The 111,376-nt window shown below is 63.1% G+C and carries 111 protein-coding genes and 1 tRNA gene (1 of these 112 cut by a window edge); 57 read left to right on the plus strand and 55 right to left on the minus strand.

Annotated elements, in window-relative coordinates; translation table 11 throughout:
* Positions 1–268 precede the first annotated feature (268 nt).
* The 5 genes from ASD01_RS37020 to ASD01_RS27190 form a co-directional block, all read right to left on the minus strand.
* Positions 269–574 carry a hypothetical protein gene (locus ASD01_RS37020; protein ID WP_060644801.1) on the minus strand — a complete coding sequence of 102 codons (306 nt, stop codon included), beginning with the start codon at positions 572–574 and terminating at the stop codon, positions 269–271.
* Entirely contained in the window at positions 574–2,139 is a 1,566-nt protein-coding gene (gene tnpC, locus ASD01_RS27175) for an IS66 family transposase (protein WP_082584711.1), read from the minus strand. The genes ASD01_RS37020 and tnpC overlap by 1 nt, the downstream gene beginning before the upstream one ends.
* Positions 2,140–2,211: 72 nt before the next feature.
* On the minus strand, positions 2,212–2,559 hold the full coding sequence (gene tnpB / locus ASD01_RS27180) for an IS66 family insertion sequence element accessory protein TnpB (RefSeq protein ID WP_060644803.1): 348 nt from the start codon (positions 2,557–2,559) through the stop codon (positions 2,212–2,214).
* Positions 2,556–2,918, minus strand: coding sequence for an IS66-like element accessory protein TnpA (gene tnpA, locus ASD01_RS27185; RefSeq protein ID WP_037126023.1), 363 nt, complete (start codon positions 2,916–2,918; stop codon positions 2,556–2,558). The genes tnpB and tnpA overlap by 4 nt, the downstream gene beginning before the upstream one ends.
* A gap of 76 nt (positions 2,919–2,994) precedes the next feature.
* On the minus strand, positions 2,995–3,666 hold the full coding sequence (locus ASD01_RS27190; protein ID WP_060644804.1) for an alpha/beta fold hydrolase: 672 nt from the start codon (positions 3,664–3,666) through the stop codon (positions 2,995–2,997).
* Positions 3,667–3,877: 211 nt separating this feature from the next.
* Between ASD01_RS27190 and ASD01_RS27195 the strand changes: the two genes are divergently transcribed.
* From ASD01_RS27195 to deoA, 9 genes are all read left to right on the plus strand, one after another.
* Positions 3,878–4,585 (plus strand): lysoplasmalogenase, encoded by a 708-nt coding sequence (locus ASD01_RS27195; RefSeq protein WP_034805132.1) that lies wholly within the window; start codon positions 3,878–3,880, stop codon positions 4,583–4,585.
* Positions 4,575–5,987: a coniferyl aldehyde dehydrogenase gene (locus tag ASD01_RS27200; protein ID WP_034805320.1), complete on the plus strand. Its 1,413-nt coding sequence runs from the start codon at positions 4,575–4,577 to the stop codon at positions 5,985–5,987. Before ASD01_RS27195 ends, ASD01_RS27200 begins: the two co-directional genes overlap by 11 nt.
* A gap of 95 nt (positions 5,988–6,082) precedes the next feature.
* A complete protein-coding gene (locus ASD01_RS27205) occupies positions 6,083–8,401 on the plus strand; it encodes a heavy metal translocating P-type ATPase (RefSeq protein WP_060529496.1) in 2,319 nt (772 codons plus the stop codon).
* A 248-nt stretch (positions 8,402–8,649) separates the two neighbouring features.
* Positions 8,650–10,185, plus strand: coding sequence for an ABC transporter ATP-binding protein (locus tag ASD01_RS27210; protein ID WP_034805126.1), 1,536 nt, complete (start codon positions 8,650–8,652; stop codon positions 10,183–10,185).
* Complete coding sequence (locus ASD01_RS27215; protein WP_034805123.1) at positions 10,182–11,315, plus strand: ABC transporter permease; 1,134 nt, start codon at positions 10,182–10,184, stop codon at positions 11,313–11,315. The genes ASD01_RS27210 and ASD01_RS27215 overlap by 4 nt, the downstream gene beginning before the upstream one ends.
* A gap of 4 nt (positions 11,316–11,319) precedes the next feature.
* On the plus strand, positions 11,320–12,291 hold the full coding sequence (locus tag ASD01_RS27220) for an ABC transporter permease (RefSeq protein WP_034805120.1): 972 nt from the start codon (positions 11,320–11,322) through the stop codon (positions 12,289–12,291).
* Between the two features lie 4 nt (positions 12,292–12,295).
* The gene (locus ASD01_RS27225) at positions 12,296–12,688 is read left to right on the plus strand and encodes a cytidine deaminase (protein WP_034805117.1); all 393 of its coding nucleotides are present in this window, start codon (positions 12,296–12,298) and stop codon (positions 12,686–12,688) included.
* Entirely contained in the window at positions 12,685–13,491 is an 807-nt protein-coding gene (locus tag ASD01_RS27230; RefSeq protein WP_034805114.1) for a purine-nucleoside phosphorylase, read from the plus strand. Before ASD01_RS27225 ends, ASD01_RS27230 begins: the two co-directional genes overlap by 4 nt.
* Complete coding sequence (gene deoA / locus ASD01_RS27235) at positions 13,488–14,804, plus strand: thymidine phosphorylase (RefSeq protein ID WP_034805112.1); 1,317 nt, start codon at positions 13,488–13,490, stop codon at positions 14,802–14,804. The genes ASD01_RS27230 and deoA overlap by 4 nt, the downstream gene beginning before the upstream one ends.
* Here the strand turns inward: deoA and ASD01_RS27240 are convergent.
* The 7 genes from ASD01_RS27240 to ASD01_RS27270 form a co-directional block, all read right to left on the minus strand.
* Positions 14,797–15,324: a TIGR02281 family clan AA aspartic protease gene (locus ASD01_RS27240; RefSeq protein WP_034805316.1), complete on the minus strand. Its 528-nt coding sequence runs from the start codon at positions 15,322–15,324 to the stop codon at positions 14,797–14,799. The two genes, deoA and ASD01_RS27240, sit on opposite strands and share 8 nt — an antisense overlap.
* A 128-nt stretch (positions 15,325–15,452) precedes the next feature.
* A complete protein-coding gene (upp, locus tag ASD01_RS27245; protein WP_034805105.1) occupies positions 15,453–16,082 on the minus strand; it encodes a uracil phosphoribosyltransferase in 630 nt (209 codons plus the stop codon).
* 117 nt (positions 16,083–16,199) lie between these two features.
* Positions 16,200–17,168, minus strand: coding sequence for an adenosine deaminase (locus tag ASD01_RS27250; RefSeq protein WP_034805102.1), 969 nt, complete (start codon positions 17,166–17,168; stop codon positions 16,200–16,202).
* Positions 17,165–18,385 (minus strand): phosphopentomutase, encoded by a 1,221-nt coding sequence (locus tag ASD01_RS27255; RefSeq protein ID WP_034805099.1) that lies wholly within the window; start codon positions 18,383–18,385, stop codon positions 17,165–17,167. The genes ASD01_RS27250 and ASD01_RS27255 overlap by 4 nt, the downstream gene beginning before the upstream one ends.
* 141 nt (positions 18,386–18,526) lie before the next feature.
* On the minus strand, positions 18,527–19,114 hold the full coding sequence (locus ASD01_RS27260; RefSeq protein ID WP_051659691.1) for a TadE/TadG family type IV pilus assembly protein: 588 nt from the start codon (positions 19,112–19,114) through the stop codon (positions 18,527–18,529).
* 10 nt (positions 19,115–19,124) lie between these two features.
* Positions 19,125–19,748: a TadE/TadG family type IV pilus assembly protein gene (locus ASD01_RS27265; protein WP_034805082.1), complete on the minus strand. Its 624-nt coding sequence runs from the start codon at positions 19,746–19,748 to the stop codon at positions 19,125–19,127.
* A gap of 116 nt (positions 19,749–19,864) precedes the next feature.
* Entirely contained in the window at positions 19,865–20,278 is a 414-nt protein-coding gene (locus tag ASD01_RS27270; RefSeq protein ID WP_034805079.1) for a pilus assembly protein N-terminal domain-containing protein, read from the minus strand.
* A 257-nt stretch (positions 20,279–20,535) separates the two neighbouring features.
* Between ASD01_RS27270 and ASD01_RS27275 the strand changes: the two genes are divergently transcribed.
* The 10 genes from ASD01_RS27275 (at position 20,536) to ASD01_RS27320 (ending at position 29,623) form a co-directional block, all read left to right on the plus strand.
* Positions 20,536–20,721 (plus strand): Flp family type IVb pilin, encoded by a 186-nt coding sequence (locus ASD01_RS27275; RefSeq protein WP_034805075.1) that lies wholly within the window; start codon positions 20,536–20,538, stop codon positions 20,719–20,721.
* 28 nt (positions 20,722–20,749) lie between these two features.
* Positions 20,750–20,935, plus strand: a complete 186-nt coding sequence (locus tag ASD01_RS27280) for a Flp family type IVb pilin (RefSeq protein WP_034805073.1) — start codon at positions 20,750–20,752, stop codon at positions 20,933–20,935.
* A gap of 114 nt (positions 20,936–21,049) precedes the next feature.
* Positions 21,050–21,562 (plus strand): A24 family peptidase, encoded by a 513-nt coding sequence (locus ASD01_RS27285; protein ID WP_034805070.1) that lies wholly within the window; start codon positions 21,050–21,052, stop codon positions 21,560–21,562.
* Positions 21,563–21,683: 121 nt separating this feature from the next.
* Positions 21,684–22,493: a Flp pilus assembly protein CpaB gene (gene cpaB / locus ASD01_RS27290; protein WP_034805067.1), complete on the plus strand. Its 810-nt coding sequence runs from the start codon at positions 21,684–21,686 to the stop codon at positions 22,491–22,493.
* Complete coding sequence (locus tag ASD01_RS27295) at positions 22,490–24,067, plus strand: type II and III secretion system protein family protein (protein WP_051659690.1); 1,578 nt, start codon at positions 22,490–22,492, stop codon at positions 24,065–24,067. Before cpaB ends, ASD01_RS27295 begins: the two co-directional genes overlap by 4 nt.
* 92 nt (positions 24,068–24,159) lie before the next feature.
* Positions 24,160–24,819: a CpaD family pilus assembly protein gene (locus ASD01_RS27300; protein WP_034805061.1), complete on the plus strand. Its 660-nt coding sequence runs from the start codon at positions 24,160–24,162 to the stop codon at positions 24,817–24,819.
* Between the two features lie 18 nt (positions 24,820–24,837).
* Entirely contained in the window at positions 24,838–26,124 is a 1,287-nt protein-coding gene (locus ASD01_RS27305) for an AAA family ATPase (protein WP_034805058.1), read from the plus strand.
* A gap of 17 nt (positions 26,125–26,141) precedes the next feature.
* Positions 26,142–27,608, plus strand: coding sequence for a CpaF family protein (locus ASD01_RS27310; RefSeq protein ID WP_034805055.1), 1,467 nt, complete (start codon positions 26,142–26,144; stop codon positions 27,606–27,608).
* A gap of 8 nt (positions 27,609–27,616) precedes the next feature.
* Positions 27,617–28,627, plus strand: coding sequence for a type II secretion system F family protein (locus ASD01_RS27315; RefSeq protein WP_034805052.1), 1,011 nt, complete (start codon positions 27,617–27,619; stop codon positions 28,625–28,627).
* Positions 28,628–28,636: 9 nt separating this feature from the next.
* A complete protein-coding gene (locus tag ASD01_RS27320; protein ID WP_034805049.1) occupies positions 28,637–29,623 on the plus strand; it encodes a type II secretion system F family protein in 987 nt (328 codons plus the stop codon).
* A gap of 93 nt (positions 29,624–29,716) precedes the next feature.
* Here the strand turns inward: ASD01_RS27320 and ASD01_RS27325 are convergent, their stop codons facing one another.
* A complete protein-coding gene (locus ASD01_RS27325; RefSeq protein ID WP_034805046.1) occupies positions 29,717–30,541 on the minus strand; it encodes a tetratricopeptide repeat protein in 825 nt (274 codons plus the stop codon).
* 131 nt (positions 30,542–30,672) lie between these two features.
* Between ASD01_RS27325 and ASD01_RS27330 the strand changes: the two genes are divergently transcribed.
* From ASD01_RS27330 to ASD01_RS27340, 3 genes are all read left to right on the plus strand, one after another.
* Positions 30,673–32,064 (plus strand): leucyl aminopeptidase family protein, encoded by a 1,392-nt coding sequence (locus tag ASD01_RS27330; RefSeq protein ID WP_034805043.1) that lies wholly within the window; start codon positions 30,673–30,675, stop codon positions 32,062–32,064.
* Between the two features lie 87 nt (positions 32,065–32,151).
* Positions 32,152–32,502, plus strand: coding sequence for a MarR family transcriptional regulator (locus ASD01_RS27335; RefSeq protein ID WP_034805040.1), 351 nt, complete (start codon positions 32,152–32,154; stop codon positions 32,500–32,502).
* A 6-nt stretch (positions 32,503–32,508) separates the two neighbouring features.
* Positions 32,509–33,363: a C40 family peptidase gene (locus ASD01_RS27340; protein WP_034805036.1), complete on the plus strand. Its 855-nt coding sequence runs from the start codon at positions 32,509–32,511 to the stop codon at positions 33,361–33,363.
* Between the two features lie 145 nt (positions 33,364–33,508).
* Here ASD01_RS27340 and ASD01_RS27345 read toward each other — a convergent pair whose 3' ends face one another.
* From ASD01_RS27345 to ASD01_RS27365, 5 genes are all read right to left on the minus strand, one after another.
* Positions 33,509–34,468, minus strand: coding sequence for a 2-hydroxyacid dehydrogenase (locus ASD01_RS27345; protein WP_034805033.1), 960 nt, complete (start codon positions 34,466–34,468; stop codon positions 33,509–33,511).
* 8 nt (positions 34,469–34,476) lie between these two features.
* Positions 34,477–36,105: an ABC transporter ATP-binding protein gene (locus ASD01_RS27350; RefSeq protein WP_034805312.1), complete on the minus strand. Its 1,629-nt coding sequence runs from the start codon at positions 36,103–36,105 to the stop codon at positions 34,477–34,479.
* Positions 36,106–36,113: 8 nt separating this feature from the next.
* Complete coding sequence (locus ASD01_RS27355; RefSeq protein ID WP_034805015.1) at positions 36,114–37,250, minus strand: ABC transporter permease; 1,137 nt, start codon at positions 37,248–37,250, stop codon at positions 36,114–36,116.
* Positions 37,250–38,332, minus strand: coding sequence for a microcin C ABC transporter permease YejB (locus tag ASD01_RS27360; RefSeq protein WP_034805012.1), 1,083 nt, complete (start codon positions 38,330–38,332; stop codon positions 37,250–37,252). Before ASD01_RS27360 ends, ASD01_RS27355 begins: the two co-directional genes overlap by 1 nt.
* 177 nt (positions 38,333–38,509) lie before the next feature.
* Positions 38,510–40,369 (minus strand): extracellular solute-binding protein, encoded by a 1,860-nt coding sequence (locus tag ASD01_RS27365; RefSeq protein WP_034805009.1) that lies wholly within the window; start codon positions 40,367–40,369, stop codon positions 38,510–38,512.
* Between the two features lie 231 nt (positions 40,370–40,600).
* Here ASD01_RS27365 and mepA point away from each other — a divergent pair, with 231 nt between their 5' ends.
* The 6 genes from mepA (at position 40,601) to ASD01_RS27395 (ending at position 46,730) form a co-directional block, all read left to right on the plus strand.
* Positions 40,601–41,653, plus strand: a complete 1,053-nt coding sequence (gene mepA / locus ASD01_RS27370) for a penicillin-insensitive murein endopeptidase (protein ID WP_034805006.1) — start codon at positions 40,601–40,603, stop codon at positions 41,651–41,653.
* A gap of 105 nt (positions 41,654–41,758) precedes the next feature.
* On the plus strand, positions 41,759–42,139 hold the full coding sequence (locus tag ASD01_RS27375; RefSeq protein WP_034805003.1) for a methylglyoxal synthase: 381 nt from the start codon (positions 41,759–41,761) through the stop codon (positions 42,137–42,139).
* Positions 42,140–42,252: 113 nt separating this feature from the next.
* The gene (locus ASD01_RS27380; protein WP_034804985.1) at positions 42,253–43,272 is read left to right on the plus strand and encodes a glucokinase; all 1,020 of its coding nucleotides are present in this window, start codon (positions 42,253–42,255) and stop codon (positions 43,270–43,272) included.
* A gap of 112 nt (positions 43,273–43,384) precedes the next feature.
* The gene (locus ASD01_RS27385) at positions 43,385–45,220 is read left to right on the plus strand and encodes an ABC transporter ATP-binding protein (protein WP_051659689.1); all 1,836 of its coding nucleotides are present in this window, start codon (positions 43,385–43,387) and stop codon (positions 45,218–45,220) included.
* Positions 45,221–45,241: 21 nt separating this feature from the next.
* Positions 45,242–46,060 carry a 4-hydroxy-tetrahydrodipicolinate reductase gene (gene dapB / locus ASD01_RS27390; protein WP_034804982.1) on the plus strand — a complete coding sequence of 273 codons (819 nt, stop codon included), beginning with the start codon at positions 45,242–45,244 and terminating at the stop codon, positions 46,058–46,060.
* 34 nt (positions 46,061–46,094) lie between these two features.
* Positions 46,095–46,730, plus strand: a complete 636-nt coding sequence (locus ASD01_RS27395; protein WP_034804979.1) for a 2,3-bisphosphoglycerate-dependent phosphoglycerate mutase — start codon at positions 46,095–46,097, stop codon at positions 46,728–46,730.
* A 77-nt stretch (positions 46,731–46,807) separates the two neighbouring features.
* Here ASD01_RS27395 and ASD01_RS27400 read toward each other — a convergent pair whose 3' ends face one another.
* Complete coding sequence (locus ASD01_RS27400; protein WP_034804968.1) at positions 46,808–47,695, minus strand: methylated-DNA--[protein]-cysteine S-methyltransferase; 888 nt, start codon at positions 47,693–47,695, stop codon at positions 46,808–46,810.
* Positions 47,696–47,798: 103 nt separating this feature from the next.
* Positions 47,799–48,296: a DUF2244 domain-containing protein gene (locus ASD01_RS27405; protein ID WP_034804964.1), complete on the minus strand. Its 498-nt coding sequence runs from the start codon at positions 48,294–48,296 to the stop codon at positions 47,799–47,801.
* Between the two features lie 22 nt (positions 48,297–48,318).
* Between ASD01_RS27405 and nth the strand changes: the two genes are divergently transcribed.
* A complete protein-coding gene (gene nth, locus ASD01_RS27410) occupies positions 48,319–49,089 on the plus strand; it encodes an endonuclease III (RefSeq protein ID WP_034805307.1) in 771 nt (256 codons plus the stop codon).
* A 22-nt stretch (positions 49,090–49,111) separates the two neighbouring features.
* Here the strand turns inward: nth and ASD01_RS27415 are convergent, their stop codons facing one another.
* Positions 49,112–49,705 (minus strand): TetR/AcrR family transcriptional regulator, encoded by a 594-nt coding sequence (locus tag ASD01_RS27415; RefSeq protein WP_034804961.1) that lies wholly within the window; start codon positions 49,703–49,705, stop codon positions 49,112–49,114.
* Positions 49,706–49,773: 68 nt separating this feature from the next.
* Here ASD01_RS27415 and ASD01_RS27420 point away from each other — a divergent pair, with 68 nt between their 5' ends.
* Positions 49,774–50,202: a VOC family protein gene (locus ASD01_RS27420; RefSeq protein WP_034804958.1), complete on the plus strand. Its 429-nt coding sequence runs from the start codon at positions 49,774–49,776 to the stop codon at positions 50,200–50,202.
* Positions 50,203–50,289: 87 nt separating this feature from the next.
* Complete coding sequence (locus tag ASD01_RS27425; RefSeq protein WP_034804955.1) at positions 50,290–51,282, plus strand: adenosine kinase; 993 nt, start codon at positions 50,290–50,292, stop codon at positions 51,280–51,282.
* 39 nt (positions 51,283–51,321) lie between these two features.
* Here the strand turns inward: ASD01_RS27425 and ASD01_RS27430 are convergent, their stop codons facing one another.
* Entirely contained in the window at positions 51,322–51,873 is a 552-nt protein-coding gene (locus ASD01_RS27430) for an SH3 domain-containing protein (protein WP_034804952.1), read from the minus strand.
* A 182-nt stretch (positions 51,874–52,055) separates the two neighbouring features.
* On the opposite strand from ASD01_RS27430, the gene ASD01_RS27435 reads away from it, so the two are divergent.
* Positions 52,056–53,060, plus strand: a complete 1,005-nt coding sequence (locus ASD01_RS27435) for a 2-hydroxyacid dehydrogenase (protein ID WP_034804939.1) — start codon at positions 52,056–52,058, stop codon at positions 53,058–53,060.
* Positions 53,061–53,121: 61 nt separating this feature from the next.
* Here the strand turns inward: ASD01_RS27435 and ASD01_RS27440 are convergent, their stop codons facing one another.
* Genes ASD01_RS27440 through recF form a run of 3 tightly spaced genes read right to left on the minus strand, consistent with a single transcriptional unit; the run spans position 53,122 to position 55,513 of the window.
* Positions 53,122–53,589: a GNAT family N-acetyltransferase gene (locus ASD01_RS27440; protein WP_034805304.1), complete on the minus strand. Its 468-nt coding sequence runs from the start codon at positions 53,587–53,589 to the stop codon at positions 53,122–53,124.
* 10 nt (positions 53,590–53,599) lie between these two features.
* Entirely contained in the window at positions 53,600–54,361 is a 762-nt protein-coding gene (locus ASD01_RS27445) for a molybdopterin-synthase adenylyltransferase MoeB (RefSeq protein ID WP_034804936.1), read from the minus strand.
* Between the two features lie 27 nt (positions 54,362–54,388).
* Complete coding sequence (gene recF, locus ASD01_RS27450; RefSeq protein ID WP_034805301.1) at positions 54,389–55,513, minus strand: DNA replication/repair protein RecF; 1,125 nt, start codon at positions 55,511–55,513, stop codon at positions 54,389–54,391.
* Positions 55,514–55,716: 203 nt separating this feature from the next.
* Between recF and ASD01_RS27455 the strand changes: the two genes are divergently transcribed.
* Both ASD01_RS27455 and ASD01_RS27460 read left to right on the plus strand, forming a co-directional pair.
* A complete protein-coding gene (locus ASD01_RS27455) occupies positions 55,717–56,361 on the plus strand; it encodes a DUF47 domain-containing protein (protein WP_034805298.1) in 645 nt (214 codons plus the stop codon).
* Positions 56,361–57,365, plus strand: a complete 1,005-nt coding sequence (locus ASD01_RS27460; protein WP_034804933.1) for an inorganic phosphate transporter — start codon at positions 56,361–56,363, stop codon at positions 57,363–57,365. Before ASD01_RS27455 ends, ASD01_RS27460 begins: the two co-directional genes overlap by 1 nt.
* A 48-nt stretch (positions 57,366–57,413) precedes the next feature.
* Here the strand turns inward: ASD01_RS27460 and ASD01_RS27465 are convergent, their stop codons facing one another.
* Complete coding sequence (locus ASD01_RS27465) at positions 57,414–58,802, minus strand: serine hydrolase (protein WP_034804931.1); 1,389 nt, start codon at positions 58,800–58,802, stop codon at positions 57,414–57,416.
* A 140-nt stretch (positions 58,803–58,942) separates the two neighbouring features.
* Positions 58,943–59,842 (minus strand): LysR family transcriptional regulator, encoded by a 900-nt coding sequence (locus tag ASD01_RS27470; RefSeq protein ID WP_034804929.1) that lies wholly within the window; start codon positions 59,840–59,842, stop codon positions 58,943–58,945.
* A 133-nt stretch (positions 59,843–59,975) separates the two neighbouring features.
* Here ASD01_RS27470 and ASD01_RS27475 point away from each other — a divergent pair, with 133 nt between their 5' ends.
* The 3 genes from ASD01_RS27475 to ASD01_RS27485 all read left to right on the plus strand — a co-directional run bounded on the left by ASD01_RS27475 (position 59,976) and on the right by ASD01_RS27485 (position 62,463).
* Entirely contained in the window at positions 59,976–60,725 is a 750-nt protein-coding gene (locus tag ASD01_RS27475) for an SDR family oxidoreductase (RefSeq protein WP_034805296.1), read from the plus strand.
* Positions 60,726–60,928: 203 nt separating this feature from the next.
* The gene (locus ASD01_RS27480; protein ID WP_034804927.1) at positions 60,929–61,564 is read left to right on the plus strand and encodes a DUF1326 domain-containing protein; all 636 of its coding nucleotides are present in this window, start codon (positions 60,929–60,931) and stop codon (positions 61,562–61,564) included.
* 5 nt (positions 61,565–61,569) lie between these two features.
* Entirely contained in the window at positions 61,570–62,463 is an 894-nt protein-coding gene (locus ASD01_RS27485; protein WP_090426699.1) for a DUF2182 domain-containing protein, read from the plus strand.
* A 63-nt stretch (positions 62,464–62,526) separates the two neighbouring features.
* On the opposite strand, the gene dnaJ is transcribed toward ASD01_RS27485, so the two are convergent.
* The 4 genes from dnaJ to ASD01_RS27505 form a co-directional block, all read right to left on the minus strand.
* Positions 62,527–63,657, minus strand: a complete 1,131-nt coding sequence (gene dnaJ / locus ASD01_RS27490; RefSeq protein WP_034804924.1) for a molecular chaperone DnaJ — start codon at positions 63,655–63,657, stop codon at positions 62,527–62,529.
* A gap of 251 nt (positions 63,658–63,908) precedes the next feature.
* Positions 63,909–65,831: a molecular chaperone DnaK gene (gene dnaK / locus ASD01_RS27495; protein ID WP_034804922.1), complete on the minus strand. Its 1,923-nt coding sequence runs from the start codon at positions 65,829–65,831 to the stop codon at positions 63,909–63,911.
* Between the two features lie 261 nt (positions 65,832–66,092).
* A complete protein-coding gene (locus ASD01_RS27500) occupies positions 66,093–68,363 on the minus strand; it encodes a transglycosylase domain-containing protein (protein WP_034804919.1) in 2,271 nt (756 codons plus the stop codon).
* Positions 68,364–68,599: 236 nt separating this feature from the next.
* Positions 68,600–68,950 carry a hypothetical protein gene (locus ASD01_RS27505; RefSeq protein ID WP_034804916.1) on the minus strand — a complete coding sequence of 117 codons (351 nt, stop codon included), beginning with the start codon at positions 68,948–68,950 and terminating at the stop codon, positions 68,600–68,602.
* A gap of 564 nt (positions 68,951–69,514) precedes the next feature.
* On the opposite strand from ASD01_RS27505, the gene ASD01_RS27510 reads away from it, so the two are divergent.
* On the plus strand, positions 69,515–70,003 hold the full coding sequence (locus tag ASD01_RS27510; protein ID WP_034804913.1) for a hypothetical protein: 489 nt from the start codon (positions 69,515–69,517) through the stop codon (positions 70,001–70,003).
* A gap of 27 nt (positions 70,004–70,030) precedes the next feature.
* On the opposite strand, the gene ASD01_RS27515 is transcribed toward ASD01_RS27510, so the two are convergent.
* The 3 genes from ASD01_RS27515 to ASD01_RS27525 form a co-directional block, all read right to left on the minus strand.
* On the minus strand, positions 70,031–70,990 hold the full coding sequence (locus ASD01_RS27515) for a lysylphosphatidylglycerol synthase transmembrane domain-containing protein (protein ID WP_034804910.1): 960 nt from the start codon (positions 70,988–70,990) through the stop codon (positions 70,031–70,033).
* Positions 70,991–71,465: 475 nt separating this feature from the next.
* The gene (locus ASD01_RS27520) at positions 71,466–72,857 is read right to left on the minus strand and encodes a M20/M25/M40 family metallo-hydrolase (RefSeq protein WP_089043078.1); all 1,392 of its coding nucleotides are present in this window, start codon (positions 72,855–72,857) and stop codon (positions 71,466–71,468) included.
* Positions 72,858–73,087: 230 nt separating this feature from the next.
* Complete coding sequence (locus ASD01_RS27525) at positions 73,088–73,531, minus strand: MarR family winged helix-turn-helix transcriptional regulator (protein ID WP_034804907.1); 444 nt, start codon at positions 73,529–73,531, stop codon at positions 73,088–73,090.
* A gap of 511 nt (positions 73,532–74,042) precedes the next feature.
* Here ASD01_RS27525 and polA point away from each other — a divergent pair.
* Positions 74,043–77,051, plus strand: a complete 3,009-nt coding sequence (polA, locus tag ASD01_RS27530) for a DNA polymerase I (protein WP_034805279.1) — start codon at positions 74,043–74,045, stop codon at positions 77,049–77,051.
* Between the two features lie 236 nt (positions 77,052–77,287).
* Complete coding sequence (gene purU, locus ASD01_RS27535) at positions 77,288–78,142, plus strand: formyltetrahydrofolate deformylase (RefSeq protein ID WP_051659688.1); 855 nt, start codon at positions 77,288–77,290, stop codon at positions 78,140–78,142.
* Between the two features lie 57 nt (positions 78,143–78,199).
* Here the strand turns inward: purU and ASD01_RS27540 are convergent, their stop codons facing one another.
* From ASD01_RS27540 to ASD01_RS27580, 9 genes are all read right to left on the minus strand, one after another.
* On the minus strand, positions 78,200–78,844 hold the full coding sequence (locus ASD01_RS27540; RefSeq protein WP_034804901.1) for a TetR family transcriptional regulator: 645 nt from the start codon (positions 78,842–78,844) through the stop codon (positions 78,200–78,202).
* Positions 78,845–78,895: 51 nt separating this feature from the next.
* A complete protein-coding gene (locus ASD01_RS27545; RefSeq protein ID WP_034804897.1) occupies positions 78,896–82,036 on the minus strand; it encodes an efflux RND transporter permease subunit in 3,141 nt (1,046 codons plus the stop codon).
* Between the two features lie 9 nt (positions 82,037–82,045).
* A complete protein-coding gene (locus tag ASD01_RS27550; RefSeq protein ID WP_034804880.1) occupies positions 82,046–83,269 on the minus strand; it encodes an efflux RND transporter periplasmic adaptor subunit in 1,224 nt (407 codons plus the stop codon).
* Positions 83,270–83,525: 256 nt separating this feature from the next.
* Positions 83,526–84,527 carry an ABC transporter ATP-binding protein gene (locus tag ASD01_RS27555; protein ID WP_034804877.1) on the minus strand — a complete coding sequence of 334 codons (1,002 nt, stop codon included), beginning with the start codon at positions 84,525–84,527 and terminating at the stop codon, positions 83,526–83,528.
* A 13-nt stretch (positions 84,528–84,540) separates the two neighbouring features.
* A complete protein-coding gene (locus ASD01_RS27560) occupies positions 84,541–85,605 on the minus strand; it encodes a Gfo/Idh/MocA family protein (RefSeq protein WP_034804874.1) in 1,065 nt (354 codons plus the stop codon).
* Positions 85,602–86,441 carry a carbohydrate ABC transporter permease gene (locus tag ASD01_RS27565; protein WP_034804872.1) on the minus strand — a complete coding sequence of 280 codons (840 nt, stop codon included), beginning with the start codon at positions 86,439–86,441 and terminating at the stop codon, positions 85,602–85,604. The genes ASD01_RS27560 and ASD01_RS27565 overlap by 4 nt, the downstream gene beginning before the upstream one ends.
* 11 nt (positions 86,442–86,452) lie before the next feature.
* Positions 86,453–87,403 carry a carbohydrate ABC transporter permease gene (locus ASD01_RS27570; protein ID WP_034804869.1) on the minus strand — a complete coding sequence of 317 codons (951 nt, stop codon included), beginning with the start codon at positions 87,401–87,403 and terminating at the stop codon, positions 86,453–86,455.
* A 342-nt stretch (positions 87,404–87,745) separates the two neighbouring features.
* Positions 87,746–89,005 (minus strand): ABC transporter substrate-binding protein, encoded by a 1,260-nt coding sequence (locus ASD01_RS27575; protein ID WP_034804866.1) that lies wholly within the window; start codon positions 89,003–89,005, stop codon positions 87,746–87,748.
* A 57-nt stretch (positions 89,006–89,062) separates the two neighbouring features.
* The gene (locus ASD01_RS27580) at positions 89,063–89,959 is read right to left on the minus strand and encodes an N-acetylmuramic acid 6-phosphate etherase (RefSeq protein ID WP_034804861.1); all 897 of its coding nucleotides are present in this window, start codon (positions 89,957–89,959) and stop codon (positions 89,063–89,065) included.
* 198 nt (positions 89,960–90,157) lie between these two features.
* On the opposite strand from ASD01_RS27580, the gene ASD01_RS27585 reads away from it, so the two are divergent.
* From ASD01_RS27585 to nagA, 4 genes are read left to right on the plus strand one after another with little or no spacing between them, the layout of a single operon-like run.
* Positions 90,158–91,042 carry a glucosamine kinase nucleotide-binding domain-containing protein gene (locus tag ASD01_RS27585; RefSeq protein ID WP_034804858.1) on the plus strand — a complete coding sequence of 295 codons (885 nt, stop codon included), beginning with the start codon at positions 90,158–90,160 and terminating at the stop codon, positions 91,040–91,042.
* Positions 91,039–91,803, plus strand: coding sequence for a GntR family transcriptional regulator (locus ASD01_RS27590; protein WP_034804855.1), 765 nt, complete (start codon positions 91,039–91,041; stop codon positions 91,801–91,803). Before ASD01_RS27585 ends, ASD01_RS27590 begins: the two co-directional genes overlap by 4 nt.
* A gap of 33 nt (positions 91,804–91,836) precedes the next feature.
* Positions 91,837–92,859: an SIS domain-containing protein gene (locus ASD01_RS27595; protein WP_034804852.1), complete on the plus strand. Its 1,023-nt coding sequence runs from the start codon at positions 91,837–91,839 to the stop codon at positions 92,857–92,859.
* Positions 92,856–94,016 (plus strand): N-acetylglucosamine-6-phosphate deacetylase, encoded by a 1,161-nt coding sequence (gene nagA, locus ASD01_RS27600; RefSeq protein WP_034804849.1) that lies wholly within the window; start codon positions 92,856–92,858, stop codon positions 94,014–94,016. The genes ASD01_RS27595 and nagA overlap by 4 nt, the downstream gene beginning before the upstream one ends.
* Positions 94,017–94,102: 86 nt before the next feature.
* Here the strand turns inward: nagA and ASD01_RS27605 are convergent, their stop codons facing one another.
* Genes ASD01_RS27605 through ASD01_RS27615 form a run of 3 tightly spaced genes read right to left on the minus strand, consistent with a single transcriptional unit; the run spans position 94,103 to position 97,103 of the window.
* Positions 94,103–94,837: a copper homeostasis protein CutC gene (locus ASD01_RS27605; protein WP_034804846.1), complete on the minus strand. Its 735-nt coding sequence runs from the start codon at positions 94,835–94,837 to the stop codon at positions 94,103–94,105.
* Positions 94,834–95,745, minus strand: coding sequence for an ROK family protein (locus ASD01_RS27610; RefSeq protein ID WP_034804842.1), 912 nt, complete (start codon positions 95,743–95,745; stop codon positions 94,834–94,836). The genes ASD01_RS27605 and ASD01_RS27610 overlap by 4 nt, the downstream gene beginning before the upstream one ends.
* The gene (locus tag ASD01_RS27615; RefSeq protein ID WP_034804840.1) at positions 95,742–97,103 is read right to left on the minus strand and encodes an amidase; all 1,362 of its coding nucleotides are present in this window, start codon (positions 97,101–97,103) and stop codon (positions 95,742–95,744) included. Before ASD01_RS27615 ends, ASD01_RS27610 begins: the two co-directional genes overlap by 4 nt.
* Positions 97,104–97,297: 194 nt before the next feature.
* Between ASD01_RS27615 and ASD01_RS27620 the strand changes: the two genes are divergently transcribed.
* Both ASD01_RS27620 and ASD01_RS27625 read left to right on the plus strand, forming a co-directional pair.
* On the plus strand, positions 97,298–98,029 hold the full coding sequence (locus ASD01_RS27620; RefSeq protein ID WP_034804837.1) for a sulfate transporter family protein: 732 nt from the start codon (positions 97,298–97,300) through the stop codon (positions 98,027–98,029).
* A gap of 75 nt (positions 98,030–98,104) precedes the next feature.
* A complete protein-coding gene (locus ASD01_RS27625; RefSeq protein ID WP_034804834.1) occupies positions 98,105–98,314 on the plus strand; it encodes a SlyX family protein in 210 nt (69 codons plus the stop codon).
* Between the two features lie 84 nt (positions 98,315–98,398).
* On the opposite strand, the gene ASD01_RS27630 is transcribed toward ASD01_RS27625, so the two are convergent.
* From ASD01_RS27630 to ASD01_RS27640, 3 genes are all read right to left on the minus strand, one after another.
* Positions 98,399–99,391 (minus strand): BMP family lipoprotein, encoded by a 993-nt coding sequence (locus tag ASD01_RS27630; protein ID WP_034804831.1) that lies wholly within the window; start codon positions 99,389–99,391, stop codon positions 98,399–98,401.
* Positions 99,392–99,696: 305 nt separating this feature from the next.
* Complete coding sequence (gene msrA / locus ASD01_RS27635) at positions 99,697–100,350, minus strand: peptide-methionine (S)-S-oxide reductase MsrA (RefSeq protein WP_034804828.1); 654 nt, start codon at positions 100,348–100,350, stop codon at positions 99,697–99,699.
* A 39-nt stretch (positions 100,351–100,389) separates the two neighbouring features.
* Complete coding sequence (locus tag ASD01_RS27640) at positions 100,390–100,707, minus strand: membrane protein (RefSeq protein WP_034804825.1); 318 nt, start codon at positions 100,705–100,707, stop codon at positions 100,390–100,392.
* 382 nt (positions 100,708–101,089) lie between these two features.
* Between ASD01_RS27640 and ASD01_RS27645 the strand changes: the two genes are divergently transcribed.
* The 7 genes from ASD01_RS27645 to ASD01_RS27675 all read left to right on the plus strand — a co-directional run bounded on the left by ASD01_RS27645 (position 101,090) and on the right by ASD01_RS27675 (position 104,997).
* Positions 101,090–101,179 (plus strand) — tRNA-Ser (locus tag ASD01_RS27645).
* Between the two features lie 181 nt (positions 101,180–101,360).
* Complete coding sequence (locus ASD01_RS27650) at positions 101,361–101,675, plus strand: ArsR/SmtB family transcription factor (RefSeq protein WP_034804822.1); 315 nt, start codon at positions 101,361–101,363, stop codon at positions 101,673–101,675.
* Positions 101,672–102,028, plus strand: a complete 357-nt coding sequence (locus tag ASD01_RS27655) for an SRPBCC family protein (RefSeq protein ID WP_034804820.1) — start codon at positions 101,672–101,674, stop codon at positions 102,026–102,028. The genes ASD01_RS27650 and ASD01_RS27655 overlap by 4 nt, the downstream gene beginning before the upstream one ends.
* A gap of 44 nt (positions 102,029–102,072) precedes the next feature.
* Positions 102,073–102,705, plus strand: coding sequence for an ATP-dependent Clp protease proteolytic subunit (locus tag ASD01_RS27660; RefSeq protein WP_034804815.1), 633 nt, complete (start codon positions 102,073–102,075; stop codon positions 102,703–102,705).
* Positions 102,706–102,895: 190 nt separating this feature from the next.
* Complete coding sequence (locus ASD01_RS27665; RefSeq protein WP_051659687.1) at positions 102,896–103,201, plus strand: putative quinol monooxygenase; 306 nt, start codon at positions 102,896–102,898, stop codon at positions 103,199–103,201.
* Between the two features lie 102 nt (positions 103,202–103,303).
* On the plus strand, positions 103,304–104,176 hold the full coding sequence (locus tag ASD01_RS27670) for a sigma-70 family RNA polymerase sigma factor (protein WP_034804813.1): 873 nt from the start codon (positions 103,304–103,306) through the stop codon (positions 104,174–104,176).
* A gap of 182 nt (positions 104,177–104,358) precedes the next feature.
* Entirely contained in the window at positions 104,359–104,997 is a 639-nt protein-coding gene (locus ASD01_RS27675; RefSeq protein ID WP_034804810.1) for a class I SAM-dependent methyltransferase, read from the plus strand.
* A 102-nt stretch (positions 104,998–105,099) separates the two neighbouring features.
* Here the strand turns inward: ASD01_RS27675 and ASD01_RS27680 are convergent, their stop codons facing one another.
* Together ASD01_RS27680 and ASD01_RS27685 are read right to left on the minus strand one after the other, a co-directional pair.
* On the minus strand, positions 105,100–105,498 hold the full coding sequence (locus ASD01_RS27680; RefSeq protein ID WP_034804807.1) for a DoxX family protein: 399 nt from the start codon (positions 105,496–105,498) through the stop codon (positions 105,100–105,102).
* A 3-nt stretch (positions 105,499–105,501) separates the two neighbouring features.
* Positions 105,502–105,684, minus strand: coding sequence for a hypothetical protein (locus tag ASD01_RS27685; protein ID WP_143106247.1), 183 nt, complete (start codon positions 105,682–105,684; stop codon positions 105,502–105,504).
* A gap of 159 nt (positions 105,685–105,843) precedes the next feature.
* Between ASD01_RS27685 and ASD01_RS27690 the strand changes: the two genes are divergently transcribed.
* Genes ASD01_RS27690 through ASD01_RS27700 form a run of 3 tightly spaced genes read left to right on the plus strand, consistent with a single transcriptional unit; the run spans position 105,844 to position 107,291 of the window.
* Positions 105,844–106,176, plus strand: a complete 333-nt coding sequence (locus ASD01_RS27690; protein ID WP_034804801.1) for an ArsR/SmtB family transcription factor — start codon at positions 105,844–105,846, stop codon at positions 106,174–106,176.
* A 2-nt stretch (positions 106,177–106,178) separates the two neighbouring features.
* Complete coding sequence (locus ASD01_RS27695; RefSeq protein ID WP_034805274.1) at positions 106,179–106,655, plus strand: SRPBCC family protein; 477 nt, start codon at positions 106,179–106,181, stop codon at positions 106,653–106,655.
* A gap of 12 nt (positions 106,656–106,667) precedes the next feature.
* The gene (locus ASD01_RS27700; RefSeq protein ID WP_034804799.1) at positions 106,668–107,291 is read left to right on the plus strand and encodes a dihydrofolate reductase family protein; all 624 of its coding nucleotides are present in this window, start codon (positions 106,668–106,670) and stop codon (positions 107,289–107,291) included.
* A 116-nt stretch (positions 107,292–107,407) separates the two neighbouring features.
* Here the strand turns inward: ASD01_RS27700 and ASD01_RS27705 are convergent, their stop codons facing one another.
* From ASD01_RS27705 to ASD01_RS27720, 4 genes are all read right to left on the minus strand, one after another.
* Positions 107,408–108,337 carry a hypothetical protein gene (locus ASD01_RS27705; RefSeq protein ID WP_034804796.1) on the minus strand — a complete coding sequence of 310 codons (930 nt, stop codon included), beginning with the start codon at positions 108,335–108,337 and terminating at the stop codon, positions 107,408–107,410.
* A gap of 38 nt (positions 108,338–108,375) precedes the next feature.
* Entirely contained in the window at positions 108,376–109,182 is an 807-nt protein-coding gene (locus ASD01_RS27710) for a MerR family transcriptional regulator (RefSeq protein ID WP_034804793.1), read from the minus strand.
* Between the two features lie 104 nt (positions 109,183–109,286).
* A complete protein-coding gene (cml, locus tag ASD01_RS27715; protein ID WP_034804790.1) occupies positions 109,287–110,483 on the minus strand; it encodes a CmlA/FloR family chloramphenicol efflux MFS transporter in 1,197 nt (398 codons plus the stop codon).
* A 242-nt stretch (positions 110,484–110,725) separates the two neighbouring features.
* The gene (locus tag ASD01_RS27720; RefSeq protein ID WP_029742346.1) at positions 110,726–111,007 is read right to left on the minus strand and encodes a BON domain-containing protein; all 282 of its coding nucleotides are present in this window, start codon (positions 111,005–111,007) and stop codon (positions 110,726–110,728) included.
* Positions 111,008–111,248: 241 nt separating this feature from the next.
* On the opposite strand from ASD01_RS27720, the gene ASD01_RS27725 reads away from it, so the two are divergent.
* On the plus strand, positions 111,249–111,376 hold the 5' end (the start) of the coding sequence (locus tag ASD01_RS27725) for an AEC family transporter (RefSeq protein ID WP_034805271.1). Its footprint extends 817 nt past the window's final position; 128 of the gene's 945 nt are visible here — the first part of the coding sequence; it begins with the start codon at positions 111,249–111,251; its stop codon lies off the right edge, out of view.

A 111,376-nucleotide genomic window follows, 5' to 3' on the forward strand; every position in this document is an offset into this window, starting at 1 on the left:
GCTCATAACCTGAAGGCCGCAGGTTCAAATCCTGCCCCCGCAACCAAATCAAAAAAAGCCCGCATGGAGAAATCCAGCGGGCTTTTTGACGTTTGAACGGCGCGCACACAGGCGCAAGTCGCAAGCTCAGGCAAGGGCCAAAAAACCGATCACGTCCGCCAGGATGGCATTCAGCGCAAACGCACGCTCCAGTGGGACATAATGGCCGCAAGCCGGGAGGACGGTGAGCGTCCGGCGAAGGCATTTTCGCTTGGTCGAGAGGCCGATATTATAGGCCGCGTTTCATCTCGTCTGCCATAACGCGTTCGACCACATCCGGATCGCATTGTTCATCGACGAGAAACTGGCGGATTCCACCATCCCATGTCCGTATGTCGGCGAGGAGATCTTGGAGCTCGTCCACGCCGTTCTCGGTCAGGCCCTTTGTGCCGTATTCGCTGCCGTCGCGGACATAAAGCAATTCGCCTTCGCTGATATTATCCGAGTTGGCGGTCACCTCTTCGATCAACTCGAGGTTCTCGCCGATCATCTCAGCGACCTCTTTGAGGGTATAGATGATCCTTGAGCGTGCCATCACGCAGCCTCATACCGGTCTTTTGCCGGAGTCCACTGCCACGGGAGCAGTGCCTCAAGTCGATCCTTCGGATGGCTCTGGATCCGGGTCAGGACGTCTGTCAGATAGGTCTCTGGATTGTGGCCATGGAGTTTAGCTGTCTCGATGATGGTCAGGATATTGGCGATGCGCTCGCCGCCCTTGTCTGATCCGGCGAAGAGCCAGTTTTTTCTGCCAATTCCAAGCGGCCTCATGGCGCGCTCAGCTATGTTGTTATCGATTTCGACACGGCCATCGTCAACGTAGACGCTCAAAGCTGCCCATCGCGAGAGAGCGTATCGCATCGCTTCGGCAAGCTTCTGTTTCTGCGGGAGCGTCGAAAGCGTCGTTTCAATCCAGGCCTTGAGGTCCGTCAGAATGGGTCTGGCGTGTTGCTGGCGCAGTGTTCGCCTCTCGTCAGCCGACATGCCGCGGATACGATCCTCAATATCGTAGAGTGCACCGATGCGCGACAGTGCCTCGTCGGCGATCGGAGATGGCTTGAGCTTGATCACATCATGGAACTTGCGGCGCACATGCGCCATGCAGGCAGCTTCGATGATCTGGTTGCCGTAAAGCTTGCCGTAGCCCGCATACCCATCCGCATGCATTACGCCGGTGAAGTGAGCGAGGTGTTCAGCCGGATGCACGCCCTTTCGGTCGGGGCTATAGTAATAGGCGATCGCTCCGGGCGTGGGATCCTGGTAGCCGCTGCCATCGAAGACATAGACCCAGACCCTGCCGGTTTTCGTCTTTCCTCGTCCTGGGTCGAGAACATCGACCGGCGTATCGTCCGTGTGTATTCGGTCGACCGCGGCGATATGGGCTCTGATCAGCAAGATGAGGGGCGAGAGCAGAACGGACACACGGCCAACCCAGTCCGCCATGACAGACCGGGAGATGTCTATCCCCAGCCGGTCGTACATCTCGGACAAACGGTAGAGTGGGATATGATCGTCAAACTTGGCGACCATGATGTGTGCGAGCAGTCCTGGTCCAGGTTTGCCTCGCTCGATCGGCAAGGTCGGCATCTCACCCGATACCGTTGTATCGCAGTCCTTACAGACCATGCGCTTCTCGATATGCCGGACGATCTTCACAGAAGCCGGCACATGCTCCATCACCTGGACCACCCTGTCGGCCGCCTTCAGGAAGGACTTGCCACCACACGTCGGGCAACTGCAGGGCGCTGTGTACACCCGCTCTTCAGTTGGAAGGCCATCCGGCAGAGGCCTGCGTTTCGGCTTGTCGGGGGTATCATCCAGATCTGGCAGCAGGCCTTTTCCGGAACGAGCATCAGCTTCGGCGCGAGAGGCTTCGATCTCCTCGAGCATCAGTTCGAATTGCTCAATCTTCCGATCGATCTTTTCCGAGGATGCGCCGTGCTGCCGATGTCGGAGCAGATCCAGCTGCGCGCGCAGAAGACCGATGATCGAGTCGCGTTTGATGACTTCGGCTTCTTGTGCGCTGAGTTTCGCCGCCTGTTCAGCGACGAGCGCGCGCAATGCCAATAGCTCGTCCTGACTGTCCAGCGGGGGTGCTTTCATGCCCAAAAACATAGCCGATTTGCAGCGAAAGCACTAGCGTTTTGCCTCGGATGTCACTGTAAAATATAGCTTTTAACCCGTGCGGCCAGGGGCGGAAGTCCACGCTGGTCGGCGCCAGTCAATGCCTTCAACAAGCATCGACAACTGAGCCTGCGTCAGATGCGCAACGCCATCTTTCGCCGTCGGCCAAGGAAAGTATCCGCGCTCGAGAATCTTGTAGAATAGGCAGAACCCCTGGCCATCCCACCAAAGAAGCTTGATCCGGTCGGCGCGCTTTCCACGGAAGCCGAAGATCGCTCCGCAACCCGGCGCTTCCTTGATCACTGCCTCGACCATAGCAGACAGACCATCGATACCGCGCCGCATATCGGTCACCCCGCAAGCCAAGTAGACCCGCACATTTCCTGTCGGCCCGATCATGCAGCCTCAACACACGCGATCAACGATGACAGCGTCTTGCGTTCAATGTCCGCCGGAACTTTCAAACTGCGACCATTTCGTAGCTGGATCTTGATAAGCGCGGGCGCCCCGCCGGCCGCCGGCATCTGCCCGAGGCTTACTTCGTTGACCAGGTGGACCGGAAGGAACGTCGCTGACACATCGAAGTGGCTAAGCGTTTTCCGCCATAAACGGATCTGCGCAGGATAAATGTCATGGCGACGAGCGACGTCACCAATGCGAACGCCCGGTTGATCGGCTTCAGCCAATATCGCCAGCTTCGCTTCCTTCGACCACCGCCGCCTACGCTCAACGCCGGAAATGATCTCCATGCGAGCCATGCCAACCTCTCAGATCTGATATTAGTGTCAGCACTAATGCTGGTTCTAATGCCAGAACATCGCCTAACTGGCTCGCTCAGCAAAATCCGCTCACCGGACGCTCACGGAGGACGTGCAAACGGCCGTCGATCGCGGCTGCGGCCTGTGAGGCGCTCGCCCTTGGCCCCGGAGCGACGTCGTCCGCTCCGGACACGATCGTGATCGGCCCTGGAAACGTCGAGAGGCAGTGATCCCGGCTCGGCCGCGTATGAAACACGGTAACGCCCCTTGCTATCTCCGCCGCCGAGGATCGTAACGCCATTTCTTTCGCCCGGTTGACAGTCGCCGCACCGGTGGTGCGGGAAAACAGCGGCGCCCAATAGGATTCCCAGGCAGCTTCCGGGCCTTCCTCGTCAATCAGCCTGAGCGCAGAGGCATGGAAAGTCGGATCGGGATGATGCCTGGCCTTCGTGCCGATCAGCACCAGCGCCGAGACCCGTTGCGGTGCGATGGTCGCGACCTCGAGCGCGCATGATCCGCCGACGGAACAGCCGACCACGATGATATTGTCGCCCTTCAGCGGTTCGAGTGCGGCCCGCGCCCATGCGTCAATCGTCTCTCCCGAAGAATAGAGGGTCGGAGCATGGGTTGCGTCTGGCAGCAGATGCATCTGCTCCGCCCACATGGAACCGTCGAGCGGCAATGCGTGCAGCAGCAAGAGTTCGGGGGCCGATCTTGGCTGCGGTCCGTTGGCGGAATGGGCGATCATGGAACGCACTATGAGCCAGCCGCCGGCGAAATGGCAATCCTGCCGCGCTTCGGACGGTTCACCAGCGGAGCGATGTCCGCAATAGTCCGTCAGGAGTGTAGTGTTGCTCGATATGCCCGCGCGCCCCCGCTGGACAATCGCGCAAAAATAGAAACTATCGCCGTGGCCGGAACAGAGTCGAAACGCGGCCTTAGGGCGGGAGTGGCGCGACATGAGTTATCAGGGAACCTTGGACGTCCACCGAAGCCGGCCCGTCCACGTGCTCTTTTTCGTCTGCGCCGCTTTGGCGATCCTCGGCAGCCTGCTTGCCGCCCCCGACGATTCTCCCTGGCGCTGGCTGCATTATCTGACGAAGCCGACGGCGACGCTGCTGCTTCTCGTCGTGGTGTTGCGAACGATCTCTGAAACACCCAGCGCCTATGCCTGGGCCGTTGCTATCGGTCTCGTCTTCGCGGCGGCCGGCGATGTCTTTCTTATGCTGCCGGGTGATTATTTCCTGGCAGGCCTCGTTTGCTTTCTGCTGACCCATTGCACCTATATTTACGCACTCACCCGTGATGCCAAGTTTGCCGAAAGCAAAGGCATCTTCGCGGCCTTTGCCCTCGTTGCGCTCGCCGTTGTCGGTGGGCTCTGGACCTCGCTTCCTGACGAAATGCGCATTCCCGTCATCATCTACGCCCTGGCGCTTGGAGCAATGGCGGCTCAGGCCATTTCCCGCGCCCGACAGCTTTCGGGAACGCCCCGGGCAACGGCGGCACGGCTCGCCGCCTATGGCGGCCTGTTGTTCCTGATCAGTGACAGCATACTCGCCTATGGCCGCTTCCGCTTCGCGATCCCCTTCAACGCGCTCTGGGTGCTTGGCACCTACTACGCAGCCCAATGGTTCTTTGCCCGCTCGACCGATGACCATAGCCACTGACAACCCCGCAGGTCTCCATGCCACTTTCGACGGGCTACGCACGACCTGGCGCGACAACCGGCCGTCCGTCGAACAACGCCGTGCGGACCTGAGCCGGCTCAGGGACCGCCTGCGTGCCCGCATGGAGGAGATGTGCGAGGCGATCGAAGAGGATTTTGGTCATCGCGCCCGGCATGAGACGTTGCTTGGCGAAGGGGGTGTCGTACTCTCGGAGATCGACCACATGCTGGCGAAGCTCAAACACTGGGTTCGGCCGGAACGACGCAAGGCCGGTTGGAAGCTATGGCCGGCGAAGGCCGAAGTGCGCTTCGTGCCGCTCGGTGTCGTCGGTATCATTTCGCCGTGGAACTACCCGGTCAACCTGGCGCTTGCCCCCTTGGTGGCGGCGATCGCGGCCGGTAACCACGTGTACCTGAAGCCGTCCGAACACACGCCGCGCACCGCGGAATTCCTTCGCTCGCTGCTTGCCGAAGTCTTTCCCGAGACACGGGTGGCTGTTGCCCTGGGGGCCGCCGAGCTTTCGGCAGCCTTCTCCGCCCTTCCCTTCGATCACTTGTTCTTCACCGGCTCGACCGCCGTCGGCCGCAAGGTGATGGCGGCGGCCGCGCAGAACCTGACACCTGTCACGCTGGAGCTCGGCGGCAAATCGCCGGCGATCGTCGGCGAAGCCGCAGACCTCGCCAAGGCTGCTGCGCGCATCGCGACCGGAAAGTTCTTCAACGCCGGGCAGACCTGTATCGCGCCCGACTATGTGCTGATCCATGAGAGCAGGCGGGATGCTTTCGTGGAGCAGCTCAAACGGGAGGCTGTGGCGCGCTATCGGTCGAAGCGTGGTCTCGACGATTACACGTCGATCATCAACGACGCCCAGTACGAGCGCCTGAAGCGGCTCATTGCGGATGCCGAGGCGCGCGGTCATCCGGTGGTTTCCCTTCTCGAAGGGGCAGCAGACGCGATAGCGCGGGAACGCGTCCTGCTGCCGACGCTCGTGCTTGATCCGGACCACGACAGCGCCGTCATGGGCGAGGAGATTTTTGGGCCCATCCTTCCCATCGTCAGTTACGCTTCCATCGACGAAGCCATCGCCTATGTGCGCGATCGCGACCGCCCGTTGGCACTTTATTGCTTCAGTCGCGATAACGTTGAAATCGAGGCCGTCCTGTCACGCATCGTCGCCGGCGGGGTCTGCGTCAACGACACGCTCTACCAGTTCGGCTGCAACGACCTGCCTTTCGGCGGCGTCGGCGCCAGCGGCATGGGCCACTATCACGGGCGCGACGGGTTCCTGACCTTCTCCAAGGCGATGCCGGTGCTGAGGAAACTCGATCCGGCGCCGAGCGACCTGGTGAAACCGCCCTATCGGGGCATTGCCGACTGGGTCATCCGCTTCCTGTCGCGATAATTCGCCAAAAAATCTGCAATCACGCAGCAATTTGGCCTTGTAGCTCTAGTTGCTAGAGGTCGTAGCCTTGCTTCAGAATTTGCAAGGAGCAGGTTATGGCGAGCACTATTCGGGAAGCCCGTTATCGCGTCGAGGGCATGGATTGCGCGTCCTGCGCGTCCAAGATCGATACGGCGGTGCGCCGGCTGTCGGGCGTCGAGGACGTATCGGTCTCTGTGTCGGCGGGCACCATGTCGGTCAAGTTTGCCGACGAAAACGATCTTGCGACGTCGATTGTGAGCAGGGTCGGAAAGCTCGGCTATCGTTTGCATCCGATCCAGGCAGGCCAGGCGTCGGAGCGGAAAGCGGCGCATGTCTGCTCCGGACACGATCATGACCATAACCACGACCACGATCACGGCGATCACAGTCATGACCATGACCATGACCATGATCATGGTCATCGACACGATGAGCACGCCCATCATCACGAGGGTAACGCCAGCCAGAAGGGCGAGACAGCCGCGGCAGCGATGGGCCTTCACGGTCATGACCACGGCCCGACGAGCGGCCCCTGGTGGAAGTCGGGCAAGGGCAAGCTGACGATTGCCAGCGGCCTGGCGCTGATTGCCGCCTATGCGGTCGGCAAGACGATCCCGGCGACCGAGCCCTGGATCTTTACCCTCGCCATGCTCGTCGGCCTGTTGCCGATTGCGCGGCGCGCCTTTGTCGCTGCGACCATGGGCACGCCGTTTTCGATCGAGATGCTGATGACGATCGCCGCGATCGGCGCGGTCTTCATCGGCGCGACGGAAGAGGCGGCAATGGTCGTCCTGCTCTTCCTGGTCGGTGAACTGCTGGAGGGCGTGGCCGCCGGCAAGGCGCGCGCCAGCATCCAGTCGCTGACGGCGCTCGTTCCGAAATCCGCCTTCGTCGAGCGCGATGGGCGGCTGGATGAGGTTCCGGCCGAAACGCTGAGCGTGGGCGCCGTCATTCTCGTTCGCCCCGGCGACCGCATTCCGGCTGACGGAGTCATTCTCTCCGGCGAAAGTGCCGTCGACGAAGCGCCGGTTACCGGCGAGAGCACGCCGGTGCGCAAGGAAGTCGATGACACCGTGGTTGCGGGCACCGTCAATGGCTCCGGCGCGCTGCGCGTGCGGGTCACGGCCGCCGCTGCCGACAACACCATTGCGCGCATCGTCCGCATGGTGGAGGAAGCCCAGGAAAGCAAGGCGCCGACCGAGCGCTTTATCGACCGCTTCTCGCGCTACTATACGCCGGGTGTCGTCGTCGTCGCGGCGCTTGTGGCGGTGCTGCCGCCGCTTCTCTCCGGCGGCTTCTGGGACGAGTGGATCTACAAGGGTCTTGCCATTCTCCTTATCGGCTGCCCCTGCGCGCTCGTCATCTCGACACCGGCAGCGATCGCCGCCAGCCTTTCGGCCGGCGCCCGTCGTGGGTTGCTGATGAAGGGCGGCGCCGTGCTTGAGAATGTCGGCAAAGTCACGGCCGCCGCCTTCGACAAGACCGGGACGCTGACGGAAGGCAAGCCGAAGGTGACGGATATCGTCGGCTTCGGCCGGTCGGAGGCGGAGGTCCTGCGTCTTGCCGCAGCGCTGGAGCAGGGATCGAGCCACCCGCTTGCCCGGGCCATCCTGGAGCGCAGCACGGCTGATGGCGTTGCGATCCCCAATATCGCCACCGTGAATGCGGTGGGCGGCAAGGGGCTGGAAGGGACCGTCGAAGGCATCGCGCTGTTCTTCGGTTCGCCGAAGGCCGCAGCCGAGCGGACGCCGTTGACGGCAGACGAAAAGGCGCGCGTCGCCGCGCTCAACGATGAAGGTAAGACCGTTTCGGTGCTGGTCGCCGGTGGCGTGATTGCCGGTGCCATTGCAATGCGTGACGAGCCCCGGCCGGATGCGGCGGCTGGTGTGAAGGCGCTCACGGACGCCGGCCTCCGCGTCGTCATGCTGACCGGCGACAACCGCCGCACGGCCGAAGCGATCGGCCGCCAGTTCGGCATGGAAGTCCGTGCGGAGCTCCTGCCCGAGGACAAGCAACGCATCGTGCGCGAACTGAAGGCGGAAGGCTTCAACGTCGCCAAGATCGGTGACGGCATCAACGACGCGCCGGCGCTGGCCGCGGCCGACATCGGTATCGCCATGGGCGGCGGCACCGATGTGGCGCTGGAAACGGCGGACGCGGCGGTGTTGCACGGCCGTGTCGGCGACGTCGCGGCGATGATCCGGCTCTCCCGCTCGACGATGCGCAACATCGTTCAGAACATCACGATTGCGCTTGGCCTGAAGGCGGTCTTCCTGGTGACGACGATCATCGGCGTTACCGGCCTTTGGCCGGCGATCCTCGCCGACACCGGTGCGACCGTTCTCGTCACGATGAATGCCCTCAGGCTGCTTCGGCCCGTACGAGCCGTCTGAGAACCACCAAATAATCCCAATATGAAGGACCGGCGGCACCCGTTGTCGCCGGTTTTTCGCGTCCAAGTGCCTGTGTATATTCACGCTGGACTCTCACCAGCGATCTGATGAGAGTATAAGGAGATCACGGTTGAGGGCTTTCGCCCCGAAAAATCGATGATAAACTTAGACCAAATGGTAAAAAAATCGCCGGCACGGTTTCTGGGAAGAATGCCGAAGCGGGCCAGTTTGGGGATCGCAAGGCCAATATGGACAATATTGCCATCGAACTGCGTGGGATCGACAAGAGTTTCGGTCCGGTCCACGCCAACAAGAACATCAATCTAAAAGTCCGCAAAGGGACGATCCACGGCATCATCGGCGAAAACGGTGCGGGAAAATCGACCCTGATGTCGATCCTCTACGGCTTCTATCAGGCCGATAGCGGTGAAATCCTCGTCGACGGAAAACCCGTAGCGATCCGCGATCCGAATGCGGCGATCGCCGCCGGCATCGGCATGGTCCACCAGCATTTCATGCTGGTCGAGAACTTCACGGTGCTCGAAAACATCATGCTCGGCGCCGAGGACAGCCAGATCCTCAACAAAGGTATTGCCAAGGCGCGCGTCGAGCTGAAGCGGCTGGAGCGCGAATATGCGCTAGAAGTCGATCCGGATGCCGTCATCGAGGAACTGCCCGTTGGCCTGCAGCAGCGCGTCGAGATCCTGAAAGCACTTTATCGCCGGGCCGATATCCTGATCCTCGACGAGCCGACCGGCGTCTTGACGCCGGCTGAGGCCGACCATCTCTTCCGGGTGCTCGAACAGCTGAAGAACCAGGGCAAGACCGTCATCCTCATCACCCACAAGCTGCGCGAGATCATGGCGATCACCGACGAGGTGTCGGTCATGCGCCGCGGCGAGATGGTAGCAACGCGCACGACGGCTGAAACCTCGGTCGAAGAGCTTGCCGAACTCATGGTCGGGCGTCGCGTCTTGCTGCGTGTCGAAAAGGGCGAGGCCAAGCCCGGCGAGGTGAAGCTCGCGGTCGAGGGGCTGACGGTCAAGGACGGCCGCGGTGTCACCATGGTTGACAACGTCTCCTTCAACCTGAGGGCGGGTGAGATCGTCGGCATTGCCGGAGTTGCCGGCAACGGCCAATCCGAGCTGCTCGAAGCGATTTCGGGCATTCGTCGCGCCGTGTCGGGCTCCGTGCTTCTCAACGGTAAGCCCATCGACGTTACCGGCCGCGCCGACCCCTCCGAACTGCGCAATCGTGGTCTCGCCCACGTGCCGGAAGACCGCCACCATGTCGGTCTCGTGCTGAAGTTCGAGGAATGCGAAAACGCGATCCTCGGCTATCATCACGACAAGCGTTACCTCAACGGCGTCTTCCTGAACGTCGATGCGATCCGCAAGGACGCAGAGCAGCGCATCGCCGAATACGATATCCGCCCGCCGAATCCGCGGCTGAAGACCGCCAATTTCTCCGGCGGCAACCAGCAGAAGATCGTGCTGGCGCGTGAAATGGAGCGCGGGCCCGATGTGCTGATCATCGGCCAGCCGACGCGCGGCGTCGATGTCGGCGCCATCGAATTCATCCATAGACGGATCATCGAGATGCGCGACCAGGGCATGGCTGTCCTGTTGGTCTCCGTCGAGCTCGATGAAATCCGCGCCCTGTCGGACCGTATCCTCGTCATGTTTGCCGGCCGTGTCGTCGGCGAGCGCGATCCGGATGCGACCGAGGGCGAACTCGGCCTGCTGATGGCCGGCGTTGAAGGCCGCAAGGAGGCCGCAGAATGAGCACCCCCTATGCTAAGCTTCCGGGCTGGGTCGAATACGGCCTCGTCCCGCTGGTCAACCTCGCTGTTGCCTTCCTCGTCGCCGGTCTCGTCGTGTTGCTCGTCGGTGAAAATCCGTTGGAAGCGGCCTATCACCTGATCAACGGCGCCTTCGGCCGCGGCGAATATCTCGGCTTCACGCTGTACTACGCCACCACCTTCATCTTCACCGGTCTTGCCGTCGCAGTCGCCTTCCATGCCGGCCTCTTCAACATCGGCGGCGAAGGCCAGGCCTATGTCGGTGGTATCGGCGTGGCGCTTGCCTGCCTCTGGCTCGACCAGACGATGCCGTGGTTCGTGGTGTTCCCGCTGGCGATCCTCGGGTCCGCCTTCTTCGGCGCTGCCTGGGCCTTCCTGCCCGGCTGGCTGCAGGCCAAGCGCGGCAGCCACATCGTCATCACGACGATCATGTTCAACTTCATCGCCTCGAGCCTGATGGTCTACCTGTTGACGCGGGTGCTGAAGCCGCTCGGCTCGATGTCGCCGCAGACGCGCACCTTCGCCGAAGGCGGGCAACTGCCCAAGCTCGATTGGCTGCTCGCGATCTTCGGGCTGGATATCGGTACGGCGCCGTTCAACGTCTCGTTCCTGCTGGCGCTCGTCGCGGCCTTCTGCGTCTGGCTTCTGATCTGGCGCACCAAGCTCGGCTATGAAATGCGCACCATGGGCCACAGCCCTTCGGCCGCGCGCTACGCCGGCATGAGTGAAAGCCGCATCACCGTCATCACCATGATGATATCCGGTGCGCTTGCCGGCATGATGGCGCTCAATCCGATCATGGGCGAGCAGGGGCGCATGCAGCTCGACTTCGTGCAGGGCGCAGGCTTCGTCGGCATCGCCGTGGCGCTGATGGGCCGCTCGCATCCGGCCGGCATCATCCCGGCCGCCATTCTCTTCGGCATGCTTTACCAGGGCGGAGCCGAAATCTCCTTCGAAATGCCGTCGATCTCGCGCGACATGATCGTGATCATCCAGGGTCTCGTCATTCTCTTTGCCGGTGCACTCGAAAACATGTTCAGGCCGGCGATCGCCCGGCTGTTTGCGATGCAGAGCCGCCGTGCGGCCGTCGTGGCACAGACCAAGGGAGCTTGAAGCCATGGATTTCTTCCACGTCATCGTGGTGCTCCTCGAGTCCACCATCCGCGTATCCGTCCCGCTGATCTTCGCAGCGCTGGCAGGGCTCTTCACCGAGCGCGCCGGCATCTTCGACATCGGCCTTGAAGGCAAGATGCTTGGTGCTGCCTTTGCCGCCGGCGCTGTTGCGGCCGTCACCCAGTCGGTCTGGATGGGGCTGCTTGCCGCCATCCTGATCTCGATCGCGCTGTCGCTGGTGCACGGCTATGCGTCGATCACCCAGCGCGGCAACCAGATCGTCTCGGGTGTCGCGATCAACTTCATCGTCGCCGGCTCGACCGTCATCCTTGGCGAGGCCTGGTTCCGCCAGGGCGGCCGCACGCCGGCACTCGGCGAAGGTGCGCGCTTCCAGACGATCACCTTCCCCTATGCCGACAGCATCCGCGAAATCCCGATCCTCGGTCCGATCTATTCGGACCTGCTTTCCGGGCATTTCATCCTGACCTATGTCGCCTTTGCCATGGTGCCGCTCAGCTGGTGGATCCTCTACCGCACCCGCTTCGGCCTGCGGCTGCGCGCCGTCGGCGAGAACCCGGGCGCGGTCGACACAGCCGGTATTTCGGTGATCTGGATGCGCTATCGCGCCGTCATCTGCTGCGGCATTCTCTGCGGCTTTGCAGGTGCCTATCTGTCGCTGGCCATGACCGCCGGCTTCGTCAAGGGAATGACCGCCGGTAAGGGTTATATCGCGCTGGCAGCGTTGATCTTCGCCAAGTGGCGTCCATTCAACATCATGCTCGCCTGCCTGCTTTTCGGCTTCCTAGATGCGCTCGCCATCCGTCTGCAGGGCAATCCGCTGCCGCTGATCGGCCAGGTGCCGGTGCAGTTGATGCAGGCGCTGCCCTATATCCTCACCGTAATCCTGCTTGCCGGTTTCATCGGCAAGGCCATTCCGCCGAAGGCCGGCGGCGTCCCCTATGTCAAGGAGCGCTAGAACCATGGAAAAGGAACTGTTCGAAGCCGCGCGTGACGCAATGGCCAAGGCGCATGCGCCCTACTCGAAGTTTCCGGTCGGCGCGGCGATCCGCGCCGAGGACGGCAAGATCTATACCGGCGCCAACATCGAGAACCTGTCCTTCCCCGAGGGCTGGTGCGCCGAGACCACCGCGATCAGCCATATGGTCATGGCCGGTCAGCGCAAGATCATGGAAGTCGCCGTCATTGCCGAGAAGCTGGCGCTCTGCCCGCCCTGCGGCGGCTGCCGCCAGCGGCTGGCGGAGTTCTCCGGCGCCAGCACGCGCATCTTCCTGTGCGACGAGACCGGCGTGAAAAAGACCCTGGCACTGTCGGACCTGCTGCCGCACAGCTTCGAGACCGAGATTCTCGGATGACCGCGGCCGCTGAACTGTTGAAAGCCAGGCTCGGGGACCTCTCTCCACGCTATGGCATCGTGCTCGGCTCCGGCCTCGGTTCTCTGGTCGAGGCTTTGGACGAGACGTTGCGCCTCTCCTACGCCGAAATCCCGGGCTTCCCGGTCAGCAGCGTCTCCGGCCATGCCGGCGAACTTGTGGCCGGAACGCTCTCGGGCGTGCCTGTTGTCATGCTGTCTGGTCGGGTCCACTACTACGAGCAGGGCGACGCCAATGCGATGCGCGTCCCGCTCGAAACCCTGAAGGCGCTCGGCATCGAATGCCTGGTGCTGACCAATTCCGCCGGATCGCTGCGGGATGATCTGCCGCCGGGATCGGTGATGCGGATATCCGACCACATCAACTACTCGGGCTTCAACCCGCTGATCGGCGTCGACAGCGACGATCGCTTCGTCGGCATGACCAATGCCTATGATGCCGAGCTTGCGGAAAGAATGCAGGAGAGCGCCGAGCGCCTCGGCATTCCGCTTCTCGCCGGCGTCTACATGTGGTTCTCCGGACCGAGCTTCGAAACGCCGGCGGAGATCCGCATGGCGCGCATCCTTGGCGCCGATGCGGTCGGCATGTCCACGGTTCCGGAAGTCATCCTCGCGCGCTTCTTCGGCCTCCGCGTCGTTGCCGCCTCGGTCATCACCAATTTCGGCGCCGGCATGACCGGTGGCGAGATCAGCCATCACGAGACGAAGGACATGGCGCCGATCGGCGGTAAGCGGCTTGCCGCGATCCTCGCCGACATGATCGCGGCCGACGCGGTGCGCGGGTGACGATGCTTCCGCAGGAAACCATCAGGCGCAAACGCAACGGCGAGCACCTCGCCTCGGCCGAGATCGCGGATTTCGTTCGCGGCCTGTCGGATGGTTCGATCTCCGAAGGGCAGGTCGCCGCCTTCGCCATGGCGATCTGGTTCTCCGGCATGAGCCGCGAGGAGACCGTCGCGCTGACATTGGCGATGCGCGATAGCGGCGAAACACTCGACTGGAGCGCCATTAAACGACCCATTGCCGACAAACATTCGACCGGCGGTGTCGGCGACAACGTCTCGCTGATGCTGGCGCCGATCGTTGCCGCCTGCGGGCTCGCCGTGCCGATGATATCAGGGCGCGGCCTCGGGCACACCGGCGGCACGCTCGACAAGCTCGAATCCATACCCGGCTATGATATCCAGCCGTCGGCGAGTGTCTTCCGCAGGACGGTCGACGAGATCGGTTGCGCGGTCATCGGCCAGACCGCTAATCTCGCGCCTGCCGACAAGCGCCTCTATGCGATCCGCGATGTCACTGCGACCGTCGATTCGGTACCGCTGATCACGGCCTCGATTCTGTCGAAGAAGCTCGCGGCCGGCCTTCAGTCGCTGGTGCTGGACGTCAAGCTCGGCAACGGCTCCTTCATGAGCGATGCGCGTGAGGCCGAAATCCTGGCGCGCTCGTTGGTCGACGTTGCCAATGGCGCCGGCGTTCGCACCTCCGCACTCCTGACTGACATGAACGAGCCCCTGGCAGACGCGGCCGGCAATGCACTGGAGATCGACAATTGCCTGGCTTTCCTTCGAGGCGAGAAGAAGGGAACGCGGCTTGAAACCGTCGTGCTCGCCTTTGCCGCCGAAATGTTGGTGGCCGGCGGCGTTGCCGGTGATGCCGAACAGGGTGAAGCCCAGGCGCGCAAAGTGCTTGGCAGCGGAGCGGCACTGGAACGGTTCGGGAAGATGGTACATGCGCTGGGTGGCCCGGCGGATTTCATCGAGCGCTCGGTCGCCTATCTCGGACGTGCGCCGGTCATTCTGCCGGTCGAAGCCGAGCAGTCCGGCTATCTCGCCGCCTGTGAGACGCGGGAACTGGGCATGGCCGTCATCGCGCTCGGCGGCGGGCGTTCGCATCCAGACGACAGGATCGATCACCGCGTCGGTTTCGATGCGCTGAAGCCGCTTGGAACGCGGGTCGCGAAGGGCGATCTCATCGCCTTCGTTCACGCGGCAGACCAGCAGGCGGCGGAAGCGGCCCGGCGACGCCTTTTGGCACTCTACACGATCGATGAGGTCGAGCCGGAGACGAGGTCCCCGATCCTCGCGAAAATCACCTGACCAGATGCAGGTCGCCGTCCTCGACACGGAAAGAGGACAGCCGGTTCAGGAAGGTCATGCCGATCAGAGTCCCCGAGAGCGCCTTGTCCGGAAGCACCAGCGCCTGAACGTCGCGCACCGATATGCCGCCGATCTCGATTCGGCTGAGGACCACCGGCGCTGCCCCGACGATGCCATTGGCCGTGTTGACACGTGCCGCGGCGAAGTCGAGCGTGTTCGCCGAAATCCCGAGCCGCCTTGCGGTTGAAAAGTTGATAGTGATCGCACTGGCGCCGGTATCGACCAGTCCGCGTTCCGTTCGCCCATTGATGCGGAAGGTGCCAATGAAGTGCCCTCTGTCGTCGGCGTCGAGCACGACGCTGCGCCCCATCGCGTATTTCGCGGTGGTCGTCGGCGGGGCTGCAGCTACCTGAGTGACCTTCCCGTTGTCTGGGTGGGACAGAAACCTGGTCGCAAGGTTCGGGACCACGATGGCCGCGACTGCCGCAGCGCCGGCCAATGTCAGCAGACGGACGAGCATGGACATCACCTCTTAATCGAACTTATGCTCGTGCAAGTAGAGCCGATGATGCCTAAGACGACATAAAAAAACCGCCGGGATCCGACGGTTTTCTCATCGATTTCAGATCCTGGTTAAGGATCTGAAAATCACTTGGTGCCGTACATGCGGTCGCCGGCGTCACCCAGACCGGGCATGATGTAGCCGAGTTCGTTCAGGTGGCTGTCGATCGAGGCGGTGAAGATCGGCACGTCCGGGTGCGCGCTCTGGAAATTGCGGATGCCTTCAGGAGCGGCGAGCAGGCAGAGGAAGCGCATGTTCTTGGCGCCGCGCTCCTTCAGCTTGTCGATCGCCGCGATCGAGGAATTGCCGGTGGCAAGCATCGGATCGACGACGATGATCAGGCGCTCTGACAGGCTCTCCGGTGCCTTGAAGTAGTATTCCACCGCCTCCAGCGTCTCATGGTCGCGATAGACGCCGATATGGGAGACGCGGGCCGAAGGCACGAGTTCGAGCATGCCTTCGAGCAGCCCGTTGCCGGCGCGCAGGATCGAGGCGAAGACAAGCTTCTTGCCTTCGAGGACCGGCGAGTCGATTTCCTGCAGCGGCGTTTCGATGCGCTCCATCGTCAGCTCTAGATCGCGCGTCACCTCGTAGCAGAGCAGCGTCGAGATCTCACGGAGAAGCCGGCGGAAACCCGCAGTCGAGGTCTCCTTCTTGCGCATGATGGTCAGCTTGTGCTGCACAAGCGGATGATCGATCACTGTAACGCCGTTCATGGCTCACCTTTCCGGATTTTTTGTATCCGTCCTTTTTCCATGGAATGCGCCGTCGCCGCAAGGGTATTGGCCGACCGGAGACCGTCATCCCCAGCCGGCAAATCGCGACCTGTACCCCTAGATCCGCGTCAGCAACCGCTGACGCGTCGCCTCGTCGACAAAGGCGGCTTCGATCGCGGTCCTGGTCATGCCGTTGATCTCATCGTCGCTGAAGCCCATCACCGCGGAGGCGATGTCGTATTCCTGGGCGAGCGAAGTGTGGAAGAACGGTGGGTCGTCGGAATTGAGCGTGACGCGCACGCCGGCCTCGTGCAGGGCCCACAGCGGATGCGACGCGAAATCGGGGAAGACCTGAAGCGAGATGTTGGAACCGGGGCAGACCTCGAGCACCACACCCTCATCGGCGAGGCGCCGCACCAGATCCGCGTCTTCGATCGCCCGCACACCGTGGCTGATGCGCGACGGGCGCACGTGGTCGAGCGCGTCGCGAACGCTGAAGGCGCCCGAGAGTTCGCCCGCATGGATCGTCAGCCCGAGGCCGGCATCACGCACGATGTCGAAGGCGCGCGCGAAGTCGGCGACCTTGTGCATGCGCTCTTCGCCGGCAAGGTTGAAGCCGGTGACGAACTTGTGTTCGCGCCTGGCGGCGAATTCGGCCGTCTTGATCACCGATTCCGGGCCGAGATGGCGGATGCCCGTGATCAGCATGCGCGATTCGATGCCGGTCTTCTGCCGGGCGGCTTCCATTCCGGCGGCAAGACCTTCGAGATAGGCGTGGGCACCCAGGCCGATCGTGTTGCCGTGGTCGGGCGAAACGATGATTTCGCTGTAGATCGTTCCGGCTTCGGCAAGTTCGGTCAGATAGGCTTCCGCGAGCAGCGCGTAGTCTTCCTCGGTCTTAAACAGCGAGGCGATGGCGTCGTAGCATTTCACGAAGCTGGTGAAGTCTTCCCAGACATAGGCCTTGTCGCGGATGATTGCGCTGGTGTCGACGCCATATTTCTCGGCCTGGGCCAAAGCCAGTTCGGGCGGCGTCGCACCCTCGATGTGGCAATGCAGTTCCGCCTTCTTCAGATGTGCGGTCAAATGAGGCTTCTCCCATGGTGGCCCGGCGCGATGCCGAGATGCTTGGCGACGGTTTCGCCGATATGCGTGAAGGTATTGGCAATGCCAAGCGAGCGGCTGCGCAGGGACGGCCCGAACATCAGCACCGGCACGCGCTCGCGCGTATGGTCGGTACCGCGCCAGGTCGGGTCGCAGCCATGGTCGGCCGTCAGGATGACGATGTCGCCCGGCTGCAGGCGACGGTCGAGATCGGGCAGGCGCGCGTCGAAGGCCTCGAGGGCAGCCGCATAGCCGGCAACGTCGCGACGATGGCCGTAGAGCATGTCGAAATCGACGAAGTTGGTGAAGACCAGGCTTCCGTCCTCGGCCTCGTCGATGGCTGCAATGCTGGCATCGAAGAGCGCCATGTTGCCATCGGCCTTGGTCAGCTTGGTCACGCCCTGATGGGCGAAGATGTCGCCGATCTTCCCGATAGCGTGAACCGAGCGCTCGGCCTCCACCAGCCGGTCGAGGATGGTCGGCTCCGGTGGCAACACCGAAAAGTCGCGCCGGTTGCCGGTGCGCACAAAAGTCTGCGGGCTCGCGCCGACGAAGGGGCGGGCGATGACGCGGCCGATATTGTAGTGGTCGAGCAGGCGGCGAACGATCTGGCAAAGCTCGAGCAGGCGGTCGAGGCCAAAACTCTGCTCGTGCGCTGCGATCTGGAAGACCGAGTCCGACGAAGTGTAGCAGATCGGCTTGCCACTGCGCATGTGCTCCTCGCCGTGGCGGACGATGATATCGGTGCCGGAGGCGTGGCAGTTGCCGAGAATGCCGGGAATGTTGGCCTCGCGGCAGATCGCTTCGACGAGCTCCGGCGGAAAGGCGTCGCCTTCGGCGGAGAAGTAGCCCCAGTCGAACATGACGGGGGTCCCGGCGATTTCCCAATGACCGGAAGGCGTGTCCTTGCCGCGCGATACTTCGCTCGCCGCACCATAGGCGCCATAGACGCGATTGGGCACCGGCATGCCCTGGGGAATGGTGCCGGTCGCAAGCTTTGCCGCGTGGATCAGGCCAAGCGCGGACATGTTCGGCAGGCTGAGCGGGCCCTCGCGCAATCCGGGCCGGTCGGCAGCGCCGATAGCGCAGAACTCGGCGATATGGCCAAGCGTGTTGGCACCGAGATCGCCGAAGGCTTCGGCGTCCGGCGCTCCGCCTATGCCAAAGGAATCGAGAACGAATAGAAAGGCACGCGCCATGATGCACCTGACAGCGGGCGCGCGGCGATCGCGGCCCGAGACCTCCGGAAAAGCGCAGGTACGCCCGCTAGGGCACCCGCGCAATCTCGAAGGGATAGCGCCGCTCGTTGCTCAATGCAATTGCGCCGCATGTCTGTCTGATCAGCAATCCGAGCATTTTATCGGCTGGGAGAGGCGTGCGTGGAAGTAGGCCGTCTTGGAGAGATCGATGGTCTTTGCCGTCGCCTGAAGGTTGGGCGCATAGAGCAGGAGTTCGTGCGGTACGGTCAGTTCCGTGCGAATGACGAAGGAGTTGGTCGCTGTGAACTGGGCGGGCAGGGAGACCTTCGTATTGACGGCATAGGGCGTGCCGCCTGCCTGATCGCGCGACCACAGGATCGTGCCCTCATTGGTGTTCGTGACCGCGATGCCGCTGATCTTCAGCGTGTAGTTGGCATTTCCGTAGGGCGCCAGGATGCTCTTTGCGATGTTCGGCACGTTGGCGAGGAAGGCCTTGTTGACCTCCGTCTGCTGCGCGACGACGTCGGCCGTAGCGCTTGCGGCGCGCGCGGTCTTGCCGGCAACTGTAAAACCGACCGAGAGTTCGAAGGCGCCGAGATAGGCCATCACCAGCAGCGGGGCGACGATCGCGAATTCGACCGCACCGACGCCGCTTCTGTCGCGCCGTAGCGCGCCAAGTGTCTTGGTAATCGGCTTGAGGCGCAGGATTTCTAACGCGGAATACGGCATCGGGGGCGCCTCACTCGCTCTCGTTGCGGAAGGTGGCGGTCGCCACCATGAGATAGTCCTTCGGCATGCTTGAGCCGGCGGGCCGCAGGTTGGTGATGAACGGCCTGACGAGGTCCGTGAAGACGCTCCAGCGATAATAGGCGCGAACCACGTTGAAGGAGCCGGGGCCGCCAGGAGCAAACTTGAAGCCGGTCGTGTCGATGTCGGTGGAATCGGCCTTCCGCGGGATCAGCACGGGAAACTTGCTGAGATCACTGACCGCCCTGACGTCCAGATAGAATTGCGAGGGTAGGCCGGCTTCAGTGGCCGAGCACTTCATCAGGACCGAGATCTCGTCGCAGAACGCCTGGCGGAACTGAGCCTCGCTCATGTCGGTCTGTTTTCCCTGCTGGAAGGTGATCTGACCGGTGCGGACCTTGCGCGCCATCGTCTCCGTCGCATTCGCCAGGAGCTGGTCGCCGTAGAAGGCGGCGAAGGTTTCGAGCGAGGCGAAGATCACCACGAAGAAGGGAAGGGCGAGAATGGCGAACTCGATACTCGTCGTGCCTTTGCGGTCGCGAAGGAAGCGGCTGAAAATGCCTTTTCGCCTTTTTTCGGCCCCGCTCGGCCGCCATGTTGCCTGCTCGATGTTCATTGCGCCGTCCCATCATGTTACGCCAGACGGGCGGCAGATTATGGAGCAACCATTGATATTTCGTTCTCAGGGATGGTGCGCATTTTAACGAACCACGCGCTTCGAACCCATAAAAATCAATTGGTGCTACCTGTGGTTTTGCGTTCCGCGTGACGCTCACAATTTGGCGTGCAGGAGAGCACGGTGCGGGACGTTTGTTTATAGACGCGCACGGTGTTACCTTCGTCGATCGACACCAGGATCCGCTCGTCGACGATGGCGTTTCCGTCCTGATCGAGGATGACCAGGTTGGTGGTTCCGAAGTTGCGGCCGGTAATGACGATCGTACGGGCGTCCGCAACCGTCGCGTCCGCCACCTCGGCATTGCCGATGATGACCTTGCTGACCGGGCGATCGAGCTTCAATACGCGCGCATGATCCATATACACACGCATCATGTCGCTTTCGGCCGCGGCGGCAACCGATGGGGCGAGGGCGGCGATCGCGAATGCGAATATGGCGGCTCGGCCGGTCGCGAATGGCGTGGTCATGGCGGGTCCCTAGGTGGTGTTCACGCCATATTCACCGCTCTTGGTGAACGAACCGTTAAGTCGATTCTATCGAGGCCTTGCAGAGGCTTCGCCGTTTTCTGTTCGTTTACCCAAAAATCAGGGATGCTTCGTTAACCTTCAGGTAACCGCCTTCTTTAAGTCGATGGCAATGCGCCAGGACTAGTTTGGGGTTCATCCGATCAACGGCAACAGTTGGCGGAAGTGCTGAACAACAAACGTGAAGTAGGAGAATCATCATGAAGAAGATTTTTGCCCGTCTGATGAAGGACGAGTCCGGCGCGACCGCCATCGAGTATGGCCTCATTGCCGCGCTCATCTCCGTTGCCCTGATCGCAGGCGCAACGACCCTCGGCAACTCGCTGAACAGCACGTTCAACGGCCTCGGCGGCAAGCTGACCAGCACCACGGCTGGCAAGCTCTAATCGGGAAAGCAAGCGAGGAGAAATTCGCATGACGAAGATTTTCCATCGCCTGCTTCGGGATGAAACCGGCGCGACTGCCATTGAATATGGCCTGATCGCGGCTCTCATTTCCGTCGCCCTGATTGCTGGTGCAAGCACGCTCGGGAACTCGCTAGATTCCACGTTCAACGGGATCGGTGGCAAGATCACGACGAGCACGTCCGGCAAGCTCTGACGAACAGGTTTCGCAAGAACCTGTAATGGAGCCGCCCCCAAAAGGCGGCTCTATTGTTATCTGGAAGCCAGCAGGCATCGCAGATTGTTTGCTCTCACTTCGGAGGCAGGAAGCATGATTGAAGCTGCCATATTCGTGGTCTTCCCTTTTTGCCTGGGATTTGCGGCGTTTTCCGACCTGCTGACGATGACGATCCCGAACCGTGTTTCGGTGATCCTGCTTGGTGCCTTTTTCCTGGTGGCGCCAATGTCCGGCTTGGGGTTCGCCGAGATCGGCCTGCATCTGCTCGCGGCCGCCGCAGTCTTTGCCGCATGTTTTGCCCTGTTTGCGACGAACGTGATGGGCGGCGGGGACGCGAAGCTCCTGACGGCCTGCGCCATCTGGTTCGGCCTGACGTCGTCGTTGACGGCCTTCCTGCTTTATGTCTCGATCTTCGGCGGCGTGCTGACGCTCGCGGTGCTTTTGTTGCGCCAGCAGGAGGATACGATCCTTGCGAGCGGCATTCCTTTCCCGCAGCTTTTGCTCACGGCCAAGAAAATTCCTTACGGGATCGCGATCGCGCTTGGGGGCTTTGCCGCCTATCCCTCGTCGCCGCTTATGGAGGCGGCCTTCGCGCGGCTCACTTGAGAGGCATTTGAGCTGACTGGTCAGCTTTTGTTAACTGCGCTCATAAGTAATCCGTTAACCATAATTACACCAATTCCTGATCAATCTGAGCCTGGCATTTTTTCGGGGCTCGGAAACAATCATGAAACCGGTTCGCATCATCATACTGGCAGTGGCCGTTCTCTCGGCTGCGATGGCCGGTCTTTTGGCGATGAGGCTGACGGGCGCGCCTGCGCCACAGATGGCTGAACCGGTCGTCGAGCGTGCCCCCACCGTCAATGTGCTTGTCGCCAGCAAGAGCCTGCCCGTCGGATCGCGACTGGGCGGCGACAGCATCCAATGGATGGCCTGGCCGAAGGACGGCGTGGTCGATGGCATCATTACCGAAGAAAATCAGCCGACCGCGATCGATGATCTGAGCGGTGCCGTCGTGCGTCTGCCGATCTTCAACGGCGAACCCGTGCGCCACGAAAAGGTGGCAGATTCGTCCAGCCGCATCATGTCGTCGCTGCTGCCGGCCGGCAAGCGCGCCGTTGCGACCGAAATCACGGTCGCAACCGGTGCCGGTGGCTTCATCCTGCCGAACGACCGCGTCGACGTGATCATGGTGCGCAAGGGTGATGGCGAACTCTACCTGACCGAAACCGTGCTCAGCAATGTGCGTGTGCTCGCGATCGACCAACAGGTCGAGGAAAAGGATGACGGCACCAAGGCGGTGGTTGGAACCACGGCCACGCTGGAACTTACGCCCGACCAGTCGAAAGTGATGACGGTCGCGCAGCAGATGGCGGAACGTATTTCGCTGGCGCTCCGAAGCGTCGCCGACGCGCAGGAGTCTGACACGGACGCCGCGGACTATCTGCTGAGCGGCGACGGCCAACCGAACATTCAGGTCATCAAGTCCGGCTCCATCGTCAAGGGCGATGGAACGGTCGGCCAGACGCAGCAATGACAGACACGAGCAGGAACCAGGTGAGAACGGGGCATAAGGTGAAACGGAGCGGAAACAAATTTCGGGCGTCTGTCGCAGCCGGCCTATCATTCTGCCTGGCGGTTACCGGCATGTATCTGCCGGCGCCGACGGAAGCGTTTGCCGGCGCGTCCTCGGTCGTCCGCATCGTCGAAAGCGGCCCCGGCGTGAAGAAGAAGGTCAGCCTCGGTTTGAACAAGGCCGTAGTCGTCGATTTGCCTGCAGACGCGCATGATATCCTCGTTGCCGACCCGTCTCTCGCCGACGCCGTGACCCGTACGTCGCGGCGCATCTACCTCTTCGGCAAGTCCGTCGGCCAGACCAACATCTTCGTCTTCGGTCCCAATGGCGAGGAGATCGTCTCCCTCGACATCGAGGTCGAGCGCGACGTCTCCAGCCTTCAGTCCAACCTGCGCCGCTTCATTCCGGACGCCGATATCAATGTCGAGATCGTCTCGGACAACATCGTGCTGACCGGCACCGTGCGCACACCGCTCGATTCCACCCGTGCCGTCGACCTTGCCAAGGCCTTTCTTCAGGGCGGTGAGGCGACCACGCGCAACATCACGGCCCAGGGCAACAATGGTGACGCCGATATTTTCGCCGAAGACCGCCAGGTGTCGCAGATCGTCAATCTCCTGACTATCGATGGCGACGACCAGGTCAATCTCAAGGTCACCGTGGCCGAGGTCAGCCGCCAGGTGCTGAAACAGCTCGGCTTCAACGGCCGTGTTGGCGACGGCGAAAGCGGGATTGCTTTCCGAAATCCGGCCAACCTCGGCGATGCGGTCGGCGTCGGCGTGAACGCGATCATCAACAAGACGGTCGGCGGCACAGTGATTTCCAGCTACATTAACGCGATGGAGCAGGCTGGCGTCATGCGGACGCTGGCTGAGCCAAGCCTGACGGCGATTTCGGGCCAAGAAGCCAAGTTCTACGTCGGCGGCGAGTTTCGCCTGCCCGGAACCCAGGAAGTCACGATTGATGACAAGACCGGCGAGGAAAAGGTTACACGCGAAGTCAACGATGTCGAATACGGTATCCGCCTGAACTTCAAGCCGGTCGTCCTCGGCCCAGGGCGCATCAGCCTGAAGATCGAGACGAACGTCTCCGAGCCTACCTACGAGGGATCCGTCGTCACCGGCAACGGCAGGAACGCGATCCCTGGCAACACCTTCCTCGGCATCCGCAAGCGCGAGGCATCGACCAGCGTCGAACTGCCGTCCGGTGGTTCAATCGTGATCGCCGGCCTGGTTCAGGACAACATTCGCCAGGCGATGTCCGGCCTGCCGGGCGCTTCGAAGATCCCGGTGCTGGGCACGCTGTTCCGCAGCAAGGACTTCGTGCGCAACGAGACCGAACTGGTCATCATCGCCACGCCTTATCTGGTCCGTCCGGTCGCCAGAAGTGCGATCTCCCGACCCGACGACAACTTCAATCCGGCCAACGATCTCGACAGCTACTTCCTCGGCCGCGTGAACCGCATTTACGGCCGGCCGGAAGCGGCCGCTCCGGCAGGCCGTTACCACGGCAACGTTGGCTTCATCTACAAATAGGCTGGGTCATGACGCTTCGAACCGATTTCCACGTGAATTCCGAAAGGCCGAACGCCATGTCCTCAGGTCCGTCCGGAACATTCATCCGTCGCATGAGCCGGGCAGCCGTCCTGGTGCTGGCCGGTGCCCTGCTTGCCGGTTGCGGCACGAGGGACAATCTCGCGACTGGCTCCATCCCCGATGACTACCGCACCCGGCATCCGATTGTGCTCGCCGAGGGGGAACGCGTCATCGACATCCCGATCGCCTCGGGCGATCGCCGTCTTACTCAGGGTACGCGCGATGTCGTCGCCGGTTTTGCGGCCGACTATCGCAACTCGGCAAGCGGCGTCGTGCAGATCATGATGCCGCGGGGCGCTGCCAACAGCCACGCCGCCCAGGCGATGCGCCGGGAAATCCGCGGCGTGCTGGTGAATGCAGGCGTACCGGCCAAGAGGTTGCTGGAGACGAGCTACGACGCCGGACCCTATGGCGACGCGGCCCCTATCCGTCTGAGCTATGTGGCGATCACGGCACAGACGGGACCTTGCGGCACCTGGCCGGAAGACCTGAACCTCAACACCTTGGAAAACAAGAACTATTACAACTTCGGTTGCGCCTCGCAATCGAACCTGGCGGCCCAGCTTGCCAACCCGACGGACCTCCTCGGTCCGCGTCAGATGTCGCCGATCGACGCCGAGCAACGCGGCCAGGTGATCACGGATTGGCGTGGAACCGAGAAGAAGGACGGCACGGTCATCACCTTCAACTGATATCGGCTGGATGAAAAGATGAGTACCATCGATTACAGGATCGAGACTGGCACCGAGGGGGACGACCCGTCCTTCGATGCGCGTATGAGCGATCTGGAGCAGGTTCGTCCGTTGCCGCGGATTTCGATCCACGCGTTTTGCGAAAGCAACGCGATGTTGCAGCTGATGGAGCGGTGCGGCCAGGATCGGCGCATGGCGAAAGTTAGCCTGCGCATCAACAGCGGCAGCATCGATGCCGCCGCCAACATGTTCGCGACCGTATCGACGCCCAACCTGATCATTCTCGAGACGGCGACGGAACCTCGGTCGCTGCTGACCGAACTGGCGCCGCTGGCGGAAGTCTGTGACCCCAGCACCAAGGTGATCCTCGTCGGCAAGCACAACGATATCGGGCTCTACCGCGAACTCATCCGCAACGGCATTTCCGAATACATGGTCGCGCCGGTCTCGATGCCGGACATTCTCACTGCCGTTTCGGCGATCTTCGTCGACCCGGATGCCGAGCCCTTGGGGCGAAGCATCGCCTTCATCGGTGCGAAGGGCGGTTGTGGATCGTCCGTGATCGCGCACAATTGCGCCTGGGGCATCTCCAGCCTATTCTCGACCGAAACGATTCTCGCTGATCTCGACTTGCCCTATGGCACCGCCAACATCGATTTCGACCAGGATCCGCCGCAGGGCATCGCCGAGGCGGTCTTTGCGCCGGAGCGCCTGGACGAGGTATTTCTCGATCGCCTGCTGACCAAGTGCTCCGAGCACCTGTCGCTGCTTGCGGCACCTTCGATGCTCGACCGCGCCTATGATTTCGAGACCGGGGCTTTCCACCCCATCCTCGAGATCCTGCAGCGCAGCGCCCCCGTCTCCGTTCTCGACATTCCGCATCTGTGGACGGACTGGACACGGTCCGTGCTCGGCGAAGCCGACGAGGTGGTGATCACGGCGATCCCGGACCTTGCGAGCCTGCGCAACACCAAGAACCTGCTCGACGCCCTGAAGAGGCTGCGCCCCAACGACAAGCCGCCCCACCTGGTGCTGAACCAGGTCGGCATGCCGAAACGGCCGGAGATCGCCGCCAACGAGTTCTGTGATTCGCTGGAAATCGAAGCCGCGGCCATCATTCCCTTCGATGCTGCCCTGTTCGGTAACGCTTCGAACAGCGGGCGGATGATCGCCGAAATCGACAAGAAAGCGCCGGCTGCTGAAACCTTCTCGCAGCTCGCACATCTTCTGACCGGCCGCGTGACGATGAAGAAGGCCCGGCGCGGCGGCCTCGGCAAGATGCTTGCAGCGCTCGGCAGGAAATAGGACGTAGGATTACGCAGATGTTTGGCAAGCGCGGAAACGAAGGCTTCGGCAAAGGCGGCGGCACCCCGGTTTCCGCCCCTCCGCCGATCGTGGCTGCGGTGCAAGCGCCGGTGGTCGAGCGCGCCGTTCCGGTTCTTGCCGAAACGCCCTCCGCTGGTGCCAGGCCGCCGACGCCCGCTCCGCCGGCAAGACGGCGGCAGGCGCGGACGGAAGACTACTACGACACGAAATCGCAGGTCTTCTCCGCGCTGATCGACACGATCGATCTGTCGCAGCTCGCCAAGCTCGATACGGAGAGCGCGCGCGAGGAAATCCGCGATATCGTCAACGACATCATCACGATCAAGAACTTCGCGATGTCGATCTCCGAGCAGGAGGAATTGCTCGACGATATCTGCAACGACGTTCTGGGGTACGGTCCGCTCGAACCGCTGCTTGCCCGCGACGACATCGCCGACATCATGGTCAACGGTGCAGGCCAGACCTTCATCGAAGTCGCCGGTAAAGTGCAGGAATCGGAAATCCGCTTCCGCGACAACGCGCAGCTTCTTTCGATCTGCCAGCGCATCGTCGGCCAGGTCGGTCGCCGCGTCGACGAATCGAGCCCGATCTGCGACGCCCGCCTGCCGGACGGGTCCCGCGTCAACGTCATTGCCCCACCGCTCGCCATCGACGGCACGGCGCTTACCATCCGCAAGTTCAAGAAAGACAAGCTGACGCTCGAGCAGCTGGTCCGCTTCGGCTCGATAACGCCAGAGGGCGCCGTTCTCCTGCAGATTATCGGTCGCGTCCGCTGCAACATCGTCATTTCGGGCGGCACGGGCTCGGGCAAGACGACGCTTCTCAATTGCCTGACACGCTATATCGACACGGATGAGCGCGTGATCACCTGCGAAGACACGGCCGAACTCCAATTGCAGCAGCCGCATGTCGTGCGCCTCGAAACCCGCCCACCGAACATCGAAGGCGAAGGCGAGATCACCATGCGCGATCTCATCAAGAACTGCCTGCGCATGCGCCCCGAACGCATCATCGTCGGCGAAGTGCGCGGCCCGGAAGTCTTCGACCTGTTGCAGGCGATGAACACCGGCCATGACGGCTCGATGGGAACCATCCACGCCAACACGCCGCGCGAATGCCTGAGCCGCATGGAATCTATGATCGCGCTTGGCGGTTATACGCTGCCGGCAAAGACCGTGCGCGAGATCATCGCCGGATCGGTGGACGTGATCATCCAGGCGTCCCGCCTTCGCGATGGTTCCCGCCGCATCACCCACATCACCGAGGTGGTGGGCATGGAAGGCGACGTGATCATCACCCAGGACCTGATGCGCTACGAGATCGATGGCGAAGACGCCGGCGGGCGGATCATCGGCCGCCACATGTCGACCGGCATCGGCCGGCCGCACTTCTGGGATCGCGCGCGCTACTTCAACGAGGACAAGCGACTGGCCGCGACCCTCGACGCGATGGACAAGGGCTAGGAGCTGCGATGTTCGGGATAGACATCACCGTTATGGCGCTAGCGGCCCTCGTCGCCATATCGGCGGCGGCGCTTGCCTACGGCCTGCTGTTCTCGCGCATCGAAAGCGAAAAGAAGGCGGAAGGCCGCGTGCGCAAGATCAGCGCGGCGGAAACCGACCGCGCCAAGATGAAGGCCGCGCGCGACCGCGTGAGCGAACTGTCGAAACGGCGAAAATCCGTCCAGGATTCGCTGAAAGAATTGGAAAAGAAGCAGCAGGAACGCTCGGCAAAGACAGCGCCCTCGATGAAGGTGCGTCTCACCCAGGCGGACCTGTCGATCTCCATCGGGCGCTTTTATCTGTTCAGCGCGCTCTTCGGCTTTTTCGCCTTTCTGGTCGTGCTGATACTGGGCGCCGGGCTCCCCATTGCCGTCGGCTTCGGCCTGGTCGCCGGGCTCGGCCTGCCGCGCTGGTTCATCGGCTACCTGGTCAAGCGGCGCTGCAAGAAGTTCCTCGAGGAATTCCCGAACGCGCTTGAGGTCATGGTCCGCTCGATCAAGTCGGGCCTTCCCTTGAACGACGCGCTACGTCTCATCGCCGCCGACGGCCAGGAGCCGGTCAAGACCGAGTTTCGCCGCGTGGTGGAATCCCAGCAGGTGGGCCTGAGCGTGACCGAAGCCTGCGCCCGTATGGTCAACAGCATTCCCCTGCCGGAGGTGAATTTCTTCGCCATCGTGATCGCCATCCAGGCGCAGGCGGGCGGCAATCTCTCGGAAGCCCTAGGCAACCTGTCGAAGGTCCTGCGCGAGCGCAGGAAGATGAGAGCGAAGGTCAGTGCCATGTCGATGGAAGCCAAGGCCTCGGCCTGCATCATCGGCGCCCTGCCGTTCATCGTCGCGCTTTTGGTCTACCTGACATCGCCCGCCTACATGATGGTGCTTTTCACCGACCCCCGCGGTCATCTGATCATCGGTGCCGGCCTGTTCTGGATGAGCATTGGCATTTGGGTGATGCGCAACATGATCAACTTCGACATCTGAGGGGCGTCGATGAGCACTGACCTGATCAAGACCCTGACCGATCCCAACGTCGTCGTCGCCATTCTGGTTTCGCTCGCCGTGCTCGCAACCTTCTATTCGCTGATCGTGCCGCTGTTCGATCGCGGCGATCTCGGCAAGCGGATGAAGTCCGTTGCGACCGAGCGCGAGCAGATCCGGGCGCGCGAACGCGCGCGGCTTGCCGCCGAGGTTCAAAACGGCCGGGCAAGCCTGCGCGGGCAGAACAACGCCTCCATCCGCCAGGTCGTCGAACGGCTCAACCTGCGCTCGGCGCTCGTCGACGATAATACCGTCAACCGGTTGAAAATGGCCGGCTTCCGTTCGCAGAACGCGCTCAACACCTTCCTGTTCGCGCGCTTCTGCCTGCCCTTCCTGTTTCTGCTCGTCGCGCTCGTCTATATCTTCGTACTCGGCAATTTTGCCGACAAGCCGCTGATGGTGCGGCTCTTCTTTGCGATCGGCTTTGCCTATCTTGGCTTTTATGCGCCGAACATCGTCGTGGCCAACGCCATCACCAAGCGCCAGGCGTCGATACGCCGGGCCTGGCCGGATGCGCTGGATCTCCTGCTGATCTGCGTCGAATCGGGCGTGTCGATGGAGCTCGGCATGCGTCGCGTCGCCGACGAGGTGGCATCGCAATCGCAGCAACTGGCGGAAGAGCTGGTGCTGACGACGGCGGAACTGTCGTTTCTGCCCGAGCGCCGGGTTGCACTTGAAAATCTCGGACAGCGCACCGGCCTCGACGAGGTGAAATCCGTGGTCCAGGCACTGATCCAGGCGGACCGCTACGGTACGCCGATCGCTCAGGCCCTGCGTGTGCTAGCGCAGGAAAGTCGCGACCAGCGCATGACGGCAGCCGAGAAGAAGGCGGCTGCACTGCCGCCGAAGCTGACTGTACCGATGATCCTGTTCTTCCTGCCGGTGCTGGTCGCCGTCATCCTTGGACCCGCGGGCATCCAGGTCGCCGACAAATTCTAGGCAGCGGCGCCGCTGTCGGCGCTCTACAATCATGGGCGGTAGATGGGAAGCGCTAGAGGCGCCAGGAGCGTCTCTGAAGAACGCGGCGCGCCTTTAGTTGGCGACCTTCTTGTCGTCGGCCTTGGCGAGCTCTTTCCATGCGCCCTGCTGCGAAAGCATTGAGCGCAGATAGGCGACGTTCGCTTCCGCCTGCTCGCTGGAAAGCTCCTGGCGGGCGATCGTCTCGGCTTCCTGGAAGCGGCCCTGAAGGCCGACGGCGAGCGCGAGGTTCTGGCGCACGCTGCTGTCGGCGCCGGGCTGGCTTGCCGCCAACTTGAGATAGGTTTCGGCGGTGCGAAGGTCCTTGGTCAAAAGATAGGACATGCCGAGATTCGAGAGTACTGACGGCTCGTTCGGCTTGAGGTCGAGAGCCTCGCGGTAGCGCAGTCGCGCCTCCTGGGCGCGGCCCAGCTGGTCGAGGATTGCGCCCTCGGCCGATTTCAGCTTCCAGTCTGGACGGTCGGGTGTCTGCGCTCGGCCGATTGTCGCAAGCGCCTGCTCGAGCTGACCGGCGGCGGCCTGTGCCTTGCCGTAGGCGCCGAGCACTTCGCGGTCCGACGGATGGTTGATCGCGACCTGCTGCATCACCGCAAGCGCCTGCTCATTGCGGCCAGTCATGCGCAGGAGATTGGCATAGTTGAGGCCCGCTTCGCGATCCTTGGGGTTCTTTTCATACGCCTGGCCGATGCTTTCGGCAGCGGCCGAAAGCTCAGGCGCGGTCATCGACTGCACCGGTTTTGACGTTCTGGAGATCGACCCTGTCGTCAGTTCCTTCTTCGGCTGGTTGGCGCAGCCGGCAAGCGAAAGCGCCACCAGCGCGATCGCCGCGCCCTGCAAGAAACGGGCGCGTTTCGAGGATGAGGTCGTATATTTGGCCATGTGTGTCCCCAGCATGCATTCGCGCACCTGAACTTCAGACAACACCGGCGCAACTTTCACTCCAGCAATAATCTGTTAACCCTAACAGAGCGTTAATGGCGCGATTCCATCTCTGTCAGCCGAGGACTTTCATGGCTCCCTATCAGTTCATCGAGCGGCCGTCGCCGTTCAACACCAGCGCCGGCAAGACCCTGCCGATCTTCGCCGTCACGCCGGCGCATATCGAGACGGGGACGATCGACCCGATCGCTTTGGACTGGGCGCGCAAGGCATGCTTTACGGCCGAGTCCGGCGCGGTGTTGTTGATCCCGTCCGCCGACGGCCATCTTGGCGGCGCGCTCTTCGGCCTCGGCAGCAACCCGTCGGAAGCGCCGTTCCTCGCAGGCAAGCTGGCGCGGGCGCTGCCGGCCGGCAAATGGCATATCGAAACGGCACCGCTGACGGCCAACCGGCTGGCGCTCGGCTACGGCCTCGGCTCCTATCGCTTCGAGCGCTACAAGTCCGCCAAGGGCGAACCGCCGACGCTGCTCATCCCCGCCGATGCGGACGCGACCGACATCAAGCGCCAGCTCGCTGGCGTGTTCCTCGCCCGTGACCTCATCAACACGCCGACCAACGACATGGGACCGGAAGCGCTCGAAGGCGCGTTCCGCGCGCTTGCCGCCCACTACAAGGCCGATGTTTCGGTCATAACCGGCGAAGCGCTGCTGACGCAGAACTTCCCGCTGGTTCACACCGTCGGCCGCGCCAGCGCCGAGGCTCCGCGCCTGCTGGAGCTGCGCTGGGGCAAGAAGGGCCACAAGAAGGTAACGCTCGTCGGCAAGGGCGTGTGCTTCGATACGGGCGGTCTCGACATCAAGCCGTCGGCCTCCATGCTGCTGATGAAGAAGGACATGGGCGGTGCCGCCAACGTCCTTGGCCTGGCGCTAATGATCATGGACGCCAAGCTCAAGGTGGATCTGCGCGTCATCGTGCCGGTGGTCGAAAACTCTATTTCCGCCAATGCCTTCCGGCCGGGCGACATCTATCGCAGCCGCAAGGGCCTGACCGTGCAGATCGACAATACCGATGCCGAAGGCCGGCTGATCCTTGCCGACGCGCTCGCCTATGCTGACGAAGAGAAGACGGATCTGCTCGTCGACATGGCGACGCTGACCGGTGCCGCGCGCGTCGCGCTCGGCCCGGATCTGCCGCCTTTCTTCACCGACGATGCCGATCTGGCCCACGATCTGACGGAAGCAAGCCTCGAGGTCGACGATCCGATGTGGCGCATGCCGCTCTATAACGGGTATGACAAGGATGTCTCGGCCCGCATCGCCGACCTCACCAACGCGCCTGCGGGCGGCATGGCCGGATCGATCACTGCGGCACTCTTCCTCCGGCGCTTCGTCACCAACGCCAAGAGCTGGGTCCATTTCGATATCTTCGGCTGGGCTCCGTCCGAGCGCCCGCATTCGACGGTTGGCGGGGAGGCGCAGGCAATCCGTGCGCTTTACCAGCACGTCCAGAAGATGACGAGGTAACCGCAACCAGGCGTAACCGGCAAAGAAACGCTTGCGTAACGATCCGCCGCTATCGTGGCGGATCAGTATCACGCGTAGGAGCCGCCATTGCCGATCGAGCTAACGCCCTCCCAGGCCCTCGGGCTTTGGCATTCGGTGTCGCTCGCCCAGGTTCGCGTCGACAGCCGCGACCTGACCTTGCGGCAGCTGGCGATCCTGCTGCACATCTACCTCGTGCCGCCGCCGCACACCGTGCGTGGATTGGCGGCGACGCTTGGGGTCACCAAGCCGGTCATCACCCGCGCGCTCGACACCATGGGAGCGCTTGGACTTGTCGATCGCACCCGCGACGAGCGTGATCGCCGCAACGTCGTCATCAAAAGGACAGTCGAGGGTGCTCTCTATCTTGAAAAATTCGGTGACCTGATCATTGATCAGGGCCGCAAGCAGCTGAAGTGAGTAGACATGTCGACACCGCCCGATCGCCGCCTGAACGCCTATCGCCCCGACCTCGCAGAGAGCCGGCTACGCGGTGTCGTGCAAGCCGAACGCTACGTCGAGGGAAGCGTTGCGCGCATCTCTGTTCCGGTTGCGCCCCTGCGGGCCAAGCCCGATCTCGCCTGCGGCACCGACACCGAGCTGCTGCTCGGCGAATCCGTTCGGGTACTCGACACCAACGAAAGCTGGTGTTGGGTGAAGGCCGATCTCGACGGCTATGTCGGCTATCTTCCGGAGTATTGCCTTGCGCCGGTGGTCAAGAGCCCGACCCATATCGTGACGGCGCCGCGCACCTTCGTCTATACCGGCCATGATCTGCGTTTCCCGACGGTCTATCCGCTGTCGATGGGCAGCCGGTTGACGGTTGTCGATGAACGCGAAACGAGGGGCACGCGCTACTTTCTGCTCGACGGCGGCCAGGCGGTCATCGCCAATCACTGCATCGAGGTCGGCAGTGTCGTGCCGGGAGACTATGTCTCGGTCGCTGCCCGCTTCGTCGAAACACCCTATCTCTGGGGCGGGCGTTCCGGCTTCGGCATCGATTGCTCCGGCCTTGTGCAATTGTCGATGATGATGGTCGGCAGGCAGGCGCCGCGCGATTCCGACATGCAGGCGACGGGGTTGGGAACGCCGATTGGGCGCGAAGAGCTCACACGCGGCGACCTCGTCTTCTGGAAAGGGCACGTCGCGCTGATGGAGGACGACGAAACCCTGATCCACGCCAACGGTCACACGATGACGGTTGCGCGAGAGGGCTTGGAGGCCTCGATCGAGCGGATTGGCTGGCTCTATGAGCAGCCGACGGGCTACCGCCGTCCCTGAGCGCCCGCAAACGGAGCGTAGGGGGGCGCGAGCCTCCGCAATCGTAGCCGATGAAGGCAAAACACCCGTTCACGTCGCAGAATGCGACGCTGCGTCTCTGCCAGGAGGCTCGGCGTGGCAAGCGTCGCACCTCGCTTTCGCTGGATCAGTAGCCGGCTACTTTGTCGACGACGTGTTCGAGCGCCTGTCCGCCTTCGAAGCGGGCGATCTGCTGCTCCACATGGCGGAAGAGGGCCTTGACGTCGGAGGATGCCGCCACGTGCGGTGTGACGTAGACGTTGGGCAGGGTCCAGAAGCGGCTGTCCTGGGCAAGCGGCTCCTGCTCGAAAACGTCGAGCGAGGCACCAGCGAGCACGCCGCTGTCGAGCGCCTTCAGGATGTCCGCTTCGACCTGGCTACCGCCGCGGCCGGCATTGATGAAGACAGGCGCGCCGAACGGGCCGTTACGGCTGAGCCTTGCAAACAGGCGCAGGTTGAAAATGCCGCGGGTGTCCGGCGTCAGCGGCAGCAGGCCGACAAGGAAGTCGCTGCGTGCCAGGAAGCTGTCGAGTTCGTTGCCGCCAAAGGTCTCGATGCCGGCGACGTCGCGCTTGCTGCGCGACCAGCCGATGACCTTGAAGCCCATGGCCGAGAGCTTGCGGGCGGCGTCCTGGCCAAGCACGCCCATGCCCATGATGCCGACGGTGATGTCGGCGGCTTCCGGCTGGGTCAGGTCGCGCCATTCGCGTTTCGCCGCCTGCGCCTCGTAGGTGCGGTGCTGGCGCAGGTGCATGAGGCACTGCATGACCACCCATTCGCTCATGCGCGTCGTCAGCGTCTGGTCGACGAAGCGCACGAGCGGCACTTCGGGAAGGCCCGGCAAGGTCAGGACGTGGTCGACGCCGGCGCCGCCGGAGAACACCACCTTGAGATCCGGCGCCCGGTCGAACAGGTCCGGTGCCGATTTCCAGACGACTGCATAGTCGATGCCGGAGAGGTCGCGGTTGTGGTGCACGGCATCGGCGCGGTTGATCACCTCGCGATCCGGGAAGGCCCCGCGAAGCGCCGCCTCGACCTCCTCCGGAATGAACTTCAGATCGACGATGACGGGGCTTTTTGCGGACATTCGGGCACCTATTGACGGATCGCGGTCAAGTTGACGGCTTCGAGGTTGAAGGCGGCAGCCATCAGCGCCTTCGTGTAGTCCTGGCTCGGGGCATTGAAGATGCGTTCGGCCGGGCCCTGCTCAACCACCTTGCCCATGCGCATCACGATCATCTCGTTGGCAAGGGCGCGCACGACCTTGAGGTCGTGGCTGATGAACAGATAGGCGAGGTCGTGTTTGCTCTGCAGGTCCCGCAGGAGGTCGACCACCTGCGCCTGCACGCTCATGTCGAGCGCCGAGGTCGGCTCGTCGAGCATCACGAATTGCGGCTTAAGCACCATGGCGCGGGCAATGGCGATGCGCTGCCGCTGGCCACCGGAGAACTCGTGCGGATAGCGCCAGCGGGTCGCGGGATCGAGGCCCACTTCTTCGAGCGCCGCCGCGACGCGGGCGTCGCGCTCGTTGTCGGATAGGGAGCGCTCGTGGATTTTCAGGCCCTCGGCGATGATATCGGCCACCGACATGCGCGGGCTGAGTGAGCCGTAGGGATCCTGGAAGACGATCTGCATCCGGTTTCGAAGCGGCCGCATCTCGTTGAAGCTGTAGCGGTCGATGTCCTTGCCGATGAAGGCGATGCGACCCTTCGACGAGATCAGCCGCGTCAACGCAAGCCCGAGCGTCGTCTTGCCGGAGCCGGATTCGCCGACGACGCCGAGTGTCTGGCCTGCACGCAGCTTCAGATCGATGCCGTCGACGGCCTTCACATGATCGACCACCTTGCGCAGGAATCCCGCCTTGATTGGGAACCACACCTTCATCTCAGAGGCTTCCATCACGATCGGCTTCGACGCGTCAGACGGCGGCGGATTGCCCTTCGGCTCGGAGGCGAGCAGATGGCGGGTGTAGGCATGCTGCGGATTGGCAAAGATCTCGGCGGTCGGTCCCGTTTCAACGATCTTGCCCTTGGTCATGACGCAGACCCGATCGGCGATCTTGCGCACGATGCCGAGGTCATGGGTGATGAACAGCATCGACATGCCGTGCTCATCCTTGAGCGTCTTCAACAGCTCGAGGATCTGTGCCTGCACGGTGACGTCGAGTGCGGTCGTCGGCTCGTCGGCGATCAAGAGTTCCGGTCGGTTGGCGAGCGCCATCGCGATCATCACACGCTGGCGCTGGCCACCCGAGAGCTCGTGCGGATAGGCGCTCAGCCGCTTCTCCGGCTCGCGGATGCCGACCTGGTTGAGCAGCTCGAGAATGCGCGTGCGCCGCGCTGCACCCTCCAGCCCCTGGTGCAGTTCGAGGATCTCGCCGATCTGCCGCTCGATCGAATGCAGCGGGTTGAGCGAGGTCATCGGCTCCTGGAAGATCATGGTGATGTCGTTGCCGCGGGCGTGGCGCAGCTCCGCATCGCTGGCTTTCAGCAGGTCCTTGCCGTTGAAGACGATTTCGCCGCTCGGGTGGCTGGCGGACGGGTAGGGCAAGAGCTTCAGGATCGAGTTGGCCGAGACCGATTTGCCCGAACCGGATTCGCCGACAAGCGCCACGGTCTCGCCGCGCCTGATGTCGAAGGAGATATGGTCGACGGCAACGGAGGTGTTGCCGCCCTGGTGAAAGGCGACGGAAAGGTCACGGACGGAGAGGATTGGATCTGTCATCGTCGCGCTCACCGGAACGTCTTTCTCGGATCGAAGGCATCGCGCGTCGCTTCGCCCACGAAGATCAGCAGCGACAGCATCAGCGACATGACGCAGAAGGCCGTCAGCCCCAGCCAGGGCGCCTGCAGGTTGGACTTGCCCTGGGCGATCATCTCGCCGAGCGAGGGCGATCCCGGCGGCATGCCGAAGCCGAGGAAGTCGAGCGAAGTCAGCGTCGTGATCGAGCCAGAGAGGATGAAGGGCAGGAAGGTCAGCGTCGCCACCATCGCGTTCGGCAGGAGGTGGCGATACATGATCGTGCCATTGCCGACGCCGAGCGCGCGTGCCGCGTTGACGTATTCGAAATTGCGAGCCCGCAGGAACTCGGCGCGCACGACACCGACGAAACCGACCCAGGAGAACAAGAGCATGATACCAAGCAGGATGAAGAAGCCTGGCGGCAGGATCGCGGCGATGATCAGGAGAATGTAGAGCACCGGCATCGACGACCAGATCTCGATGAAACGCTGCATCAGGAGGTCGGTCCAGCCGCCGAAATAACCCTGGATGGCGCCGGCGGTGACACCGATCACCGCCGAGGCGATGGTGAGCGTCAGGCCGAAGAGCACCGAGATGCGGAAGCCATAGATCATGCGCGCAAAGACGTCGCGGGCCTGGTCATCGGTGCCGAGCCAATTGAGGTTTCCGACGATGCAGTTCCGGTCGTTGGTCTTGTCAGGGTAGGCGGAGCAGCGCTCTTCCTTGTCCATCAGCCAGAACGGCTTGGTCGGCGCCGAATGCGGGATGTTGGAATTGACCGTCTGGTAGGAATAGCGCACCGGCGGCCAGATCATCCAGCCATTGGCCTCGATCTCGTCGCGGATGAAGTCGGAGCGATAGTCGGTCTCGGCCAGGAAGCCGCCGAACTTTTCCTCCGGATAGTCGATGACGACAGGGAACAAAAGCTCGCCCTTGTAGGAGGCGATGATCGGCTTGTCGTTGGCGATCAGTTCACCGACCAGGCTGAGCCCGAACAGCGCCAGGAACAGCCAAAGCGACCAGTAGCCCCGTCGGTTCGCCTTGAAATTCTGCCAGCGGCGCTGGTTGACCGGTGACAACCAGCCACGCGGCGCCACAGCGGTCGGGGACGTTGCGAGGCTTGCCATCAGACGTCCCTCCGCTCGAAATCGATGCGCGGATCGACCCAGGTGTAGATGAGGTCCGACAGCAGGCTGACGAGCAGGCCCATCAGCGAGAAGATGAAGAGCGTGGCAAAGACGATCGGATAGTCGCGCTTGACGACCGAATCATAGCCGAGCCGGCCGAGGCCATCGAGCGAGAAGATGTATTCGATCAAAAGCGAGCCGGTGAAGAAGGCCGAGATGAAGGCGCCGGGGAAGCCGGCGATGATGATCAGCATGGCGTTGCGGAAGACGTGGCCATAGAGCACCTGGCCGTCGGTCAGGCCCTTGGCCCGTGCCGTCGTTACATACTGCTTCTTGATTTCGTCGATGAAGGAATTCTTGGTGAGCAGCGTCGTCGTCGCAAAGGCCGAGAGCAGCAGCGTGATCAGCGGCAGCGTCATGTGCCAGATGTAGTCGAGGATCTTCTGCCACCAGGGCAAATCCCAGAAATTGTCGGAGACGATGCCACGCAGCGGGAACCAGTCGAAGAACGAGCCGCCGGCAAAGACGACGATCAGCAGGATGCCGAAGAGGAAGCTCGGCACGGCGTAGCCGATGACGATGATGCCCGAGGTCCAAACGTCGAAGGCAGAACCGTCGGATACGGCCTTCTTGATGCCGAGCGGGATGGAGATCGCGTAGGAGAATAGAAGGATCCACAGCCCGAGCGAGATCGAGACCGGCATCTTCTCCTTGATCAGATCGATCACCGAGGTGTTGCGGAAGAAGCTCTCGCCGAAATCGAAGCGGAGATAGTTCCACATCATGGTAGCGAAGCGTTCGAGCGGTGGCTTGTCGAAGCCGAATTGCTTTTCGAGCTTGGCGATGAACTCCGGGTCGAGCCCTTGAGCGCCGCGATAGCGCCCGCCTTCGTCGCCGCCGGCCTGCATCAGGTCGCCGCTGCTGCCCGACAGGCGATCGGAGCCGCCGGCATTGGTCAGGTCCGAGATCACCTGCTCGACCGGGCCGCCGGGCGCGAATTGCACCACGATGAAGGAGATCGCCATGATCCCGAAGATCGTCGGGATCATCAAAAGCAGGCGGCGCAGGATGTAGGCACCCATCAGGCGGGCCTTTCGATCGACGTGTGGGCGGTGGCCCGGACCGGCGAAGCGTCGGCAAGCCGTCTATGGTGTCTCAATCCCTGTGTCTCCTTGCGGCTGTCAGGCCCGGATCGGGGCTTGTTTCAGTGATTCGTTTTTTTGCATTTGGAATCGAGACGCCATTCGAGTGCAAGGACTTCATTTGGGGGAGGCGTTTTTCGACCACCACGCGTCCGGAAAGCCTATTCCGTAGTAGGGCAGTTCCTGCGGACGGGCGAGCTGGTTCCAGTAAGCCACGCGAACCGAGCGCGAGTAGAACAGCGGAACCACGAAGTGATGGGCGAGAAGAACGCGATCGAGGGCCCGTGTTGTTGCCACCAGTTCGTCGCGGTTGGGCGCGAAGATGATCCTGCGGATGAGTTCGTCGATCGCCGGATCGGATATGCCGGCATAGTTTCGCGATCCCTGCTGATTGACCGAAGCCGAACCCCAGTAGTCGATCTGCTCGTTGCCGGGTACCAGTGTTTGCGCCCATATGCCGTAGATCATGTCATAGTCGAAGCTTCGGACGCGGTTGGTGTATTGCGAATCGTCGACGGTCCGGATGCGCGCATCGATGCCGATCTTCTTCACGCTGTTGATGAACGGCGTGACGGTGCGCTCGAACGACGGGTTGGCCAAGAGTAATTCGAAGCTGAAGGGCTCGCCGCTCTTTACGTTGACCAGGCGGTTGCCCTTGAGTTCGTAGCCCGCCTCCTTGAACAGCGCCAGCGCCTTGCGCAGGTTGTCGCGCACCTTCTGCGGGTCGCCGTTGACCGGGTTCGCGTAGGGCACGGTGAAGACTTCTGGAGGAACCTTGTCCTTCAGTTCCTCCAGAATGGCCTTCTCGCGTCCTTCCGGCAAAGCCTTGGAGGCAAGCTCGGTGCCCCAGAAATAGCTGTCGACACGCTGGAAGGCGTTGTAGGCGAGGTTGCGGTTCAGGTCCTCGAAGTCGAAGGCGTAGTTCAGCGCCTCGCGCACGCGCTGATCCTTGAATTTGTCGCGGCGCATGTTCGGCACGAAGGCTTGCATGATGCCGGCTGCGCGCAGCGGATTCTCGATCTCCTCGCGGACCACACGGCCATCCTTCATCGCCGGAAAGTCATAGGCGGTCGCCCAGTGACTGGCGCTGTTGTCCTGGTAGAAATCGACGTTGCCGGCGCGGAAGGCTTCGAACTGCACGTTCCTGTCGCTGAAGAAGGCATAGCTGATCACGCCGAAATTATATTGCCCGACATTGACGTTGAGGCTCTTGCCCCAATAGTCGTCCCTGCGTTCGAAGCGGATCGAGCCGCCGGCCTGGAACGACGCAATCTTGTAGGGGCCTGAGCCCATCACCGGCTCCAGCGTCGTGCGGCTGATGTCGCGCTTGTTGCCCTTCTCGTCCTCGCCTTCCCACCAGTGTTTCGGCACGATGGGGAACTGGCCGAGGATGTTCGGCATTTCGTGGTTGTTCTTCTCGTCGAAGCGGAAGGTGACGTCGCGGTCGCCAGTCTTTTCCGCCGAAACCACGTGGCGGTAGTAGTTGGACAGAAGCGGATTGTGTTCCTTCACTTTTTCGAACGAAAAAACCACGTCCTCCGGCGTCACAGGCTTTCCGTCAGCCCACTTGGCCTCGGCGCGCAGGCGAAACGTCGCGGAGGAAATATCGTCGGGATAGGAAACGCCCTCGGCCAGCAGCCCATAGGCGGTTGTGATCTCGTCCTCGGCCGATTTCATCAACGTATCGAAGACGAGCGAGGTTACGCCGCTCGCCGCCTCGCCCTTGGAGAGAATTGGATTGAAGGTATCGAATGTACCGCTCTCCGACAGGCGCAGCTCTCCACCCTTGGGAGCGTCAGGATTGACGTAGTCGAAGCGCGCAAAATCGGGCTTGTATTTCAGTTCACCGATTGACGATGTTCCGTAGCGCCAGACGGGCTGTTCTTGGGCATTGCCTGCAGGAGGGAGGAGAAGAAACGCCGCTGTCAGTAGCGAGGCAGCGAGGCCAGGTTTCACGGTCCTGCAGAAGTTTGGCATCCAGCCGGTACCCCTTATATTTCAATCTTCTTTTGCGAGAGCATAGGCGAAATCAGGGCAAATGACAGGCACTGCCGCAAATCAGGCCAAATTTTTGAGTCACATCCCGGTGATTCACAAGCGTGTAACGCGTAAGGCTGAGGCAAAGACGGGGCCTTAGGATCGGGGTTCGCCGGAGAGGCATGCCGCACATCGGCGCCGCTCGCCGCGAGACAAACGGGACGAAATTCAATGATTGCTCCATTTCGACGTTGCGGCTCGGCGTTTCTTGCGCTGCTGCTCGGAACAAGCCTCCTGATCGCCGACAACGCCGCGGCGGACGAAACGCCGGCCAAGGCGCTTTTCGGCGCCAAGGCCCTGCCTGCCGAGATGGCGGCAAATTCCTACGGCTTCTATGCGAAGGGATGCCTAGCCGGCGGTGTCGCCATCCCGACCGACGGGCCGACCTGGCAGGCAATGCGGCTGTCGCGCAACCGCCGCTGGGGCCATCCGCAGATGATCGCGCTGATCGAGCAGTTTTCCCACGACGCCGCCGACAAGGTCGGCTGGCCGGGCCTGTTGCTCGGCGATATCTCGCAGCCACGCGGCGGGCCGATGCTGTCGGGCCACGCCTCGCACCAGATCGGGCTCGATGCCGATATCTGGCTGACGCCGATGCCGCAACGCACGCTTACCTATCGCGAGCGCGAGGACATCTCCGCCACCTCGATGTTGCAGAAGAACAAATTCCTGACGGTCGACCGTTCGATCTGGACGCCGAAGCACGCGCAGCTGATCATGTTGGCGGCGAGCTACCCGCAGGTGGAGCGCGTCTTCGTCAATCCGGCGATCAAGAAGAAGCTTTGCGATACCTGGACGGGCGACCGCACCAATCTTGGCAAGGTCCGGCCGATCTACGGCCACGATTATCACTTCCACATCCGCATCAAGTGCCCCGCCGGCGCTTCGACCTGCAAGGACCAGGCGGAAGTGCCGGCGGGCGACGGCTGCGACAAGTCGCTGGCCTGGTGGTTCACCGACGAGCCATGGGCGAAGCCGACCAAGAAGCCGGACGCAAAGCCCGTCAAGCCGAAGGTGACGACGCTTGCCGACTTGCCGAAGGCCTGCGCTCTGGTCCTGAACGGCCCGGCGCCGGCCTCAGAAGCGGCCGCCACTTTTGGCACGGCCTACCGGGCTGCCGCGCCGGCCGCAGCGAACGATAGTATCGAGCAGGTGATCGGTGCGTCCGGTGATGTCCCGCCGGCCGATATCCCCGTACCAATGGCGCGTCCGACGCTGCAGTAGGATTAAGGACACACGAGTGGGGCGGGGAGGCATCAGCCTTCCCATTCCCGTGGCGCTCATGTATAGGGCAATCAAATCGATTTAAATATTGATGCGAGGCCCGGCATGGCGGATCGAAAATGTGTTGCGCTGATCGCGCATGATCAGAAGAAGGACGATCTTGCGGACTTTGCCAAGGCGCACGAGACGGTTCTGGCTGACTGGCGGATCGTCGCCACCGGCACGACCGGCGGTCGCGTCCTCGACGTCTGCCCAAGCCTCGATATCACCCGGCTGAAAAGCGGCCCCCTCGGCGGTGACCAGCAGATCGGCGCGATGATCGCCACCGGCGAAGTGCAACTGTTGATCTTCTTCGTCGATCCGCTGACCGCTATGCCGCACGATGTCGACGTCAAGGCGCTGATGCGCCTCGCCATCGTCTACGACATTCCGATGGCGCTCAATCGTGCAACGGCCGAGCAGTTGATCGACCTGAACCCCAGATGATGCGGGCTCCCGGCGGGCGGATTCTACTGAAATCCTCCCGCACTTTTCCTCATCCCGTTCTGTCTGATAGACAGTTCAGCAACCCAAGATGACGATCAGGATGGATCTTTGCGATGTCCGGTACCAGTGAACACAGCTTTCCCTTTCCGATCCTGATCGGCGACATCGGCGGCACCAATGCGCGCTTCGCCCTGCTCATCGACGCTTTTGCCGACCCGAAGCAGCTGCCGCCGATCAAGACCGGTGATTTCGAGACGATCGAGGAGGCGCTGCAGAAGAGCATTCTCGACAAGACCTCCGTGCAGCCGCGCTCGGCGATCCTGGCGGTCGCTGGTCCGATTCGGGGCGACGAAATTCCGTTGACCAACGCCGGCTGGGTGATCCGGCCGAAGGACATGCTTTCGAGCCTCGGCCTCGAAGACGTGCTCATCATCAACGACTTCGAGGCGCAGGCGCTTGCCGTCGCCGCTCCGGCGGATGAGGATCTGGTGCAGATCGGCGGCGGCAGCATTCGGCCGATGACCTCCCGCGTCGTGCTGGGTCCGGGAACTGGCCTTGGCGTCGGCGGTCTGGTCTTTGCCCAGCACACCTGGTTCCCGGTGCCGGGCGAAGGCGGACATGTCGATATCGGTCCGCGCACTGAGCGCGACTTCCAGATCTGGCCCTTTCTCGAGCCGATCGAAGGCCGCATGGCCGGCGAGCAGATCCTCTGCGGCCGCGGCATCATGAACCTTTACCGCGCCGTCTGCGCCGCCGATGGCGTTGACCCGGTTCTGACGGACCCCGCGGAAGTAACGACGCACGCGCTGGCTGAGAGCGACAGGGCGGCGATCGAGACCATCTCGCTGTTTTCGACCTATCTCGGGCGGGTCGCCGGCGACATGGCTCTGATCTTCATGGCCCGTGGCGGCGTTTTCCTGGCGGGCGGCATCTCGCAGAAGATCCTGCCGGCGCTCTTGAAGTCGCCCTTCCGTGCTGCCTTCGAGGACAAGGCGCCGCACTCGGCGCTGATGCGGACGATCCCCACCTTTGCCGTCATTCACCCGATGGCGGCACTCTCGGGATTGGCGGCCTTTGCCCGCACACCGAGGGATTTCGGTGTGGCAACGGAAGGACGCCGCTGGAGAAGCTGAGCCCGCTGCGCGCGCAATGACTCGCCAAAGCGATATCAAACCACTATAGAGCGCCGGGAAAGATCGGGCCGGATGCCGGCTCTCCAGATTGGTTCCAGGGAAGACGGGCTTTTTGAGCGCCAGCAAGAAAAAACAGCACGCGGTCGACTCCGATACGATCAGCGGAATCCTCAAGCGGGTGATTGCCGAAAACGGTCGTGACCACATTCGCGGCTATGTTTTCGCCATCAGTTGCCTGGCCGTGGTCGCCGCGACGACCGGCTTTACCGCCTCGATCATGGAAACCGTGATCAACGAGGCCTTCGCCAACAAGCGGGCGGACATCGTTCTGCTCGTCTGCGGCGCAATCCTTGCCGCCTTCGTGCTGCGCGGCTTTGCCACCTATGGCCAGGCCGTCGCGCTTTCGAAGATCGGCAACAACATCGTCGCGCGCTACCAGCGCCGCCTTTATGCCCATCTGATGGCGCTCAGCGTCGGCTATTTCAACGAGACCCGCTCGGCGCAGCTTGCAGCCCAGATCAGCCAGAATGTCAGCGGCATTCGCGACGTGCTCAATCTGACCGTTACCTCAATCGCGCGCGACCTGCTGACGCTGATCGGCCTGGTCGGCGTCATGTTTGCCAAGGACTGGTTGCTGTCGATCATCGTCTTTGTCGCAGCGCCTCCTCTGCTCCTGGGCCTGCGCTATGTGTCCAAGCGCTTGCGCTCGGCCACGCGCGAGGCGATCGAGGTCAACAGCCGTGTTCTCGGCGCGATGCAGGAGACCATTCAGGGCATCACCATCGTCAAGGCCTTCACCATGGAAGGCGAGCTGCGTGGCAAAGTCGAGACGATCATCGACCGGGCCGAAAACCGCGCCAACCGCATTGCGCGGCTGAGCGAGCGTACCGCGCCGATGACCGAAACCTTCGCGGGTCTGGCGATTTCGGCCGTGCTTGCCTATTCGGCTTTCCGCGCCATCTACGCCGACGTGCCGCCCGGTGCCTTCTTCGCCTTCGTCGTCGCCCTGCTCATGGCCTATGATCCGGCCCGCCGCCTGGCGCGTCTTCAGGTCTCGCTCGAACGCGCCGCCGTCAACGCCCGCATGGTCTACGAGATCCTCGACACCGTGCCGCACCAGCGCGACAAGGCCGATGCCAAGGAACTGGCGTTTACGAATGCCGCTGTCGAACTGCGTGACGTGCGCTTCCGCTATCCCAATGGCGACGAGGTGCTGAAGGGCGTCAGCTTCGTGGCCGAGGGCGGCAAGACGACCGCGCTGGTCGGCCCCTCGGGTGCCGGCAAGTCGACGGTCATCAGCCTCATTCCACGGTTCTACGATCCGGCATCCGGCCAGATCCTTATCGACGGGCAGGACATCGCCGACGTCACCAAGCAGTCGCTGCGCCAGGGCATCGCCTATGTGTCGCAGCAGCCCTATCTCTTCGAAGGCTCGATCCGCGACAACATCCGCTACGGCCGCATCGACGCGACGGATGCCGAGGTGGAGGACGCCGCACGGCTTGCCTACGCCCATGAGTTCATCCTTGCGCAGCCGCAGGGCTACGATACGCCGGTCGGCGAGAACGGCATGACGCTGTCGGGCGGCCAGCGCCAACGTCTGTCGATCGCACGTGCGCTTGTGCGCAACGCCCCGATCCTTCTGCTCGACGAGGCTACCTCCGCGCTGGATACCGAATCGGAAGCCGCCGTGCAGAAGGCGCTCGACCACGCGATGGATGGCCGCACGGTGATCGTGATCGCACATCGACTTTCGACCGTCGTCAACGCCGACAAGATCATCGTCATGAAGGATGGCTCCGTCGTCGAGGAAGGCACCCATGTCGATCTTGCACGGCGGCCGGACGGTCTCTACGCTCGCCTCCACAATCTCCAGGGCCAGTCTTCGGAAGAGCAGTCGCCTGAAGGCGAGGCGCCCGAAGCGCCGGCCGACGCCGAAATTCACTAGCGGACAAGAAGGAAATCACCGATGGGCGCAAACGATATGAAGCTCGTGGTGGTGGGTGCGGCCGGCCGTATGGGTCAGACGCTGATCAGGACGGTTCACGCGATGGATGGCGTTCGCCTGCATGCGGCCATCGAGCGCCCGGGTTCCCCCTTCATTGGCCGCGATGCGGGCGAGCTCTCCGGCCTCGGCCCGATCGGCGTGCCGGTGACCGACCAGCCGCTCGAAGCCTTCGTCGAAGCAGAAGGCGTCCTTGATTTCACGGCGCCGGCTGGCACCGTCGAGTTTGCCGGGCTCGCCGCCCAGGCCCGCATCGTCCATGTGATCGGCACCACCGGCTGCTCGTCCGACGACGAGGCGAAAATCCGCGCTGCCGCCCGCCACGCTCGTATCGTCAAGTCGGGCAATATGAGCCTCGGCGTCAACCTGCTCGGTGTGTTGACGGAGAAGGCGGCGCGGGCGCTGGGTTCGGCCGACTGGGACATCGAAATCCTCGAAATGCACCACAAGCACAAGGTAGATGCGCCCTCGGGCACGGCCCTGCTTCTCGGCGCTGCGGCGGCGAAGGGGCGCGATATCGCCCTTGCCGACCACTCCGTGCGCGTGCGTGACGGTCATACGGGTCCGCGTCCGGCTGGCACGATCGGTTTTGCGACGCTGCGCGGCGGCTCGGTCATCGGCGAACACTCGGTCATTCTTGCCGGCGAAGGCGAGCAGGTGACGCTCTCGCACAGCGCCACGGACCGTTCGATCTTCGCGCGCGGCGCCGTCACCGCTGCACTCTGGGCCCGCGGCCAGAAACCCGGCTTCTATTCGATGCTCGACGTTCTCGGGCTCAACTGACCTTTCCACTCTCAAGTCTCAAGGGGAATTCGACATGAGCGGTACTCTCGTCCTCGTCCGGCATGGCCAGAGCGACTGGAACCTGAAGAACCTGTTCACCGGCTGGCGTGATCCGGACCTGACGGAACTCGGCGTCGAGGAAGCCAAGGCCGGCGGCAAGGCGCTTGCCGACTACGGCATCAAGTTCGACATCGCGTTCACTTCGGACCTCGTTCGCGCCCAGCGCACCTGCCAGTTCGTGCTCGACGCCGTCGGCCAGTCCTCGCTCGAAACGATCCGCGACCAGGCGCTGAACGAACGCGACTACGGCGACCTGTCGGGCCTTAACAAGGATGACGCCCGCGAGAAGTGGGGCGAAGAGCAGGTGCATATCTGGCGCCGCTCCTACGACATTCCGCCTCCGGGCGGCGAGAGCCTGCGCGACACCGGCGCACGCGTCTGGCCCTATTACCTGACCGAGATCCTGCCGCGCGTGCTGTCGGGCCAGAAGGTCCTGGTCGCTGCACACGGCAACTCGCTGCGCTCGCTGGTCATGGTGCTCGATCGCCTGAGCAAGGAACAGATCCTGAAGCTCAACCTCGCGACCGGCGTGCCGATGGTCTACAAGCTCAACGCCAATTCGACCGTCGCTTCCAAGGAAGTGCTCGGCGACATGTCCGGCGCCCACTGAGCGCTGACAGACGGAGAATGAAAAAGGGGCGCTTGGCGCCCCTTTTTGCGTCTGTGATGATGCTGGGAAGCCTGTAATCAGATCGTGCCGTCGGCCGCCTTGCCGGCTTCCCAGCCGAGGATGGCGCGTTTGCGCGTCAGCCCCCAGTGATAGCCGGTGAGATCGCCGCTTTTGCCAAGCGCGCGGTGGCACGGAACCACGAACGAGATCGGGTTGCGCCCGACCGCAGCACCCACGGCGCGCGATGCCGTCGGCTGGCCGATGTTGCCGGCGATGTTCGAATAGGTGGTGGCGCAGCCGAGCGGGATCTTGAGCAGCGCCTGCCAGACCCGGATCTGGAAGTCGGAGCCGATGAGGAAGATGCGCAGCGGCTCGTCCTGCCGCCAGCGCGAAGGATCGAAGATGCGCGCGGCGTATTGGGACGTCGCCGCGCTGTCCTCGATGTAGCGGGCGTTCGGCCAGCGTTGCGCCATGTCCTCGAAGCTGGCCTGCTCGCCGCCGGCATCGTTGAAGGCAAGGCCGGCGAGGCCGCGCTCGGTGATCATCACCAGCGCCGTGCCGAAGGGCGAGGGGTGATAGCCGAAGCGGATTGTCAGCCCTTCGCCGCGCGCCTTCCATTCACCCGGCGACATCGCCTCGTGGGTGACGAACAGGTCGTGCAGCCGGCTCGGTCCTGACAGGCCCACTTCGATGCTGGTTTCCAGCAGCGGCATGTCTTCCTGGCGCAGCAGGCGCTTGGCGTGGTCGAGCGTGACGGCCTGCAGGAAGGCCTTCGGCGAAAGCCCGGCCCAGCGGGTGAAGACCTTCTGGAGCTGCGTCGGCGACTGCTTCAGGCGCTGTGCCACGGATTCGAGCGACGGCTGGTCGCGATAGTCCTCGGTGAGCATTTCGATCACGCGGCTGACCGTATCATAGTCGGTGCCTTTCGGCGTGATATCGGTGGGTACGGATGTCGCAATGTTCATGGCTCTTCTCCTGTCTTGTCACAGGTAACCATTTGCTGGCCCCGTCAACCACCCGAAACTTGAAAACATGCGATCGGCGGGGTGCCGCCACAAGCGCCAGGCGTCAGCGGCGGCGAACGGTCGCAAGCGCGCCCGAGAGCGCCAGCGCAAAAGTCTCGCGGTCGTCGCGGTTGAGGAACGAGCCGATATCGGTTCGGCGGCCACCGCCGCTGATCGTCATCGAGACGATGCCGATCTCCTGATGCCGGGCGACATTCAAGCGCGCCCAGAACGGATTGAAACGATGTTCGCTGATCTGGCCCGAGGGCGTGAACTTGCGCACCGAAACGTCCGTCCTGCTAACGCGGACCTCTTCGCGGCTGAGCCCCGAGCGATTGTTCAGCCAGAACGCGCCGAACAGCAGCAGGTAGTCGAGCCCGAAAAAGAACACCACCGGCCAGGCGCCGATGATGAGGAAGACGAGGCCGTGAACGAGGCTCAGGAGCCCGGCGATCAGGAAGAACATTTTGAAGCCGCGGCGCCCGAGCGAGCGATAGGGCGTGAGCTCGGCGGTGAAGACCGGAGCGTCCTCAGATGGGGTGGTGGCGTTGCCATGGATCATGACCTTTGACTATAGATGCATCATGAAAAACGTGAAGCCAAAATTGCCCGTGGGTGTTGCAAAACCGAAGGCGAGCCGCCGCGCCACGCCGCGGGTGAAGAGCCTCTATAGCCAGGACGAGCTCAAGGAGATCTTCCGTCGCTTCTCGATCCAGCGGCCGGAGCCGAAGGGCGAGCTCGAGCACGTCAATCCCTTCACGCTGGTCGTCGCCGTGGCGCTCTCGGCGCAGGCGACCGATGCCGGCGTCAACAAGGCGACGCGTGCGCTCTTTGCCATCGCCGATACGCCGGAAAAGATGCTGGCGCTCGGCGAAGAAAAAGTCCGGGACTACATCAAGACCATCGGCCTCTATCGCAACAAGGCGAAGAACGTCATCGCGCTGAGCGAAAAGCTGATCCGCGACTTCGGCGGCGAGGTGCCGCGCACACGCGAAGAGCTGGTGACTCTGCCGGGCGTCGGGCGCAAGACCGCCAATGTCGTGCTCTCCATGGCCTTCGGCCAGTCGACGATCGCCGTCGACACCCACATCCTGCGCATCGCCAACAGGATCTGTCTGGCGCCGGGCAAGACCCCGGACGAGGTGGAAGACAAGCTGATAAAGATCATCCCCGACGAGTATCTCTACCACGCCCATCACTGGCTGATCTTGCACGGGCGCTACTGCTGCAAGGCGCGCAAGCCTGAGTGCGAGCGCTGCGTCATCGCCGATATCTGCAAGTCGCCGGAAAAGACCTGCGACATCCCGGCGTCGCTCGTCGAATTGCCGCCGCAGATGATCTCCGCCGCAAGCTGACGCCTGCCGTAAACGCTGATCCTTACGGCGACACCATCCGGTCGATCAGCGTGCCGATCGTTTCCGCATAGACCTCGCTCGACGCGCCATCGGCTATGTCGAGCGCCGCGCGATCGAAGGCAGCTGAAAGCAGCGAAGCCATGGCCGACAACCTTTCGGCAGAAACGGTGGCCGGAGCCATTGCCTCGGCAATCCCTTCCTCGAGCGTTCTCTGCGCGTTGGCCGCGTCGATCGCCATCATCTCCAGCTTACCGAGGACGGCAGGTCCATCAAGCAAGAGCAGGCGGATACGCCCCGGCTCGCGCATGGCGTCGAAATAGGCGCGGGCGCCGACCTTCAGTGCCTGGCGGGCCGAAAGGTCGCCTGACGTCGCCTGCTCGATCGACGTCGCCACAGCAATTGCTTCCCGTTCCGCCACCGCGCGAAACAACGCCTTCTTGTCTTCGAAGTGGTGATAGAGCGCGCCGCGGGTCAGGCCGGCGGCCGCGACGATGTCCGGCGTCGAGGTGTCGGCGTAGCCCCTGGTGACGAAGAGGCCGCGGGCGGCATCGAGGATCGCGGCGCGCGTCGTGTCGGAGCGCTCGCGATTGGAGCGTCGGGAGACTTCCTGTTGCATACATGCAGCCTGTATGTTAATTGAAGAAACATACAGATTGTATGATATTGCCGGAGCGAGGAAAAGCCATGAAATCGACGAGCTATTACCCGGTCATCATGACGGCCGACGTTGCCGCCACCGCCGCCTTCTATGTCGATCACTTCCGTTTCCAGGCGCTCTTCACCAGCGACTGGTATGTGCATCTTCAATCGGTCGAGGACGAGCATGTGACGTTGGCCGTGCTCGATTACCGCCACGAGACGATCCCCGAGGAGGCGCGTGCGCCGACGCGCGGTCTGCTTTTGAACTTCGAGGTCGATAATCCGGATGCGATCTATGCGCAGGCGCTTGCTGCCGGCCTGCCGATCCTCAAAACCTTGCGCGACGAGGATTTCGGCCAGCGCCATTTCATCACTGCCGACCCGAATGGCGTGCTGATCGATATCATCAAGCCCATTCCGCCGAGCGCCGAATTCGCCGCCGCCTATGAGGAAAGCGCGCTTCCTACGGCGTGAAGCCGCCTGCACGCGTCTTTTGTCTTCCAAATGGCCGGAAAACCGGTATTAACGAACACCGGCCATCACGGAGACCGGACGAGGTTCATGACAAAATACGACGTGCTGACGATCGGCAACGCCATCGTTGATATCATCGCGCGCTGCGACGATGCTTTTCTCAATGAAAACGGCATCATAAAGGGCGCCATGAACCTCATCGATGCCGAGCGAGCCGAGTTGCTGTACTCGCGCATGGGCCCGGCGGTCGAAGCCTCCGGCGGCAGCGCCGGCAATACGGCTGCGGGCGTTGCCAGCCTCGGCGGCCGCGCTGCCTATTTCGGCAAGACCGCAAGCGACCAGCTCGGCGAGATCTTCGCCCACGACATCCGTGCCCAGGGCGTCTATTTCCAGACGAAGCCGCTCGAAACCGTGCCGCCGACGGCGCGCTCGATGATCTTCGTCACCGAGGATGGCGAACGGTCGATGAATACCTATCTCGGCGCCTGCGTCGAGCTTGGCCCCGAGGACGTCGAAGCCGACGTCGTCGCTGAGGCCAAGGTCACCTATTTCGAAGGTTATCTCTGGGATCCGCCGCGCGCCAAGGATGCTATCCGCGAAACCGCACGGATCGCCCACGCGAATGGCCGCGAGACCGCGATCACGCTGTCGGACAGCTTCTGCGTTCACCGCTATCGCGACGAGTTCCTGGAACTCATGCGCTCCGGCACGGTCGACATCGTCTTTGCCAACAAGCAGGAGGCGCTGGCGCTCTACGAGACCGAGGATTTCGATCTGGCGCTGGAGAAGCTCTCGAAGGATTGCAAGCTTGCGGCGGTAACGCTCAGCGAAGAGGGTTCGGTTGTCGTGCGCGGCGACGAACGCGTTCGGGTCACCGCAACGCCGATCGCCCAGGTTGTCGATACGACCGGCGCCGGCGACCTCTATGCCGCCGGCTTCCTTCACGGCTACACGAGCGGGCGCTCGCTCGAAGACTGCAGCAAGCTCGGCAATCTCGCGGCCGGCATCGTCATCGGCCAGATCGGGCCGCGGCCGATGGTCTCGCTGGAAACGGCCGCCAAACAGGCTGGTCTCGCCTGATCCGACCGAATTGATTTTTGGTTAAAGACGGGCGCGGCCTTACTTGAAGGCCTCGCCCGGATAGGCGCCCCAGATTTCGCCTTGGGCGATCCAGCCTTCGACGCCTTGCGCTTCGGCATGGCACCAGTCGCCATTGCACTCGCCGACTTTCACGATGACACCGGGCTCCATGCGGGCGACGATCGGGGAATTGCCCTGCGCGTCGCGGCGCATGTTGACGAAGACGCCTTCGCCCTTGCCGCGCATCCAGGGGGCTGCAACGGCTGTGCGGTCGCCGGAAAGCAGCGCCTGGTTCACCCAGCCCTCGGTGCCGTCGGCGTCGCGGATGCGGCGCCAGTTATCGTACTCCTGAATGATCTCGACCGGCACGCCCGGCTTCATGTAGCGGAAGGCGACCGCGTAATCGACGCTCGGGCCGATCCGCAGATTGACGCTCTTGGACTTCAGGCTGACGAAGCGCGGCAGCGGCAGCCCGCTGGCGCCCTTGGCGGCCTGAGCGTAAGCCGCTGACGTCATGATCGCGGCGCCAAGGCAGGCGGCGATCAACGAGAGCGAGAATCTGGAAATGACGTGACGCATGACGAAGCCCATTTTCCGTGGCACTAGCTTTTGCAGGCGCAGTTCACTTGAGGCCCATGGGTCGGGCGGAAATCGCGGGGACGACGACGCGAGTTTTGTTTGTCTTCCCGGTGGGGTCTGGTAGAAATTGCGGCTACAGGGAGAAAGTATCGCCCAACTTGGTTAAGGACCCGTCAACAAGGCCCGTCGCAGCAATGACAAGCAAGAAGAAGCCCACGGTCTACATCACCCGCAAATTGCCTGACATCGTGGAGACGCGCATGCGCGAGCTCTTCGATGCGGAGCTGAACATCGACGACACGCCGCGCAGCCAGCCGGAACTCGTTGCCGCGGTGAAACGCGCCGACGTGCTGGTGCCGACGGTGACCGATCGCATCGATGCGGCGCTGATCGAGCAGGCCGGCCCGCAGCTGAAGCTGATCGCGAGCTTTTCCAACGGCGTCGACAACATCGATGTCGATGCTGCGGCCCGCAAGGGTATCACCGTGACCAACACGCCGAACGTGTTGACCGAAGACACCGCGGACATGGCGATGGCGCTGATCCTCGCCGTGCCGCGCCGGCTTGCCGAAGGTGCGCAGATCCTGACCGATCGCAAGGGCGAATGGGCTGGCTGGTCGCCGACCTGGATGCTCGGCCGGCGCATTGCCGGCAAGCGCATCGGCATCGTCGGCATGGGCCGGATCGGCACCGCTGTCGCCCGCCGCGCCAAGGCCTTCGGCCTTTCGATCCACTACCACAACCGCCACCGGGTGAAGGCGGAAACCGAAGAGATGCTGGAGGCGACCTATTGGGACAGCCTCGACCAGATGCTTGCCCGCGTCGATATCGTCTCGGTCAACTGCCCGTCGACGCCGGCGACCTACCACCTGCTCTCGGCACGGCGATTGGCGCTGATGCGACCGGACAGCTACATCGTCAACACCGCCCGCGGCGGCATCATCGACGAGACGGCGCTGATCAAGTCGCTGCGTGAAGGCAAGATCGCTGGCGCCGGCCTCGACGTCTTCGAGAACGAGCCGGCCGTCAATCCGAAGCTGATCAAGCTTGCCGGTGAGGGCAAGGTCGTGCTCCTGCCGCATATGAGCTCGGCGACGCTTGAGGGTCGCATCGACATGGGCGAGAAGGTGGTGATTAACATCCGCACCTTCTTCGATGGCCACCGACCACCGGACCGCGTGCTTCCCGGCCGCGATTGATGGCGAAACGCCGCACGGCCTTGTCGTGCGGTCGTCCATCCGGTTCGCTCAAGCCCGGAAGCTAAAGTGTCTTGCGCATCTCGATCGCCGTCGGCCGGGTAAAACCGGGATGGCACATCGTGTCGCTCTGGACGAAGCCCCAGGCGGCAAAGGCGCGGTGATTGTCGATGAGTTCGATGCGGGTGAGAAGCCTCAGCGCCGGCAGCTTCAGCGCACGCGCCGTCGCCTCCGCTTCGGCGAGCAGCAGCCGACCGATACCCTTTCCTTGCGTCTCAGGCGCGACGGCAAGCTTGCCGATATAGAGACAATCGTCCTCCGGTTTGCAGAAGATGCAGCCGACGAGCCTTTCGCCGTCGCGGACGCCGAAGGCGATCTCGTCAACGATCTTCTGCCGGAGCAACTCGATGTTCAACGCATGCGCCGACGACGGCGGGTCGATCCGCCCGTCCATGTAGGAGAAGGCGCCAAGGATCAGCGCCAGCAGTTCCTCGTAGCGGTCGAATGCTTCGTCGATGCGAAAGATCTGCACCATGGTCGGCCTATGCTCTGCGGCGATAGCGGATGGTGTTGAACTGTGCCGTCAGCGCGTCATACATCAGCAGCCGTCCGACCAGCGGTTCGCCGAAGCCGGCGATCACCTTGATTGCCTCCATCGCCTGCAAGGTGCCGATGACGCCAGTCAGCGCGCCGACGATGCCGGCCTCCGCGCAGGAGGGCACGACACCGGCCGGCGGCGGCTCGGGAAAGAGATCGCGATAGGAGGGGTTCGGCCGTCCATCGGCGCCGGCGCTGTAGGGCATCAGCACCGTCAGAGATCCGTCGAAGCGGCCGACGGCGCCGGTCACCAGCGGAATGCCGACCGCTGCCGCCGTATCGGCGGCGAGATAGCGCGTATCGAAATTGTCCGAGCCGTCGATCACCAGGTCATATTGCCGGAAAAGCGCCTCGGCATTGTCGGGGTTGAGCCTGAGCCTGTGTTCGTCGACGCCGACATGCGGGTTGAGGGCGGTGATCGCCTCGGCGGCCCGCTCGACCTTGGCGCGGTCGATGTCTTCCGTGCGGTGGATGATCTGCCGCTGCAGGTTGGAAAGCGCGACCGCATCGTCGTCGACGATGCCGATCCGGCCGATGCCGGCGGCGGCAAGATAGACGAGCACTGGAGCGCCGAGCCCGCCGGCCCCGATCACCAGCACACGGGCCGCCTTCAGCCTTTGTTGCCCGGCACCCCCGATCTCCGGCAGCACGATATGGCGGGCGTAGCGGGTGATCTCCGATTGGTCGAGCTTGTTCTCACCGGTCATGGCAAAATCCTCCTCGGTGACCTCTGCTTATCCCGTAACACTGCCGTGCGAAACCGTCAGAAAGCGGCCGCGTTCGCCCAGCGCCTCGAACATCGCTTGGTCCGTCCCGGTCATGAAGGCCTGGCCGCCAAGGCCGTCGACGAGATCGAACAGAGCGGCGCGCCGGTTGACGTCGAGATGGGCGGCGATCTCGTCGAGCAGCAGGATCGGCGCGTGGCCGGTCATGTCGCCGACGAGGCGCGCATGCGCCAGCACCAGGCCGACGAGCAGCGCCTTCTGCTCTCCGGTCGAGCAGCGTGCTGCCTCCATGTCCTTCTCGCGGTGACGCACGAGCAGGTCGCTCCGGTGCGGCCCGTCGAGCGTGCGCCCCGCCGCGGCGTCGCGCGGACGCCCATCACGCAGCATCGTCAGATATTGTTCTTCCAGATCATAGGCCGGACGATGGCCCTCGTCGTCGAGAAAGCCCGACAACGCCAGGCGCGCCGAGGGAAAGACGCTTTCATCGACAGTGCGCTCGACCAGCGCCGTCAACAGACCGAGCATTTCCTGCCGCGCCAGCGCCATGGAGACGCCGAGACCGGCCATTTCCTTTTCGATCGCCGTCAGCCAGGAAGGGTCCGGGCGGAATTCACCGAGCAGCCGGTTGCGGCTGCGCATCGCCCGGTCGAATTCGCTGGAGCGACGGCCGTGCTCCGGATCGAGCGACAGTACAAGACGATCGAGGAAACGCCGCCGGTCGGCCGAAGGCCCGGTAAAGAGCCCATCCATCGATGGCGTCAGCCAGAGGACGCGCAGGTGATCGGTCAGTTCGTCGACGGTCGCTGCCGGTGTTCCATTCAGCCGCAGCCGCCGGGATTGCCCTTCCGTGACGCCGGCAGTCCCGGTGCCGATCTCGACGGTTCCCTCCATGCCCTCGACTTCCGCAAAGACCGAGAACCCGTCGCCGGCACCGACCCGGGTCACGTCCGCATAGGCTGCGCGCCTGAGGCCGCGGCCGGGCGAAAGGAAAGAGACGGCTTCCATGAGGTTGGTCTTGCCGGCGCCGTTCTCCCCCGTCAGCACCACATGGCGCTGATCGAGCTCAAGCGAGAGGGCCGCATAGTTGCGGAACTCCGTAAGCTTCAGGCGGTTGAGAAAGACCTTGTTTGGCATCGGCAGTCCGGATTCGACGTTGGGCGCAGCTAGGACGAAAGCGCCTGCCAAGGCAAGGCGAAATGGGGCGCGTCGCCATATCGTGCAAGATAGGCCGATATCGACAGGGGAAAGGCGACAAACCCCTTTGATTCGGTGCTTTTCATAAAGGACCTAGTGAAATATGACAGCCGCATGACAATCCACAGATGGATATACGTGTGATGCTGGCCTGGTTCCGCAAACTTCTTCCCCGCGAGGATCGCTTCTTCGACCTCTTCGCAAAACATTCGCGCACCGTCGTCGGTGCTGCCGATGCGCTCGACAAGGTTCTCGCTGGCGGCGACGATCTGGAAAGACACTGCGACCGGATCGTCGCGTTCGAGGATGAGGCGGACCACATCACCGCCGAGGTGCTGCTGGCCGTGCGCCGGTCCTTTATCACGCCCTTCGACCGCGGCGACATCAAGGATCTAATCCAGTCGATGGATGATGCCATCGACATGATGCACAAGACCGTCAAGACGATCCGCCTTTACGAACAGAAGAGCTTCGATCCCGGCATGCGCGAAATGGGCACCACGGTCGTCAAGGCCGCGCACCTGATCGCCGAGGCCATTCCGCTGCTCGATAGGATCGGCGCCAATCACGACCGCCTGATCGCGATCGCCGAAGAGGTCACCCGCATCGAGGGCCGCTCCGACGAACTGCACGAACAGGGCCTCAAGGACCTGTTCCGCCGCCACGGCGCCAGCAACCCGATGGCCTACATCATCGGCAGCGAGATCTATGGCGAGCTCGAAAAGGTCGTCGACCGCTTCGAGGACGTCGCCAATGAAATCAGCGGCATCGTGATCGAGAACGTCTGATGGATGCGACGCTCGCCTTTCCGTTGCTCGTCGGGCTGATCGGCATCGCGCTGTTCTTCGACTTCCTGAACGGTCTGCACGACGCCGCCAACTCGATCGCGACGATCGTCTCGACACGGGTGCTGAGACCGCAGTACGCGGTCATGTGGGCGGCCTTTTTCAACTTCATCGCCTTCCTGTTCTTCGGCCTGCACGTGGCCGAGACGCTGGGCAAGGGCATCATCGATCCCGGCATCGTCACGCCGCTGGTGATCTTCTCGGCGCTGATCGGCGCAATCGTCTGGAACATCGTCACCTGGCTCTTCGGCATCCCGTCGAGTTCGTCGCACGCGCTGATCGGCGGCCTCGTCGGTGCCGGTCTTGCGAGCACCGGTTTCAGTTCGATCGTCTGGACCGGCCTCCTGAAGACCGTCGGCGCGATCTTCATGTCGCCGGCGATCGGCTTTTTCCTGGCGCTCATGCTGGTGCTGATCGTTTCCTGGATCTTCGTGCGCCAGACGCCCTTTGCCGTCGACCGCACCTTCCGCGTCATGCAGTTCGTCTCGGCCTCGCTCTATTCGCTCGGCCATGGCGGCAACGACGCGCAGAAGACCATGGGCATCATCGCGGTGCTGCTCTACTCGCAAGGCTATCTCGGCTCGGAGTTCTATGTGCCGTTCTGGGTGGTGATCACCTGCCAGGCGGCGATCGCGCTCGGCACGCTGTTCGGCGGTTGGCGCATCGTCCACACCATGGGCTCGAAGATTACCAGGCTCAATCCGATGCAGGGCTTCTGCGCCGAGACCGGCGGAGCGATCACGCTTTTTGCCGCCACCTGGCTCGGCATCCCGGTCTCGACGACGCACACCATCACCGGAGCGATCATCGGCGTTGGTGCTGCGCGTCGCGTTTCGGCCGTGCGCTGGGGGCTTGCCGGCAATATCGTCATTGCCTGGTTCATCACCATGCCCGCCGCAGCGGCGATTTCGGCGCTCGCCTACTTCACCATCGATCTGCTGTTCTGATCGATCTGGAAATCGTCTCCCGCCTGCTTACGAGGCGGGAGGCGCCCGTCATTTCGAGACCCGAGGCGCAGGGCTGCTCTGCCCACCCTGGTGCAAGGTCAGGCTTTCGGCTCGGTCGCCTTTGAGCGTGAAGCTGATCTGGGCATCGATGAGCTTCGTAAAGAAGCGGTGCTCGGCCTCCGGAAGGATTTCGAGCCGGTCCTGCCCGGTCGCCTGGGCAAACAGGCTATCGCCATCCTGAAAGATCGTGAGTTCGAAGTCGGGCGCCAGCCTGTAGGTGCCGACATAGACATCATAGCGCGCCGGGTCGATCACTATGGCCGTACGCTCGACGATCGGCGGCGCAAGCGGCGCGTTGCGATTGAGCAGATGGCGGCCGATGTCGTCGACGCCGACCTCGGTCGACGCGTTGGAGAGAGCGACGACGCCGACACCCGTCGACGGACGGTAGCCGACGAAGGATCTATAGCCGCCGGTTCCCCCATTGTGCCAGATGAACTGCTCGTCGCCCTTGCCAGAGACGACCCAGCCGAGCGCCTGCTGGTCGCGATCGCCGTTGCCGAGCGGTTGTCGGGTCGACAGCAGCGCGCTGAAGGCGGGAGCGAGCGGCGATGCCGTCTTTCCCATGGCCGCCTCAAGGAAAAGCAGGAGATCGTCCACGGTCGAGCGCAGGGCGCCTGCACCCTGCAGCGCGTCGAGATCCCAATCGCTCACCGGCTCCATGGCCGCATCGTGGCCCGTTGCCCGGCGTTCCGCCCAATCGGGCTGCTGCGTGATCGCCGTGTCCTTCATGCCGAGGGGAACGGCGATACGGCTGATGACGAGGTCTTCATAGGAGACCCCGGCCTTCAAGGCGATCGCGTGGCCGAGAAGCCCGGCGCCGAGATTGGAGTATTCATGCTCGACGCCGGGGCGGCGCTGCGGCTTGTGACTGGAGAGGAAAGCATAGAGCTTCGCCGCGTCGTAGCCGGCATAGGGATTGCTCATGTCGGCCGGCACCAGATTGCTGGGCAATCGCGGCAGGCCGGACATGTGCGTTGCGAGGTCGCCGAGCGTGATCGGCGTCTGCTTGTTCTCGGGCATGATCACGCTCTCGGGAAGAAGCGTGGCGACGGGTGTGCTGAGGCTGAGTGTGCCTTTCTCCATCGCATCGGCCAGCAGCAGCGCGGTAAAGACCTTGGTGACCGAGCCGATCTCGAACACGGTCTGCCCGTCGACGGGGCGCGGGTCACCTTTGGCCGGATGGCCGTGGGCGATGATGCGCCGGCCATTGGCATCGATGATACCGACGACGATGCCGATCGACTGCTGCTGCTTGTCGATCCGGTCGGCCAGGATCTCCTGAATTTCTGCGTCGGTGGGAGCGGGAAGCGGACTTGCGTGAGCGTTGGTGCCAAGCGCCATGAGGACGATCCAGTTCAGAAAGCGGTTCCGCATGAAAGATAGGAATCCAATTTTCGGTTGTCAGGGGATGCGCTGATGATGCCAGCCGGTTTCGGTCAAGCCTTGGTCAAGACTTGATCGGCGATCGGCGCGATACCGTCGCCCGCAACGATTGTGCCGGGATTGCGGAGCCGTCACGGATCCCAATAGGGCGGATCGCCGAAGGCTTCCTTCAGGTGCTGGGCGATGGCTCTGAGCTTGGTGGAGGCGCGCCGGCCCTCTGGATGCGCCATGTAGATGAACTCCGGCTCCGGGCTGAGCCCGACGTCGATCTCGTTCAGTTGCCCCTCGCGCACGGCCGGACCGGCGATGAAGGCGGGCAACAGCGCGATGCCGAGCCCGGCGACGGCGGCATCGTGCAACATGTCGCCATTGTTCATGCCAAGCGCCAGGCGCGCCCGTACGACTGTCGCACCGCCAGGTCCTTCGAAGCGCCAGTCGGCAGCACCCCGGTTGGTGTAGAAGATGCCGCGATGGCCCTCGAGTTCGGCGAGCGACGCGGGCGTGCCGTGCCGGTCGAGATAGTCGGGCGCGGCGACCAGCAGGCGCCGGCTTCTCGCAAGTTTCCACACGACCAGCCGCGAGTCGGCGATCGCGCCATGGCGCACGATCGCGTCGTAGCCTTCGGAGGCGGCATCGACCCGTCGGTCGTCGAGGTCAAGCGTCAGCTCGATCTCCGGGTGTTGGGCCAGGAACGGATAGAGCGCCGGGCCGAGATGCCTTCGGCCGAAGCTGACGGGGGCCGCGATCCGAAGCGGTCCCGTCAGCAGCCCGCGGCGTTCGGCAAGATCGCTGGCGGCCGCCTGCACTTCGCTGACAATCCGGATGGCGCGCTCGCGAAACGCGATGCCATCCTCGGTGAGCGTCAGCTTGCGTGTGGTGCGGTGGAGAAGCGTGGCGTTGAGCCCGCGCTCCAGTTCTGCCACTCTTTCGCTGACGACGGATTTCGACAGCCGCAGGCGACGTGCCGCCTCGCTGATCGAGCCGGCTTCGGCCACGGCGACAAAGGCAGCTATTCCTTCGATCTTCATCATCGTTCGGCTTTTCCGAATTCGAGTTCCACGATTGGGAGACTAATCCGAACGACCGTTTTCCGCCATATCTGTGGGCATCGAAGGACGGCCAATTGAACCGGCCTCCTTCTCAACCCAGCAAGAGGATTTCATCATGTCACGTTTGGAGAACAAGACGGCACTCATCACCGGCGGCACCAGCGGCATCGGTCTCGAAACCGCCCGCCAGTTCATTGCCGAAGGCGCACGCGTTGCCGTCACCGGCACCAATCCGAAGAACATCGCCGAAGCCCGATCCGTCCTTGGCGAGGCTGCGCTCATCATCGAGGCCGATGCCGGCAATGTCGCCGGCCAGGCGGCCGTTGCCGAAAAGATCCGTGCCGCCTTCGGCACGCTCGACATCCTGTTCATCAATGCCGGCATCGCCAAGCTGCAGCCGATCGAAGAGTGGGACGAGGCGAGCTTCGACCGGTCGATCGCCATCAACGTCAAGGGCCCGTACTTCCTGATCCAGGCACTGCTGCCCGTGTTCTCCAAGCGCGCCTCGGTCGTGCTCAACACCTCGATCAACGCCCATATCGGCATGCCGACCTCCAGCGTCTATGCGTTGACCAAGGCGGGCCTGCTGTCGCTGGCCCGCACGCTCTCCGGCGAACTCATCGGCCGCGGCATCCGGGTCAATGCCGTCAGCCCCGGCCCAATCCGCACGCCGCTCCATGACGGCCACGCCCCGACGCCCGAACAAAACAAGCAAGTGGTCGATGCGATCGCCGCGCAGATCCCGCTTGGCCGTTTCGGCGATGCGAGCGAGATCGCCAAGGCCGTGGTCTTCCTCGCTTCGGACGAAGCCACCTTTACCGTCGGTGCCGAACTGATCGTCGATGGCGGCATGGCGACGCTTTAGGACGGCACCGATAAGGAGCTCGAAACCTGATCACCCAAGCGCCGCGGGTCCGACCGACCCGCGGCGCTGTCGTGTTCCCGCCTCTGCCTATCGCCTGCCGTTGGCATCGGCGGCGGAGAAGAGTATATTTTTCCGTTCTAATAAAAGGCATCCGTTTGCGGGGAACCGCGAGACGAACACCGATCAGATCTCAGGAGGAGACGATGACGAGTGTCAGATGGATGATGAAGGGGCGTGAGTTCATTCATTGCAATTGCGCCTATGGCTGCCCCTGCCAGTTCAACGCTCTGCCGACCCAAGGCCATTGCAGCGCTGTCGGCGCCTTCGAGATCGAGGAAGGCTATCACGGCGACACGCGGCTCGATGGGCTTCGCGGCGGCCTGATCGCCGCGTGGCCGGGCGCGATCCATGAGGGCAGGGGGCAGGTGGTGCCGATCGTCGACAGCCGCGCATCGGACGAACAGCGCGGCGCGCTGCTGCGCATTATGAGTGGCGAGGATACGGAACCCGGCGCGACCTTCTTCCAGGTCTTCGCAACCACCTTCGAAACCATGCACGATCCGGTCTTTGCCGAGATCGATTTCGAGGTTGATGTTGGCGCCCGAACGGCGCGGCTGAACGTGCCGGGCTGGATCGCCGCACGCGGCGAGCCGATCCTCAATCCCGTGACCGGCGCCGCCCATCAGGCGCGCATCAATCTCCCCCATGGCTTCGAATACGACATTTGCGAAGTCGGGCGCGGATGGGCCGATACGAAAGGGCCGCTGACTTTGGCGCTTGCGGATTCGCATGCCCATTTCGCCCGGATGCATTTGACCGAAAGCGGCGTGATCCACTGACGCCGATGGGAGACACGGCGCTCGAAACCCTGCTTAGACGTGACCGCGTCATCGTCGTGGCGGCGCTGGTCACCCTGACGGCGATCAGCTGGCTCTACATCCTGTGGCTGGCGTCGGCCATGGACATGGCTCGTCCCCCGGCTCCTTCAGCCAGCATGGATATGGGCTCCGGCATGGACATGGATATGCCCATGGACATGCCGGCGGACAAGCCCATGACCATGGGGGCACAGCAGGGCGCCATGGCATCGATGGCGGGCGCGGTTGCCGCTCCCTGGTCCGCCACGACCTTCGCCTATGCCCTCGTCATGTGGGCCGTAATGATGGTCGGCATGATGGTGCCGTCGGCGACGCCGATGATCCTGCTCTATGCCCGTGTCGGCCGCAAGGCCGCCCAACAGGGCAAGCCCTTTGCCGCCACCGGTTTCTTTGCCGCCGGCTATCTGTCGGCCTGGATCCTGTTCGCGCTCGTCGCCGTTCTCGGGCAATGGCTGCTCGATCGCGCCCTGTTGCTCACGCCGGCGCTTGCAAGCGCCAGTGCGGTCCTCAGCGGCATCGTGCTGATTGCTGTCGGCCTGTTCCAGTTCACGCCGCTCAAGGATCGCTGTCTCAGCCAATGCCAGGCGCCGCTGCTTTTCATCCAGTCCCACGGCGGCTTTCGTCGGGAAGCGGGCGGTGCCTTCGGCCTCGGTGTGCGGCACGGGCTCTATTGCGTCGGCTGCTGCTGGGCGCTGATGGCGCTGCTGTTCGTCGGCGGGGTGATGAACGTGCTGTGGATCGCCGCGATCGCCATCTTCGTTCTGGCGGAGAAGGTCGTGCCCGGCGGCAGGATCCTGTCTCGCATCGCTGGGGTAGCGCTCGTTTTGGCCGGGCTGTGGCAGCTCATGGCCCTGCTCTGAAATAGAAGCGCCGCGCAACCGTTTCCGGCGCGCGGCACTGCAGAAGTCGTCGGGCTTGAAGCCTTAGTCGCTCAGCGTATCGAAGAAATCCTTCATCCGGGCAAAGAAGCCGGTCGATTCCGGATTGTTGTCCTTGGAGGAGATCTCCTCGAATTCCTGCAGCAGTTCGCGCTGGCGCTTGGTCAGCTTCTGCGGCGTTTCGATCTGGATCTGGATGTAGAGGTCGCCCGATTGCGCCGAGCGCAGCACCGGCATGCCCTTGCCCTTCAAGCGGAACTGCTTGCCGGCCTGGGTGCCCTCGGGAACCGTGACGCGCGACTTGGTGCCGTCGAGTGTCGTCACGTCGAACTTGCCGCCAAGAGCAGCCGTCGTCATCGAGATCGGCACGCTGCAATAGAGATCGGCGCCGTCGCGCTGGTAGAACTCATGCGGCCTGACCGAAAGGAAGATGTAGAGGTCGCCCGACGGTCCGCCGCGAAGCCCGGCTTCGCCCTCGCCCGAAAGGCGGATGCGCGTGCCGTCCTCGATGCCGGCCGGAATGTTGACCGAGAGGGTGCGCTCTTCGGTGACCCGGCCCTGGCCGTGGCACTTGCCGCAGGGGTCGGTGATCGTCTGACCGCGCCCGCCGCAGGTGGGGCAGGTGCGTTCGATCGAGAAGAAGCCTTGAGCGGCGCGCACGCGGCCGGAGCCGTGGCAGGTGCCGCAGGTCTTGGGGCTGGTGCCCGGCTTGGCGCCGGAGCCGGTGCAGACGTCGCAGGTAATCGAGGTCGGAACGCGGATCTGCGCCGTTTTGCCGCCGAAGGCTTCCTCGAGCGAGATCTCCATGTTGTAGCGAAGATCGGCGCCGCGCTCGCGGCCGCCCGATGAGCGCCGCTGGCGCCCGCCGCCCATCATCTCGCCGAAGATGTCTTCGAAGATGTCGGAGAAACCGCCGGCGCCACCGCCGCCGAATCCGTTGCCCATGCCGCCCTGCTCGAAAGCCGCATGACCGTAGCGGTCATAGGCCGCCCGCTTCTGCGGGTCCTTGAGCATCTCGTAGGCTTCGTTGATTTCCTTGAAGGTCTTCTCCGCTGCCGCGTCGCCGGGGTTCTTGTCCGGATGATACTTCATCGCGAGCTTGCGGAAGGCGCTCTTCAGCTCCTTTTCGTCGGCGTTCTTGGCAACACCAAGCGTTTCGTAGAGATCACGTTTCATTCGTAGAAGATTATCCTGTTGGCAAGCCAGCGCGATGGCTCGGCGGCTGCCCGTTTACCTTGCCACCGATTTAGTAAACCTTGAAGCGCGATACCATAGCCCGAACGGCGGTAGATACGGTTTTTTGTCGGAAAAGGTACGTTTGCGGCAAGTCACAGTGCCGATCGCCGATATTGCAGGCCCTGACGGGCGAGACCGGCAACAAAAAAGCCCGGGCGAACCCGGGCTTTTCCGTCTGTTTGAAGGGCGACTTAGGCCGAACGCTTGCGATCGTCTTCGTCGTTGACTTCTTCGTAGTCGGCATCGACGACATCGCCGTCACGGGCAGCGTCGGCGGCGGCATCCGCATGAGCGGCTTCCGTCTGCTGCGCTTCGTAGATCGCCTGGCCGAGTTTCATGGAAACTTCCATGAGCGTGTTGGTCTTGGCCTTGATGTCTTCGGCGTCCGGCTCGGAGGCTTCGACGGCGGTCTTCAGCGCGGCAATCGCGTCGGAGATCGCCTTGCGGTCCGTTTCCGAAACCTTGTCGCCGTAATCCTTCAGCGACTTCTCGCTGGAGTGGATCAGGCTTTCGGCCTGGTTCTTGGCTTCCACGCCTTCGCGACGCTTCTTGTCGACCTCAGCGTTGGCTTCGGCGTCCTTGACCATCTTTTCGATGTCGGCGTCGGAGAGGCCGCCAGATGCCTGGATGCGGATCTGGTGTTCCTTGCCGGTGCCTTTGTCCTTGGCCGAAACCTGCACGATGCCGTTGGCATCGATGTCGAAGGTCACTTCGATCTGCGGCATGCCGCGCGGTGCCGGCGGAATGCCGACGAGGTCGAACTGGCCGAGCAGCTTGTTGTCTGCAGCCATTTCACGCTCGCCCTGGGAGACGCGGATCGTCACGGCCGACTGGTTGTCGTCGGCGGTCGAGAAGGTCTGCGACTTCTTGGTCGGGATCGTCGTGTTGCGTTCGATCAGGCGGGTGAAGACGCCACCGAGCGTTTCGATGCCGAGCGACAGCGGGGTGACGTCGAGCAGGAGAACGTCCTTGACGTCGCCCTGCAGAACGCCGGCCTGGATGGCGGCGCCCATGGCGACCACTTCATCCGGGTTCACGCCCTTGTGCGGCTCCTTGCCGAACAGCTGCTTGACGGTTTCCTGCACCTTCGGCATGCGGCTCATGCCACCGACGAGAACGACTTCGTCGATCTCGGCAGCCGAGACGCCGGCATCCTTGAGGGCTGCCTTGCACGGCGCGACGGTGCGCTGGATCAGGTCGTCGACAAGCGCTTCGAACTTGGCGCGGGTCAGCTTCATCGTCAGGTGCTTCGGACCGGAAGCGTCAGCCGTGATGAACGGCAGGTTGATTTCGGTCTGCTGCGACGAGGACAGCTCGATCTTGGCCTTTTCAGCGGCTTCCTTCAGGCGCTGAAGAGCGAGCTTGTCGTTCTTCAGGTCGATGCCCTGTTCCTTCTTGAACTCGCCGGCGAGGTACTGGACGAGACGCATGTCGAAGTCTTCGCCACCGAGGAAGGTGTCGCCGTTGGTCGACTTCACTTCGAAGACGCCGTCGCCGATTTCGAGAACCGAGATATCGAAGGTACCACCACCCAAGTCGTAAACGGCGATCGTCTTGCCGTCCTTCTTGTCGAGGCCGTAGGCGAGCGCTGCCGCGGTCGGCTCGTTGATGATGCGCAGAACTTCGAGACCGGCGATCTTGCCGGCATCCTTGGTTGCCTGGCGCTGGGCGTCGTTGAAGTAGGCCGGTACGGTGATGACGGCCTTCTCGACCTTTTCACCGAGGTAGGATTCGGCCGTTTCCTTCATCTTCTGAAGGATCATGGCGGAGATCTGCGACGGGGAGTAATCCGTGCCGTGCGCTTCGACCCAGGCGTCGCCATTGTCGGCCTTGGTAATCTTGTAAGGAACCATGTCCTTGTCTTTTTGCGTGGTCGGGTCCTGGAAGGTCCGGCCGATCAGGCGCTTGATCGCAAAAAGCGTGTTTTCCGGATTGGTGACAGCCTGGCGCTTGGCCGGCTGGCCAACGAGACGCTCGCCGTCTTCGCTGAATGCCACCATCGAGGGGGTCGTGCGCGCACCCTCGGCATTTTCGATCACCTTCGCGTCTTTACCGTCCATGACGGCGACGCAGGAGTTGGTCGTTCCCAGGTCAATACCAATAACTTTAGCCATGTCGTTCTCTCCTTGCAGCGGACTGTCGGAACCCGGTCAGGCATTCGTGAGACAGCCCCTAACGGGATGGTCTTTGGATTTCTTCGCAGCTTAGACTGCGCCGATGCGGCGTATATAAGGACCGGCGTTTCGGACTGCAAGGCATTCTGCGGGGCGTTTGGGGGCAAAAGCAAGCCCGGGATTTGTCTAGCCCGAAATGGGCCATCGGCCGCAGCCTGCCTACAGGCCGGATCCCCTGTCAAATCGAGGTTCACGGGCGGCTCAGCCGCCGGTCAGAATATCGAAAAGCGTGGTGCGGCGCGTGGCCCCGGTCGTCTGGCCGACATCGGCCGGCGGTACCATGCCGCCGTTGCCCTGGTCCGCCGTCTGGCCGCCCCACGGGGCGCCGCCCTGGTCGACCGGACGCTGCCCGACCGCGACTCCGCCATCGACGCCGACGGGTGCTTCCGGGAAGGCTTCCGGGTCCCCGGACATCAGGTCGCCGGGGGGCGGCGCGGTGCCGTCGTCGAAGACCGGCTGCACGCCGGTCGTCCCGAACAGCGGCGAGGGCGAAAGCCCTTCGTGGGCCGCCATCATGAAATCGTGCCAGGCCTTGGCCGGCAGGCCGCCGCCGGTGACCTTCTTCATCGACTTGCCGTCGTCGTTGCCGAACCAGACGCCGGTCGTGAGATTCGAGGTGTAGCCGACGAACAGCGCGTCGCGGAAGGACTGCGTCGTGCCGGTCTTGCCGGCCGCTTCCCAGCCTTTCAGTTGCGCCTTCTTGCCGGTGCCCTTGGTCAGCACCCGCAGCAGCATCTGGTTCATCTCGCTGACGATCGCCGGATCGAGCACACGCGGCGGGTTGTCGTAGGTGTTTTCGTAGAGCACCGTTCCGTCCGCCTTGGAAATGCGGCGGATCACGTGCGGCGTCGCCTTGAAGCCGCCATTCATGAAGGGGGCATAGGCCGACGTCAGTTCGACGAGGCTCACTTCCGACGTCCCGAGCGCGATCGAGGCGTTTGCCTGCATCTCGGAATCGATACCGAGGCGGTGCGCGACCTTGACGACGTTGGAAGGACCGACCTCCATGACCAGCTGGGCTGCGATCGTGTTCAGCGAGTTGGCGAGCGCATCGGCAAGCGTCACCTCGCCGCGATATTTCTGGTCGTAATTCTCCGGCGTCCAGTTGCCGATCCGAACCGGACCGTCATTGCGGATCGACATCGGCGTGCGGCCGATCTCCATGGCCGCGGCATAAACGAAGGGCTTGAAGGCCGAGCCCGGCTGGCGCTTGGCCTTGGAGGCGCGGTCGAACTGGCTCTCGGCATAGTCCTTGCCGCCGACGAGCGCCCGGATGGCGCCGGTGCCGTCGACCGAGACGAGGGCGGCCTGCGAGGCGTCGAGCTTCTTGCCGTCGGCGTCCAGCGTCGCGGCAATCACTTCCTCGGCCTTCTTCTCGAGATTGAGGTCGATCGTCGTGTCGATGACCAGGTCTTCCTTGATCTCGCCGATCATGCCCGGAAGCTGGTCCATTACCATGTCGGCGACATAATGCTCGGCGCCCGACCAGTAGCTCTTGGCCTTGGTCGGCGTCTGCGACATCGCCGTCTTGATCTCGCTGTCGGTGACGAAGCCTTCCTCGCGCATCGCGCCCAGCACGATCTGAGCGCGCTCTTCCGCCGCCTTCGGATCACGCGCCGGCGAGAGCCGCGAAGGGGCCTTGAGCAAGCCCGCGAGCAGGGCGGCCTCGCCGAGGTTCACGTCGCGTGCCGACTTGTTGAAGTAGCGCCGCGAGGCCGCTTCGACGCCATAGGCGTTGGAGCCGAAGAACACCCGGTTGAGATACATCGCCAGGATCTGGTCCTTGGAATATTTCTGCTCGAGCCAGAAGGCGAGCAAGACTTCCTGCACCTTGCGCTCCAGCGTGCGCTCCGGCGACAGGAACAGGTTCTTGGCGAGCTGCTGCGTCAGTGTCGAGCCGCCCTGGACCATGCGGCCCGTAGTGACGTTCGTCAGCATGGCGCGGGCCAGACCTAAGGGGTCGATGCCGAAATGGGAATAGAAGCGCCGGTCCTCGATGGCGATGACTGCCTGCGGGATATAGGGCGACATGTTTTCGAGCGAAAGCGCTTCGCCGCCCGTGGTGCCGCGGTTGGCGATGATGTCGCCGCTGACGGCAAGGATCTTCACGTTCGGCGGGCGATCGGGGATCGACCAGCTTTCGGCGCTCGGCATGCGCGCGCCGTAGTAGAGCACCAGGCCGCCGACGCCCATCGCGCCCCAGATGCCGAGCACGATGCACCAGTAGAACAGTGTGCGGACAAGGCCGACCAAGCCACCGCCACCGGAGCCGCGACGGCCGCCGCCGCGCTTGCCGGCTGGCTTCTTCTTGCCGTTGCTTCTGTTGGTCTGGCCGGAAGATTTGCCGCGTGGCGCCTTGCGGCTCGTGGTCACGCGGTCGCTGGCCTCAACGCGAAAATCGTCGCCGTCATCGTCCTCGTTTCCGCCGAACGAGGGCTCGATCCGCTGTCCTGACCTGCCGCTTGCTGCCATGCCGTTTGATCTATCCCTCACCGCCCAGCGGTGGCCCTTGGCGCTATCTTTGCGGCCAATCGATTTCGACGGCGGTAACGACGTCCCACGCCCATCCGCCACGGCGACCGGGTGAACTTTAAATGCGGCAATTTAAGGGGTGGTTAAGAAAGTCGTTGTGAAAAAGCCTGATGGTTCAAAACCTTGACGGTGAGGCGCGCATGCGCCTCCAGGTCCGAGCCCGTGCTCGCCGGTTCTCACTGGATGGCGTTTCGAAGCGGAGTCTGTTCGACCGATGCCGTGGGGCTCACCGGATAGGGATCGGTGAAATCGTAGAGCCATTGGCTGAAAGGCATCCGCAGCAGCACCCGCTTGCCCAGATGGTTCATGGCCACCTCCTCGCAGTCGGCGGCCGGGTAGGCCCGACGGCCGCACATGCCGAGCGGGCTGTCGATCAGACGGAAACCATGTCCCTGATAAACGAGGGCCGTCATCGCTTTGAGCTTGAGGGAGCCGGGCGGCAGCACCACGAGACGGAGGCTGGCAAGCCAGGTCGCAAGGATCAGGACAACGATGAGGGCGGTCGGAATCTGGAGCAGCAATTTCATTTGAGCGCCTGCAATTACTGAGTGAAAATTTATTCTTGGCTTACACGTAGATGTATGTCGAAAAAGCTGAACAAAAGGAACCTGCCATCAGTAGTTGTGGTTTCTATGAGGTTATCGGTCGCGGTGGTCCTCCGGATGCACCATCCGCGATCCGACGTCAGGGACGATGCTTTTGGCCCTGCCTTTCCTTCACGATTTTGTGCAGTGCATGTCTTAAAATTGTTGCGGCGCATAATTATTGTACGACTTATCGAAGCGCCGCACCTCCTCCCGCGGCGCCCGATGCGGATCGGCGGCACTCCTCCTCGCAGCTGCCGATCAAGTTCGAGAGCCCCGTGTACCTCCTCCCACACGGGGCTCTTTTCATTTTGCGCTTATGCCTGCGGCTTTCTGCTCATCGGCGTGACGCCGCCCACCGCCTCCCAAATTTACTGAGGTCAAACGGATCGCCGCTGCCGCGCCGAACGGTGGCTGGCCTATGTCGTTATCGATCCACTCGCGAATCCTGCTATGGCTTCGCCTCATTGTTGTGTTCGGCTGCCCGCACGACAAAGGAGGACTGCCATGAAGCTTCGATCCACCGTCTTTGCCCTCGGCGCATTTGCAGCCTTGAATGGCGAAGCTCTGGCGCAGGACAGCGTCGCCTATGTCGATGACCGGTCCGATGGGGCCGCGCTCGTCCGCTCGCTCTACAACGCCGTCAACCGCAAGGAATATGCCCGCGCCTATGGTTATTTCGGCGAATCGAAACCCGTCGGCGGCTTCAAGGCCTTCACCCGCGGCTATGAGCGCACGGTGTCTGTCGAGATCAAGGTCGGCAAGGTGAAGACGGAGGCCGGGGCGGGCAGCATCTATTCCGCCGTTCCCGTCGCGGTGAAATCGATCGAGAAGCGGGGGCGGGTGCGGTTCTTCGCCGGCTGCTATGTCGCCCGCATCATCAATCCGTCGCTGCAGGTGCCGCCGTTTACACCCTACCAGATCGAAGCGGCGCGCCTGCACGAGGTGAAGGGGCCGCTCGAACAGGCGCTGCCCACTGTTTGCAACGCGCCCTGATATCCGTGATGGACGCGGTCTCTTCGCCTAGGGGAGGTCGCTTCCCTTCGGCGGTTGGCGCTCCGCCACGAAACGCGCCCGCTCGAACACCAGGATCACGATCAGCGCAAGCACGAACGGGATGACGAGGTAAAGCAGCCGGAAGATCGCAAGCGCCGCAAGCACGGCAGCCGGGTCCATTTCCGGCAAGGCGGCGATGAAAATCAGCTCGAGTACGCCAAGCCCGCCGGGCGCATGCGACAGAAGGGCTGCCGAAAAGGACGCAAGGAAGATCCCGAGAATGACGATATAGCCCGGATTTCCCGCTTCCGGCAGGGCGAAATAGATGATCCCGGCGGCGCCGATCAGCTCCACCGGAGCGATCACCAGCTGCCGGAAAACGATCTTCGGCTTCGGGTAGTGCAGCTGGAACCAGCGCGTGCGGAACGACGGCAGCCCGACGAGACTGCCGATGACATAGAGCCCGATGACGATGAGGATGAGCACGCCGGTCGTGAGCGACATTTCGACCGGCAGGAACTCGGCAAAACGCTCGATGATGTCGGGCCGTACCAGAAGCACGACGGCCGATAGAACCAAGGTCCCGAGCGTGAAGGTGAAGGAGCAGAAGGCGACGAGAACGCCGACTTCGCCCGGGGAAAGCCCCTTGGAGCGGTAGGCGCGGTAGCGCACGACCGCGCCGGAGAACACCGAGGCGCCGAGATTGTGCGACAGCGCGTAGGTCGTGAACGAGCAGAGCGTGATGAACCAGAGCGAAATGCGGTGGCCGAGGTGGTCGAGCGCAAGTCGGTCGTAGGCCGCCAGAGCTGCATAGGCGAGGAGCGTCGAGCCGATCGCCAGAAGCCAACTCCTCAGCGAAATAGCATTGAAGCTTGCGAGAAACTCGTCGAACGACAGGCCGCGCAACTCATGATAGAGCGCGTTCACCGAAAACAGGATCGCCAGAAGGCCGACAACGGGCCAGAAATAGGTCTGCAGCCGCTTCATGCCGGTGCCGCGATGGATGCGAGGGCGTGGCGGGGTTGTTTCAAGGACACTTCCGTTGCAGCGGCCGGAGGGTTTCTCCGAGCGGAGACGTTCAGTTTTCTGAGCCGCTTTGTCATAACGTCACGCCCGCAGCGCGACGCTTCGGTCCTTACCCTTGCCAACGATCCGATTTCCCTTTGTGATTTGTTTCACAAAAAGGAAGCACCTGAGACCCCGGAGGTCAAGGATTGACGGCCCGCCGACAACGGAGAAACCGCCGGGAAACAGTGAAGGGGAAACGGTAAAGCGTGGACATCCCATCGATCAGGCAGCGATGCATGCGCGTCGATGGAGCGCTTGCGCGCGAGGGCTGCATCATCTCCAGCCACGCAACCAAAACGAAGAAGCCGTGGCGGAGAGCTCCGCCACGGCTTCCGGGGTCAAGTGGCTCGGGCGGGATGCGCGCAGAAAATCGCGCCCCGTCCCGCACCGATCATCAGGCGGCGAGCGCGTCGAGGATACGGATCCAGGAGCGGATGCCCTTGTGATAGGACTGCAGCTCGTACTTCTCGTTCGGCGAATGGATGCGGTCGTCGGAAAGACCGAAGCCGACGAGCAGCGATTCCATGCCGAGCATCTTCTGGAAGTCGCCGACGATCGGGATCGAGCCGCCCATGCCGATGATGACGGCCGGCTTCGGCCACTCGTCGGACAGGGCCACCTTCGCCGTGTTGAGCAGCGGCGATTCGTATGGAAGATGGATCGCTGGCGAACCGCCATGGGCATGGAACTCGACCGAGCAGTCGGCCGGAACCTTGGAGCGCACATAGGCGCGGAAGGCTTCGCGGATCTTTTCCGGGTTCTGGTTGCCGACCAGGCGGAAGGAGACCTTGGCTGAGGCCTCGGCCGCAATCACCGTCTTGAAGCCTTCGCCGGTATAGCCGCCGGTGATGCCGTTGACTTCCGCGGTCGGCCGCGCCCAGGTCAGTTCCAGCACCGAGCGGTTCTTTTCACCCGACGGGATCGAAAGGCCGATTTCGCCGAGGAACTTCTCTGCCGTCTGGCCGAGCGTTTCCCAGGCCGCCTTGATCTGGGCCGGGGTCTCTTCGACGCCGTCGTAGAAGCCTGGCAGCGTCACGCGGCTGTTTTCGTCATGAAGGCCGGCGAGAATGGTGGTGAGGATGCGGATCGGGTTGGCGGCAGCACCACCGAAATAACCGGAATGCAGGTCGCGGTCGGCAGCCCGGACGATGACTTCTTCGCCGACGAGGCCGCGCAGGCCAGCGGAGATCGCCGGCGTATCGCGGTCCCACATGCTGGTGTCGCAGACCAGCGCATAGTCGGCCTTGAGTTCGGCGGCATTGGCTTCGAGGAAGGGCTTCAGCGACGGCGAGCCGGATTCCTCTTCGCCTTCGAACAGGATCGTGACGCGGCAGGGCAGGGCGCCATGCACGTCCTTGTAGGCGCGCACCGCCTCGACGAAGGTCAGGAGCTGGCCCTTGTCGTCAGCCGTGCCACGGCCGGTGATCACCTTGCGGCCGGGTTCGATTTCCTTGATGCCGGGCTCGAACGGATCCGTGTCCCAGAGGTTCAGCGGATCGACCGGCTGAACGTCATAGTGGCCATAGAACAGCACATGCGGCGCATCGGGCTTGGCACCGTCATGGTGGGCGACGACCATCGGATGGCCGGGGGTGTCGCGCACCGATGCGGTGAAGCCGAGGCTGTTGAGTTCGGCCACCAGCCATTCGGCCGCCTTGCGGCATTCCGCCTTGAAGGCCGGGTCGGTCGAGATCGACTTGATCCGAACGAGGTCGAACAGCCGGTCGAGGCTCCTTGGCAGGTTGGCGTCTGCGCGTTCGAGAACGGGGGTGATGTCAGCCATCATGCATATCCTTGCTTCAAGTTTCGCCGGAACCTACTGCATGTGCCGCCAAAGCGAAATCGATTTGAGCGATTTTGGGCAGAGGTCTCAGGTGACGGTGAACGGAGAGCCTGGCGCGTCGGCAAGGTGAGCGCCGGGGCGCCCGGATCGACGCGTCTGCCCCTGCTTTAGAACGGGCGAACGCCCGCTTTAAGCCAAATTTTTTGATGGAATGATCATAAGGGGGTGGTGCGTCAGGCGCGACTGTCGCTGCGTGCCACGTTGGCGAGCGCCATGCGCATATATTCGAGCATCAGTTCGCGTTCGAAATTCCTGAGGCCGGCAAGCAGCGACTGGTCGGCGGCAAGCGCTGCCTCCTTGGCGGCCGCCTCCATCTCCTTTGCCTTTTCGGTGAGGTAGATCTGCTGCGAGCGCTTGTCCTGCGGATGCTTGCGGCGGAGGATGAGCCCGTCGCGCTCCATGCGCGAGAGCGTGTTTGCCATCGTCGCCTGTTCGATGTCGAGGCGATCGAGCAGTTGTTTCTGCGTCAGGCCTTCCTCGGCCCAAAGCTCGAGCAGGATGGGAAACTGACCGGGCGCGAAACCAAGCTTCTGGCCGCGCTCGTGAAGCGCGCGCGAAAAGCTCTTGGCCAGCAGGCTGGCCAGGTAGGTCGCAGATTCCATACGATTGAAGGCCATGCCTATCGGTACGCCCGAACCGCCATGAAGACAAGTTACAATGCAGGCGATGGACCTTGAGACCGTCGGGTCTCACCGGGATTTGAGCGGAGGTGATCAGACGGCAGAAACAAAAAACCGTCACGGTGCGGAGGCGGCGCCGTGACGGTCTTTTGAAAACGGGACAAAGGCCCGGAGAGGGGGATAAGGCCTTTGTCCTCATCTGGTGCGGGCGGGGGACAGGCCAATCACCAGAAGACGGCATCACTCGGTGCCGTTGAGTAAGATTTGAGGATTCAAATGTGGCTTTTCAAGGATACCGGGGCTGAATCGGACATTACAAATATGTAACGTTTGCGTGAAGCCGAACGGGCGCTTGCGAAGCCTTTTGGCGCTCGATCCCAAGGCGAAGTCAGCCCCCGTTTTCGCAATCCGCGGTGGCGATCGCGGCCACCGCGACCGGTGGAGAATGTAGTGTCTGGCGGGAAAACCGCAATGGACCTTTGGCTTGCCCCGCGCTATCCATTTGCCCATGAAAAACGGTGATCATCTCTTCCTCGTCGACGGCTCCGGATTCATCTTCCGGGCGTTCCACGCCATCCCGCCGCTCAACCGCAAATCCGATGGCCTTCCGGTCAACGCGGTATCGGGTTTCTGCAACATGTTGTGGAAGCTGCTCACTGATGCGCGCGACACGTCGGTCGGCGTCACGCCGACCCATTTCGCGGTCATCTTCGACTATTCGTCGAAGACCTTCCGCAACGCGCTCTACGATCAGTACAAGGCGAACCGCACGGCGCCGCCGGAAGATCTGATCCCGCAGTTCGGGCTGATCCGTCACGCGACCCGCGCCTTCAACCTGCCCTGCATCGAGAAGGAAGGCTATGAGGCCGACGACCTGATCGCCACCTACGCCCGGCTTGCAGAAGCCGCCGGCGCCGGCGTCACCATCGTCTCGTCCGACAAGGACCTGATGCAGCTCGTGACCTCGAACGTGTCGATGTACGACAGTATGAAGGACAAGCAGATCTCGATCCCGGAAGTGATCGAGAAATGGGGCGTGCCGCCGGAAAAGATGATCGACCTGCAGGCGATGACCGGTGACTCCACCGACAACGTCCCCGGCATTCCCGGCATTGGCCCGAAGACGGCGGCACAGCTGCTCGAGGAGTACGGCGATCTCGAAACGCTGCTGGCCCGCGCCGGCGAGATCAAGCAGGCCAAGCGCCGCGAGAACATCATCGCCAATGCCGATCTCGCTCGTCTGTCGCGCCAGCTCGTCGAACTCAAGACCGACACGCCGCTCGACGTTCCGCTCGAAGAGCTGAGCCTCGAGCCGCAGAACGGTCCGAAGCTGATCGCCTTCCTGAAGGCGATGGAATTCACAACGCTGACGCGTCGCGTCGCCGCCGCGACCGGTACGGACGCCGATGCCGTTGAAGCAGCCTTGGTGCCGGTAGAATGGGGCGCCGAGGCGCGCGGCCCTGATCTCGACAAGGGAGATGGGGCGGAAAAGGTCAGCGAGGGCTCCTCCACCGCGGCTGCCGCCCGTGGCGAGGCCGCGCAAGCCGCCGCCGTCCTGTCGCGTGCCGGCGAAGCGAATGGCGCGGACGCGACGCCCGAGGCGCTCGCTGCGGCACGCGCTGAAATCTTCGCCAAGGCGCCGATGGATCAGAGCGCCTATGTGACGATCCGCGACATCGCCACTCTCGACCGGTGGATATCGGACGCGCGCGAAGCCGGTGTCGTCGGCTTCGACACGGAAACGACCTCGCTCGATGCAATGCAGGCCGACCTCGTCGGCTTCTCGCTGGCGATCGCCGACCATAAGGCCGACCCGACCGGCGCCTCGATCCGGGCGGCCTATGTGCCGCTGATCCACAAGACCGGCGTCGGCGACTTGCTCGGCGGCGGGCTCGCCGAAAACCAGATCCCGGTCGCAGAAGCCTTGAGCCGGCTGAAGCGCCTGCTTGAGGACCCTTCGGTCCTCAAGGTCGCCCAGAACCTGAAATACGATTACCTCGTGATGAAGCGGCACGGCATCACCGTCGAAAGCTTCGACGACACGATGCTGATGTCCTACGTCGTCGATGCCGGCAACGGCACCCATGGCATGGACTCGCTGTCTGAGCGCTGGCTGAACCACAAGCCGATCGCCTACAAGGACATCACCGGAACCGGCAAATCCTCGGTGACCTTCGACTTCGTCGATATCGACCGGGCAACCGCCTACGCGGCTGAGGATGCGGACGTCACGCTCAGGCTCTGGCATATCCTGAAGGCCCGATTGGCCGCCAAGGGGCTGATGCGCGTCTATGAGCGGCTGGAGCGGCCCCTGGTTGCCGTTCTGGCACGCATGGAAGACCGCGGCATCACCGTCGACCGCCAGATCCTCTCGCGGCTTTCGGGCGAGCTCGCCCAGGGCGCAGCCGGGCTCGAGGACGAGATCTACAAGCTCGCTGGCGAAACCTTCACCATCGGTTCGCCGAAGCAGCTCGGCGATATCCTCTTCGGCAAGATGGGCTTTGCCGGCGGCTCGAAGACCAAGACCGGGCAATGGTCGACCTCGGCACAGGTTCTGGAAGACCTGGCAGCCGAAGGCCACGAACTGCCGCGCAAGATCGTCGACTGGCGACAGCTGACCAAGCTCAAGTCCACCTATACCGATGCGCTTCCGGGCTTCGTCCATCCGGAGACGAAGCGCGTGCATACGTCCTACGCGCTCGCAGCCACGACCACCGGCCGCCTGTCGTCGTCCGATCCGAACCTGCAGAACATTCCGGTGCGCACCGCCGAAGGCCGCAAGATCCGCACCGCCTTCATCGCAACGCCCGGCCACAAGCTCGTCTCGGCCGACTACAGCCAGATCGAACTGCGCGTGCTTGCCCATGTTGCGGACATTCCGCAGCTTCGCCAGGCCTTTGCCGATGGCGTCGACATTCATGCGATGACCGCATCGGAAATGTTCGGCGTTCCGGTCGAGGGCATGCCGAGCGAAATCCGCCGGCGCGCCAAGGCGATTAACTTCGGTATCATCTACGGCATCTCCGCCTTCGGCCTTGCCAACCAGCTGTCGATCGAGCGCTCCGAAGCCAGCGACTACATCAAGCGCTATTTCGAGCGTTTCCCCGGCATCCGCGACTACATGGAGGGCACCAAGGTGTTTGCCCGCGAGCACGGCTACGTCGAGACGATCTTCGGTCGCCGCGCCCACTATCCGGACATCCGCTCGTCGATCCCGTCGCACCGTGCCTTCAACGAGCGCGCCGCGATCAATGCGCCGATCCAGGGCTCGGCCGCCGACATCATCCGCCGCGCCATGGTGAAGATGGAGCCGGCGCTGGCCGAGGCGAAGCTTTCGGCCCGCATGCTGCTGCAGGTGCACGACGAACTGATCTTCGAGGTCGAGGACGCCGAGGTCGAAAACACCATTCCGGTCGTCGTCTCGGTGATGGAGAACGCCGCCATGCCGGCGCTCGACATGAAGGTGCCGTTGAAGGTCGATGCGCGCGCGGCGACCAACTGGGACGAGGCGCACTGATCTAGTCGGTGCACACCGGGTTTTTGATGGAAACCTCTCAGAAAACCTCAAAAGCCGGATGCGACGAATCTTGCAGCGCCCGGGGGCATTCCATGCTCCCGGGCGCCTTTCCATCAGGATGATAGAAAGCGTCAGCCGTCGCAGCCGGAACGATTGCCGGCGCGTTCAACTCCTCATAGGCAGCCTTTGGGAAGGGGCTCGAGCCTCATCCGAAACGGCTGCAATCGGAGGAGATCATGGCGCCGAAGACCTTCATTCTTGTCCTGTCCTGCGACGACAAACCCGGCATTGTCGCCGCCGTCACCACGGAGCTTGCCGCCCTTGGCGCAAACATCGCCGAGAGCAACCAGTTCTGGGATACCAAGACCAACAGCTTCTTCATGCGCATCGCCTTCCAGGTTGCAGCGAGCGTTCAGGCTGGTGATGTCGAGCGGGCGCTTCGCCCGGCGGTCGAGCGTTTCCAGATGCGGACCACGCTTACGGATGCTGCGGTCAAGCCGAAGATCCTGGTCCTCGTCTCCAAGTTCGACCATGCGCTCCTGCACCTGCTTTACCAGATCCGTGTCGGCTGGTTGAACGCGGAGGTCGTCGCCATCGTCTCCAACCACGAAGACAGCCGGCGTACGGCCGAAGCCGAAGGGCTCGCCTATCACTGTTGGTCGGTATCGAAGGACAACAAGGCCGAGCAGGAGGAAAGGCTTCTGCGACTGGTCCAGGAGACCGGCGCCGATCTCGTCATCCTTGCCCGCTACATGCAGGTGTTTTCCGACAATCTGTCGAAGCGCCTCTACGGCAAGGCGATCAACATCCACCATTCGTTCCTGCCGAGCTTCAAGGGCGCCAAGCCCTATCATCAGGCGCATGAGCGTGGCGTGAAGCTGATCGGGGCGACGGCGCACTACGTCACGCCGGACCTCGACGAAGGCCCGATCATCGAACAGGAAACCGAACGCGTCAGCCATGCCTTGACGGCGGAAGATTTCGTCGCCACCGGCCGCGACATCGAAAGCCGGGTGCTGGCGCGCGCCGTCAAGCTGCACCTGGAGCGGCGCGTCATGCTCAACGGTCACAAGACGGTCGTGTTCAGCTAGAGGGTTCTGGAAGGCGCTTCATGTAGCCGGTACTCACAGGGGTGCCGGCTACAGCTGTTACAGGCGGGCTACGACGGCGGTCGCGGTAACGGCCGGCGCGCGGAAGCTGGCAAAGAGCCGGCTCAGGCCCTCGCGTCCCTCGGCCGTCAGATCGAAGGTGCGGCCGAACAGCAGCCATTCCGTACAGAGCCCGAGCATCATCCAATGCAGGGTCCGCGTCGCGGAGGCGGGGGTCCAGGTCTCGTGCATCTGCCCCTTGGCGAGCGCGCGGGAAAAAGCGAGTTCGAGCACGACATTGTGGTGCTCGTCGAGTTCCTTCTGGCGGGCGAGGACCTCGCCCAGGTCGCCGTCGTAATTGGTGCGCAGCATGATCGTCAGAATGCGCTGGCGCTGCTCGTCGGCGGCCAGAACATCCAGCCAGTCGCCCATGGCACCTTCGAGGATGGAGAGTGTATCGGCAGCTTCCGCTTCGATCTCGCGGGCGACCATGTCTTCCTGCGGCAAGGGCACAGCGTCGTGCAGCGCGAGGAACAGGTCGGTCTTGTTGGCAAAGTGCCAGTAGATGGCGCCACGGGTCACGCCGGCGGCCTTGGCTATTTCTTCGAGCGTCGTGTTCGAGACGCCCTTTTCGTAGAAGACGCGCTCGGCGGCGCTCAGGATCTTCTGTCTTGTTGCTTCTGCATCGGCCTTTGTTCGGCGCATTCATTCCTCCTCATGCGACGGCCCGCCAGAGGCGGGCCGTCCAGTCTTGTTTTATTCGGCGGGTGTCGGGTTTTCTGCGGCTGTCGGTGTGTTCTCCACCTTCTTTCGGCTGAAGAGCTTCGTGACGAACACGAAGAAGACAGGAACGAAGAAGATGGCGAGCACCGTTGCCGAGATCATCCCGCCCATGACGCCCGTGCCGATGGCGCGCTGGCTGCCGGAGCTGGCACCCGTGGCGATTGCCAGCGGCAGAACACCGAGCGTGAAGGCCAGCGACGTCATCAGGATCGGCCGGAAGCGAAGATGTGCCGCCTCCAGCGTCGCGTCGATCAGCGACTTGCCCTGCTCACGCAGTTCCTTGGCGAACTCGATGATCAGGATCGCGTTCTTGGCCGAGAGACCGATGATCGCGATCAGGCCAACCTTGAAGTAGACGTCATTCGGCATGTCGCGCATCATCACGGCGAGCACCGAACCGATGACGCCGAGCGGAACGACCATGATCACCGCCACCGGGATCGACCAGCTCTCATAGAGGGCTGCAAGGCACAGGAACACCAGAAGGCACGACAGCGCGATCAGGAGAGGCGCCTGGGTGCCGGACTGGATTTCCTGCAGCGACTGGCCGGTCCATTCGTAACCGAAGCCTGCAGGCAACTGGCCCGCCAGCCGTTGCATCTCGGCGATCGCGTCACCCGAGGAGTAGCCGTGGGCGGCTTCGCCGCTGATACGGACCGACGGGTAGCCGTTGTAGCCGATCGTCTGGGTCGACGCCTTGACCCACTCCACCGTCGCGAAGGCCGACAGGGGCACCATGCCGCCATTGGCGTTGCGGACGTTGAGGTTCAGGAGGTCGGCGGTCTGCATGCGCTGACCTTCGTCCGCCTGCACCGTTACGCGCTGCATGCGTCCGGCATTGGGGAAGTCGTTGACGTAGGACGAGCCGAGGTTGGTCGAGATCGTCGAGTTGATATCGGCGAAGGTCACACCGAAGGTGTTGGCCTTCTCGCGATCGATCGTGACGCTGACCTGAGCCGCATCGGGCATGCCCTCGAAGCGGACGCCGGAGAGCACCTTGCTCTCGGCGGCCATGCCGAGCAGCTGGTCGCGGGCCTGCGACAGCGCCGCCTGGCCGAGACCGCCACGGTCCTGCAGGCGGAACGAGAAGCCGCCGGTGGTGCCGAGGCCCTGGATCGCCGGCGGCGACAGCGCGAAGCTGATCGCATCCTTGATCTGGCTCATCGCCATCGTCGCCCGCATGGCGATCGACTGTGCGGCGTTGTCGGCGTCACGTTCCTTCCAGTCCTTCAGCGTCACGAAGGCGAGCGCTGCGTTCTGGCCGGTACCGAAGAAGGAGAAGCCGTTGATCGCGATGATGCGTTCGACTGCCGTTTCCTGGCCGAAGATCTTCTCGGCCTGCTCCACCACCTCGGTCGTGCGGTTGCCCGTTGCTTCCGACGGCAGCTGCATCATGACGATCACGAAGCCCTGGTCTTCGTCCGGAAGGAACGACGACGGCAGCTTCATGAACAGCCAGCCGAGACCGGCGAGCACCGCGACATAGACGATCATGTAGCGGCCGGTCCGGTGGACCAGGCGCTTCACGATGCCGCTATAGCCGTGCGACGTCTTGTCGAACGAGCGGTTGAACCAGCCGAAGAAGCCACGCTTGGCGTGATGATGACCCTTCGGAACCTGCTTCAGGAAGCTCGCGCAGAGCGCCGGTGTCAGCGACAAAGCGAGAAGTGCGGAGAACAGGATCGAGACGACCATCGTCAGCGAGAACTGGCGATAGATCACACCGACCGCGCCCGGGAAGAAGGCCATCGGAATGAACACCGAGGCGAGAACCAGCGTGATGCCGATGACGGCGCCGGTGATCTGCTTCATCGCCTTGCGGGTGGCTTCTTTCGGCGTTGCCCCTTCCTCGGACATGATGCGTTCGACGTTTTCGACGACGATGATCGCATCGTCGACGAGAATGCCGATCGCCAGCACCATGCCGAACATGGTCAGAACGTTGATCGAGAAGCCCATCGCCAGCATGACCGCGCAGGTGCCGAGGAGCGCCACCGGCACGACGAGCGTCGGGATGATGGTGTAGCGGATGTTCTGCAAGAACAGGAACATCACGATGAACACGAGCGCGACCGCTTCGACCAGCGTCGAAAGCACCTTCTCGATGGAAACGGCGACGAAGGGCGAGGTGTCGTAGGGAACCGAATATTCGAGGCCCTGCGGGAAGAACTTCGCCAGTTCGTCCATGCGTTCCTTGATGGCGGCCGAGGTCGACATGGCGTTGCCGCTCGGCGAAAGCTGGACGGCGATAGCCGCCGACGGCTTGCCGTTCAGGCGCGTCGAGAAGGCGTAGCTTTCGCCGCCGATCTCGATGCGGGCAACGTCGCGCAGGCGGACGGAGGAGCCGTCCGGATTGGCGCGAAGCACGATCGCACCGAACTCTTCGGCGCTTTCGAGCTGGCCCTTGACGACGACGGGCGCGCTGATCTGCTGGGTGATCGGGTTCGGCTGTGCGCCGATCGAGCCCGAAGCGATCTGGGCGTTCTGCGCCGTGATCGCATTGGTCACGTCCGCAGCCGTCAGGTTCAGACCCAGCATCTTGTCCGGATCGAGCCAGACGCGCATCGAGCGTTCCGTGGCAAACAGCTGCGCACGGCCGACGCCGGGCACGCGCTGGATTTCGCTAAGCACGTTGCGGCTTAGATAGTCGCCGAGGCCGATGGCGTCCATCGAGCCGTCGGTCGAGGTGAGAGCCACGATCATCAGGAAGCCAGAGCCGGCTTCATCGACCTGCACGCCCTGGCGCTTGACCGAATCGGGCAGGCGCGGTTCGACGCGGCGAACCCGGTTCTGGATGTCGACGGCCGCCTGTCCCGGGTCGGTGCCCGGTGCAAAGGTGGCGCTGATTTCGACCGAGCCGGAGGCGCTGGAGGTCGACTCGAAATAGAGCAGGCCTTCGACGCCGTTCAGCTCGTCTTCGATCAGTCGCGTGACGCTCTGATAGGTGTCTTGCGACGAGGCGCCGGGGTAGCTCGTGTTGATGGAGATCTGCGGCGGCGCGACGTCAGGATACTGCGATACCGGCAGAAGCGGAATCGCAATGACGCCGGCGACCATGATGAAGATCGCCACCACCCAGGCAAAAATAGGCCTGTCGATGAAAAAACTAGGCATCAATCAAACTCACTTTGTAGCTTCGGCAGGCTTTTCGTCGGCAGCGGCCGTTGTCTGCGCTGCTTCGGCAGTCGGCTTGGCGTCCGGGTTCCAGTCCGTCGGCTCGACGGGGGCACCGGGGCCGATCTTCTGGAAGCCTTCGACGATGACCTTTTCGCCGGCCTTGATGCCGGAGGTCACCTGCCAGCGGGTGCCGATCGTGCGGCCGAGGGTCACGTTGCGGAACTCGACCTTGTTGTCGGCGCCGACGACATAAACCTGCGACTGGCCGGCGTTGTTGCGCTGGACGGCCTGCTGCGGAACGGTGATCGCGTCCTTCTCGACGCCCTGCTGCACAAGTACGCGAACATACATGCCGGGAAGCAGGTCGTTGTCGGGGTTCGGGAATTCGCCGCGCAGGGTCACCTGGCCGGTCGTCGCGTCGACGGCGGCCTCCGAGAACAGGAGCTTGCCCTTGTGCTCATACGTGGTGCCGTCGTCGAGCACGAGCTGGACTTCGGCTTCCTCGCCGTCGCCGTTCATCATCTGGCCGTCCTCAAGCGCCTTGCGCAGGCGGATGAGGTCGGTCGCCGACTGGGTGAAGTCGGCGTAGAGCGGGTCGAGCTGCTGGATCGTCGCGAGATTTTCCGAGCTGTTGGTGCTGACGAGCGCGCCTTCGGTGATCAGCGCACGGCCGATGCGGCCGCTGATCGGTGCCGTCACGTCGGCATATTGCAGGTCGAGCTTGGCCGCCGCGAGGCCGGCTTCGGCGATCGCGACATCGGCGTCGGCGGTCGCAAGCAGCGCAGCCGCATCTTCCAGCTGCTGCGCGGCGACGACGTTCGCCTTCTTCAGCTGCTCCTGGCGATCGGCCTTCTGCTGGGCCTGCTGGCGAATGGATTGGGCGCGCCGAAGCGTTGCCTCTGCCTTTTCGACCTGGACGCGGAAGGGCGCGGGATCGATGCGGTAGAGCACGTCACCGGCATTGACCTTGGAGCCCTGCTGGAAGACGCGTTCGACGACAATGCCGGAAACGCGCGGACGGACCTCGGCGACACGGGTCGCGGCGATGCGGCCCGGAAGCTCGTTGGTGATCGGCAGGGTTTCGGTCTTGGTCGTGAAGACCGCGACGGCGGACGGTGGGAATGCGGCGGCGCCCTGTTGTGCTTCCTCTTTCTGGCAGCCGGAAAGAAGAATCACAGTTGCCAAGGCGGCGGCCAGTGTCGGTCGGTTCATGCGCATAGCGATGTCCATATTCGGTGACCGCAGGCGACAGGTGCATCTCGCAAGGTGCCCGTGCGGTCCGGAAGTGAAGGGGAGCGGAACCGGTATTGCTTGGGGAAAATACCGGAAAGCTAATATACAAACACAAATGTATGTTAAATCGCTTTGCAGCGCAACAGAGTCATTCAGCACAGCTATTCAAAAAATAAATAAGCCGCCACAAGGGGTTAGTCCCGTGGCGGCTGGTTTTCACGCAGCTGTGATGAGGCCTTAGCCTCAAAACGCATCAGGCGAGGACGCGGTCGTCGTCGCCGAAACGGTGCATGGCACCGACCGTCGGCGTCGCATAGACGATGTCGTCAGGCGCGTAGCGATGTTCGCCGAAGAGGCGGACGGTGATGGTGCCGACCTGCTCGGAATCGATATAGACGATGGTGTCGGCGCCGAGGTGCTCGACATGCACCACCTTGCCCTTCCAGTCGCCGCTCTCGCGTGAAAGCGCCATGTGCTCCGGGCGGATGCCGATCGTCTTGGCTTTGACATCGCCGAGCCGGGCGCCCTCGATGAAGTTCATCTGTGGCGAGCCGATGAAGCCAGCGACGAAGACGTTGGCCGGGCGGTTGTAGAGATCCATCGGCGAGCCGATCTGCTCGATCTGGCCGGCGTTGAGGACGACGATCTTGTCGGCGAGCGTCATCGCCTCCACCTGGTCGTGGGTCACGTAGATCATCGTTGCCTTCAGGCTTCGATGCAGCCGGGCAATCTCAAGCCGGGTGTTGACGCGCAGCGCCGCGTCGAGGTTCGAAAGCGGCTCGTCGAACAGGAAGAGCTTCGGTTCGCGCACGATCGCGCGGCCGATCGCCACGCGCTGACGCTGGCCGCCCGAAAGCTCGGCCGGGCGACGGGCCAGGTAGGGATCGAGCGACAGCATGTTCGCAGCCTTGCCGACCTTGTCCTCGATCTCCGCCTTCGGAGCGCCGGCCTGTTTCAGGCCAAGGCCCATATTGTCCTTCACCGACAGGTGCGGATAGAGCGCGTAGGACTGGAACACCATGGCGATGCCGCGCTTGGCGGGCGCCACGTGGCCGACTTCCGTGCCGTCGATCTGCACGCTGCCGGAGGTCGCGTCCTCGAGGCCAGCGATGGTGCGCAGCAAGGTCGACTTGCCGCAGCCCGACGGGCCGACGAAAATGACGAACTCGCCGTCCTTCACCTCGAGGTCGATGCCCTTCAGCACCTCATGGCTACCGTAGGCCTTGCGGATGGATTTGAGTTGAAGCGATCCCACCTGGTTGCCCCCTTTAAAGTTTGACTGGTCTGCCGGTGCGCACGCTTTCGTCTGCGGCAAGGCAGATGCGTAGCGACTGCACGGCGTCGTTCATGTGACGGTCGAGGTCGATGTTTTGGCGAATGGCCTTCAGCACATAGGCCTGCTCGCGGTCGCAGAGTTCCTGGTGGCCGGGCTCGCCGTCCATCTTCAGGTCCTCGTCGGCTTTCAGGAAGCGGCCATCGGGACCAGTTTCGGCGTTGTGCAGCCGGATCACCGCGGTCTTTGTGTGCATGTCGATGTCGTCGGACTTGGCATTCTGGTCCATGACGATCGACACCGATCCCTTCGGCGACATCACGTCCTTCACGAAGAAGGCGGTTTCCGAGATCATCGGCCCCCAGCCGGCTTCATACCAGCCGGCCGAACCATCCTCGAAGATCACCTGCAGGTGACCGTAATTGTACATGTCGGGCGCGATCTCGTCGGAGAGACGGAGCCCCATGCCGCGCACTTCCACCGGCTTGGCATCGGTGATCTGGCACATGACGTCGACATAGTGCACGCCGCAATCGACGATCGGCGACGTCGTCTTCATCAGCGACTTGTGCGTCTCCCAGGTCGGTCCGCTGGACTGCTGGTTCAGGTTCATGCGGAAGACATAGGGACCGCCGAGCTTGCGCGCTTCGGCGATCAGCCGGATCCACGAGGGGTGATGGCGCAGGATGTAGCCGATCACCAGCTTGCGGCCGTGCTTCTTCGCAGCCGCGACGACGCGCTCGGCGTCGGCGACGGTGGTTGCGAGCGGCTTTTCGACGAAGACGTCGGCGCCGGCCTCGAACGCCATGACCGCAAAGTCCGCATGGCTGTCCGAATAGGTGCAGATCGAGCAGAGCTCGGGCTTCAATTCGGCCAGGGCCGTCTTGAAGTCCGGATGGATCGTGTAGCCGCTCAGTTCCTCCGGCAGCGGCACCTTCGAGCGGTTGACGAGGCCGACGATCTCGAAGCCGGGATTGTTGTGATAGGCGAGCGCATGGCTGCGCCCCATGTTGCCGAGCCCCGCGACGAGGACCCGGACCGGTTTGCTGCTTGCACTCACTTGACTGCTCCTGCCGTGATGCCGCGGATCAGTTGCCGCGAGAAGATGACGTAGAGGACGAGAACCGGAAGGATGGCGAGCGACAGTGCCGCCAGAACCGCGTTCCAGTTGGTGACGAACTGGCCGATGAAGATCTGCGAGCCGAGCGTCACGGTCTTGGTGGCTTCGGCCGGCGCGAGGATCAGCGGGAACCAGAGATCGTTCCAGATCGGGATCATCGTGAAGACCGCGACGGTTGCCATGGCCGGACGGACGAGCGGCAGAACCAGGCGGAAGAAGATCGAATATTCCGACAGCCCGTCGATGCGCCCGGCGTTCTTCAAGTCATCCGAGACCGTGCGCATGAACTCCGAGAGAATGAAGATCGCGAGCGGCAGGCCTTGGGCCGTATAGACGAGGATCAGTGCCGTCAGCGTGTTGACGAGGTTGGCAGCGACCATGCCCTGCAGAATGGCGACGGTGCCGAGACGGATCGGGATCATGATGCCGATCGCGAGATAAAGGCCCATGAGCGTGTTGCCACGGAAGCGGTATTCCGACAGCGCGAAGGCGGCCATCGCCCCGAAGAGCAGCACCAGCGCGATCGAGACGATCGTGACGATGAAGCTGTTCTGGAAATAGGTGGCGAAGTCCCCCTGGCCAAGGACGGTCTGATAGCCGATCAGGCTGAAGGTCTGCGGCGTCGGGATCGTCAGCGGCGCCCGAAAGATCGCGTTGCGATCCTTGAACGAGTTGATGATCGTCAGGAACACCGGAAACAGCGAGATGAGCGTGTAGGCGATGAGCGCTGCATGCACGAAGCCGGTGCGGAGAAATGAATCGCGTGCTTTCGACATCTCCGGTCTCCTCAGAACTGGTAGCGGCGCATGCGGCGCTGAATGACGAAGAGGTAGAGCGAGACGCCGGCGAGGATGATGAGGAACATCACCGTGGCGATCGTCGCGCCCATCGAGCGGTCGCCGAGCTGCAGCTGGAAACCGAAGAAGGTGCGGTAGAGCAGCGTACCGAGAATGTCGGTCGAGCCGTCGGGACCGGCAAGCGCGCCCTGCACCGTGTAGACCAGGTCGAAGGCGTTGAAGTTGCCGACGAAGGTCAGGATCGAGATGATGCCGATGGCGGGCAGGATCAGCGGCAGCTTGATCTTCCAGAACTGGCTCCAGCCGGTGACGCCGTCGCATTCGGCAGCCTCGATTACCTCATCCGGAATGTTGAGCAGGGCGGCATAGATCAGCATCATCGGGATGCCGACATATTGCCAGACCGAGATCAGCGACACGGTGATGAGCGCCGAGCCCGGCTTGCCGAGCCAGGGGGCAAACAGCGACTTCAGGCCGACGAGGTCGAGCATGCCGGGTGCCACGCCCCAGATCGGCGACAGGATCAGCTTCCAGATGAAGCCGACGATCACGAAGGAGAGCAGCGTCGGCAGGAAGATCGCCGTGCGGTAAAAAGTGACGAAGCGCAGCTTCGGGATCGACAACATGGCGGCGAGCGCAACGCCGATCGGGTTCTGCACGCACATGTGGATGATGAAGAAGATGACGTTGTTCTTCAGCGCATTCCAGAAGTCGTGCGCCCAGCGCTCTTCGCCAAACAGCGTCTGGAAATTCGCAAGGCCGACAAAGGTCGACTGGCCGTCGACCGTGTTGAACAGCGAAAGCCTGAGCGTCTCGATCAACGGCAGGATCATCACCGCCGAATAGACCAGGAAGGCCGGCAGCAGGAAGACGAGGATGTGCCAGCGTTTCGGCCGCCTTGCGGTCGGCTGTCCCTCTTGCACTGAAAGAGCGTCACTCATGGATCCATCCGTTTCTAGAAGACCGGTCCCCAGACAATCATGATGCGCACCGGCGCCACGCGGCCGGTCGCGCCGCATGCCGTCTGCCCCTTTATCGAGGGCTCATGACGAAGGTTAAGTCTATCGCGTTCTTTTGCAAACGACTGCGTCGGTGGCCTCCCACTGTGGGAGGCCGGTGACGCTTCGGCTGGGGGAGTGCCGTCATTCGGCATGTCGCCCCGCCCGGTCCCTACGGCATCCTTAAATCCATCCGGCTAAAGGTGCTCTATGCACGTCCAGAACGTGCGGCGCTGTAGGGCCGACCCTCCCCAAGAAGGGGAGGGAACCTGTTGCGCTTACGTCTTACTTCGCCGGCTTGTACCAGGCGTCGAGGCCCTTCTGCAGCTTCTCGGCGGCAACCTCAGGCGTATCCGTGCCGTTGATCACGTTGGCCGATTCGACCCAGGTCTCATTTTCCAGGCTCGGGGTGCCGCGTGCCAGGATCTGGTAGGTCGAGCGGATCGTCGGCTTGCACTTTTCGCGCCAGGAGACGAATTCCTGGGCGAGCGGATCGGTCATCTTCACCGGGGTCGAGTTGAGGCTGAAGAAGCCCGGCAGTGCGTTGGCGTAGATGTCGGCGAACTCAGGCGAAGCAACCCAGGTCAGGAAGGTCTTGGCCTGCTCGGCATGTGCGCTCTTGGCATTGAGGCCGATACCGATGTCGTTGTGGTCCGAAATGTAGCAGGTGTCGCCAGCATTTTTGACCGGCGGCGGGAAGGCGCCCATCTTGAACTGAGCCTGGGTGTTGAACAGGCCGATCTCCCACGAGCCTGCCGGATAGATCGCGGCGCGGCCGAGCGTGAAGAGGTTCTGGCTGTCCGGGTAGGTCTGGGCTTCGAAGCCGTCGCCGAGATAATCCTTCCACTTGGCAAGAACGCGGTAGGGCTCGACCCACGGCTCGTCGGTCAGCTTCTGCTCGCCCTTGATCAGCGCGGCGCGGCCTTCCTCACCCTTCCAGTAGTTCGGGCCGATGTTCTGGTAGCCCATGGTTGCGGCTTCCCAGAGATCCTTGGTGCCCATCGCCATCGGGATGTAGTTACCGTCGGCCTTGATCTTGTCGAGGGCAGCGAAGAATTCCGCTTCCGTCGTCGGGATCTGGATGCCGAGTTGGTCGAAGGCGTCCTTGTTGTAGATGAAGCCGTGGATGACCGATGCCATAGGCACGCAGAAGGTGGCCTTGCCGTCGTCGGTGGTCCAGGCGGACTTGGCGACCGGCGAGAAGTTTTCCATGCCCGGCAGGCTCGTCAGGTCGGCGAGGTGCTTCTTGTTGTAAAGTTCGAGCGAGACGTCGAACGGACGGCAGGTGACGAGGTCGCCTGCGGAGCCGGCGTCGAGCTTGGCGTTGAGCGCGGCATTGTATTCGGTCGGTGCCATCGGGGCGAACTTGACCTTGATGCCCGGGTTCTTGGCTTCGAAGGCCGGGATCAGCTTTTCCTGCCAGATCGCCAGGTCGTCGTTGCGCCAGCTTTCGATGGTCAGCGTCACGTCCTCGGCGTGCGCCAGCCCGGCCGTGCCGAGAATGCTCGACGCAAGCAGCAGGCCCTTGATAGTCGTACGGGTCATTCAGCTTCTCCCTCTTATGTTGCGCCGTTTTGGCGCGGTTTGAATCCCAGGCTTATGTCAGGCCGTGACGATATCGATCGCCCGGCGCAGGTTCTGTCTGGCCTCTTTCAGTGCCGCCTCCGCGACCGCAACGTCCTTCGCGCCAGAGGCGAGAAGGATTGCGACCTTGACCGAGCCGGAGGCCATGTTGATCAGCCGGCCGGCCTCGCCAGCGCCGATGCCGGTAATGTCGGTAACGATGCGGATTGCGCGGCCGTGCAGCTTGATATTGTCGGCGCGCAGGTTGACCATGTGGCCGTCGAGGACGTGCCCGAGTTGAATGCCGACCAGCGTCGAGAACATGTTGAAGGCGATCTTCTGCGCGGTACCGGCGCCCATGCGCGTCGAACCGGAAACCACTTCCGGGGGCGTCTGCAGAAGGATCGAAACGTCGGCGTCCTTGAACAGCGCCGCACCAGGATTGTTGGCGACAGCGATCACCTTGGCGCCCAGCTTGCGGGCCTCGTCGGCCGCGGCGAGCGCGTAAGGGGTGGAGCCGCTGGCGGAAACGGAAACAAGGCAGTCGCCCGCGCCGATGCCGGCCTTGCGGACGTCGTTGCGGGCAAGGTCCATGTCGTCTTCATAGCCGCCCGCAAGGTCGCTCAGGCTGGCGGTGCCGCCGGCAAGCAGAACGACGATCTGGTCCTGGGGAATGCCGTAGGTGCCGGGCAGTTCGAGCGCATCGGCCATGGCCATCAGGCCGGAACTGCCAGCGCCCGCATAGGCGAGACGCCGGCCGGATGCGAGGGATTCGGCCGCGAGCGATGCGGCAGCCGCAATCGACTCGATCGCCGCGTCGACGGCCTTGGTGGCCGCCTGCTGGCCGGACGCGAGCAGCCGGAGCGCCAGCGCCGGATGCATAAGATCCAGGCCCTTGGCGTTGTCGTGGCGCTCTTCGGTCTTGGCTGACGGCATGGGTTGTATCTCCTCTTGGTCAAATTAATGCCAAAAAAATACCAATTGTCCAGCAGAATTTAAGTTTTGACGTCTTAAAAAACTAAACAGCTAAATTAGCCCTTGAATTTCAACGTATTGCAACGAAAACGAAACTGCAGACGGATTCAGGCTTGGTTATTGGTATTTTTTTGGTATCCTCAATGGGCGGAGGTACTCATGACAAATTACCTGATCGGAATCGATGGCGGCGGAACGAGCTGCCGGGCTGCCGTGGCATCGGCGGACGGGCGCATTCTCGGGCGCGGCAAGGCGGGTGCGGCCAATATCCTGACAGACCCGGAAACCGCGCTTGCCAATATCGGTGAGGCCGCACGCGCCGCCTTTATGGAAGCGGGCCTTGATCCCCAGGGCATAACCGCTGCCAAGGCGATCGTCGGTGTCGCCGGGCACAATGTCGGCGACGCCGTGCATTATGTTAAGCGCCGCCTGCCGTTCGCCGCAGCCGATATCGAATCCGATGGCTTGATTGCCCTTCAGGGCGCGCTCGGCAATCATGACGGTGCGGTCGCTATTCTCGGTACCGGCAGCATCTATATCCTTCGCCAGGGCGAAACCGTCAGCTATGTCGGCGGCTGGGGCTTCACCATCGGCGACCATGGCAGCGGTGCACGCATCGGTCATGCGCTTCTGCAGGAAAGCCTGCTTGCCTTCGACAATATTCATGAAGCCTCGGCGGTCACCGACAGCGTCCTTGCCGAATTCAACAACGAGGCGCGCGACGTCGTCGATTTCGCCCGCCTCGCCAAGCCCGGGGAATTCGGCCGCTATGCGCCGCGTGTTTTCGAAGGCGCCGCCGCCGGCGACCCGGTTGCCGTGCGCATCCTGAAAGCCGCTGCCCTCACAGTGGACGAGGCGCTTGATGTCGTCGTTGCAAGAGGCTGCGAAAGATTGTGCCTTCTTGGCGGATTGGCGCCGCTCTATCGCCCCTGGCTTGCCGATCGGCATCAGGCCCTGCTCGTCGAGGCGGAAGCCGACGCGCTGACCGGATCGGTCGCCGTTGCCGCCCAGCGTTTCGGCACCCAGGCGAGGGCAGGCGCATGACGCACCAGCTCGCTTCCATTCTGCCGCTCGAGGGTCTGCAGTCCGGAGGGTCGGGGCCGCTCTATCTCAAGCTTCGGCAATCGCTCGAAGACGCGATCCAGTCGGGCAAGTTGAACCACGGCGACGCTCTGCCGCCCGAGCGTGATCTTGCCGACTACGCCAACATCAGCCGCGTCACCGTGCGCAAGGCGGTGGACGATCTCGTGCGCGACGGCCTGCTGGTTCGCCGCCACGGCTCCGGCACCTTCGTCGTCAAGCCGGTCTCCAAGGTGCAGCAGTCGCTCTCGCGGCTGACCTCGTTCACGGAAGACATGGCGCGCCGCGGCCTGAACACCCATGCCCGCTGGCTGGAGCGCGGCCTGTTTCACCCCTCTCCGGATGAGATGATGGCGCTCGGCCTTCCGGCCGACGCGCTGGTTGCCCGGCTCGGGCGCCTGCGCATCGCCGACGACATGCCGCTTGCCATCGAGCGCGCCAGCATTTCGGCGGAGTTCCTGCCGGACCCGCAGGCCGTCACCTCGTCTCTCTATACTGCGCTCGACAAGACCCGCTCGCGACCGGTTCGCGCCGTGCAGCGCATCTCCGCCTGCAACATCAAGGATCCGGATGCCTCGATGCTCGGCGTCGCCGTCGGTTCGGCCGGCCTTTCCATCGAACGTGTCTCCTATCTCGCATCGGGACGCGTCGTCGAATTCACCCGCTCGCTCTACCGGGGCGATGCCTATGACTTTGTCGCGGAACTGACGCTGTCGGAATCCTAAAAGCGACGGCTCCGCCAAGAAAGGGAATTGACCATGCAGACCAATATGCGCCGAGAAATCGACGAGATCCCCGAAGCCGCCCAGCGTCTGCTGGAACGCTCCGCCGACCAGCTGAAGGCCGCCGGCGCCGCACTGCGCGCCAAGGATCCGGCCTTCCTCGTTACTATCGCCCGCGGCTCCTCCGACCATGCGGCGCTGTTCCTCAAATATGCGATCGAGCTGCAAGCCGGCGTGCCCGTCGCTTCGCTCGGCCCGTCGCTCGCCTCGATCTACGGTGCCAAGCTGAAGCTCGGCGGTGCCGCGGCGATCGCGATTTCGCAGTCGGGCAAGAGCCCGGATATCGTCGCCATGGCAAAGGCTGCAACCGATGCCGGCGCGGTCTCGATCGCGCTCACCAACACGCTGCCGTCGCCGATTTCAGAGGCCTGCACCAACCCGCTCGACATCTTGGCCGGTCCGGAAATCGCCGTTGCCGCCACGAAGTCATACGTCAATTCGATCGTCGCTGGCCTTGCCGTGCTCGGCGAATGGACCGGCGACGCTGCACTTCAGCGCGCGGTCGCCGACCTGCCGAACCAGTTTGCCAAGGCCGTGAAGCTCGACTGGCAGGCCTTTGCCGACGATCTCGGCGAAGCCGAATCGCTCTATGTGCTCGGCCGCGGCCCGGCGCTCGCCATCGCCAGCGAAGCGGCGCTGAAGTTCAAGGAAACCTCCGGCATGCATGCGGAAGCCTATTCGGCGGCCGAAGTGCTGCACGGGCCGGTGGCGCTCGTCGGCGCCAAGTTCCCGGTGCTGACGCTTGCCGCCCGTGATGCGGCCGAGACGTCGGTTGCCGGCATTGCCGACGGTATGGCGGAAAAGGGCGCGGTGGTTCATGCTACCTCGAACCTCGCCGTCAAGGCCAAGCGCCTGCCGTTCGTCGAGACCGGTCACCCGATCACCGACGCGCTGACGCTGATCCTGCCGTTCTACGGTTTCGTCGAGGCCTGGTCGCGTTCGCGCGGTCTCAATCCCGATGCGCCGGCAAGCCTCAAGAAGGTAACGGAGACGAGATGAGCGAGAGGAAGGCAATCACCGGCACCCGCCTGTTCGACGGCGTCGAATGGCACGACGGCTGCGCCCTCGTCATCGAAGCTGGTCGCGTCAAGGCGATCGTGGCGTCGGCCGACATTCCCGCCGACGCCGAACGGATCGATGCCCACGGCATGCTGCTGGTGCCGGGTTTCATCGACCTGCAGGTCAACGGCGGCGGTGGTGCGCTTCTGAACGAGGAGCCGACCGTCGAAGGCATCCGGCAGATCTGCTCGGCCCATGCCAAGTTCGGCACCACGGCGCTTCTGCCGACGCTGATCACCGATACGCGCGAAATCCGAAGCGCCACCATCAAGGCCGGCCTTGAGGCAAAGGCGGCCGGTGTGCCCGGTTTCCTCGGGCTGCATCTCGAAGGCCCGCATCTTTCGGTCGCGCGCAAGGGTGCTCATGATCCGAAACTGATCCGGTCGATGGACGATGCCGATCTCGCCGAAATGCTCGATTGCGCCAAGGCGCTCGGTGTCCTGATGGTGACTGTGGCGCCGGAAAACGCCAGCAGGGAGCAGGTAAAGGCGCTCGCCGATGCCGGTGCCGTCGTCAGCCTCGGCCACACGGATGTCGGCTATGAAACTGCGGTCGCCTACGCCAAGGCGGGTGCACGTACCGTCACTCACCTCTTCAATGCCATGAGCGGTCTCGGCCATCGCGAGCCGGGCGTGGTCGGTGCTGCGCTTGCCACCGGCACGCTGCATGCGGGCCTGATTGCCGACGGCTATCACGTCGAGCCGGCGTCGATGGGCGTGGCGCTGCGCGCCAAGGTGGGGCCGGGCCAGATCTTTCTCGTCACGGACGCGATGTCGCCGATCGGCACCGACATGAAGAGCTTCCAGCTCAATGGCCGCGAAATCCTGCGCGAAGGTGGCCGCTTGACGCTTGCCGACGGCACGCTTGCCGGCGCCGACATCGACATGCTGTCTTCGGTGCGCTTCGTGCACGAGAAGCTTGGCCTCCCGGTCGAGGAAGCCCTTCGCATGGCGTCCGCCTATCCCGCCGATGCCATGGGGCTTGCCACTCACAAGGGACGGCTGAAGCCCGGAGCGGACGCCGATTTCGTGTTGCTCACGCCTGAACTCGGCATGGGCTCCACCTGGATTGGCGGCGACCAGGTCTACGCAGCCTGATTGCCGCTTACGAGAAGATTTGACAAGAAGACCCGGAAAGCGCTCCGCTCTCCGGGTCTTTCCTATGAGGGAAGGAAAGGCGCCGATCAGCGCGGGCTGCGGGCCGCAAGCTTCACCTTCATCGCCCGCACCGTCTCCGGATCGGTGCGGCGCCGATCGGAAGAAACGAACCCCATATCGACCAAGCGTGGATCCTGAGCCGGCTCACTAATCGAGCAGGAGGAGTGCACCTCGCTGACCGTGAGGTGATCGAGCAGAGCGTCGACCGTCTTCAGCGTGACGCCGGATCCCGGCATGATCGACAGCCTGGCCTTGGCAAGGCCGATGATTTCGCTAAGGCGGTCGATCGCCTGCGGCGCGCTCCTGGCCCCGCCTGAGGTGAGAATGCGCTCGAAGCCAAGGTCGACTGCGATTTCCATCGCCTCGGCGAAATCCGGGACGAGGTCGAAGGCCCGGTGCAGCGTCATGCCGAGTCCGGCCGCATGGCCGCTGAGCTTGGTGAGCATCGACGTGTCGAGCCGGCCATCGGCAAGCGAGGCGCCGAGCACGACGCCGGCCAGACCGGCATCCCGCACCGCGTCGATATCGCGGCGCATCGCGTCGAGGTCAGCGGTTGAGAAAATGAAGTCGCCGGGCCGCGGCCGGATCATCGCGTAGACGGGCACTCGTGGCGGGCCAGCCAGCGCCATAAGGCCGGGATTGGGCGTGAGGCCACCGACGGAAAGGGCGGCGCAAAGCTCGATCCGGTCGGCGCCGCCTTCGATGGCCGCGTAAAGCCCGTCGGCATCGTCGACGCAGACTTCGAGTTTGATGTCGCTCATGCCTTGTCTCCTGAAAGCCCGAGCAGCGCCGCGCCGATGAGGCCGGGCTCGATCCGGCATTCGCCGCGCACAACCAACGGCCGGTCGAACCGCCGCAGAATCCGGCTACGCACCGCCTTGTCGATCTCGGCGAGCAGTTCCTCGGCATTGGAAAGGCCGCCGCCGACGGGCACGATCGTCGCACCCGTGATGTTGATGACGAGCGCCAGCGGTGAGCTGACGAGATCGACGAGCAGGTCGACCGTGCGTTTCGCCTCGGCGTCGCCAACCTTCCAGGCCTCGATGATCTCGTGGCTCGAAAGCGTCTTGCCATGGGCCGTCTGGTGCAGCCGTTCCAGCCCGCGGGCGCCGCCGACGGTATCGACGCAGCGCTTCTGGCCGCAGCCGCAGGCATAGGCGGGAATCGCCATTGGTGGATCCCCGGCCTCCGACGCGATCGCCGGGCCATGGCCCCATTCGCCGGCGAATCCGCCATCGGCATTGATCAGCCGGCCGTCGATGACAAGGCCGCCGCCGACCCCGGTGCCGAGGATGGCACCAAAGACGATGCGATGACCGCGCCCTGCACCCGCTCCGGCCTCGGCCAGCGCAAAACAGTCGGCGTCATTGGCGATCTTCACCGGCAGATGCAGCGCCGCCTCGAGTTCAGCAACCAGTTCGAGCCCGTCGATGCAGGGAATGTTGGCGCATTTGATGCGCCGCGTCTCGGGATCGATCACGCCGGTGATCGAGATCGCCACGCAGTCCGGGTGTCCGCCCGCTTCGTCCAGAACCGATTCGAGCGCCTGCACGAACTGGCGGAAATTGGTAAGCGGCGTGGTTCGGCGCGGCAACGGAAAGATCCGGTCGCGCGAATGCACGATCGCGCCTTTGATTGCAGAGCCGCCGATATCGAAACAGACGATCATGCCTCACCCCGGATGATCGCCTCGGCCGAAAGCGCCACCGAAAGCAGCCGGTCGTCCTGGTGATGCGGGGCCGCAAGCTGGAAGCCGACCGGCATTTCCGCCGCCCCGAGCCCGCAAGGAATGGAGATGCCGCAGAAATCCAGGAAGTTGCCGATCGAGGTGTTGCGCAGCGTCTTGCCGTTGATCTTGAAGAACAGCTCGTCGTCTTCGAGAAGCGGCGCGATCGGCGGGGCGACATGGGGCAGCGTCGGGTGGGCGATGAGTTCGTTCGGCTTCAGACTTTCGACCGTCTCGTGGATCAGCTGGTCGCGCGCGTCGAGGAGCGCGATGTAGTCGGGCATGGAGATCTTCTCGCCGAGCCGCGTGCGGGCGACGACGCGTGGATCCATCGCGTTGGCCTCGGGCCCGGCCAGACGCTCGCGGTGCAGCGCATAGGCCTCCGCCGTCACCAGGGCGCCGTGGCGGGCCATCAGCCCGAACACGGCCGAGAAGGATGGAAAAGCGCGGCGGCTGACGGCAACGCCCGCCTTCTCGAGCCGCTTGATCGCGTCCTCGAAGGCCTCGACGACTTCCGGCTCCGCATCGTCGAACACCACTGTTTCCGGGATCACCAGCGCGATGCTCGAGAGGTCGGCGCGGCGCACGGTCGGCGCCGTCAGCCCGTGCATGGCGGCGTCCACCCAGACGGCATCCTGTACCGTGTGGCAGAGTGGCCCGAGCGAATCGAGGCTTTCAGCCAGCGGAAAAATGCCCTTCATCGCATAGCGGCCGCGCGTCGCCTTGTAGCCGACGATGCCGGTGAAGGCTGCGGGAATGCGGACAGATCCGCCGGTGTCGGTACCGATGGCCGCCGGCACCAGTCCGGCCGCAACCGCGACCGCCGAGCCCGACGACGAGCCGCCGGGAATGCGCTCGACGTCGGTGGCCGCCGGGTTGCGCGGCGTGCCGTAGTGCGGGTTGAGGCCAAGGCCGGAGAAGGCGAATTCACTAAGGTTGGTGCGACCGACACTGACCATGCCGGCGGCGGAAACGGCGGCGACCACAGGCGCGTCGCTCGTTGCCGGCGCGTTCGTCCGAAGCACGGCCGAGCCGGCGGTCGTAACGTTGCCGGCGGTGTCGAACAGGTCCTTCCAGGCGACCGGCAGGCCGTCGAGCAGACCGAGCGACCGCCCGGCCCTCAGACGCTTCGAGGCAGCCTCCGCATCCCGCGTCGCGCGCTCCGGCGTCAGCTCGACAAAGATGGCGTAATCGCCGTGTGCGTCGATCGCCGCATAGGTTTCCTTGGCGAGCTCCACCGGATCCAGCTTGCCGCTCTGCACCAGCACCGAAAGGCTGGCGAGTGTCTTTTGTTCTGTCATGTCATCCTCCGCGGAGCGCTGCTGCCGGCATCCCGTATGTCTACAATATCGCCGCTCCCGGCGTTTTCCATGCTTCCCTTAGACGAGGCGCATGAATCTTGCATAAAGACGGGTGCCTGCCGGGACTATCTTGTCGCCGGTAGCGCCTCTGCCTACATGCACCATCGAACCTTGGCCCATGCTGGAGAGCGATGATGATCCTGGACGCGGCGCGACTGTCGCTTGCCAATCTGTTTGCACCCGAGACCCGATCGGTCTTCTGGAAGGTGCTGGGCCTGACGATCCTTGCGCTTGTCGCCCTGTGGTTTGCGGTGCGCGAAGTGTTCATCTGGCTCGCCTTGCCCTGGATCGACACGCTGATGCCGGGCACGCCCGTCTGGGCCGGCTGGCTGACCTTCGTGCTCGGCATCTTCGCAAGCCTTGGCCTGGCCCTGGCGCTCGCCCTGCTTCTTGCGCCCGTCACCGCACTGATCGCCGGCTTCTTCCTCGACGACGTCGCCGACGTCATCGAGAAGCGTGACTATCCGAACGAGCCCCCGGGACGGCCGCTGCCGCTCGGCGAGGCGGTTGCCGGCTCACTGAAGTTCCTGGGCGTCGTGATCCTCGGCAACCTCCTGGCGCTGGTGCTGCTGCTCGTTCCGGGCGTCAATCTCGTCGCCTTCTTCCTGGTCAACGGTTATCTGCTCGGTCGCGAATTCTTCGAGTTTGCGGCGATGCGCTATCGCGCGCCGGCGGAAGCGCGGCTCTTCCGGGAAAAGCACCGCTCGACCGTCTTTCTCGCGGGTCTACTGCTCGCGGGCTTCCTGGCTGTGCCCTTCGTCAACCTTTTGACGCCGCTCTTTGCTGCCGGCCTGATGGTGCACCTGCACAAGCGTCTTTCGGCTAGGGATCCCGGGTTCTCGCTGCGTGTGGCGGCGAAGGCATAAGGCCTTGCTTGACATAAGGCCGGCTGTGGCCAATCTGCCGGCAAACGGCGCCGCGCGCCCATGGAGTTTGCAAGAATGAGCAACACCGACGAACGGATCACCCGCCTCGAGGAGACCGTGGCCCATCAAGCCAAGACCATCGAGGAGCTTTCCGATCAGCTTGCCGAGCAATGGAAGGTGGTCGAGCAGGCGCGCGCCAAGCTCGACCGGCTGACAGAAAGGTTCCTGACGCTCGAAGAGCAGTCTCTCGACGCGCCGGCAATCACGAAGCCGCCGCATTACTGATCACCGCGCTCACGTCAGGACAAGCAAAAAAATGGCCGCCGGTCCAATGAACCGGCGGCCTTTTTCATGACGCAAGCGCTGCTCTTAGTAAGGGCAGGACTCGTCGCTCATGTAGTCGTGGACCTGGACCTTGCCGGCAATGATTTCGGCTTTCACCTTTTCCACCGCGTCGAGCATCTCGGGCGTGATCAGCGCCTTGTTGTTGTCGTCGAGCGCGTAGCCGACGCCGTCTTCCTTGAGGCCGAGGTTGGAAATGCCGAATTCGAACTTGTCGTTCTTGGCTGCCGTGAAGGCTTCGTAGACGGCGACGTCGACGCGCTTCAGCATCGAGGTCAGGACCTTGCCCGGCTGCAGGGCGTTCTGGTTGCTATCGACGCCGATGCCGAGCTTGCCCGCATCTGCGGCTGCCTGCAGAACGCCGACACCGGTGCCGCCGGCTGCGTGGTAGACGACATCCGAGCCCTGGTCGATCTGGGACTTGGCGATTTCGCCGCCCTTGACCGGGTCGTTCCAGGCGTCCGGCGTCGTGCCGGTGTAGGCTTCCAGAACCTTGACGTCAGCGCCGGTCGACTTGGCGCCGCCAACGTAGCCACAGGCGAACTTGTGGATCAGCGGAACGTCCATGCCGCCGACGAAGCTGACGGTCTTCGACTTGGAAGCGAGACCGGCGAGAACGCCGACGAGGTAGGAGCCTTCCTGTTCCTTGAAGACGACCGACTTGACGTTCGGCTTCTCGACGACCATGTCGATGATCGCGAACTTGATATCCGGATATTCCGGCGCGATCTTCTCGAGCGAAGCCGCCCAGTTGAAGCCGGCCATGACGATCGGGCTGTTGCCGTCGCTGGCGAAGCGGCGCAGCGCCTGTTCGCGCTGGGCATCGTTGGCGATTTCGAACTCGCGGTATTCGACGCCCGATTCCGTCTTGAACTTCTCGGCGCCGTTAAAGGCAGCCTCGTTGAAGGATTTGTCGAACTTGCCGCCGAGATCGTAGATGATCGCCGGCTTGATGTCGGCGGCCAGTGCCGTGGCGGACATCATCGAAAAGGCAAAAAGACCGAGAATTGTTTTTTTCATCGTGCAGCCCTGTTGTCGCTATTGATCTTATTGGGTCCTCCCGCCGGCTCCCTGACGGAAGCCTGTCTGCGGAACCCACCCCCTTCTCCTTGGGGCTAGGGTGGCGCATCCTTGCACGGTCACGGCAAAAAAACACTCAAAATTTTTCAGATGGTAAAAATTGAAGCCACGGATACCGGCACGCGTAAGGCACGGGTTCTGTTGCATTTTTTGAGATCACGACAAGGTGTCCCGGTCGGTTCGGCGCGGCCTCAGGGTTGTGGGTATCGCGACCGCGCGCGGGATGCCATCCGCGGGGTATGCGTCTAGTGGCCGATCGGGCAGCTGACGCCGGTGCCGCGCAGGCCGCAATAGCCGCTGGGGTTCTTCGCCAGATATTGCTGGTGGTAGTCCTCGGCGAAATAGAACGGTCCCGCCATGCCGATCTCGGTCGTCACCCTGCCGCCGTGATTGGCGTGCTTCAGCGCCGTCTGGAAAGTGGTGCGCGCGGCCTTGGCGTGCGCCAACTGCTCGTCGTCGTAGGCATAGATCGCCGAGCGGTAGGTGGTGCCGATATCGTTGCCCTGGCGCATGCCCTGCGTCGGGTCGTGTTCCTCAAAGAAGGTCCTGAGCAGGCTCGCGAGCTTCACCTTTTCCGGATCATAGACGACCAGGACCACTTCGGCATGGCCGGTAAGCCCTGTCGTCGTTTCCTGGTAGGTCGGGTTCGGTGTCAGCCCGCCGGCATAGCCGACCGCCGTCACGTAGACGCCGGGGATGTTCCACAGCAATCGTTCGGCGCCCCAGAAGCAGCCCATGCCCAGAAGGATGCTCTTGGTGTCGTCGGGGTAGGGACCTTTCAACGGTCGGCCGGAAACGAAATGTGTCTCGGCCGTCGGGATCGCGGCGTCACGGCCCGGCAGCGCCGTCTGCGTGTCCGGCATGATCGTTTTCTTGTTGAACATGTCGATCAGGAACATCAGCACACTCCTTTCGATGCGAAGGCCGCCTGCAATGCGTCAGGCGGCGAATCGTCCGGCCGCCGGCCGCTTCTTGTATCCGACCATCCATAGCACGAGGGCGATCAGCGCCAGCACCGCAAAGGCCGGCTGTTGCAGCAGCCAATGCAGCATCCCGTGCCAGATCGTCGGTGCGGTATCGGAACGTTGCGCAAACTGGACCCAGCTTGCCGTGTCGGCGCCAAGCGCCTCCAGGTCGTCGCCGAGCGACGTCATGACCAGTTCCGATGCTGCGACCGACTGGATCGCGTCGACGGCACCGGCAAGCACGGCGGCAAACAACACGACGGCGCTCGCCAGCCTCAATAGAAATCGCATTGGATTGCATTCCCTTCAATTCGCTGGCTGGCGCCAGTCATCGGCTCGGCGCGTCGCCCTGCCGCATCTTCTCCGATCGCCCGTGCCTCGGACAAGGCCCGACAATGAAAATATGCGGCAATCTGGCATGCCGGAGGATGTGGCCGAGACGGGCCGGACGCATCGGACACGCCCTGACGCAAGAGATAAGCCCCTTGCCCGGAGTGCACAATGGGAACCGGGAACCCGCCCGCGTCACAAGATGTCAATAATCTGTCAGAAAGCAGTTGATCCCGGGCAAATCATCGGTATATAGACGCGCGTCCGCCGGTTATCAGCCGGCTGACGCCGAAGGGCCCCGCCCTTCCCATCCAGCCGGATTGACCATCGGCTGCTGACGGATGGACAGGTGGCCGAGTGGTTGAAGGCGCACGCCTGGAACGCGTGTATACGTGAAAGCGTATCGAGGGTTCGAATCCCTCTCTGTCCGCCATTTCCCCCTTGTTCTGTTTCCATTACCAATGCGCATTAAGCGCTACCCTTGTCCTATCTACTGGCGGGTATTGATCTGAGGCGCCGTGACAACGTCGGTGCGCAAAGTCGCGTCCTTTCTTTTCTCCTCCTGCTGAACAGCGCACTTGTTATTGAGATAAGTCAGTGCTTATGTGTTTGGCATGATCGAGAACGAGATATTCCGAGCCCTGGCTGACCCCACGCGCCGCGCCATCTTCGAGAAGCTTGCTGACGGAAGCATGAATGCCAGCGCTTTGCGGGAAGGTATGGACATAAGCCAGCCGGCCATGTCCCAGCACATTTCCGTGTTGCGGAGTGCCGGGTTGGTGAAGGAGCAGCGGCAAGGTCGGTTCGTAAACTACGAAGTCGACCCGGACGGGCTGGCGCAAATTGCGCAGTGGCTCGCGAAATACCGTGCCTACTGGCCGGCACGCATCGAAGCTCTGAAGATCTTGCTGAAGGATATGGACCAATGAACCACGAAATCAGCGCCCCGGACGATAACAGCCTTGAGCTGGAATACGAACTCGACGAGGCGCCGCAGAAGGTCTGGCGCGCAATCAGCATCCCGGCGTTTCGCGAAAACTGGCTACCGAAAGAGGCATTGGCCGACCCCGATGGCGCCGTCGTCGTGCCTGGAGAAGAGGTCCGCTACAGGCTGCGCGAAACCGAAGCTCCGTTTCTCGAAAGTACGGTCACATTCCGGATCGCCCCGATTGGTTCGGGCGGCACCCGGCTGCGGATCGTCCACGAACTGCCGAATGTTCGCGGCGGTCGCGTGACCAGGACGGCCGCGAACAGCAACGATACTCTCATGCTCGCCGCCTAGACCGGCGAGCTTCCCCTCAATCTCTGGATAAATGGAGTTCGCCGATGCGCGAAGCGATGCAACTCGTCCCTATGGTCGTCGAGCAGTCGAACGGTGGAGAGCGGTCGTTCGACATCTATTCCCGCCTGCTGCGCGAGCGAATCATCTTTCTCAACGGTGAGGTGAACGACACGGTCTCTGCGCTGGTCTGCGCCCAGATGCTTCTTCTCGAAGCGGAAAACCCGAAGAAGCCCATCCATCTCTATATCAATTCGCCGGGCGGCGTGGTGACCAGCGGTTTCGCCATGTACGACACCATGCGCTACATCCGGGCACCGGTGCATACACTGTGCATGGGGACCGCACGGTCGATGGGTTCGTTTCTGCTGATGGCCGGCACGCCGGGCCAACGGGCCGCCTTGCCCAATGCCAGCATCCTCGTGCACCAGCCATCGGGCGGTTTTCAGGGCCAGGCGTCCGACATGCAGATCCATGCCGAGGAGATCCTTCGCACCAAGCAGCGCATGACGCGCCTCTATGCGGAACATTGCGGACGGACCTACGAGGAGTTCGAACGCGCTATGGACCGGGACCGTTTCATGACCGCGGAAGAAGCATTGGAATGGGGCCTGATCGACACCATCCTGAAGGTTCGCGACGACGGCGAGCCGGCGGCCTCCAGCGGCTTTGCCCTCTAACGGTCTGTCACTGTTCGGCGGGCTACCGGCCGATAACGGATGGTCCGCTGCCGAGCCCCTCGAAGGCGCCCCCCTGCCAAGGGAGTATCCCCGACGTCCGAATCGCCTGGCGCTAAAAAATCGTCGCCCGCGCGATCCGTTTCGCCTCTCCGCTTCGTCTTTGGTGCATCCGCAACGAAGGAGAAGCACCATGACCACTGCACCCGTCACTCTCGTCAACGTTCTGAAGGTCGAACCCGGCAAGCAGGAGCAGTTGATCGCGCTGTTGAAGCGCAACATCGACACCGTCATCCGCACGCTCGGCGGCTGGCGGACGAGCCGGCTGATTGCTGCCAGGGATGGCGCCAGCGTCATCATCTATTCGGAATGGGAGACGCCCGCGGCCGTCGAGGCGATGCGCGCCGATGTCAGGATGAAGGCCTATTTCCCACAGATCCTCGAACTGGCGAGCCTCGAATCGGTCATCGGTGAGGTGGTCCTCAGCGATCACAGCTGATGTCGAACGGCTGTGCGTTGCCGGAGCCGGTTTCGATCGGTCAGGCAGCGGACATTTTCTTCAGTCCACGCTATCGTCCGAACCGGCCCCTGGAGATACCCGATGGAACTCGATGTCATGAATACGGAAGACTTCGAGGATCGCTTGAGGGAACTCCGGCCGCGGTTGCACCGCTATTGCGCGCGCATGACCGGCTCGGCCGTGGATGGTGAGGATGTGCTGCAGGACACGCTGATCAAGGCCGTGCAGGCGCGGGCGGATGGCGTGGTGGTGGACAATCTCGAAGGCTGGCTGCTGCGCATCGCCCACAACACCAGTCTGGATTTTTTGCGCCGGCGGTCCAGGCACAAGATCGTCCCGCTGCTCGATGACATGGAAGACGCCCCGCTGCCCGAGGCGGACATCGTCGCGATCGGCTTTCAAACTTTCCTGCAACTGCCGGAACTTCAGCGCTGTGCGGTGATCCTGAAGGATGTGCTTGGTCATTCGATCGAGGAAATCGCCGCTATCGCCGAGTGTACGCCGGCGGCGGCCAAATCGGCGCTGCAGCGCGCCAGGGTGGCGCTCAGGCACCTGACCGAACGCCCGGAGGATATGCGGCTGCCGCTGATGTCCGACGCGAACCGGCACAAACTGGCAAGTTTCGTGCGCTTCTTTCAGGGCGGCGACTTCGATGCCATCCGCGCCATGCTGGCCGACGATGTAAAACTTGAGCTGGTCAACAGGCTGAAGCTGGAGGGTCGCGAGGGCATCAGCCGCTATTTCACCCGCTATGCGCAGGAGACAAAGTGGCGTTTCGCGCTCGGCGCAATCGAAGGGCGGCCGGCCATGCTGGTTTTCGACAGTGCCGGCCCCATGAAAAAACCGGCGCATTTCGTCGTTCTCGATTGGCGTGGAGACGAGATCGCCGCGATCCGCGATTTTCTCTTCGCCCCCTATGTGCTTGAAACCGTTGATTGGGTTCGTCTGGCTTGAACTGCGAGACAGCGGCTCTTTGCCGATTGAGGGTCCGTTCTCCGTCAAATGTTGACGGTTCCGCGCTATTCTTGGACCTTCGCTGGTATCGGCAGCCGTTGGGTTTCGGCAGGTTTCCCTGGCCGGTGTGGCACCGGCTCCGAGCATCGCGGGGGACCGGTTGCGTTCTGGGGAGAGGCAGCATGAGTTTGGCGAGCGACGCGCACTTCTGGGACCGGACGTCGCGGCGATACGCCAAGGGAACGATCGCGGACCCGGCCGCCTATGAACACACGCTCGACCGCACCCGCGCCTTGCTTCTGCCCGATGACCGCGTGCTCGAACTCGGTTGCGGCACGGGAACGACGGCGTTTCGGCTGGCGGGCGATGTGCGCGATTACCTTGCAACCGATTTTTCGACCGAGATGATCGCCATTGCCCGGGAGAGGTACGCCGTCGATCTGGTTCCGAACCTCGCCTTTCGCAGCGCGACGGCCGAAACGCTTGCGGCCGAATGTGGGCAGTTCGATGCGGTGCTGGGCTTCAACTACCTGCATCTCGTGCGCGATCTGCCCGCCACGCTCGACAACATCCATACCCTGCTTGCCTCCAGGGGCGTGTTCATCTCCAAGACGCCCTGCGTCGGCGACATGAACCCGCTCGTCCGGCTCCTGCTCTTGCCGGCGATGCGGGCCGTCGGACTGGCGCCCTATGCGGGAACTTTCAGCGCAGCAGAGCTCAGCCGGCACATCGTCGCCGCCGGCTTCGAGCTTCTGTCGGCGGAAAATCACGCATCGGCGAGCAACGACAACCGCCCCTACATCGTCGCCCGGAAGCGCTGAGGTGTTAGACCAGAGCAGCCGTGCTGCCCTGGTCTCGATGCGTTCCAGACACGCGCTGCCGCGAGGGCTGAGTGGTCCTGCCGAGCCGCCGATTGTTGACGTTCAACGCCTGCGCGACACGATCGATACCAGCGCCAGGCCGCCGATCACGGAGACGTGCTCCAGCGCCACGGTCATGTCGCGGAAGGCCTCTTCGCCTTCCTTCAGCCAGAAAGGATGGGCGATCGGGATCGTCAGCACCGTGAAGACGGCGAGCGCCCCGGCGGCAAGCCAGACCCAACGGTTGAGGATGATCAGCAGAGAGGCGCCGATCTGCAGGATCAACGTCATCGAATTGAACAGCCATCCCGGCGTCAGGCCGAAGCCTTCCATGATCGCGACGTTGGCGTTGAAGTCGAAGAGCTTGGCAAGGCCGCTTGACCAGAAGACGAGCGTCAGCAGCACGCGGGCGAGAATGCCGAAGGCGCGCGAATCGAGAATGCTTGCGATAGGGCCTGACATGGATCATCCCTGCCTTGCGGTGAGAAAGGCGACCCTGCGGACGATTGCCGGTGTCGGCGCGATGGCGAACAGGCCAGCGAGCCAGCAGGCGGCGCTCGATGCTGCGGCGCCGCCGGGCTCGGCGATGCCCGCAGATGCCGTTCCAGTCCCGGGATTGTCAGTCCTTATCTGGTTTTCCAATGCCACGTCGGCCCCCATTTCCGATTGAACCGACGGGGTTTGTAGAAGCTCAACCAGGCTTGAGGTCAAGAAAACGGCCATGCGACAAATTGGGTGGCGCTGGCGGCGGTCGTTCGATGAATAGTTAGCTCTTGCGCTAAGTATTGACGCGTGATACTTAGCCTTATGGAACAGTATTCAGACCGATTGGACGTGATCTTTCAGGCGCTCGCCGATCCCACCCGCCGTGCGGTGCTTGCGCGGCTCGGCGGCGGTCCGGCGAGCATCAGCGATCTCGCCAGACCCTTCGACATGGCCCTGCCGTCCTTCTTGAAGCACATCCACTACCTTGAAGGCAGCGGGCTCATCCGCACGCACAAGGAGGGCAGGGTGCGCACCTGCGCCATCGAGAAGGCGCAGTTCACCGCGGTAGAGAGCTGGCTTTCGGCGCAGCGCGCGCTCTGGGAAGGCCGCGCCGACCGGCTGGAAAAATTCGTCACTGAACACGAGGAGGAATGACCATGATCCGCTCTCCCGATCCTGAACTCGACCTGACGATGGCGCGCATCATCAAGGCGCCGCGCGCGACGGTCTGGCGCGCCTGGAGCGATCCCACTCGGCTTGAGCAATGGTGGGTTCCTGAGCCGGCAAGATGCAAGGTGATCGACATGGATCTCAGGCCCGGCGGCAGTTTCGTGACGCGGATCAGCGAAGGCGGCGGCGCATTCGTGCCGCATATCAACGCCTGTTTTCTCGCGGTCGACGAACTCTCGCGCATCGTCTTCACCGACACGCTCGTTGCCGGTTGGCGGCCGGCGGAAAACGCCTTCATGACGGCGATCATCACCCTCAGCGATCATCCAGCCGGCACCGAATACGCTGCCCATGTAATGCATCGGAGCGGCGCGGACCGGAAGATGCACGAGGAGATGGGTTTTCACGACGGCTGGGGAACGGTTGCCGGGCAATTGGCCCGGTTCGTCGAGCAAACTCACTGAGGAGACGATCCCATGCGCAATATCGTGCTGCAGATGATGACGACACTGAATGGCCGCCTCGACGATCCGCTTGCCTGGATGGGGACCGTGGTCGACGAGCAATACCGGGCGATCGACCGCCTTTACGCAGGCTACGACACGGTTCTGGTCGGCCGCACCACCTATGAGGAGATGGTCGGCTATTGGCCGGGCGCGCTGAACGACAAGGCGGGCGGCGAGACCAATCGGGTGATGGCAGGGCGTATGCACGACTATCGCAAGATCGTGTTCTCCCGCACCGAAGAGCAGGCGATCAGCCGCTGGCACAATGCCGAGCGGGCGGTGGTTCCTGATGATGCGGCGCTCTCGCGCTACCTGACCGACCTGAAGGCTGGGCCCGGCCGGGATATCCATTTGTCCGGCGGCGCGAGCCTGGCGCAGACGGTGATCGGCCTCGGCCTCGTCGACCGCTACCACTTCTTCGTCTACCCGGTCGTATCGCCCGGCGAACCATGGTTCGCCCGGCTTCGCGACAAGAACGAGCTGCAGCTGATTGGCAGCGAGCACTACGACAACGGCGTCGTTGGACTCCACTACGCGACGGTACGCGACGCAAAGTCAGCGCGACCGAAAAGCTTCTCGGAGCTCATCGCCTAAGAGCAATTCCAGGAAAAGTGCGAAGCGGTTTTCCGTCCGGAATTGCGCCAGCCAAGCGAGCAATTCCAGGAAAAGTGCGAAGCGGTTTTCCGTCCGGAATTGCGCGGCTTTTGGGATCACTCCCCGGCTTGCAGGGTGGTGAACAGCCGGTCGTAGGTCGGCGCCAGCAGGCGTAGGCTTGCGGCCGCCTCGGCATCCCTGCGCAGGACCAGCGGATACTGCAGCGCGCCGATCAGCCGCGCCTGTTCGCCGGCGATGGCGGCGGATTTGGCAAGGCCTGCCCGCGCCAGGCAGGACGCCGCGTCGCCGGCGCGGCGGGCACCGACACGAACGGCGAAGTGCACGAGGTGAGCCCGCAGGTTCTTGTCGCAATGGTCTTCGATCAGAGCGGCGAGCGCTTCGGCTGCGTCGGCATTGCCAAGGCTGCCCGTCGGCACCAGCCGGTCCGTGGTCATCGAGAGCCAGTGGATCGCGGCCGGCACCGAGGCGCGGATTGCCTCGACCTCGCTCACGTCGGCGACACGAGAGAATCCCCATCGCATGGTGTAGGGGTCGCCGTAGCTCAGCGTCTCGGCGCCCCAGGCCGTCATGAAATCGTGGAGCGGCAGGGAGGCGTAGGGATATCCTTGCGGGTCGTGCATCAGCACGCGCGTCTCGTCGATCGCGAGGACCACGACATAGTGATCGGCCTCGATCGGTCCCGTCATGCCGGGCTGGTGCCTCAGATGCCCCATCTCCACCGGGCCGACCCAGACGGGACCATCCTTCAGCGCCGCGCGCAGGCGGGAAAGCGCGTCCTCGGGCTCGCCGCCGCTGCTGACCTGCGACGTCCAGCCGAGCGCCTTCAGCGCACCGTCGAACCCGGCCTCCGGATCCCAGCCGTAGGGGTCGAAGAACGGCAGGGTACCGCCGACGATCTGCATGCCGAAGGGGCTGCCGGTGGCAAGCTCAATGGTCGAGGTCGAGGGCGCGGCTTCGCCGAACATCATTGCAAATGAGTTGGCGTAGCAATAGGGGCCGGAGCCCACATAGGAAAAGTGCTGCATCGGTTGGTCCTTGAGTGATTGGGGCGTGCGGGGATTGGTTAGCGCACGATGGGGTAGGCGACATCGAAGCGCGTACCGCCTCTGCCGGGGTAGATTTCGTAGGGGCTGCCGAAGCAGCTGAGATCGTCGCTTTGCTCGAACCAGGCTTCGATCGCGTCATAGACGCGGAGCACGGCCGGAAAGGTTTCGAACGGTTCGGCCACGGCCAGGAACGCTTCGCGTCCTGCCGGCTGAAGGCGGATGCGCAGATCACCAGTGGGTTCGAGACTGCCGTCATAGCCGATCGCGACCTCGACGAGACCCTTGCCGTCGTGATTGACCGGCTCGTGGAAATGCAGCGTCATCGGCCCGTCGTCGCTCTTGCCCGATTGCGCAAGATAGCCGCGGATCTCCGTTTCGGCGCTTTGGGTGAAGGCGTCGAGCGCGTCCACCGTCACATGATGCTGGCGATAGACGATTTTCGAAGGCGCGACGTCGCGCACGGCAACGGCCCTAACCAGCGGATCGTCGCCGCCGCTCGATTGCCGGATGATTGCCTCCACCAGCTCGCGCTGATCCTCGAGCCGTTTGCTCTGCACCTCCAGCCAGGCGCGCAGCTCCGCGAGGCGAACGTCGGGCTGAAGATCGATCAGCCGCGCGATCCGGGCGATCGGCAGACCCAGCTGCCGCAGCCGGGCAATCAGCCTGGCGCGGCTTGCCTGCGTGGCGGCGTAATAGCGGTAACCGGTCGCGGGATCGACATGGGCAGGCACCAGCAGGCCCTGCTCGGCATAAAGCCTGAGTGCTTTCGGCGACAATCGTGTGGCGGCGCCGAAGCGCCCTGCAAGGAAGTAGGAATCGGTCATGAAGGTAGTCTGGGGCCAGCCCCAGGGGCGAGGTCAAGGGGCACGTTGCCGTCTTTCCTGTTGAAGACCTCCCGGAACAGGCGACCGCTCCGGGAGGGGCAAGGCTATCGATTTTCGCTCCGGTTGAGAAACGCAAGCGCCAGCAGCGTGATCGTCGCCATGCCGAGGCAATAGCCGACGAGCGGCCAGGCCGTATCACCGCCAAGCAGGAGAACGGCGCCGGTGCCAATGAGGCTGACGATCAGGCTCTGGATCGAGAAGTAGAGCGCGACCGCCGTCCCGGCGATGGCATCGAAGGCCTTGAGCGCTCCGTTGGCGGTGACCGAGGCGCTCATGACGATGCCGAAGGCGATCACCCACATTGGCAGCACGAAGCTCTGGAACGACGGCACCGCCGAGGCTTCGCCCGCGCCAAGCAGCAGCCCGCCGAGGATGATCAAGGCCATGCCGCGGGCGAGGCAACCGGAGGTCCCGTAGCGGGTGACGAAGCCCCTGGCGAAGCGCGTGGCGATGATCATCACGACGGCGGCGGTGGCGAATGCCAGGCTGAAGCCGAGCTGCGAATAGCCGGCGCGATCGATGAGCAGGCGTGGCGCCGTGGAGAAGAACACGAAAAACGCGCCCATCGCCGTGCTGAAGCCAAGCGTATAGGTCCAGAAGGCGCCACTTGCGAGCATGGGCCTGAACCTCGGCCTCATCGGTGCCGCGGCGTCAGGCCGGGTTTCCGACCACCGCGGCAAGGCCTGGCCGAGTGCTGCAAGGCCAAGCATGGCAAGCGTCAGGAAGATCGCCCGCCATCCGAAAGCGCCTGATATCAGCGCGCCGGCGATCGGCCCGAGCGCCGGCACGAAGGAAAGCATGGCGCTGAAGAGGCCATAGATGGTCACACCCTCCGGACGTGCGCCATAAACGTCGCGCACGGTCGCGAAGGTCGCGACCAGTGCGGCCGAGGCGCCGGCCGCCTGGACAAGCCGCAAGGCGACGAAGACCGGTGCCGAGGTGGTTGCGGCCAGTCCCAGCGAGGCCAGCGCAAATAGCGTCGCGCCACCGAGAAGAACGGGACGGCGGCCGACGCGGTCGGACAGCGGGCCGAACAGCAGCTGACCCAGCCCCAAAAGCAGCATGTAGAGGCTGAGCGTGAGCTGGACGACTGCGGGCGACGTGCCGAGGATCGCCGGCATGTCGGGCACGACGGGCAGGTAAATGTCCATGGCGAGCGACGCCAGGATATCGAAGGGCGCCATCAGCAAAAGTGCTGCCGGCAGCGAATAGGACCAGGTGAGGGAATTACGATCGGGCATGATGAAACATCCGCGCAAATGAAAACCATTCGGCGGCGATCTGCCACTTCATCAAATCTTCTGAATGTGAGCCGACAGACGCCGCAACAACTTATTCAACCGTTGTTGCGGCTTACCTGGTTGCTGACGGGTCGGTCCTCATCTGCGGCTCCTATGGCGGCTCTCCAGCGATAACGCCAAGCCAGCCGAAATCTCATGCCGGCATGTCCTATCATCGGGATTTCCGGACGGCAACTCCTGGCTCAGCTATCAGCCTCGGCCGCGCCCGGCATCACCGCCAGCCGGTTCTCGACGCTGGTGACGCCGATCACCGATGCTGCGGCATCGCCGGCGCAGGCGATGTCGGATGCCTGCGCCACATGACCGGAAAGCACCACGATCCCGCCGAGCGCCATCACCGAGATCTCGCGCGTATCGATCATCGCCGCATACTGGATGTAGCGCAGCACCTTGTCGGCGAGCGCATCGTCGATGAGATGCGGATCGTCGTCTTTGTGCGCGTAAATGGACTTCTCTGTCGGCATGGCTCGTTCCTCATGCTGTTTCGGAACGCCTGCGGCCGGGGAATGTTCCCCTCCCTGTGCCCGCTGCTCGCGCGCTTGCGGCGCGGGTGCGAACAACGTTATTGCTGGCAGGACCATTCCAGGAGCGGAAAGAGGAAAGCATCTGCGGTCTTCCGCCCGTCTCCCGCTCTACCTCATGAGAACAGACCCCGAAGATCTTGGATCGATACGCTCCAAGGTCATCGTGATCCAGGGCCCGCGCATGTCCGACATCTTCCAGAACGTCCTGCCCATCTTCATCCTGATCCTTGCCGGCTGGTTGCTGGTGCGCCTGGGTTACCTGAAACCGGCCGTCGGCGAAGCCTTGGGCGATTTCGTCTTTCGCGTCGC

Origin of the sequence: Ensifer sp. Root423 (genome assembly GCF_001426275.1) — a bacterium.
Lineage (GTDB): Bacteria > Pseudomonadota > Alphaproteobacteria > Rhizobiales > Rhizobiaceae > Ensifer > Ensifer adhaerens.

Coding starts and splice junctions, on each gene's coding strand:
- ASD01_RS37020 (WP_060644801.1), bottom strand. CDS start 574: ATGGCACGCTCAAGGATCATCTATACCCTCAAAGAGGTCGCTGAGATG.
- tnpC (WP_082584711.1), bottom strand. CDS start 2,139: ATGAAAGCACCCCCGCTGGACAGTCAGGACGAGCTATTGGCATTGCGC.
- tnpB (WP_060644803.1), bottom strand. CDS start 2,559: ATGATCGGGCCGACAGGAAATGTGCGGGTCTACTTGGCTTGCGGGGTG.
- tnpA (WP_037126023.1), bottom strand. CDS start 2,918: ATGGCTCGCATGGAGATCATTTCCGGCGTTGAGCGTAGGCGGCGGTGG.
- ASD01_RS27190 (WP_060644804.1), bottom strand. CDS start 3,666: ATGATCGCCCATTCCGCCAACGGACCGCAGCCAAGATCGGCCCCCGAA.
- ASD01_RS27195 (WP_034805132.1), top strand. CDS start 3,878: ATGAGTTATCAGGGAACCTTGGACGTCCACCGAAGCCGGCCCGTCCAC.
- ASD01_RS27205 (WP_060529496.1), top strand. CDS start 6,083: ATGGCGAGCACTATTCGGGAAGCCCGTTATCGCGTCGAGGGCATGGAT.
- ASD01_RS27210 (WP_034805126.1), top strand. CDS start 8,650: ATGGACAATATTGCCATCGAACTGCGTGGGATCGACAAGAGTTTCGGT.
- ASD01_RS27215 (WP_034805123.1), top strand. CDS start 10,182: ATGAGCACCCCCTATGCTAAGCTTCCGGGCTGGGTCGAATACGGCCTC.
- ASD01_RS27220 (WP_034805120.1), top strand. CDS start 11,320: ATGGATTTCTTCCACGTCATCGTGGTGCTCCTCGAGTCCACCATCCGC.
- ASD01_RS27225 (WP_034805117.1), top strand. CDS start 12,296: ATGGAAAAGGAACTGTTCGAAGCCGCGCGTGACGCAATGGCCAAGGCG.
- ASD01_RS27230 (WP_034805114.1), top strand. CDS start 12,685: ATGACCGCGGCCGCTGAACTGTTGAAAGCCAGGCTCGGGGACCTCTCT.
- ASD01_RS27240 (WP_034805316.1), bottom strand. CDS start 15,324: ATGCTCGTCCGTCTGCTGACATTGGCCGGCGCTGCGGCAGTCGCGGCC.
- upp (WP_034805105.1), bottom strand. CDS start 16,082: ATGAACGGCGTTACAGTGATCGATCATCCGCTTGTGCAGCACAAGCTG.
- ASD01_RS27255 (WP_034805099.1), bottom strand. CDS start 18,385: ATGGCGCGTGCCTTTCTATTCGTTCTCGATTCCTTTGGCATAGGCGGA.
- ASD01_RS27260 (WP_051659691.1), bottom strand. CDS start 19,114: ATGCCGTATTCCGCGTTAGAAATCCTGCGCCTCAAGCCGATTACCAAG.
- ASD01_RS27265 (WP_034805082.1), bottom strand. CDS start 19,748: ATGAACATCGAGCAGGCAACATGGCGGCCGAGCGGGGCCGAAAAAAGG.
- ASD01_RS27270 (WP_034805079.1), bottom strand. CDS start 20,278: ATGACCACGCCATTCGCGACCGGCCGAGCCGCCATATTCGCATTCGCG.
- ASD01_RS27275 (WP_034805075.1), top strand. CDS start 20,536: ATGAAGAAGATTTTTGCCCGTCTGATGAAGGACGAGTCCGGCGCGACC.
- ASD01_RS27280 (WP_034805073.1), top strand. CDS start 20,750: ATGACGAAGATTTTCCATCGCCTGCTTCGGGATGAAACCGGCGCGACT.
- ASD01_RS27285 (WP_034805070.1), top strand. CDS start 21,050: ATGATTGAAGCTGCCATATTCGTGGTCTTCCCTTTTTGCCTGGGATTT.
- cpaB (WP_034805067.1), top strand. CDS start 21,684: ATGAAACCGGTTCGCATCATCATACTGGCAGTGGCCGTTCTCTCGGCT.
- ASD01_RS27295 (WP_051659690.1), top strand. CDS start 22,490: ATGACAGACACGAGCAGGAACCAGGTGAGAACGGGGCATAAGGTGAAA.
- ASD01_RS27300 (WP_034805061.1), top strand. CDS start 24,160: ATGAGCCGGGCAGCCGTCCTGGTGCTGGCCGGTGCCCTGCTTGCCGGT.
- ASD01_RS27305 (WP_034805058.1), top strand. CDS start 24,838: ATGAGTACCATCGATTACAGGATCGAGACTGGCACCGAGGGGGACGAC.
- ASD01_RS27310 (WP_034805055.1), top strand. CDS start 26,142: ATGTTTGGCAAGCGCGGAAACGAAGGCTTCGGCAAAGGCGGCGGCACC.
- ASD01_RS27315 (WP_034805052.1), top strand. CDS start 27,617: ATGTTCGGGATAGACATCACCGTTATGGCGCTAGCGGCCCTCGTCGCC.
- ASD01_RS27320 (WP_034805049.1), top strand. CDS start 28,637: ATGAGCACTGACCTGATCAAGACCCTGACCGATCCCAACGTCGTCGTC.
- ASD01_RS27325 (WP_034805046.1), bottom strand. CDS start 30,541: ATGGCCAAATATACGACCTCATCCTCGAAACGCGCCCGTTTCTTGCAG.
- ASD01_RS27330 (WP_034805043.1), top strand. CDS start 30,673: ATGGCTCCCTATCAGTTCATCGAGCGGCCGTCGCCGTTCAACACCAGC.
- ASD01_RS27340 (WP_034805036.1), top strand. CDS start 32,509: ATGTCGACACCGCCCGATCGCCGCCTGAACGCCTATCGCCCCGACCTC.
- ASD01_RS27345 (WP_034805033.1), bottom strand. CDS start 34,468: ATGTCCGCAAAAAGCCCCGTCATCGTCGATCTGAAGTTCATTCCGGAG.
- ASD01_RS27350 (WP_034805312.1), bottom strand. CDS start 36,105: ATGACAGATCCAATCCTCTCCGTCCGTGACCTTTCCGTCGCCTTTCAC.
- ASD01_RS27355 (WP_034805015.1), bottom strand. CDS start 37,250: ATGGCAAGCCTCGCAACGTCCCCGACCGCTGTGGCGCCGCGTGGCTGG.
- ASD01_RS27360 (WP_034805012.1), bottom strand. CDS start 38,332: ATGGGTGCCTACATCCTGCGCCGCCTGCTTTTGATGATCCCGACGATC.
- ASD01_RS27365 (WP_034805009.1), bottom strand. CDS start 40,369: ATGCCAAACTTCTGCAGGACCGTGAAACCTGGCCTCGCTGCCTCGCTA.
- mepA (WP_034805006.1), top strand. CDS start 40,601: ATGATTGCTCCATTTCGACGTTGCGGCTCGGCGTTTCTTGCGCTGCTG.
- ASD01_RS27375 (WP_034805003.1), top strand. CDS start 41,759: ATGGCGGATCGAAAATGTGTTGCGCTGATCGCGCATGATCAGAAGAAG.
- ASD01_RS27380 (WP_034804985.1), top strand. CDS start 42,253: ATGTCCGGTACCAGTGAACACAGCTTTCCCTTTCCGATCCTGATCGGC.
- dapB (WP_034804982.1), top strand. CDS start 45,242: ATGGGCGCAAACGATATGAAGCTCGTGGTGGTGGGTGCGGCCGGCCGT.
- ASD01_RS27395 (WP_034804979.1), top strand. CDS start 46,095: ATGAGCGGTACTCTCGTCCTCGTCCGGCATGGCCAGAGCGACTGGAAC.
- ASD01_RS27400 (WP_034804968.1), bottom strand. CDS start 47,695: ATGAACATTGCGACATCCGTACCCACCGATATCACGCCGAAAGGCACC.
- ASD01_RS27405 (WP_034804964.1), bottom strand. CDS start 48,296: ATGATCCATGGCAACGCCACCACCCCATCTGAGGACGCTCCGGTCTTC.
- nth (WP_034805307.1), top strand. CDS start 48,319: ATGAAAAACGTGAAGCCAAAATTGCCCGTGGGTGTTGCAAAACCGAAG.
- ASD01_RS27415 (WP_034804961.1), bottom strand. CDS start 49,705: ATGCAACAGGAAGTCTCCCGACGCTCCAATCGCGAGCGCTCCGACACG.
- ASD01_RS27420 (WP_034804958.1), top strand. CDS start 49,774: ATGAAATCGACGAGCTATTACCCGGTCATCATGACGGCCGACGTTGCC.
- ASD01_RS27425 (WP_034804955.1), top strand. CDS start 50,290: ATGACAAAATACGACGTGCTGACGATCGGCAACGCCATCGTTGATATC.
- ASD01_RS27430 (WP_034804952.1), bottom strand. CDS start 51,873: ATGGGCTTCGTCATGCGTCACGTCATTTCCAGATTCTCGCTCTCGTTG.
- ASD01_RS27435 (WP_034804939.1), top strand. CDS start 52,056: ATGACAAGCAAGAAGAAGCCCACGGTCTACATCACCCGCAAATTGCCT.
- ASD01_RS27445 (WP_034804936.1), bottom strand. CDS start 54,361: ATGACCGGTGAGAACAAGCTCGACCAATCGGAGATCACCCGCTACGCC.
- recF (WP_034805301.1), bottom strand. CDS start 55,513: ATGCCAAACAAGGTCTTTCTCAACCGCCTGAAGCTTACGGAGTTCCGC.
- ASD01_RS27455 (WP_034805298.1), top strand. CDS start 55,717: ATGCTGGCCTGGTTCCGCAAACTTCTTCCCCGCGAGGATCGCTTCTTC.
- ASD01_RS27460 (WP_034804933.1), top strand. CDS start 56,361: ATGGATGCGACGCTCGCCTTTCCGTTGCTCGTCGGGCTGATCGGCATC.
- ASD01_RS27465 (WP_034804931.1), bottom strand. CDS start 58,802: ATGCGGAACCGCTTTCTGAACTGGATCGTCCTCATGGCGCTTGGCACC.
- ASD01_RS27470 (WP_034804929.1), bottom strand. CDS start 59,842: ATGATGAAGATCGAAGGAATAGCTGCCTTTGTCGCCGTGGCCGAAGCC.
- ASD01_RS27475 (WP_034805296.1), top strand. CDS start 59,976: ATGTCACGTTTGGAGAACAAGACGGCACTCATCACCGGCGGCACCAGC.
- ASD01_RS27480 (WP_034804927.1), top strand. CDS start 60,929: ATGACGAGTGTCAGATGGATGATGAAGGGGCGTGAGTTCATTCATTGC.
- ASD01_RS27485 (WP_090426699.1), top strand. CDS start 61,570: ATGGGAGACACGGCGCTCGAAACCCTGCTTAGACGTGACCGCGTCATC.
- dnaJ (WP_034804924.1), bottom strand. CDS start 63,657: ATGAAACGTGATCTCTACGAAACGCTTGGTGTTGCCAAGAACGCCGAC.
- dnaK (WP_034804922.1), bottom strand. CDS start 65,831: ATGGCTAAAGTTATTGGTATTGACCTGGGAACGACCAACTCCTGCGTC.
- ASD01_RS27500 (WP_034804919.1), bottom strand. CDS start 68,363: ATGGCAGCAAGCGGCAGGTCAGGACAGCGGATCGAGCCCTCGTTCGGC.
- ASD01_RS27505 (WP_034804916.1), bottom strand. CDS start 68,950: ATGAAATTGCTGCTCCAGATTCCGACCGCCCTCATCGTTGTCCTGATC.
- ASD01_RS27510 (WP_034804913.1), top strand. CDS start 69,515: ATGAAGCTTCGATCCACCGTCTTTGCCCTCGGCGCATTTGCAGCCTTG.
- ASD01_RS27515 (WP_034804910.1), bottom strand. CDS start 70,990: ATGAAGCGGCTGCAGACCTATTTCTGGCCCGTTGTCGGCCTTCTGGCG.
- ASD01_RS27520 (WP_089043078.1), bottom strand. CDS start 72,857: ATGATGGCTGACATCACCCCCGTTCTCGAACGCGCAGACGCCAACCTG.
- ASD01_RS27525 (WP_034804907.1), bottom strand. CDS start 73,531: ATGGCCTTCAATCGTATGGAATCTGCGACCTACCTGGCCAGCCTGCTG.
- polA (WP_034805279.1), top strand. CDS start 74,043: ATGAAAAACGGTGATCATCTCTTCCTCGTCGACGGCTCCGGATTCATC.
- purU (WP_051659688.1), top strand. CDS start 77,288: ATGGCGCCGAAGACCTTCATTCTTGTCCTGTCCTGCGACGACAAACCC.
- ASD01_RS27540 (WP_034804901.1), bottom strand. CDS start 78,844: ATGCGCCGAACAAAGGCCGATGCAGAAGCAACAAGACAGAAGATCCTG.
- ASD01_RS27545 (WP_034804897.1), bottom strand. CDS start 82,036: ATGCCTAGTTTTTTCATCGACAGGCCTATTTTTGCCTGGGTGGTGGCG.
- ASD01_RS27550 (WP_034804880.1), bottom strand. CDS start 83,269: ATGGACATCGCTATGCGCATGAACCGACCGACACTGGCCGCCGCCTTG.
- ASD01_RS27565 (WP_034804872.1), bottom strand. CDS start 86,441: ATGTCGAAAGCACGCGATTCATTTCTCCGCACCGGCTTCGTGCATGCA.
- ASD01_RS27570 (WP_034804869.1), bottom strand. CDS start 87,403: ATGAGTGACGCTCTTTCAGTGCAAGAGGGACAGCCGACCGCAAGGCGG.
- ASD01_RS27575 (WP_034804866.1), bottom strand. CDS start 89,005: ATGACCCGTACGACTATCAAGGGCCTGCTGCTTGCGTCGAGCATTCTC.
- ASD01_RS27580 (WP_034804861.1), bottom strand. CDS start 89,959: ATGCCGTCAGCCAAGACCGAAGAGCGCCACGACAACGCCAAGGGCCTG.
- ASD01_RS27585 (WP_034804858.1), top strand. CDS start 90,158: ATGACAAATTACCTGATCGGAATCGATGGCGGCGGAACGAGCTGCCGG.
- ASD01_RS27590 (WP_034804855.1), top strand. CDS start 91,039: ATGACGCACCAGCTCGCTTCCATTCTGCCGCTCGAGGGTCTGCAGTCC.
- ASD01_RS27595 (WP_034804852.1), top strand. CDS start 91,837: ATGCAGACCAATATGCGCCGAGAAATCGACGAGATCCCCGAAGCCGCC.
- nagA (WP_034804849.1), top strand. CDS start 92,856: ATGAGCGAGAGGAAGGCAATCACCGGCACCCGCCTGTTCGACGGCGTC.
- ASD01_RS27605 (WP_034804846.1), bottom strand. CDS start 94,837: ATGAGCGACATCAAACTCGAAGTCTGCGTCGACGATGCCGACGGGCTT.
- ASD01_RS27610 (WP_034804842.1), bottom strand. CDS start 95,745: ATGATCGTCTGTTTCGATATCGGCGGCTCTGCAATCAAAGGCGCGATC.
- ASD01_RS27615 (WP_034804840.1), bottom strand. CDS start 97,103: ATGACAGAACAAAAGACACTCGCCAGCCTTTCGGTGCTGGTGCAGAGC.
- ASD01_RS27620 (WP_034804837.1), top strand. CDS start 97,298: ATGATCCTGGACGCGGCGCGACTGTCGCTTGCCAATCTGTTTGCACCC.
- ASD01_RS27625 (WP_034804834.1), top strand. CDS start 98,105: ATGAGCAACACCGACGAACGGATCACCCGCCTCGAGGAGACCGTGGCC.
- ASD01_RS27630 (WP_034804831.1), bottom strand. CDS start 99,391: ATGAAAAAAACAATTCTCGGTCTTTTTGCCTTTTCGATGATGTCCGCC.
- msrA (WP_034804828.1), bottom strand. CDS start 100,350: ATGTTCCTGATCGACATGTTCAACAAGAAAACGATCATGCCGGACACG.
- ASD01_RS27640 (WP_034804825.1), bottom strand. CDS start 100,707: ATGCGATTTCTATTGAGGCTGGCGAGCGCCGTCGTGTTGTTTGCCGCC.
- ASD01_RS27650 (WP_034804822.1), top strand. CDS start 101,361: ATGATCGAGAACGAGATATTCCGAGCCCTGGCTGACCCCACGCGCCGC.
- ASD01_RS27655 (WP_034804820.1), top strand. CDS start 101,672: ATGAACCACGAAATCAGCGCCCCGGACGATAACAGCCTTGAGCTGGAA.
- ASD01_RS27660 (WP_034804815.1), top strand. CDS start 102,073: ATGCGCGAAGCGATGCAACTCGTCCCTATGGTCGTCGAGCAGTCGAAC.
- ASD01_RS27665 (WP_051659687.1), top strand. CDS start 102,896: ATGACCACTGCACCCGTCACTCTCGTCAACGTTCTGAAGGTCGAACCC.
- ASD01_RS27670 (WP_034804813.1), top strand. CDS start 103,304: ATGGAACTCGATGTCATGAATACGGAAGACTTCGAGGATCGCTTGAGG.
- ASD01_RS27675 (WP_034804810.1), top strand. CDS start 104,359: ATGAGTTTGGCGAGCGACGCGCACTTCTGGGACCGGACGTCGCGGCGA.
- ASD01_RS27680 (WP_034804807.1), bottom strand. CDS start 105,498: ATGTCAGGCCCTATCGCAAGCATTCTCGATTCGCGCGCCTTCGGCATT.
- ASD01_RS27690 (WP_034804801.1), top strand. CDS start 105,844: ATGGAACAGTATTCAGACCGATTGGACGTGATCTTTCAGGCGCTCGCC.
- ASD01_RS27695 (WP_034805274.1), top strand. CDS start 106,179: ATGATCCGCTCTCCCGATCCTGAACTCGACCTGACGATGGCGCGCATC.
- ASD01_RS27700 (WP_034804799.1), top strand. CDS start 106,668: ATGCGCAATATCGTGCTGCAGATGATGACGACACTGAATGGCCGCCTC.
- ASD01_RS27705 (WP_034804796.1), bottom strand. CDS start 108,337: ATGCAGCACTTTTCCTATGTGGGCTCCGGCCCCTATTGCTACGCCAAC.
- ASD01_RS27710 (WP_034804793.1), bottom strand. CDS start 109,182: ATGACCGATTCCTACTTCCTTGCAGGGCGCTTCGGCGCCGCCACACGA.
- cml (WP_034804790.1), bottom strand. CDS start 110,483: ATGCCCGATCGTAATTCCCTCACCTGGTCCTATTCGCTGCCGGCAGCA.
- ASD01_RS27720 (WP_029742346.1), bottom strand. CDS start 111,007: ATGCCGACAGAGAAGTCCATTTACGCGCACAAAGACGACGATCCGCAT.